This window comes from Tatumella sp. UCD-D_suzukii, from assembly GCF_000611875.2.
GTDB lineage: Bacteria > Pseudomonadota > Gammaproteobacteria > Enterobacterales > Enterobacteriaceae > Tatumella > Tatumella ptyseos.
This window is the reverse complement of record NZ_JFJX01000029.1, coordinates 1-101,234: the sequence shown is the minus strand read 5'-3', so window position 1 is coordinate 101,234 and position 101,234 is coordinate 1. Positions and strand designations below refer to the sequence as shown.

At 51.7% G+C, this 101,234-nt stretch carries 91 protein-coding genes, 8 tRNA genes and 4 pseudogenes; 36 read left to right on the top strand and 67 right to left on the bottom strand.

What is annotated here, in order from left to right:
* From CG67_RS17410 to CG67_RS06860, 3 genes are all read right to left on the bottom strand, one after another.
* Positions 1-148 (bottom strand): transposase (locus CG67_RS17410; RefSeq protein ID WP_160318965.1); only part of this gene is annotated, 148 nt, incomplete at its 3' end.
* A gap of 195 nt (positions 149-343) precedes the next feature.
* Positions 344-3,490, bottom strand: a complete 3,147-nt coding sequence (locus CG67_RS06865) for an efflux RND transporter permease subunit (protein ID WP_025902219.1) — start codon at positions 3,488-3,490, stop codon at positions 344-346.
* 40 nt (positions 3,491-3,530) lie between these two features.
* Positions 3,531-4,700: an efflux RND transporter periplasmic adaptor subunit gene (locus CG67_RS06860; protein WP_029990839.1), complete on the bottom strand. Its 1,170-nt coding sequence runs from the start codon at positions 4,698-4,700 to the stop codon at positions 3,531-3,533.
* Between the two features lie 170 nt (positions 4,701-4,870).
* On the opposite strand from CG67_RS06860, the gene acrR reads away from it, so the two are divergent.
* A complete protein-coding gene (acrR, locus tag CG67_RS06855) occupies positions 4,871-5,503 on the top strand; it encodes a multidrug efflux transporter transcriptional repressor AcrR (RefSeq protein ID WP_025902218.1) in 633 nt (210 codons plus the stop codon).
* 22 nt (positions 5,504-5,525) lie between these two features.
* Here acrR and rsmS read toward each other — a convergent pair whose 3' ends face one another.
* Both rsmS and priC read right to left on the bottom strand, forming a co-directional pair.
* Positions 5,526-5,693 (bottom strand): pleiotropic regulatory protein RsmS, encoded by a 168-nt coding sequence (gene rsmS / locus CG67_RS17400; protein WP_071780134.1) that lies wholly within the window; start codon positions 5,691-5,693, stop codon positions 5,526-5,528.
* Between the two features lie 176 nt (positions 5,694-5,869).
* The gene (gene priC, locus CG67_RS06850) at positions 5,870-6,388 is read right to left on the bottom strand and encodes a primosomal replication protein PriC (protein WP_025902217.1); all 519 of its coding nucleotides are present in this window, start codon (positions 6,386-6,388) and stop codon (positions 5,870-5,872) included.
* A gap of 320 nt (positions 6,389-6,708) precedes the next feature.
* Here priC and apt point away from each other — a divergent pair, with 320 nt between their 5' ends.
* The 8 genes from apt to CG67_RS06810 all read left to right on the top strand — a co-directional run bounded on the left by apt (position 6,709) and on the right by CG67_RS06810 (position 15,739).
* On the top strand, positions 6,709-7,260 hold the full coding sequence (apt, locus tag CG67_RS06845; protein WP_025902216.1) for an adenine phosphoribosyltransferase: 552 nt from the start codon (positions 6,709-6,711) through the stop codon (positions 7,258-7,260).
* Positions 7,261-7,470: 210 nt separating this feature from the next.
* Entirely contained in the window at positions 7,471-9,423 is a 1,953-nt protein-coding gene (gene dnaX, locus CG67_RS06840) for a DNA polymerase III subunit gamma/tau (RefSeq protein WP_025902215.1), read from the top strand.
* A 54-nt stretch (positions 9,424-9,477) separates the two neighbouring features.
* Positions 9,478-9,807: a YbaB/EbfC family nucleoid-associated protein gene (locus CG67_RS06835; RefSeq protein WP_025902214.1), complete on the top strand. Its 330-nt coding sequence runs from the start codon at positions 9,478-9,480 to the stop codon at positions 9,805-9,807.
* On the top strand, positions 9,807-10,412 hold the full coding sequence (gene recR / locus CG67_RS06830; RefSeq protein ID WP_025902213.1) for a recombination mediator RecR: 606 nt from the start codon (positions 9,807-9,809) through the stop codon (positions 10,410-10,412). The genes CG67_RS06835 and recR overlap by 1 nt, the downstream gene beginning before the upstream one ends.
* A gap of 107 nt (positions 10,413-10,519) precedes the next feature.
* Positions 10,520-12,388 (top strand): molecular chaperone HtpG, encoded by a 1,869-nt coding sequence (htpG, locus tag CG67_RS06825; protein ID WP_200910037.1) that lies wholly within the window; start codon positions 10,520-10,522, stop codon positions 12,386-12,388.
* A gap of 267 nt (positions 12,389-12,655) precedes the next feature.
* Positions 12,656-13,300: an adenylate kinase gene (gene adk / locus CG67_RS06820; RefSeq protein ID WP_025902211.1), complete on the top strand. Its 645-nt coding sequence runs from the start codon at positions 12,656-12,658 to the stop codon at positions 13,298-13,300.
* Positions 13,301-13,412: 112 nt separating this feature from the next.
* Positions 13,413-14,372: a ferrochelatase gene (gene hemH, locus CG67_RS06815; RefSeq protein ID WP_025902210.1), complete on the top strand. Its 960-nt coding sequence runs from the start codon at positions 13,413-13,415 to the stop codon at positions 14,370-14,372.
* 65 nt (positions 14,373-14,437) lie between these two features.
* On the top strand, positions 14,438-15,739 hold the full coding sequence (locus tag CG67_RS06810; protein WP_025902209.1) for an inosine/guanosine kinase: 1,302 nt from the start codon (positions 14,438-14,440) through the stop codon (positions 15,737-15,739).
* Between the two features lie 76 nt (positions 15,740-15,815).
* Here the strand turns inward: CG67_RS06810 and ybaL are convergent, their stop codons facing one another.
* Entirely contained in the window at positions 15,816-17,495 is a 1,680-nt protein-coding gene (ybaL, locus tag CG67_RS06805) for a YbaL family putative K(+) efflux transporter (protein WP_029990829.1), read from the bottom strand.
* A 400-nt stretch (positions 17,496-17,895) separates the two neighbouring features.
* A complete protein-coding gene (locus tag CG67_RS06800) occupies positions 17,896-18,330 on the bottom strand; it encodes a PACE efflux transporter (protein ID WP_025902208.1) in 435 nt (144 codons plus the stop codon).
* A 93-nt stretch (positions 18,331-18,423) separates the two neighbouring features.
* Here CG67_RS06800 and CG67_RS06795 point away from each other — a divergent pair, with 93 nt between their 5' ends.
* On the top strand, positions 18,424-19,290 hold the full coding sequence (locus CG67_RS06795) for a LysR family transcriptional regulator (protein WP_025902207.1): 867 nt from the start codon (positions 18,424-18,426) through the stop codon (positions 19,288-19,290).
* On the opposite strand, the gene ybaK is transcribed toward CG67_RS06795, so the two are convergent.
* From ybaK to CG67_RS06780, 3 genes are all read right to left on the bottom strand, one after another.
* On the bottom strand, positions 19,287-19,766 hold the full coding sequence (gene ybaK / locus CG67_RS06790; protein WP_025902206.1) for a Cys-tRNA(Pro)/Cys-tRNA(Cys) deacylase YbaK: 480 nt from the start codon (positions 19,764-19,766) through the stop codon (positions 19,287-19,289). The two genes, CG67_RS06795 and ybaK, sit on opposite strands and share 4 nt — an antisense overlap.
* A 61-nt stretch (positions 19,767-19,827) precedes the next feature.
* Positions 19,828-20,631 (bottom strand): TraB/GumN family protein, encoded by an 804-nt coding sequence (locus CG67_RS06785; RefSeq protein ID WP_025902205.1) that lies wholly within the window; start codon positions 20,629-20,631, stop codon positions 19,828-19,830.
* A 36-nt stretch (positions 20,632-20,667) separates the two neighbouring features.
* The gene (locus tag CG67_RS06780) at positions 20,668-23,214 is read right to left on the bottom strand and encodes a copper-translocating P-type ATPase (RefSeq protein WP_025902204.1); all 2,547 of its coding nucleotides are present in this window, start codon (positions 23,212-23,214) and stop codon (positions 20,668-20,670) included.
* Between the two features lie 118 nt (positions 23,215-23,332).
* On the opposite strand from CG67_RS06780, the gene cueR reads away from it, so the two are divergent.
* On the top strand, positions 23,333-23,758 hold the full coding sequence (gene cueR, locus CG67_RS06775; protein ID WP_025902203.1) for a Cu(I)-responsive transcriptional regulator: 426 nt from the start codon (positions 23,333-23,335) through the stop codon (positions 23,756-23,758).
* Here cueR and CG67_RS06770 read toward each other — a convergent pair.
* The 6 genes from CG67_RS06770 to ppiB form a co-directional block, all read right to left on the bottom strand.
* On the bottom strand, positions 23,752-24,609 hold the full coding sequence (locus CG67_RS06770; RefSeq protein ID WP_025902202.1) for a co-chaperone YbbN: 858 nt from the start codon (positions 24,607-24,609) through the stop codon (positions 23,752-23,754). The genes cueR and CG67_RS06770 overlap by 7 nt on opposite strands.
* Positions 24,610-24,685: 76 nt before the next feature.
* Positions 24,686-25,474 (bottom strand): SDR family oxidoreductase, encoded by a 789-nt coding sequence (locus tag CG67_RS06765; RefSeq protein WP_025902201.1) that lies wholly within the window; start codon positions 25,472-25,474, stop codon positions 24,686-24,688.
* 154 nt (positions 25,475-25,628) lie between these two features.
* Positions 25,629-26,693 (bottom strand): 5-(carboxyamino)imidazole ribonucleotide synthase, encoded by a 1,065-nt coding sequence (gene purK / locus CG67_RS06760; protein ID WP_025902200.1) that lies wholly within the window; start codon positions 26,691-26,693, stop codon positions 25,629-25,631.
* Positions 26,690-27,202: a 5-(carboxyamino)imidazole ribonucleotide mutase gene (gene purE, locus CG67_RS06755; protein WP_025902199.1), complete on the bottom strand. Its 513-nt coding sequence runs from the start codon at positions 27,200-27,202 to the stop codon at positions 26,690-26,692. Before purE ends, purK begins: the two co-directional genes overlap by 4 nt.
* 135 nt (positions 27,203-27,337) lie before the next feature.
* Entirely contained in the window at positions 27,338-28,054 is a 717-nt protein-coding gene (lpxH, locus tag CG67_RS06750; protein WP_025902198.1) for a UDP-2,3-diacylglucosamine diphosphatase, read from the bottom strand.
* Entirely contained in the window at positions 28,054-28,548 is a 495-nt protein-coding gene (gene ppiB / locus CG67_RS06745; protein WP_025902197.1) for a peptidylprolyl isomerase B, read from the bottom strand. The genes lpxH and ppiB overlap by 1 nt, the downstream gene beginning before the upstream one ends.
* Positions 28,549-28,770: 222 nt before the next feature.
* Between ppiB and cysS the strand changes: the two genes are divergently transcribed.
* Positions 28,771-30,156 (top strand): cysteine--tRNA ligase, encoded by a 1,386-nt coding sequence (gene cysS, locus CG67_RS06740; RefSeq protein WP_025902196.1) that lies wholly within the window; start codon positions 28,771-28,773, stop codon positions 30,154-30,156.
* Between the two features lie 103 nt (positions 30,157-30,259).
* Here cysS and ybcJ read toward each other — a convergent pair whose 3' ends face one another.
* Together ybcJ and folD are read right to left on the bottom strand one after the other, a co-directional pair.
* The gene (ybcJ, locus tag CG67_RS06735; protein ID WP_025902195.1) at positions 30,260-30,472 is read right to left on the bottom strand and encodes a ribosome-associated protein YbcJ; all 213 of its coding nucleotides are present in this window, start codon (positions 30,470-30,472) and stop codon (positions 30,260-30,262) included.
* Positions 30,472-31,338 (bottom strand): bifunctional methylenetetrahydrofolate dehydrogenase/methenyltetrahydrofolate cyclohydrolase FolD, encoded by an 867-nt coding sequence (gene folD / locus CG67_RS06730; protein ID WP_025902194.1) that lies wholly within the window; start codon positions 31,336-31,338, stop codon positions 30,472-30,474. Before folD ends, ybcJ begins: the two co-directional genes overlap by 1 nt.
* A gap of 178 nt (positions 31,339-31,516) precedes the next feature.
* On the opposite strand from folD, the gene CG67_RS06725 reads away from it, so the two are divergent.
* Positions 31,517-31,593: transfer RNA gene (locus CG67_RS06725), tRNA-Arg, on the top strand.
* A gap of 15 nt (positions 31,594-31,608) precedes the next feature.
* Here CG67_RS06725 and CG67_RS06720 read toward each other — a convergent pair.
* From CG67_RS06720 to CG67_RS17395, 6 genes and pseudogenes are all read right to left on the bottom strand, one after another.
* A pseudogene (locus tag CG67_RS06720) lies at positions 31,609-32,352 on the bottom strand (site-specific integrase); the annotation flags it as partial.
* A 71-nt stretch (positions 32,353-32,423) separates the two neighbouring features.
* The gene (locus CG67_RS06715; protein WP_025902192.1) at positions 32,424-32,630 is read right to left on the bottom strand and encodes a hypothetical protein; all 207 of its coding nucleotides are present in this window, start codon (positions 32,628-32,630) and stop codon (positions 32,424-32,426) included.
* Positions 32,631-32,931: 301 nt separating this feature from the next.
* On the bottom strand, positions 32,932-33,522 hold the full coding sequence (locus CG67_RS06710; protein ID WP_025902191.1) for a hypothetical protein: 591 nt from the start codon (positions 33,520-33,522) through the stop codon (positions 32,932-32,934).
* 583 nt (positions 33,523-34,105) lie between these two features.
* Positions 34,106-35,216: pseudogene (locus CG67_RS06705) on the bottom strand (IS3 family transposase).
* Positions 35,217-35,304: 88 nt separating this feature from the next.
* Positions 35,305-35,757, bottom strand: coding sequence for a DUF943 family protein (locus CG67_RS06695; RefSeq protein WP_025902189.1), 453 nt, complete (start codon positions 35,755-35,757; stop codon positions 35,305-35,307).
* Complete coding sequence (locus CG67_RS17395; protein ID WP_025902188.1) at positions 35,750-36,553, bottom strand: DUF3289 family protein; 804 nt, start codon at positions 36,551-36,553, stop codon at positions 35,750-35,752. The genes CG67_RS06695 and CG67_RS17395 overlap by 8 nt, the downstream gene beginning before the upstream one ends.
* A gap of 346 nt (positions 36,554-36,899) precedes the next feature.
* On the opposite strand from CG67_RS17395, the gene CG67_RS17830 reads away from it, so the two are divergent.
* Positions 36,900-38,413 (top strand): IS3 family transposase gene (locus CG67_RS17830; RefSeq protein ID WP_152975041.1). Its coding sequence is split into 2 segments (ribosomal slippage): positions 36,900-37,353 and positions 37,353-38,413, totalling 1,515 coding nucleotides; the frame shifts between segments, so codons are not numbered across the junction.
* A gap of 36 nt (positions 38,414-38,449) precedes the next feature.
* Here the strand turns inward: CG67_RS17830 and CG67_RS18530 are convergent.
* Positions 38,450-38,632: pseudogene (locus CG67_RS18530) on the bottom strand (recombinase family protein); the annotation flags it as partial.
* 123 nt (positions 38,633-38,755) lie between these two features.
* On the opposite strand from CG67_RS18530, the gene CG67_RS06675 reads away from it, so the two are divergent.
* A complete protein-coding gene (locus CG67_RS06675) occupies positions 38,756-39,631 on the top strand; it encodes a glycosyltransferase family 32 protein (protein WP_074011158.1) in 876 nt (291 codons plus the stop codon).
* 410 nt (positions 39,632-40,041) lie between these two features.
* Here CG67_RS06675 and CG67_RS06670 read toward each other — a convergent pair whose 3' ends face one another.
* Positions 40,042-40,608: a hypothetical protein gene (locus CG67_RS06670; protein ID WP_025902184.1), complete on the bottom strand. Its 567-nt coding sequence runs from the start codon at positions 40,606-40,608 to the stop codon at positions 40,042-40,044.
* A gap of 1 nt (position 40,609) precedes the next feature.
* Entirely contained in the window at positions 40,610-41,053 is a 444-nt protein-coding gene (locus CG67_RS06665; protein ID WP_235501112.1) for a hypothetical protein, read from the bottom strand.
* A 2,492-nt stretch (positions 41,054-43,545) separates the two neighbouring features.
* On the opposite strand from CG67_RS06665, the gene CG67_RS06655 reads away from it, so the two are divergent.
* Entirely contained in the window at positions 43,546-44,013 is a 468-nt protein-coding gene (locus tag CG67_RS06655; RefSeq protein WP_025902182.1) for a DUF1203 domain-containing protein, read from the top strand.
* A 99-nt stretch (positions 44,014-44,112) separates the two neighbouring features.
* Here CG67_RS06655 and CG67_RS06650 read toward each other — a convergent pair whose 3' ends face one another.
* Positions 44,113-44,541 (bottom strand): GFA family protein, encoded by a 429-nt coding sequence (locus tag CG67_RS06650; protein WP_025902181.1) that lies wholly within the window; start codon positions 44,539-44,541, stop codon positions 44,113-44,115.
* Between the two features lie 498 nt (positions 44,542-45,039).
* On the opposite strand from CG67_RS06650, the gene CG67_RS06645 reads away from it, so the two are divergent.
* The 3 genes from CG67_RS06645 to CG67_RS06635 all read left to right on the top strand — a co-directional run bounded on the left by CG67_RS06645 (position 45,040) and on the right by CG67_RS06635 (position 47,201).
* A complete protein-coding gene (locus CG67_RS06645; RefSeq protein WP_025902180.1) occupies positions 45,040-45,588 on the top strand; it encodes a DUF1440 domain-containing protein in 549 nt (182 codons plus the stop codon).
* Positions 45,589-45,849: 261 nt separating this feature from the next.
* Entirely contained in the window at positions 45,850-46,662 is an 813-nt protein-coding gene (locus CG67_RS06640; protein ID WP_029991608.1) for a sugar phosphate isomerase/epimerase, read from the top strand.
* Positions 46,663-46,775: 113 nt separating this feature from the next.
* The gene (locus CG67_RS06635) at positions 46,776-47,201 is read left to right on the top strand and encodes a secondary thiamine-phosphate synthase enzyme YjbQ (protein ID WP_025902178.1); all 426 of its coding nucleotides are present in this window, start codon (positions 46,776-46,778) and stop codon (positions 47,199-47,201) included.
* A 198-nt stretch (positions 47,202-47,399) separates the two neighbouring features.
* Here the strand turns inward: CG67_RS06635 and CG67_RS06630 are convergent, their stop codons facing one another.
* The gene (locus tag CG67_RS06630) at positions 47,400-47,699 is read right to left on the bottom strand and encodes a hypothetical protein (RefSeq protein ID WP_025902177.1); all 300 of its coding nucleotides are present in this window, start codon (positions 47,697-47,699) and stop codon (positions 47,400-47,402) included.
* 294 nt (positions 47,700-47,993) lie between these two features.
* Here CG67_RS06630 and CG67_RS06625 point away from each other — a divergent pair, with 294 nt between their 5' ends.
* Positions 47,994-49,028 (top strand): ABC transporter substrate-binding protein, encoded by a 1,035-nt coding sequence (locus CG67_RS06625; protein ID WP_025902176.1) that lies wholly within the window; start codon positions 47,994-47,996, stop codon positions 49,026-49,028.
* 36 nt (positions 49,029-49,064) lie between these two features.
* On the opposite strand, the gene CG67_RS06620 is transcribed toward CG67_RS06625, so the two are convergent.
* Positions 49,065-50,129, bottom strand: coding sequence for an NAD(P)-dependent alcohol dehydrogenase (locus CG67_RS06620; protein WP_025902175.1), 1,065 nt, complete (start codon positions 50,127-50,129; stop codon positions 49,065-49,067).
* Positions 50,130-50,256: 127 nt separating this feature from the next.
* On the opposite strand from CG67_RS06620, the gene CG67_RS06615 reads away from it, so the two are divergent.
* Positions 50,257-50,661 (top strand): helix-turn-helix domain-containing protein, encoded by a 405-nt coding sequence (locus CG67_RS06615; protein ID WP_025902174.1) that lies wholly within the window; start codon positions 50,257-50,259, stop codon positions 50,659-50,661.
* Positions 50,662-50,750: 89 nt separating this feature from the next.
* Here the strand turns inward: CG67_RS06615 and CG67_RS06610 are convergent, their stop codons facing one another.
* On the bottom strand, positions 50,751-51,170 hold the full coding sequence (locus CG67_RS06610; RefSeq protein WP_029991612.1) for a DoxX family protein: 420 nt from the start codon (positions 51,168-51,170) through the stop codon (positions 50,751-50,753).
* Positions 51,171-51,556: 386 nt separating this feature from the next.
* On the opposite strand from CG67_RS06610, the gene CG67_RS06605 reads away from it, so the two are divergent.
* From CG67_RS06605 to tatE, 7 genes are all read left to right on the top strand, one after another.
* The gene (locus CG67_RS06605; RefSeq protein WP_025902173.1) at positions 51,557-51,877 is read left to right on the top strand and encodes a YnfA family protein; all 321 of its coding nucleotides are present in this window, start codon (positions 51,557-51,559) and stop codon (positions 51,875-51,877) included.
* Positions 51,878-51,972: 95 nt separating this feature from the next.
* Positions 51,973-52,797 (top strand): shikimate dehydrogenase, encoded by an 825-nt coding sequence (locus tag CG67_RS06600; protein ID WP_025902172.1) that lies wholly within the window; start codon positions 51,973-51,975, stop codon positions 52,795-52,797.
* Between the two features lie 244 nt (positions 52,798-53,041).
* Complete coding sequence (locus CG67_RS06595) at positions 53,042-53,602, top strand: YbhB/YbcL family Raf kinase inhibitor-like protein (RefSeq protein WP_025902171.1); 561 nt, start codon at positions 53,042-53,044, stop codon at positions 53,600-53,602.
* 260 nt (positions 53,603-53,862) lie between these two features.
* The gene (locus CG67_RS06590) at positions 53,863-54,963 is read left to right on the top strand and encodes an endonuclease/exonuclease/phosphatase family protein (protein ID WP_025902170.1); all 1,101 of its coding nucleotides are present in this window, start codon (positions 53,863-53,865) and stop codon (positions 54,961-54,963) included.
* Between the two features lie 273 nt (positions 54,964-55,236).
* Positions 55,237-55,779: a lipid IV(A) palmitoyltransferase PagP gene (pagP, locus tag CG67_RS06585; protein WP_025902169.1), complete on the top strand. Its 543-nt coding sequence runs from the start codon at positions 55,237-55,239 to the stop codon at positions 55,777-55,779.
* Between the two features lie 150 nt (positions 55,780-55,929).
* Positions 55,930-56,139 carry a transcription antiterminator/RNA stability regulator CspE gene (gene cspE, locus CG67_RS06580; RefSeq protein ID WP_006118399.1) on the top strand — a complete coding sequence of 70 codons (210 nt, stop codon included), beginning with the start codon at positions 55,930-55,932 and terminating at the stop codon, positions 56,137-56,139.
* A gap of 218 nt (positions 56,140-56,357) precedes the next feature.
* On the top strand, positions 56,358-56,561 hold the full coding sequence (tatE, locus tag CG67_RS06575; protein WP_025902168.1) for a twin-arginine translocase subunit TatE: 204 nt from the start codon (positions 56,358-56,360) through the stop codon (positions 56,559-56,561).
* Positions 56,562-56,716: 155 nt separating this feature from the next.
* Here tatE and lipA read toward each other — a convergent pair whose 3' ends face one another.
* From lipA to miaB, 18 genes are all read right to left on the bottom strand, one after another.
* The gene (lipA, locus tag CG67_RS06570; RefSeq protein WP_025902167.1) at positions 56,717-57,682 is read right to left on the bottom strand and encodes a lipoyl synthase; all 966 of its coding nucleotides are present in this window, start codon (positions 57,680-57,682) and stop codon (positions 56,717-56,719) included.
* Positions 57,683-57,825: 143 nt separating this feature from the next.
* Complete coding sequence (gene lipB / locus CG67_RS06565) at positions 57,826-58,482, bottom strand: lipoyl(octanoyl) transferase LipB (RefSeq protein WP_025902166.1); 657 nt, start codon at positions 58,480-58,482, stop codon at positions 57,826-57,828.
* 55 nt (positions 58,483-58,537) lie between these two features.
* Positions 58,538-58,801, bottom strand: coding sequence for a DUF493 family protein YbeD (gene ybeD, locus CG67_RS06560; RefSeq protein ID WP_025902165.1), 264 nt, complete (start codon positions 58,799-58,801; stop codon positions 58,538-58,540).
* A 99-nt stretch (positions 58,802-58,900) separates the two neighbouring features.
* The gene (gene dacA / locus CG67_RS06555) at positions 58,901-60,109 is read right to left on the bottom strand and encodes a D-alanyl-D-alanine carboxypeptidase DacA (RefSeq protein WP_025902164.1); all 1,209 of its coding nucleotides are present in this window, start codon (positions 60,107-60,109) and stop codon (positions 58,901-58,903) included.
* Between the two features lie 119 nt (positions 60,110-60,228).
* Positions 60,229-61,371 (bottom strand): endolytic peptidoglycan transglycosylase RlpA, encoded by a 1,143-nt coding sequence (rlpA, locus tag CG67_RS06550; RefSeq protein WP_025902163.1) that lies wholly within the window; start codon positions 61,369-61,371, stop codon positions 60,229-60,231.
* A 10-nt stretch (positions 61,372-61,381) separates the two neighbouring features.
* Positions 61,382-62,500 (bottom strand): peptidoglycan glycosyltransferase MrdB, encoded by a 1,119-nt coding sequence (mrdB, locus tag CG67_RS06545; RefSeq protein ID WP_371190675.1) that lies wholly within the window; start codon positions 62,498-62,500, stop codon positions 61,382-61,384.
* A gap of 2 nt (positions 62,501-62,502) precedes the next feature.
* Positions 62,503-64,407 carry a peptidoglycan DD-transpeptidase MrdA gene (gene mrdA / locus CG67_RS06540; protein ID WP_025902161.1) on the bottom strand — a complete coding sequence of 635 codons (1,905 nt, stop codon included), beginning with the start codon at positions 64,405-64,407 and terminating at the stop codon, positions 62,503-62,505.
* A 34-nt stretch (positions 64,408-64,441) separates the two neighbouring features.
* Positions 64,442-64,912 (bottom strand): 23S rRNA (pseudouridine(1915)-N(3))-methyltransferase RlmH, encoded by a 471-nt coding sequence (rlmH, locus tag CG67_RS06535; protein WP_025902160.1) that lies wholly within the window; start codon positions 64,910-64,912, stop codon positions 64,442-64,444.
* A 3-nt stretch (positions 64,913-64,915) separates the two neighbouring features.
* Entirely contained in the window at positions 64,916-65,233 is a 318-nt protein-coding gene (rsfS, locus tag CG67_RS06530) for a ribosome silencing factor (protein WP_025902159.1), read from the bottom strand.
* Positions 65,234-65,326: 93 nt separating this feature from the next.
* Positions 65,327-65,971: a nicotinate-nucleotide adenylyltransferase gene (nadD, locus tag CG67_RS06525; RefSeq protein WP_025902158.1), complete on the bottom strand. Its 645-nt coding sequence runs from the start codon at positions 65,969-65,971 to the stop codon at positions 65,327-65,329.
* The gene (holA, locus tag CG67_RS06520; protein WP_025902157.1) at positions 65,964-66,995 is read right to left on the bottom strand and encodes a DNA polymerase III subunit delta; all 1,032 of its coding nucleotides are present in this window, start codon (positions 66,993-66,995) and stop codon (positions 65,964-65,966) included. Before holA ends, nadD begins: the two co-directional genes overlap by 8 nt.
* Positions 66,992-67,591, bottom strand: a complete 600-nt coding sequence (gene lptE, locus CG67_RS06515) for an LPS assembly lipoprotein LptE (protein WP_025902156.1) — start codon at positions 67,589-67,591, stop codon at positions 66,992-66,994. The genes holA and lptE overlap by 4 nt, the downstream gene beginning before the upstream one ends.
* 14 nt (positions 67,592-67,605) lie before the next feature.
* A complete protein-coding gene (gene leuS, locus CG67_RS06510) occupies positions 67,606-70,188 on the bottom strand; it encodes a leucine--tRNA ligase (protein ID WP_025902155.1) in 2,583 nt (860 codons plus the stop codon).
* Positions 70,189-70,606: 418 nt separating this feature from the next.
* Positions 70,607-72,142 carry an apolipoprotein N-acyltransferase gene (lnt, locus tag CG67_RS06505; protein WP_025902154.1) on the bottom strand — a complete coding sequence of 512 codons (1,536 nt, stop codon included), beginning with the start codon at positions 72,140-72,142 and terminating at the stop codon, positions 70,607-70,609.
* 7 nt (positions 72,143-72,149) lie between these two features.
* On the bottom strand, positions 72,150-73,031 hold the full coding sequence (corC, locus tag CG67_RS06500; protein WP_025902153.1) for a CNNM family magnesium/cobalt transport protein CorC: 882 nt from the start codon (positions 73,029-73,031) through the stop codon (positions 72,150-72,152).
* A gap of 83 nt (positions 73,032-73,114) precedes the next feature.
* Positions 73,115-73,597: an rRNA maturation RNase YbeY gene (gene ybeY / locus CG67_RS06495; protein ID WP_025902152.1), complete on the bottom strand. Its 483-nt coding sequence runs from the start codon at positions 73,595-73,597 to the stop codon at positions 73,115-73,117.
* The gene (locus CG67_RS06490) at positions 73,594-74,646 is read right to left on the bottom strand and encodes a PhoH family protein (RefSeq protein WP_025902151.1); all 1,053 of its coding nucleotides are present in this window, start codon (positions 74,644-74,646) and stop codon (positions 73,594-73,596) included. Before CG67_RS06490 ends, ybeY begins: the two co-directional genes overlap by 4 nt.
* A 184-nt stretch (positions 74,647-74,830) precedes the next feature.
* Positions 74,831-76,255: a tRNA (N6-isopentenyl adenosine(37)-C2)-methylthiotransferase MiaB gene (gene miaB / locus CG67_RS06485; RefSeq protein WP_025902150.1), complete on the bottom strand. Its 1,425-nt coding sequence runs from the start codon at positions 76,253-76,255 to the stop codon at positions 74,831-74,833.
* Positions 76,256-76,430: 175 nt separating this feature from the next.
* Between miaB and ubiF the strand changes: the two genes are divergently transcribed.
* Positions 76,431-77,603 carry a 3-demethoxyubiquinol 3-hydroxylase gene (gene ubiF, locus CG67_RS06480; protein ID WP_025902149.1) on the top strand — a complete coding sequence of 391 codons (1,173 nt, stop codon included), beginning with the start codon at positions 76,431-76,433 and terminating at the stop codon, positions 77,601-77,603.
* Positions 77,604-77,713: 110 nt separating this feature from the next.
* Here ubiF and CG67_RS06475 read toward each other — a convergent pair.
* The 12 genes from CG67_RS06475 to nagB all read right to left on the bottom strand — a co-directional run bounded on the left by CG67_RS06475 (position 77,714) and on the right by nagB (position 84,733).
* Positions 77,714-77,788 (bottom strand) — tRNA-Gln (locus tag CG67_RS06475).
* 36 nt (positions 77,789-77,824) lie between these two features.
* Positions 77,825-77,899, bottom strand: a tRNA-Gln gene (locus tag CG67_RS06470).
* Between the two features lie 7 nt (positions 77,900-77,906).
* Positions 77,907-77,983, bottom strand: a tRNA-Met gene (locus tag CG67_RS06465).
* Positions 77,984-78,001: 18 nt separating this feature from the next.
* Positions 78,002-78,076 (bottom strand) — tRNA-Gln (locus tag CG67_RS06460).
* A 22-nt stretch (positions 78,077-78,098) separates the two neighbouring features.
* Positions 78,099-78,173 (bottom strand) — tRNA-Gln (locus CG67_RS06455).
* Between the two features lie 28 nt (positions 78,174-78,201).
* Positions 78,202-78,286 (bottom strand) — tRNA-Leu (locus CG67_RS06450).
* Between the two features lie 6 nt (positions 78,287-78,292).
* Positions 78,293-78,369, bottom strand: a tRNA-Met gene (locus tag CG67_RS06445).
* 324 nt (positions 78,370-78,693) lie between these two features.
* Positions 78,694-80,358, bottom strand: a complete 1,665-nt coding sequence (gene asnB, locus CG67_RS06440; protein WP_025902148.1) for an asparagine synthase B — start codon at positions 80,356-80,358, stop codon at positions 78,694-78,696.
* Positions 80,359-80,709: 351 nt separating this feature from the next.
* Positions 80,710-81,462, bottom strand: coding sequence for an HAD-IIA family hydrolase (locus CG67_RS06435; RefSeq protein ID WP_025902147.1), 753 nt, complete (start codon positions 81,460-81,462; stop codon positions 80,710-80,712).
* Positions 81,463-81,497: 35 nt separating this feature from the next.
* Positions 81,498-82,718 (bottom strand): ROK family protein, encoded by a 1,221-nt coding sequence (locus CG67_RS06430; protein WP_025902146.1) that lies wholly within the window; start codon positions 82,716-82,718, stop codon positions 81,498-81,500.
* Between the two features lie 7 nt (positions 82,719-82,725).
* The gene (gene nagA, locus CG67_RS06425; protein ID WP_025902145.1) at positions 82,726-83,874 is read right to left on the bottom strand and encodes an N-acetylglucosamine-6-phosphate deacetylase; all 1,149 of its coding nucleotides are present in this window, start codon (positions 83,872-83,874) and stop codon (positions 82,726-82,728) included.
* A 58-nt stretch (positions 83,875-83,932) separates the two neighbouring features.
* Entirely contained in the window at positions 83,933-84,733 is an 801-nt protein-coding gene (gene nagB / locus CG67_RS06420; protein ID WP_025902144.1) for a glucosamine-6-phosphate deaminase, read from the bottom strand.
* A gap of 335 nt (positions 84,734-85,068) precedes the next feature.
* Between nagB and nagE the strand changes: the two genes are divergently transcribed.
* The 4 genes and pseudogenes from nagE to CG67_RS06400 all read left to right on the top strand — a co-directional run bounded on the left by nagE (position 85,069) and on the right by CG67_RS06400 (position 93,542).
* Complete coding sequence (nagE, locus tag CG67_RS06415; RefSeq protein WP_025902143.1) at positions 85,069-87,105, top strand: N-acetylglucosamine-specific PTS transporter subunit IIBC; 2,037 nt, start codon at positions 85,069-85,071, stop codon at positions 87,103-87,105.
* Between the two features lie 151 nt (positions 87,106-87,256).
* Complete coding sequence (gene glnS, locus CG67_RS06410) at positions 87,257-88,924, top strand: glutamine--tRNA ligase (protein WP_025902142.1); 1,668 nt, start codon at positions 87,257-87,259, stop codon at positions 88,922-88,924.
* A gap of 317 nt (positions 88,925-89,241) precedes the next feature.
* Positions 89,242-90,636 (top strand): OprD family outer membrane porin, encoded by a 1,395-nt coding sequence (locus CG67_RS06405; RefSeq protein ID WP_025902141.1) that lies wholly within the window; start codon positions 89,242-89,244, stop codon positions 90,634-90,636.
* 248 nt (positions 90,637-90,884) lie between these two features.
* Positions 90,885-93,542, top strand: a pseudogene (locus tag CG67_RS06400) (family 20 glycosylhydrolase).
* Positions 93,543-93,595: 53 nt separating this feature from the next.
* Here CG67_RS06400 and CG67_RS06395 read toward each other — a convergent pair.
* From CG67_RS06395 to ybfF, 6 genes are all read right to left on the bottom strand, one after another.
* The gene (locus tag CG67_RS06395; RefSeq protein WP_025902140.1) at positions 93,596-94,087 is read right to left on the bottom strand and encodes a SemiSWEET family sugar transporter; all 492 of its coding nucleotides are present in this window, start codon (positions 94,085-94,087) and stop codon (positions 93,596-93,598) included.
* Positions 94,084-95,490, bottom strand: coding sequence for a D-arabinitol 4-dehydrogenase (dalD, locus tag CG67_RS06390; RefSeq protein ID WP_235501110.1), 1,407 nt, complete (start codon positions 95,488-95,490; stop codon positions 94,084-94,086). Before dalD ends, CG67_RS06395 begins: the two co-directional genes overlap by 4 nt.
* A 301-nt stretch (positions 95,491-95,791) precedes the next feature.
* Positions 95,792-96,238 carry a ferric iron uptake transcriptional regulator gene (gene fur / locus CG67_RS06385; protein ID WP_025902138.1) on the bottom strand — a complete coding sequence of 149 codons (447 nt, stop codon included), beginning with the start codon at positions 96,236-96,238 and terminating at the stop codon, positions 95,792-95,794.
* Positions 96,239-96,574: 336 nt separating this feature from the next.
* Positions 96,575-97,105: a flavodoxin FldA gene (gene fldA / locus CG67_RS06380; protein ID WP_025902137.1), complete on the bottom strand. Its 531-nt coding sequence runs from the start codon at positions 97,103-97,105 to the stop codon at positions 96,575-96,577.
* 132 nt (positions 97,106-97,237) lie between these two features.
* Positions 97,238-97,513: a LexA regulated protein gene (gene ybfE / locus CG67_RS06375; protein ID WP_025902136.1), complete on the bottom strand. Its 276-nt coding sequence runs from the start codon at positions 97,511-97,513 to the stop codon at positions 97,238-97,240.
* Between the two features lie 159 nt (positions 97,514-97,672).
* Entirely contained in the window at positions 97,673-98,440 is a 768-nt protein-coding gene (gene ybfF, locus CG67_RS06370) for an esterase (protein ID WP_025902135.1), read from the bottom strand.
* 238 nt (positions 98,441-98,678) lie between these two features.
* Between ybfF and seqA the strand changes: the two genes are divergently transcribed.
* The 3 genes from seqA to CG67_RS17390 form a co-directional block, all read left to right on the top strand.
* The gene (gene seqA / locus CG67_RS06360; protein WP_025902133.1) at positions 98,679-99,224 is read left to right on the top strand and encodes a replication initiation negative regulator SeqA; all 546 of its coding nucleotides are present in this window, start codon (positions 98,679-98,681) and stop codon (positions 99,222-99,224) included.
* Positions 99,225-99,253: 29 nt separating this feature from the next.
* Positions 99,254-100,894, top strand: a complete 1,641-nt coding sequence (pgm, locus tag CG67_RS06355) for a phosphoglucomutase (alpha-D-glucose-1,6-bisphosphate-dependent) (protein WP_025902132.1) — start codon at positions 99,254-99,256, stop codon at positions 100,892-100,894.
* Positions 100,895-101,086: 192 nt separating this feature from the next.
* Positions 101,087-101,234: transposase (locus CG67_RS17390; protein WP_160318965.1), on the top strand; the 148-nt coding region annotated here is incomplete at its 3' end.

Sequence of the window (101,234 nt, the reverse complement as noted above, 5' to 3'; positions counted from 1 at the left end):
CATTTTTCCATTCACACAGCTTTCTTAAAATGCTCCCTATTGCCCTTCGCCGCTCTCCATAAAAGACCTGCCTTCGGTACTTAGGTGCGAAAACTATGTGATATTTACAGTTCCATCGGGTATGCGCTAAGCTCTTTTCGTCCCTCATTGGGACCCCCTTTTGATTTCCTGTTGAACCTTTGCAGTTGCCAGACCGCAAGGTGTTTTAACAAATCAAAAGGGGTTTTTATATACGGCCCAAAGCTGAAAGCTTTACGGAACCCCCAGCCTAGCTGGGGGTTTTCTGGATACAAAAAAAAGAGGCTGCCAGGCAGCCTCTTCAGTCATACGGAGCAGCTCAGGGTTATTTATCCTGCTCTGATATCTCTGTATGAGTTGTACTATTATCTTTACCAAATCTGCGACGTACCACCACAAAGAACACCGGTACGAGGAAGATGGCCAGACAGGTTGCTGTGACCATACCGCCGATAACGCCGGTACCTACCGCATTCTGAGACCCGGAACCCGCACCGGTACTGATTGCCAGTGGCAAGACACCCAGAATAAAGGCCAGTGAGGTCATCAGAATCGGACGCAGACGCATGCGAACGGCTTCCAGCGTCGCTTCCATCAGACCTTTGCCTTCTTTATCCATCAGGTCTTTCGCAAACTCGACAATCAGGATGGCGTTTTTCGCCGACAGGCCGATAGTGGTCAGTAAGCCCACCACAAAGTATACGTCATTGCTAAGCCCTCTCAGGGTGGTGAGTAGCAGAGCACCGACAATACCCAGTGGCACAACCAGCATAACGGCAAACGGTATAGACCAGCTTTCATACAGTGCGGCCAGGCACAGGAACACCACAATCAGCGAGATGGCATACAGTGCAGGAGCCTGGTTACCGGACATCTGCTCCTGATAGGACATGCCGGTCCACTGATAGCCAATACCGGCCGGCAGTTTAGACGCCAGTTGTTCCATCAGAGCCATAGCTTCACCGGAGCTTTTACCGGCAGCCGGCTGGCCCAGAATTTCCATAGACGGCAGACCATTGTAACGTTCCAGACGCGGTGAACCGTATTGCCATTTTGCTGTAGTGAAGGCAGAGAACGGTACCATCTGGCCATTACTGTTGCGCACATACCATTTATTGATATCCGAAGGCAGCATACGGGCATCGGCTTCACCCATAACGTACACTTTCTTCACACGTCCCCGGTCAATAAAGTCATTGACGTAGGAACCACCCCAGGCGGCACCCAGTGTTGTGTTGATATCAGAGATGGAAACACCGAGAGCTGTCGCTTTTTCCTGGTCGATAATCAACCGGTACTGTGGTGTATCTTCCAGGCCGTTAGGACGGACACCGGTAAGAACATCAGGATGTTGCGCAGCCATGCCCAGAAGCTGGTTCCTGGCTTCCGTCAGTTTCTCGTGTCCCAGGTTCGCCTGGTCAATCAGTTCAAAGTCAAACCCTGTTGCATTACCTAATTCGATAATTGCCGGCAGGTTGAATGGAATGACGAAGGCATCTTTAATCTGGCTCAGTGCAGCCATAGCACGTCCTGCAATCGCAGGAACCTTGTTCGCACTGCCGGTACGTTCATCCCAGGGTTTCAGACTGACGAAGGCAATCCCGGTGTTCTGACCGCGTCCGGAGAAACCGAAACCATTCACGGTAAAGACCGAACTCACATTGTCCTTCTCTTTGGTCAGGAAGTAATTCGTCACCTGATCCAGGACTTTCTGTGTACGCTGTTGCGTTGCACCGGCTGGTAATTGCGCCTGTGCTAATAACAGCCCCTGGTCTTCATCCGGCAGGAACGAGGTCGGCAGTCGGGCAAACAGGAAGACCATCGCCACGACAATCGCCAGGTAGATCACAAGATAGCGACCGGTACGACGGATGATATGGCTGACACAAGTCACATAGTGATTGGTGCTTTTTTCGAAGATACGGTTAAACCAGCCAAAGAACCCTTTGGTTTTGCCGTGATCTCCGGGCTTCAGAGGCTTCAGAATGGTCGAACACAATGCCGGTGTCAGGATTAATGCCACCAGAACGGAAAGCACCATTGCAGAAACGATAGTGACGGAGAACTGACGGTAAATGACCCCGGTAGAACCGCCGAAGAAGGCCATAGGGACGAAAACAGCAGACAGAACCAGAGCGATACCTACCAACGCTCCCTGGATCTGTCCCATCGACCGCTTGGTTGCTTCTTTCGGAGACAGGTTTTCTTCCGCCATCACACGTTCAACGTTTTCCACCACCACGATGGCATCATCAACCAGCAACCCGATGGCGAGTATCAGGCCGAACATCGTGAGCGTGTTTATCGAATAGCCCAGCGCATTGATAATGGCAAAGGTACCCAGCAAGACAATCGGTACCGCAATCGTCGGTATCAGTGTCGCGCGCAGGCTCTGCATAAACAGATACATTACCAGGAACACCAGTACGATGGCTTCAAACAGCGTTTTTACCACTTCGAAAATAGAAATTTTAACGAATGGCGTGGTGTCATACGGGTAAACAACTTTCAGTCCGTGCGGGAAAAACGGCTGGAGCTTAGCCAGTTCTGCTTTCACTGCCGCAGCGGTATCCAGTGCGTTGGCACCGGTTGCCAGCTTAATCCCCAGACCTGCCGCCGGTTTTCCGTTAAAGCGAGCGATAACATCATAGTTTTCGCCGCCCAGCGCGACTTTAGCGACATCGCCCAGAGTCACTTTGGAACCGTCGGTGTTAACTTTCAGCAGGATCTTACGGAACTCATCAACCGAGGTCAGACGAGTCTGAGCAATGATAGAGGCATTCAGCTCCTGGCCTTTAACCTGCGGGCTACCGCCCAGTTGTCCGGCAGCAATCTGATTATTTTGCGCTTTAATCGCAGTAATCACATCGACCGGTGTCAGGCCATAGTTATCCAGTTTTGCCGGGTCCATCCAGATACGCATTGCATACTGTGCACCAAACAACTGGGTATCACCGACACCCGGTGTACGGCTGATGGGGTCTTTAATGTTAGAGGCGACATAGTCGGCAATATCATTCTGGTCCATGCTGCCGTCATCGCTGACGAAGCCTGCAACCATCAGGAAACTGCTGGAGGATTTTTCGACGCTGATCCCTTGCTGCTGGACTTCCTGGGGCAGAAGCGGTGTTGCAAGCTGCAACTTGTTCTGCACCTGAACCTGCGCGATATCGGGATCAGTCCCGGCGGCAAAGGTCAGCGTAAGCTGCAATGTCCCGCTGGAATCACTGCTGGATGACATATACAGCAATCCGTCAATCCCGTTCATATTTTGTTCTATGACCTGGGTAACGGAGTCCTGAAGAGTTTTTGCATCTGCGCCCGGGTAGTTTGCCTGGATCTGTACTGCCGGTGGAGCAACGTCAGGATATTGCTCGATCGGGAGTTTCAGAATCGACAACGCGCCCGCCAGCATGACAATGATGGCGAGTACCCATGCAAAAATCGGGCGTTCGATAAAGAACTTAGCCATGGATCACTGGCTCCTGTTAAAACGATAATTTTGCGGACGGTTATTGCGCATTGCTGCTGCCGGAGTCCGGAGTCACTTCTTCCGGCGTCACGCTGGCACCCGGTTGGGCACGCTGCAGACCGACAGTAATCACGCGATCACCGGATTTCAGTCCGCTTGTGACCAGCCATTGATTGCCGATAGCCTGAGAAGCATCTACCTGGCGTAACTCAACTTTATTATCGCTGCCGACCACCATGGCTGTCGCCTGACCTGCCGGCGTGCGGGTAATAGCCTGCTGAGGCACCAGCAGTGCATCCGGGTTCGTCCCTTCATCCAGTTTTGCACGAACAAACATGCCCGGTAACAGGGTATGGTCCGGGTTAGGGATAATGGCACGCAGGGTAATAGAGCCGGTAGTCTGGTCAACAGAGACGTCTGAAAACTCCAGTGTCCCGGTCTGGTTGAACGGTTGCCCGTTATCCATAATCAGCGTGACTTTGGCTTTGCCCTGAGTCTGTTTTAACTGACCGGAAGCCAGCTCTGAACGTAAACGCAGGAACTGATCGCTCGACTGAGTAACATCCACATACATCGGGTCCAGTTGCTGAACCGTTGCCAGGGCTGTCGTCTGAGCATTCTGGACCAGCGCACCTTCGGTGACCGCTGATTTTCCAATCCGGCCGGAAATCGGGGAAATGACTTTAGTATACGCAAGATTGATCCGCGCAGTTTCGACATTGGCTTTTGCTGACTGAACGGCGGCATTGTTCTGCGCGGCAGTCGCAACAGCAGTATCATATTCCTGTTCGCTGATATAACGGGTGCCGAGCAGGGGTTTGTAACGACGAACCGTTAAATCGGCAATACGCGCATTTGCCTGGGCTTTGGCTAAATCAGCTAATGCACTGTCGTAAGCAGCCTGATAGGTGGCCGGGTCAATCTGATATAAAGACTGACCGGCCCGGACATCACTCCCTTCTGTGAAATTACGTTTCAGGATGATACCGGAGACCTGAGGACGAACTTCAGCCACCCGATATGCCGAGGTACGACCGGGAAGCTCAGTCGTCATTTCCAGGGGCACTGCCTTTAATGTGACTACGCCGACTTCGGGAGGCTGCTGCTGGCCCGATTGCTGCGTTTTGTTGTTATCACATCCGGTGAGTGCGACGCTCCCGGAAAACATCAGGATGGCCGCCAGAGGTGACAATCCTCTGTTTTTTTTCATAAATTAACCTCTAATATCCGGAATTTATCTGGCCAATGTTCCTAAAAAAGGGACATTGGCTGTGCAATTACACAAGCCATGATATGATACATATATACATGAATGTATGTAAATCCTTATGTCGCCTGAATAACGGCGTATGCCCCGAGATCTGATTAAGAACCATTGATATGGCACGAAAAACCAAACAGCAGGCCCTTGAAACCCGTCAACAGATACTTGATGCCGCGATCCACTGCTTTTCTACCCGGGGAGTTTCTTCAACCTCGTTGTCAGATATTGCTATCCGGGCGGGTGTGACACGAGGTGCTATTTATTGGCACTTTAAAAATAAAATAGACATTCTTAATGAAATCTGGCTGCAGAGTGATGAGTGTCTGGATAAACTCGAACTGGAATATCAGAACAAATATCCGGATGACCCCATGGCACAAATCCGTGCCTTACTTATTACATTACTGCAGTCGACAGTGAGAGACAGCTCCCGCAGAGCATTAATGGAAATTATATTCCATAAATGTGAGTTTGTCGGAGAAATGGAAACATTCCAAAAAATCCAGCAGGATATGTTATTGGAATGTTACCCAAAAGTCGAAAACACATTAAAAAAATGTATTACTGCGGGTCAGCTCCCCGAAAAACTTAATACCCGACAGGCCGCAATTATGATGCGCAGTTATATCAGTGGCCTGATGGAAAACTGGTTATTTACACCCGCCGGTTTCGATTTAGAAAATGATGCTGAGCCACTGGTTGATGCTTTTATGGATATGTTGCGCTTTAGTCCGGTGTTGCTGAAATAACACTGTCTGAACAAGACAATGATTAGTCAGCAGCAGAAAGAGGCTGTTCATTGTTCAGTTTGGCAATATAGTCCTTTCTGACAATTTCCAGTGCCTCCAGTACCACCCGGGGTGAAAGCTGGTTTTGCTCTAAAAGCATAATTAAATCAACAGCGAGTTTAACCTCTGCAGGTGCAGTATCCAGCGACATAACGTTACCCTGTTCTGTCAAAAAGTGATTTACCTGTATGTGCGGTCAGCGGTGCGCTGACCGTGTCAATCCAGTGATAACATTGTCTGCAGTTCACCGGCAAGAAAAAACGGGTATTTCTGAGAGGGGCCGGGATCCTCCGTGGTAAACGTACTGACTTATATTAACAAACCTGCTTAATTGCGCAGCGTTGTTTGCCAGTGGCTTTCCTTCAGCGCCAGACGACAGCGTGCCAGACGCTGTTCAAGGATTCGGATTTTTTCACCAATCTCCTGCTGTTGCTGTAACGTCACGGCCGTGGTTAATTGTTGTTCGTGTTGCAACAGCATCTCATTTAATCGGGCTTCATAACCCAGTTGTTGCTGATAAAGGTGTTGCCAGTGGCTTGCTGTATCCGCAGGTACCGTGCGGCGTCTGACAGGCGTGGACAACTCCCGTTGCAGCGCCTGACATTGTGCTGTCATTTGTTCTGTCAGCCAGAGAAATGCCGGAGACGAAGCCGATTCAAACTGATGCAGTTTTTCCAGCGATTGCTCTGTTTGTTGCAGATAGCTGGTCAGTGTCGGGCCGGAGACCGGGAAAAGTGTGTTATCAAACCGTTTCTCCCGGCAGGCAGGGTCACCCGCCTGCGCAATTTTCTGCTTTAATTGTGCAATTAACATTGCAAACTGGCGGATAATTTTATCTCTGTTCATTGAAAAGCCTGTGTTGAACTTACGGTTGCTTACCGAAACGCGGTGACCCGTCCGGAACAGCCCTGAATGGCCGCCATGTCCCGTCAGCAATGCGCTCCCGCAGGGGAGATTTATTGTTATTCTGTTCATATCAGCCCCTGACAGGCAGAATAAAAAAGCAGAAGTCAGGGGTCTAAGGTTGCAATTATTTTGTAGTTTGCTTAGATTTGACGGTTTTCCTACGCAGTTCCTGTCTGTTTTCCTGTCGGCTGTCACCCTCTGCAGAGGTTCCTGGCCGGCAGCGGGCTGCGTGTTTCTAAGAATTTACCAGGCATACCATTATGAGCGTAACTGAGCAACAGCTTGAATCCATTAAGAATAGCATCAAAAGTGTTCCCGATTATCCGAAACCAGGGATCCTTTTCCGTGATGTTACCGGACTGCTGGAAGATGCAAAAGCATATTCAGCGACCATTGAAATACTGGTCGAACGTTATCGTAATAAGGGCATTACTAAGGTTGTCGGGACTGAAGCCCGTGGATTTTTGTTCGGGGCGCCAGTAGCATTAGGTCTGGGCGTTGGATTTGTACCGGTTCGTAAGCCCGGTAAATTACCTCGTGAAACCTACAGCGAAGCCTTCAGTCTGGAATACGGTACCGATGTACTGGAAATGCACACCGATGCAGTGCAGCCAGGCGATGTAGTGCTGGTGGTTGATGATCTGCTGGCGACCGGCGGTACCATCGAAGCGACAGTGAAGCTTATTCGTCGTGCCGGTGCAGAAGTGCATGATGCCGCGTTTGTGATCAATTTATTCGACCTTGAAGGCGAAGCCCGTCTGAAGGCTCTGGGACTGGAATGTTTCAGCGTCGTTAACTTCCCGGGCCACTAAAGGCTTCTCCCGCTTCCGCCTGCCTTTACCCTGTCTGAAGCGTAAGGCAATTCTAAATAGATAGGCAATAGGTCAGGCGGCTGATACACTGAACCCTGTGTTTGTTGGCCCTTTGGGTATCAATAGGTTGCGGCAAGCACACCGGGATGCAGAGACGCATATCAGATGCGCTGTATGATGTTTTAACCCCAATCCAGTGACTAAATTTCCATGAGTTATCAGGTTCTCGCGCGAAAATGGCGACCACAGGTTTTTGCTGATGTTGTCGGCCAGCAACATGTTCTCACCGCGCTGGCCAATGGTTTGTCATTGGGCAGACTTCACCACGCTTACCTTTTTTCAGGCACGCGGGGTGTGGGTAAAACCACCATTGCCCGTTTACTGGCGAAAGGTCTGAATTGCGAGCTGGGTGTTACGGCCACACCTTGTGGTCAGTGCGAAAATTGTCGCGAAATCGAGCAGGGACGTTTTGTTGATCTGATTGAGATCGATGCCGCCTCCCGGACTAAAGTAGAAGATACCCGCGACCTGCTGGATAACGTGCAATACGCGCCAGCCCGTGGGCGCTTTAAAGTTTATCTGATCGATGAAGTCCACATGCTTTCGCGGCACAGCTTCAATGCGTTACTAAAGACGCTGGAAGAACCCCCCGAACATGTCAAATTCTTACTGGCAACGACCGATCCGCAAAAACTGCCGGTCACTATTCTATCCCGTTGCCTGCAATTCCATCTGAAAGCACTGGATGTTCCGCAGATCAGTCAGCAGCTGACCCATATCCTGGGAGAAGAACAGGTCGCGGCCGAACCCCGTGCATTGCAGCTGTTAGCACGGGCAGCGGAAGGTAGCCTGCGTGATGCATTAAGCCTGACCGATCAGGCCATTGCGATGGGGCAGGGCTCAGTGACGGCCGACACGGTGTCCGCTATGCTGGGCACCCTGGACAACGATCAGCCGCTGGCGCTGATAGAAGCCCTGACCACGGGTGAGGGCGGTTCTGTGATGTCCTTACTGCAACAGGCGGCCAGCCGTGGTGTAGAGTGGGAAGCCTTACTGGTTGAGATGCTACGTTTACTGCATTGCATTGCTATGCTGCAGTTATTGCCGTCCACCCTGGATGAAGAATTCCTGGCGCACGAACAACAGTTACGTGAACTGGCCAGAAAACTGCCCCCTGAAGAGATCCAGCTTTACTACCAGACGTTGCTCGTTGGCAGAAAAGAGCTTGCTTACGCGCCGGATCAGCGTATGGGGGTCGAAATGACCTTACTGCGTGCGCTGGCCTTTCATCCGCTGGCTGAAATTAAAGAGCCGGCTACCGTTAGTCATACGCAACCGCCTGCTGAACCGGTAGCGCCGCCGCAGGGTGCGTCAGCACCGGCAACGGCAACGACGCCGGCGGTATCGCGTGCCCGCGGAGCGCCTCAGCCTGCGGATAACACCGCTGTCTCCGGTTCCACCAGTCAGTTATTACAGGCCCGTACAGAGTTATTGCGGCGGGGGGCCTCAGCCTCAAAAAAGACTGAGCCGGCGGTGCCCACCGCGCAGCCGGCGCAGAGTGCCCTGGAGCGACTCGCCTCAGTAACAGACAAAGTCGTCAGAAAAACCCCGAAAGAGAGTGGTTCTGATGCAGGGAATACGGCCAGACAAGAACGCTATCGCTGGAAAACCCGGCAGCCTGAGACGACAGAGGCAGAGCCGGTGGCCACCCCGAAGGCCCTGCGTACGGCCCTGGAATATGAAAAAACGCCAGAGCTTGCGGCAAGGATCGCGGAAGAAGCAAAACTCAGGGACCCCTGGGCGGGCGAAATAGCGCAACTGAATTTACCGAAGCTGGTACAGCAGCTGGCGTTAAATGCGTGGAAACAACAGCAAGGGACACGGGTTCACCTGCATTTACGTTCGGCGCAGAAACATCTGAATTCTGCATCCGCAAGACAGGTGCTGACGGAGGTTTTATCGGCAACTGCGGGCGAAACAGTTGAACTGACCATTGAGGCAGACGATAATCCCGCAGTGCGGACACCGCTGGAATGGCGGCAGGCGATTTATGAAGAAAAACTGGAGCAGGCTCGCCAGTCAATCGTCGATGATCCGCATATCCGGGCAGTACAGAAGTTATTTGACGCCTCTCTGGATGAAGAGAGTATACGACCCGTTTAAACATGCTGCAGGTCATCATCGGGATGGCTGTGGCCTAAGCAGAGAGAGAAAACTATGTTTGGTAAAGGTGGTCTGGGCAACTTAATGAAGCAAGCCCAGCAAATGCAGGACAAAATGTCTCAGGTTCAGGAAGAGATCGCGGCAATGGAAGTGACCGGTGAATCCGGTGCCGGTCTGGTCAAAGTGACCATTAACGGTGCTCACAACTGCCGCCGTGTTGAAATCGACCCGGGCCTGCTGGAAGACGATAAAGATATGCTGGAAGATCTGGTTGCGGCTGCCTTTAATGATGCTGCCCGTCGTATTGACGAAGCGCAGAAAGAGAAGATGGCCTCTGTTTCTTCCGGTATGCAACTGCCACCTGGCTTTAAGATGCCTTTCTGATGCAGACAAGCCCGTTGCTGGAAGCCCTGATGGAATCACTGCGCTGTTTACCCGGAGTCGGGCCTAAATCAGCGCAGCGCATGGCTTTCCACTTGTTACAGCGTGATCGCAGCGGCGGGATGCGCCTGGCACAGGCGCTGACCCGCGCGATGTCGGAGATTGGTCACTGTTCTCACTGCCGGACTTTCACCGAGCAGGAGATCTGTACTATCTGTGCGAATCCCCGTCGTCAGCAAAACGGCATGATTTGTGTCGTTGAAAGCCCTGCGGATATTCATGCGGTGGAACAAACCGGGCAATTTGCCGGTCGCTATTTCGTATTAATGGGGCATCTTTCTCCTCTGGACGGAATAGGGCCGGCAGATATCGGGCTGGATACGCTGGAGCATCGCCTGCAGGATGAAACGATCCGCGAAGTGATTCTGGCAACCAATCCGACGATTGAAGGCGAGGCAACAGCCAACTATATTGCCGATTTATGCCGTCAGTATGGTGTGGATGCCAGCCGGATTGCGCACGGTGTACCGGTGGGCGGAGAACTGGAAATGGTGGACGGTACCACGTTATCCCATTCTCTGGCCGGACGACAGAAGTTCCGATATTAATCCCCGGCTGATGTTTTTTCTGAACATCAGCTTGAAAATCTTCCTTTCAACCCCATCTCCTGTATCGACATGAATTAATACTGATTTTTCTTGAGGTATCAATGACGATGAAAGGACAAGAGACACGTGGTTTTCAGTCAGAAGTAAAACAACTTTTGCAACTGATGATCCATTCACTCTACTCAAATAAAGAGATCTTTTTACGTGAGCTTATCTCGAATGCGTCCGACGCCGCAGATAAACTCCGTTTCCGTGCGTTATCTGATTCCGGCCTGTACGAAGGCGACGGTGAATTACGCGTTCGCCTGTCGGTGGATAAAGAGCAACGTACTCTGACTCTGAGTGATAACGGCATCGGTATGAGCCGTGAGGAAGTTATTGAAAACCTTGGTACCATCGCAAAATCCGGGACCAAAGCGTTTCTGGAATCTATGGGCTCTGACCAGGTTAAAGACAGCCAGTTGATCGGCCAGTTTGGTGTCGGATTCTATTCAGCTTTTATTGTTGCGGATAAAGTTACCGTACGTACCCGTGCTGCGGGCGCTCCGGAAAGTGAAGGGGTGTTCTGGGAGTCGGCCGGTGAAGGCGAATATACCCTGGCGGACATCGACAAAGCTGAGCGTGGCACCGAAATTACCCTGCACATGCGTGAAGGGGAAGATGAGTTCCTGGATAGCTGGCGTGTCCGTAACATCGTCAGCAAGTATTCTGACCATATCGCCTTGCCGGTTGAGATTGAAACCAAAGACGAAGACAGTGAAACCACGCACTGGGAAAAAGTGAATAAAGCCCAGGCATTGTGGACACGTAATAAGTCAGAAATCACCGACGAAGAATATAACGATTTCTATAAGCATATCGCTCATGACTTCACTGACCCGTTGATCTGGAGCCACAACCGCGTTGAAGGTAAGCAGGAATATACCAGCCTGCTGTATATCCCGGCGCAGGCCCCGTGGGATATGTGGAACCGTGATCATAAACATGGTCTGAAACTGTATGTCCAGCGTGTATTTATCATGGATGACGCTGAGCAGTTTATGCCGAATTATCTGCGCTTTGTTCGCGGACTGATTGATTCGAATGATCTGCCTCTCAACGTTTCGCGTGAAATTCTGCAGGACAGCCGTATCACTCAAAGTCTGCGTGGTGCGCTGACCAAACGTACGCTGCAAATGCTGGATAAACTGGCGAAAGATGATGCGGCTAAATACCTGCAGTTCTGGAAAGCATTCGGTCTGGCCCTGAAAGAAGGTCCGGCGGAAGATGCGGGTAACGTTCAGGCAATTGCCAAATTATTACGCTTTGCTTCCACCCATACTGACAGTTCTGAACAGACGGTAACGCTGGAAGAGTACATCGGTCGTATGGCCGAAGGTCAGGAAAAGATTTACTACATCACTGCGGACAGCTATGCCGCGGCGAAAAACAGCCCGCATCTGGAGCTGTTCCGTAAGAAAGGCATTGAAGTTCTGCTGCTGTCTGACCGTATCGATGAATGGATGATGAGCTATCTGACAGAATTCGATGGCAAATCATTCCAGTCTGTCAGCAAAGCAGACGATTCGCTGGATAAACTGGCTGACGAAGAAACCGCGGAACAGAAAGAGAGCGAAAAAGCCCTTGAGCCGTTTGTTGATCGTGTGAAAACCCTGCTGGGTGAGCGCGTGAAGGATGTCCGGCTGACACATCGTCTGACTGACACCCCGGCCATTGTAGTGACTGATGCGGATGAAATGAGCACTCAGATGGCGAAGCTGTTCGCCGCCGCCGGTCAGGAAGCACCGGAAGTGAAATATATCTTTGAAATTAACCCGGAACATACGCTGGTGAAAAAAGCCGCGGATGCGACTGACGACAGCCAGTTTGCTGACTGGGTTGAATTGTTGCTTGATCAGGCGCTGTTTGCTGAGCGCGGAACACTGGAAGATCCTAACCAGTTTATCCGCCGCATGAACCAGTTATTACTGGCGTAATCGCAGCATACGATGACAGCATACATCAGGGCCCGCATTTGCGGGCCTTTTTTATCGGTACGCGCCGTCTGCCGGGGCTGTTATTTTAGTGGTGGATCGTCGTTGTTCGTTCCGTAAACTGAATAACCGCTTTCCCGGCCATCTTTCGGTATCTGTCGGGCATTTACAGTGATTAAGCCTGGCCTTTCCTTGTGGAGAGCCGGACATAATGGTATGTTTTTGCACTTCTCAGGACTATTAAACGCGATTCGCAAGAGGTACTACGCAATGCGTATTATTTTGCTCGGTGCTCCGGGCGCAGGTAAAGGAACTCAGGCTCAGTTCATCATGGAGAAATACGGTATTCCGCAAATCTCTACCGGTGATATGTTACGTGCTGCTGTTAAAGCTGGCACTGAGCTGGGTCAACAGGCCAAAGCCATTATGGATGCTGGCAAACTGGTGACAGATGAACTGGTTATTGCACTGGTTAAAGAGCGTATTGCGCAGGACGATTGCAAAGCAGGTTTCCTGCTGGATGGCTTCCCGCGGACGATCCCGCAGGCCGATGCGATGAAAGAAGCCGGCATTGCTGTTGATTATGTGCTGGAATTCGCTGTGCCGGATGAAGTAATTGTCGACCGTATTATCGGCCGTCGTGTACATGCACCTTCAGGCCGGGTATATCATGTCGACTATAATCCGCCGAAGCAGGAAGGACTGGATGATGTGACCGGCGAACCGCTGACGACTCGTAAAGACGACCAGGAAGAAACCGTTCGTAAACGTCTGGTTGAATACCACCAGATGACGGCTCCGCTGATTGCTTATTACAGCAAAGAAGCGGCTGCCGGACAGACCCGTTACCAGAAAATTGACGGTACCCGTCCTGTCAGCGAAGTCAGCCTGCAGCTGGCAACCATTCTGGGGTGATCCCCTGTTACGGACCGGATTTATTCGGTCCGTTCTTTCTCTGCCGCTGTTCCCTTCGCCAATATTCGCTACAATGAGCCTTCCCTGCAAAGCCTGTGAATAAGGAATAATGATGAGGCAAGATAAGCCAGGTGTTCTGCTGGTCAACCTGGGCACGCCTGATGCCCCGACTTCCGCTGCAGTAAAACGCTATCTGAAACAATTTCTGAGTGATAAGCGCGTCGTTGATGTTCCGCGAATTATCTGGTGGCCGGTATTGCGTGGCGCTATTCTGCCATTGCGTTCTCCCCGGGTAGCAAAGCTTTATGCGTCTGTGTGGATGGATGAGGGTTCGCCTCTGCTGGTCTACAGTCAGCGTCAGCGGAATGCGCTGGCGAAGTTAACCGATATGCCGGTCGCTTTAGGGATGTCTTACGGCAATCCGTCATTGCAAAGTGGCGTTGATGAACTGCTGGCGCAGGGGGTCACACGCCTGATCGTGTTACCCTTGTATCCGCAATTCTCATCATCGACGGTATCGGCTGTCTGGGACGGACTGCATGAAATTTTCCGCACCCGGCGGACCTTGCCGGATATTCAGCTGATCCGCGATTATGCAACTCATCCCGCCTATATCGCCGCTCTGAAGGACTCTGTAGAGCGTTCCTTTGCGCAGCATGGAAAGCCGGATGTTCTGCTGCTTTCCTATCACGGGATCCCGCAACGTTTCGCCAATCAGGGTGATGATTATCCGCTCCGCTGTGAACATACGACAGCTTGTCTGCGCGAAGCTCTGGGGATGAACGAAGACGAATTAATCATGACGTTCCAGTCCCGGTTTGGTCGCGAACCCTGGCTGATGCCTTATACGGATGAAACCGTGAAGTCCCTGCCGGAAAAAGGGATCCGTCATATTCAGGTTATGAGCCCCGGCTTCTCTGCCGATTGTCTGGAAACCCTGGAAGAGATCAACGAACAAAACCGGGAATTTTTCCTGCATGCCGGGGGAGAGAAGTTCGAATATATCCCGGCACTGAACGATGATGAGCTACATATCCGCATGATGTCAGAGCTGGTAAATTCCGGGCGATGAAAAACCGGTTAATCGTTGGGAATATGGTAAGATCCACGCTTTATTCCTGCGATTAACTTAAAAATATGAAATTTCCTGGTCAGCGTAAATCTAAACATTACTTCCCGGTCAGTGCCCGTGACCCTCTGTTGCAGGCTGATCCTGCAGAGTTAGTGACGACTTCTCCTGTGGTCGGCATTGACCAGACGATGGTTGATATAGAAGCAAAAGTCGATGATGCTTTTATTGAACGTTATGGCCTCAGTCGCGGGCATTCACTGGTCATCGAGGATGATGTTGCTGAAGCACTGTATCAGGAATTAGTGCAGAAAAAGCTTATCAGTGATCAGTTTGCCGGCGGGACTATCGGTAATACCCTGCATAACTACTCGGTGCTGGCGGATGATCGCTCGGTGCTGTTGGGCGTTATGTGCGGCAATATTACGGTCGGTGATTATGCATACCGCTATCTGTGTAATACCTCAAGCAAAGTTGACCTGAACTGTCTGCAGGGCGTTAACGGCTCGATTGGTCGTTGTTATACCCTGATAGGCGACAACGGCGAACGTACCTTTGCGATAAGCCCGGGCGCCATGAATCAGCTGCATCCGGATAATATTCCGGAAGCTGTCATTGCTGAGGCCTCGGCGCTGGTCCTGACTTCTTACCTGGTGCGTGCGAAAGAGGGGGAACCCATGCCGCAGGCCACCATGAAAGCTATCGAATACGCTAAAAAACATCAGGTTCCGGTGGTACTGACCCTGGGCACCCGTCATGTCATTGCCGAAAACCCGGCATTCTGGCGTGACTTTTTGCATGAGCATATCTCGATTGTTGCCATGAACGAAGATGAAGCCTGTGAACTGACCGGCGAATCGGACCCGCTGCTGGCCGCAGATATGGCATTACAGTGGGTTGATCTGGTGCTTTGCACTGCCGGTCCGGCGGGGCTTTATATGGCTGGCTACAGCGACGAAGACGTATTACGACGTACCAACCTGCCATTGTTACCCGGTGCCATTGCTGAATTTAACCAGTATGAATTTAGTCGCGCCATGCGCTATCAGGATTGTACCCGCCCGGTGAAAGTCTTTTCCCATATTGCCCCCTATATGGGCGGGCCGGAAAAAATCATGAACACCAACGGCGCGGGGGATGGGGCACTGGCCGCGGTATTACATGACATTTCAGCCAATAACTATCATCGGCAGAAAGTCCCGAATTCGGCTAAACATACTCAGTCCTTCCTGACGTATTCCTCACTGGCTCAGGTCTGCAAGTATGCGAACCGTGTCAGCTATCAGGTACTGAATCAGCATTCTCCGCGCCTGAGTCGCGGGTTGCCTGAGCGCGAAGACAGCCTGGAAGAGGCCTACTGGGACAGATAATACAGACTGCGCCCGTGGTGTTATTCTCGGGCGCATGCTCATACTTATCTCCGGGTCACCGTATCGTGGCAGGTGGCTATACCGCCTGCGGCGCTGAACTTTCCGCCGCCAGAATATTTGTCATACTTTTGGCAATTTCCCGCTCGCCCATAATGACCTTATCCGCACCGTGTTCGGTGAGGTAGATGACTTCATCGTCATAGTGAGCGCGGGCAATAATGGCGATATCCTGTCGTTTCTCGCGGGCAGCCGCCGCCACTTCGCCGGACTCATAACCGTTTGGAATGGTTAAAAACAGCCAGCGGGCGCAGTCAAGCCGGGCTATTTCCATGGTGTCCGTACGTGCGGCATTACCGGCGACAGCGGCGAACCCCTGTTCGCGGATCACCTCTACCCTGGGGCGACTGGTTTCGACCACCACGACCGGCACCTGTAGCTGCCGGAGCTTCTGACAAAGCAGGCTTCCGACCCGCCCGTAACCGACGACAATGGCATGGTGACAGATATTCAGTGGCACAGGGGGTTCTTCCGGAGCGATAGTTTCGCCGGAAGGGGGAGTCTCTGCAGATGGCTCTGTCGTGGCCAGATAGCGCTCTGCAAGGCTGAACATGACCGGGTTGACCATAATGGAGAGAATGGCGGCGGCCAGTACCAGATTACGGCCGTCATCGTTCAGCAATCCCAGCGAGCCCCCCAGGCCGGCCAGAATAAAGGCAAACTCACCAATCTGTGCCAGACTGACGGAGATGGTTAACGCCGTGCGTCGTGTATGGCCAAGCCAGGTGACCAGCAGCCAGGCAGCCACTGATTTTCCTGCCAGGACAATGGCCAGTGCACCGAAGACCGCCAGGGGACGTTCAATCAGAATATGCGGGTCAAACAGCATACCGACCGAGACAAAAAACAGCACCGCAAAGGCATCGCGCAGTGGCAGCGTATCATGGGCTGCCCGATGACTGAGTTCTGATTCGTTCAGCACCATCCCGGCAAAGAATGCCCCCAATGCAAATGACACATCAAAAAATTCCACAGCACCAAATGCGATACCGAGAGCCAGTGCAAGCACCGCCAGGGTGAATAACTCCCGCGACCCGGTCGCCGCACTTTTCGCCAGGATCCAGGGGACTACGCGGCGACCAAAGACGACCATAATCACCATAAAGGCGACTACTTTGCCGATGGTGATCAGCAGATCGCGAAACAGCAGACCGACACTGGCATTTCCCTGCTCCATCATCCCGGCAATGGCGGGTAACAGAACCAGAGTCAGGACCATCACCAGGTCTTCCACAATCAGCCAGCCAATGGCGATACGTCCGCGCTGACTGTCTACCAGTTGTCGCTCCTCCAGAGCTCTGAGCAGAACGACTGTACTTGCCGTTGAGAGGCAAAGCCCGAAAACCAGCCCGGTCATCATGCTCCAGCCAAGAATGGCGGAAAGACCGATCCCCAGTAATGTTGCAACGAAAATCTGTGCGATGGCCCCGGGGATAGCGATGGCTTTTACGGTCATCAGGTCTTTCAGGGAGAAATGCAGCCCGACACCAAACATCAGCAGAATAACCCCGAGTTCGGCCAGTTCCGGTGCCAGATTGGTATCTGCCACAAAGCCCGGGGTAAAAGGCCCGACCAGGACACCGGCAAGTAAATAGCCGACCAGCGGGGAGAATCGCAATTTATTCGCCAGCATACCCAGTAAAAAGGCCAGTACCAATGCGCTGACGATAGTGGTGATAAGAGGGGTAGTATGATGCATGGTCTCTCCTTTAAAGCCGGGCGATTGCGTTTTCTGCCAGGGGTGAGAGGAAAAATACGCTATCCGCCGGACGGACAGTCGCGATAAAACAGTTAAAAATCCGTTACTGAGTCATAAAGAAAATGCATAAGGGGAAAAACAGGCGGGATCCTGTCTGTCAGCCTGAATTTACTGAATAAACCCTTAAAGAAATAATAAGTAAAACAGCAGAATGACACAAACAGTGCGGGCGAAAGTTGAGAGACAGACACGGTTTTTTTAGTTTTCCTGACAAAACCCCGTATTTATCGACTCATTATAATCGCTGATATTACGGATCTTCCGCTGGCTGAACAGGATCCTGGTGGCACAGAATGCCGGGACTTCCCTGAAGGCCGCCCGGAGAACATCCCGCAGCCTTTTACCGCGAGGCTGCCGTTGCATCCCGCAGCATCAGAGCCATTAGTTTATCCCAGCCCAGGTTGAAGAGATAAGTGTAGGGCAGGTAGAACAGCAGGAAACCAATATCCAGCAGCAGTGCTTCAGTAAGACTGATAGCTAACATTCCTGCCGTCACAGGGACGGCAAACAGTACAAATCCGCCTTCAAACCCCGCCGCATGTAAGATGCGGATACCCGCGGCGCGGGGAACGCCCGGCGGGAAGAAGTGATCAAAACCCATATTAAAGAGCAGGTTCCAGACCATTGCCAGTAAAGAGAGGGCCACCGCAGTGATACCCATCCCGGTGATCGGCTGGCCCGTGATCCAGGCGGCGCCGGGAATAGTGATCAGTAAAGCAAAAAACTCATAGCCCAGGGTATGTAACAGACGCTCGTAAGCAGAACGGGTACGCATGATCATGACTCCTTATTTTTTCTGATCGCTATTTTCCCAGCCACAGGATGGCAGGTAAAATGACCAGGTATCGTAAAAACCGATAGGTGAGTTATGCGTTATTCCCCGGAGTCACTCGAAGCCTTTGTTCAGACCGATGCCTGCGGTTCATTTTCTGCCGCTGCCCGTTATCTGGGAAAAAGCCAGTCCACCATCAGTGCCGCAGTCGCCCGGCTGGAAGATGATATGGGGTTTCTGTTATTTGACCGGCGCGGAAGGCAGCCGGTACTGACGGAAGAGGGGCGTCGCGCGCTGGCCAGAGTCAAAGAGATCCTGGCCGCCAGCCGTCGTCTGGATGATTTAGCGATAGGTTTATCCCGCGGTACCGAGCCGAGGCTGACACTGGCCGTGTCCGATATCTGGCCCGCTGAGCATCATGAAATCCTGTTACACCGTTTTGAAGAACGGTATCAGGATATCGAATTTGAATGCATGGTCGCGGAAGATGATGACGTGCTCGACCTTCTGCAAACCGGACGGGCCCACCTGGGTGTCGTGCGTGAACAACCCGCCTTGCCGCCGGACCTGGTCGCCCGGCGCCTGCAGGTGCTGGTCAGCATGGGCCTCTATATTCATCACCAGCACCCTTTGGCGGCTAACGTACAGCTCAGTGCGGCACACCTCAAAGCGGTCCGGCAACTGCGGCTGAATACCTGGGTACGGCCTCACGACAATAAAAGTGAAGGGCATTCGTGGTCAGCCTCTTCTTATCTGTTGCTACTGGATATGGCAGAACAGGGATTTGGCTGGACAACCTTACCCTGCTGGCTGGTCAGACAATTCGGACGGGGGGTATTGCACCCTCTGACGTTAGCTGGCTGGCCGCAACAAAGCCGGATGGATGTGATCTGGTCAACCCGCCATCCCCCGGGTCCGGCGGGTTATTGGATGATTGACCAGCTTTGTCAGCAGAAGGATTAGTCGTGGCGCGCGATCTCTGCAAAAGGGGCCGTCAGCAGAGCGGCCAGGTCTGCCGGTGCCAGCGAAATATCCAGCCCGCGTTTTCCCCCGGAGATATACATGTCCGGCAGGGACGCGGCACTGGCATCAATCACCGTCGGCAGACGTTTCTTCTGTCCTAACGGGCTGATCCCGCCGACCAGGTAGCCGGTCACCCGCTGAGCCAGTTGCGGGTCGGCCATCTCTGCTTTTTTAGCGCCCAGCGCTTTAGCGACTTTTTTCAGGTCAAGCTGTGTTGCCACCGGGGTGACCGCCACGGCCAGATGTTTACTGTCGCCATTCAGCGCCACCAGTAACGTTTTAAACACCTGAGCAGCATCCAGCTGAAGTTTGCGTACCACTTCATCGCCAAAATTTGTCTCATTACTGTCGTGATCATACTGATGAATACGAAATTGAGTCTTCTGCTTTTCCAGCAGGTTGATGGCAGGCGTCATAAAGAGATCCTTGTAAACTATCTGATATACATACTATTTCGATCCTCTGACAGGCAGAGGGTCACCGGCCAAACATCGCTGGCAAATTATCGTCACCATAAAGGTGTAATGCCCCCACCGCCATCAGGTAGCGGCCCGGAGGCAACCGGATCAGTTTCTGCTTCCATTCGGCATTACGTTTTTTTATCAGCACATCATTCAGGGAATGACCAAAAGAAGAGGGCAGCAGGCCATGAGGCAGACCTTCACGTGGCGGGCCTTCCACCCACCAGCTGATCATGGTTTGCAGTAACCGGGCATTGGTGTGCCAGTGTTGTAAGGAGTCCGCCAGCAGGTCGATGCCATCATCCGGTAAGCGGATTAACATCCCGAGCTGGGTTCCGGCCCCTTCAAGCTCGATCACGGGCTTATTCAGGTTTTTTGCAGCCTGCAGTAGCTGATAATCAATCCCGTATTCCGGCCGCAGCCCTAACCGCTGTGCCTGCCGGCTCTGTAATATCAGCGCAATCTGCCAGGCCGGCAAGGTCTCCAGCGTTGAGACAGGCAATTCACACTCCGTACAACGTTGTTCAAGCTCTGCATTCAGTGCGGCATCAAACCGTTCCTGCAGTGGCGCCCGGGCCTCGGATTGTGGTGGCAGGGAGGGCGATGACAGAATATCGGCTTCAACAATCAGCGCATCGGCGGCCCGTAACTGCTTTAGCAGAGGCTCAGCCAGCGGGTACATATCCCGCGTACCCATATGGATACTCCCGGTCAGATGGATCCGGCTGTCATTTACCCGAAGGTCAACCGCCGGCCAGGCATAGCTTACCGGATGAAGAAAGCGCCATAGTTTTTCCAGTCGCGGCCAGAGGAGTGTCATTACCTGAAATACCGTGGTTCAGAGAGTCTCTCTATGCTAGTCATTTTCGCGTTCCGGGGGTAGCTTATTCTGCACCGGTAACCGGTAGCGTAATAAGCGGTTAGCATTGGTGACTACCGTGATGGAGGAGAGCGCCATTGCGGCACCGGCAATGACCGGGTTCAGCAAGGTGCCGGTCAGCGGGTAAAGTACTCCGGCCGCGACCGGGATCCCGATACAGTTGTAAATAAACGCGCCCAGCAGATTTTGTTTCATATTGCGCAGGGTGGCCCGGGCGATCAGCAGTCCGTCCGCAACCGCCTGAAGATCATTACGCATTAATGCCAGGGTGGCGGTTTCTATGGCCACATCGCTGCCACCACGGATAGCAATCCCGGTGTCGGCCTGCGCCAGGGCCGGGGCATCGTTGATGCCGTCACCGACCATGGCGACGCGGTGACCTTTTTGCTGTAACGCACGGATGGTTGCGGCCTTTTCATCCGGCAGAACCCCGGCGATCACCTGCGGGATCCCGGCGGCTTTGGCAATCACGCTGGCCGTTTCGGGCTGGTCGCCGGTCAGCATGACCACGTTATAGCCGAGTCGCTGTAGCTGCTGTACCACCCGGGGAGTTTCCGGACGCAGCGGGTCACTGACCGTCATCAGGGCTGCAGGCCGGTTGTCTATTGCCAGCAATACCGGGGTTTCGCCCCGTTCTGCCGCCTGCCTGACGGCATCAGCCGCCACACTCAGGTCTACCTCTGCCTCTGTCAGCAGAGCCATATTACCCAGTAACAGCGACTGTGCCTGATAGCGGGCGGACAGACCTTTGCCCGCAACCGTCCGGACATTACCGATATCGGGCAACACGCTGTCCGGAGCACGGGCCAGGATGGCTGTGGCCAGCGGATGTGATGAGTGCTTTTCCATCGCGGCTGCCAGCGACAGGACTTCATCAGGATCGGCATCGTTAAACAGCGTGATACCGGTCACGGAGGGATGTCCGGTGGTCAGTGTCCCGGTTTTGTCGAACACGACGGTATCCGCGGTGCTCGCCTGTTGCAGCGCATCGGCATCTTTTACCAGCACGCCGGCAACGGCGGCCCGGCCCACACCGGCAATCACCGACATCGGGGTCGCCAGTCCCAGGGCACAGGGGCAGGCAATGATCAGTACAGTGGTGATCACGACCATGCTGTAGGCAAGTTGCGGGGCCGGTCCGGCCAGATACCAGATAACTCCGCTGAGCAGCGCAATGGCAATCACTGCCGGGACAAAGACGGCAGAAATACGATCAGCCAGCTGGCCGATGCGCGGCTTACTGCTTTGAGCATTTCTGACCAGAGAGATAATACGGGCCAGTGCCGTATTCTTCCCGGTCGCCGTTGCCCGGAATATCAGTGTACCGTCACTGACCAGAGTCCCGGCGTGGAGGGTGTCACCGGCCTGTTTCTTCTGTGGCCAGGCTTCGCCGGTCAGCATGGACTCGTCGACACGGCCTTCACCGTCGCTGATCACTCCGTCCACCGGGATCCGATCCCCGGTCCGCAGGCGGATCTGCATACCGGTTTCGATGGCACTGACCGGCAGACGTCTTTCCTCTTTACCGTTCAGTACGGTGGCTTCCGCCGGGGCGAGGGCGATTAATTTTTCCAGTGCCTGTGAGGAGTGCTGGCGTGCGCGCTGTTCCAGCGCATGCCCGAGATTAATCAGCCCGATGATCATGGTGCAGGCTTCAAAATAGAGATGGCGTGCGGCGTCAGGAAAGTGGTCCGGAAACAGCACCACCGCGGCCGAATACAGCCAGGCGACGGCGGTACCCAGCGCGACCAGCGTATCCATGGTCGCGGTCCGGTTACGCAGACTTTTCCATGCACTACGGTAGAAATGTGCGCCGGAGAGGATCATGACCAGCAGGGTGATCACCCCGATACTCAGCCAGAGCGTATGGTTCTCCGCGCTCAGCATCATATGCTGGCCGGTCATCCCCCAAATCATCACAGGGATACCGGTCAGCAGAGCCAGCGCAGCCTGCCAGCTGAAACGGATAAAACTTTGCCGTGACGTTTTCTTCTGCGTTTCACGGCGTTCGTGCTCGTCGGTGATCAGCAGTGCGTTGTACCCGGCGGCGCTGACCGCGGCCAGCAGGGCGTCAGGCTTAGGTTTTCCTGAAACCAGTGCACTGCGATCGGCCAGGTTCACCCGCGCCTGACGGACGCCGGAGACCTGGCTGAGGGCTTTTTCAACCCGGCTGACACAGCTCGCGCAGCTCATACCTTCAATCAGCAGCTGGACGGCCTGACCGTCATCGTTCAGCGGGGAGGCCGGAACGGTATCCGCTGGCAGCCCGTCCGGCGCGGGATCTGTTGCTGTCAGCGGTTCAGACTTTGGGTGGCTTTCACCGGTCTGCTGGCTGGCATGGTAACCGGCCTGTTCAATATCAGCGATCAGGTCTGCTGCCCGGGCGGTACCGGTCACCTGAGCCTGTTCCAGGGTGACTTCGGCAGCCGTCACATCACTGCGCTGTTCCAGCACCTCTTTGACTCGCCGGATGCAGTGACCGCAGGAAAGACCCTCCAGTTTCAGTTGTGTAGTATCAGACATAGTTTTTTCCTTCTATTACAGAACGTGGATCATCACGATATTAAAAGTCTAAACCTTCCGGTAAGGTAAAGGTCAACAGAAAAAGCACTCCCGGCCCTTGTTACTACGGAGAAGCCTGATGAACATCAGTGATATTGCACGTAAAACCGGGTTATCCGGTAAAGCGATACGGTTTTATGAAGAGAAGGGCATTATTACCCCTCCGGAGCGCTCGGCCAACGGCTATCGGCATTATGTCAGTCACCACATTGAAGAACTGACGTTATTGCGTCAGGCGCGGCAGGTCGGGTTCAGTCTGGAAGAGTGTCGCGAGCTGGTGGGTATGTTTAACGACCCGCAGCGTCACAGCGCGGAAATAAAAGCCAGAACGCTCAGAAAGGTACAGGAACTGGACAGGCAGATGGCAGAACTGCAACAGATGCGACAGCGGTTGCTCTCACTGGCAGAAAGCTGCCCCGGGGATGACGGGGCAGCCTGTCCGATTATCGATTCTCTGGCCGGGTGCTGTCATCAGACAGTGAACCCGAAGCCCGTCGATCAGTAAAGCAGGGAATAGAGCTGACGGCGGAATTTACCGGCTAACGCATCCCCGGTACCCAGCGCGGCCAGGATCTCCTGAAATGTTTTACGCAGTTCACCCCCGCCGGCGGCGAGGTCGCTTTTCAGAAAGCTGAACAGCAACTCCAGCGCTTCTTCGTTACGTCCGACCTGATGAAACTGTACGGCCAGTTTTGCGGCAAGAGCCGCATTAGCCGGGTCTGCGTCCAGCTCGCTCTGTAACTGCTGAATTTCCGGGGTATCAGCGGCCTGGCGCAGCAGATCGATTTGGGCGATCAGCCCCTGGTAACGGCTATCCTGATCCTGCAACGGAACGTGCTTCAGAACTTCTTCGGCCTCGTCACTGCGGTTCAGGGTGATCAGCGTTTCGGCCAGCAGGAAGCCCGTCTCACTGGATTGCTGGCTGAGCTGCCATGCGTCTTTCAGTAAAGGCAATGCTTCCAGCGGTTTCTCTTCAGCCAGTAATGCGGTGGCTTGCTGAAGCTTAATTTCATCTTCACGCGGCAGAACTTTTTGCAACAGTGCGCGGATGGCGTCTTCCGGTTGCGGGCCCTGGAAACCATCGACCGGCTGACCGTCCTTAAACAGATAGACGGTAGGGATAGCTCTCAGACCAAACTGTGAAGCGACCATCTGTTGCTCATCACAATCCAGTTTTGCCAGCACAAATTGTCCCTGATATTCGCCGGCCAGTTTTTCCAGCACGGGGGTCAGTTCCTGACAATGCTGGCTGCGGGCAGACCAGAAATAAAACAGCACCGGTACCTGCATTGACTGCTCAAGCACCTGCTGCAGATTAGATTCGTTAACGTCAGTGATCGGGGCTTGCTGTAACATAAGCTGTATTCCTTGGTCTGAAAATGGTTACCGTTATCCACAGGATATGGGGGATCTCTCCCTGAACTTCAACCGGTTATTTCTTTCTGGCGGAGTGATTGCTTAAAATCCGATCCAGTAATACCCCGGGTAACAGACGGCGTGCGACAGACATCACATGGGCGACGACGGTCACCGGATAACGCTGTTTCGGAAAACGACTCTCCAGTGCATGCCGTAATTTCGGCAGTACGGCTTCCGGCGGCAGGGTAAAGCGTGCCGCAATACCGGGATTAGTGACCGGTTTATCGGCGACACCCTGCACGACATTATCGCTGAAACCCGTTGAAATAGGGCCGGGTTCGATCAGACTGACCTGAATACCTTCAGGTTTCAGCTCCATACGCAGTGCATCAGACCAGGCCTCAAGGGCATATTTGCTGGCGGCATAGGCACCCCGGCCGGGGGTGGAGATCAACCCCATCACCGAACTGGTGTTGATAATACGGGCATTCCCGGCCGCTCTCAGGGCGGGTAACAGCAGCATCGTCAGCTGGTGAACCGCAAAGAAGTTGGCGGAAAACTGCTTTTCCATCTGCTGGCGGGACAGGGCAGGTAAGGCGCCATACACACCAAAGCCGGCATTATTGAACAGTCCGTGCAGCCTGCCATTACACAGCCTGATCACCTCACGGGCCGCGTTACTGACACTCTCCTCATCGTCCAGATCCAGCAGAATGCCGCAATATCCCAGTTGCTCCATGCGGCGCACATCGTCCGGTTTTCTGCAGGCGGCAATCACACGATAACCGCGGTTGAGTAAATCGCTGGCGGCAACCGCACCGATGCCGCTTGAGCAGCCGGTAATCAGAATATTTTTTTGCATAACATCACATCAGAAGGGGGAAAGGATGCGCCTCAGCCTCAGGCGCCCGGTCCGGTAAAGTATTACACACAAAACCGGCAGAGTACCAATTGCGGAGCAGACAGGGTGAGGGAAGATATGACCGCAGCGACCGGAGGCCGCCACGGTCAAAGGTTCAGAGTTTTTCGCAAGCCCAGTCGATGGCGGCGGCATATTCGGCCGGTAACCGGCAGGCCAGTGCCCGTAACTCCTGCTGCAGACGGAGAGTATGACTGTCGGTCAGGTTCAGGTGGCCCAGCTTACGGCCCGGACGAACCTCTTTGTCGTACCAGTGCAAATGGACCAGAGGATGTGACAGCCACTGTGTGTCCAGCGCGCAGCCTATCAGGTTAACCATCACCGACGGCGCGAAGACCACCGGTTCGGGCAGAGGCAGGCCGGTGATCGCCCGCAGATGCAACGCGAACTGACTGATCGAGGCACCGTTCTGCGTCCAGTGGCCGCTATTATGAACCCGCGGTGCCAGTTCATTAATTAACAGACCTTCAGGCGTAATAAAGCATTCCATCGCCATCACACCGACATAATCCAGTTCCTGCATAATCGCCGTCAGCATCGCTTCTGCCTGACGTTGCTGTGCGGCATCCGGCTCAGGCAGGGCAACGCTGCACAACAGGATGCCGTTATGGTGCAGGTTATGGGTCAGCGGATAAAAGACCAGGGTGCCATCGTGACCACGGGCACCCACCAGGGAAACCTCACCGGAAAAATCTATTCCCTGCTCCACGATACACTCGCCATAGCACTCTTCCGGCAGCGTCTGACAATCGCTCTCCCGCAGACGCCACTGTCCACGGCCATCATAGCCGCCGGTCCGGCGTTTCACGATGGCCAGGTCGCCAAGGCGTTTAAAGACGTCCGGCCACTGTGCCGCATCGCTCAGCAGTTGCCACGGGGCTGTGGCCAAGCCTAACTGATCGAGCAGTTGTTTCTGGGTCAGGCGATCGGCAAGGCGCGGAAAAATATCCCGGTTCACAAACGCCGGATGACTGGCCAGGGCCTGTGTCAGCGGGGTTTCCGGCCAGCGTTCGATTTCGGCGGTAATGACGCTCTCGCGGATAGGCAGGCTTTCCGGTTCAGCATCAATCCCGACAGGGTAGACGGCGATCCCCAGCGGCTCCCCCGCCTGGCGTAACATCCGTCCCAGTTGTCCGTTACCTAATACGCAAACCGGTTTCATGCCTCTGCCTCCCGCGGGTCCGGATGGTTCAGTACCGCTTCACTTTGCTGCGTCCGCCAGTCGGACAGACGTTGTGCCAGTCCGGCATCGTTGACGGCCAGGATTTGCGCGGCCAGCAGGGCAGCATTAGCGGCACCGGCTTTACCGATAGCCAGCGTCCCGACCGGGATCCCGCGAGGCATCTGCACGATAGAGTACAGGCTGTCGACACCGCTGAGCGCTGCGCTCTGTACCGGTACGCCCAGTACCGGCACCAGGGTTTTGGCAGCCAGCATCCCCGGCAGGTGAGCCGCGCCACCGGCGCCGGCAATAATCACATGAAAGCCCTGGTCCTGTGCATTCTCAGCAAAGCTGAACAGTTTGTCCGGGGTGCGGTGTGCAGACACCACTTCCACGTGGTGAGCAAGGTCCAGTTCGTTAAGAATTTCTGCAGCATACTGCATCGTAGCCCAGTCACTTTTAGAACCCATAATGATGGCGATACGGGCCGGGGCAGTATTCGACGACATGCGGTCAACTCCTGTGAGTAGATAAAAAACCTGAAGGCGGACAGGTAATACACCTTGAGAAGGGCGTGAGAATAGCATGAGTCGGGGCAGAGGAAAACGGTTGCGTCGCGACACAACCGGGCAAAATATCCTGATTTACCAGGGGAAAGCGATGAGGCTGACGCCGTCGGCATCCAGCTGGATCATGGAACCTTCCTGATGCCAGGCACCGAGGACGGCCCGCTCTGCGGGCTGCTGACCGACACTGAGACGATGAATGGCCGGACGATGGGTATGACCATGGATCAACAGGGAAGCCTGATAACGTTGCATCACGGCTTCGACGGCCTGTGGATTTACATCCATGATCTGCTGGCTTTTGGTCTGATTAGCCTGCTGACTGTCATTACGCAGTCTGACGGCGATTTTCTGACGTAGCCGCAACGGCAGCATCAGAAACAGGCGCTGTAGCCAGGGCTGGTGAACTTTCTCGCGAAACCGCAGGTAACCGGCATCATCGGTACAGAGGGTATCACCATGCATAATCAGGACGCGGTGACCATAGAGCTCCAGTAACTGCTCTTCGGGGAGTAACTGCATACCACAGCGGGCAGCGAACTTTTTCCCCAGTAAGAAATCGCGGTTACCATGGATAAACCAGATAGGGATCGTCAGGGCAGAGAGCGCCTCAGCGACCTGCTGGTGCAGCGGGTTCGGGTCATCATCCCCGATCCAGCTTTCGAACAGATCGCCCAGGATATACAGGGCTTCACATTCTGTGGCTTCACGCTGTAAAAAACGCAGAAAACCGGCAGTAATTGCCGGTTCCTGCTGACACAGATGCAAATCTGCAATAAAAAGTGTCCGCGACATTACTCGCTGATGGTCACTTTCTGAATGATGACGTCTTCTTTTGGTACGTCCTGATGCATACCGCTACGGCCGGTAGAAACCGCTTTGATTTTTTCGACCACATCCATACCTTCAACCACTTCAGCGAAGACACAGTAGCCCCAGCCCTGAACGCTTTCATCACGGAAGTTCAGGAAGTCATTATCTGCAACGTTGATGAAGAACTGTGCTGTCGCAGAGTGTGGTGCAGAGGTACGAGCCATCGCCAGCGTACCACGGGTGTTCTTCAGGCCATTGCTGGCTTCGTTACGGATTTCAGCGTTGGTGGATTTCTGCTTCATTCCTGGCTCAAAACCACCCCCCTGGATCATAAAGCCATTAATGACGCGATGGAAAATGGTGTTGTCATAAAAACCTTCACGGCAGTAGGTCAGAAAGTTTTCTACGGTAGCCGGGGCTTTATCATCGAAGGTTTTAATGACGATATCACCAAAATTAGTCTGGAAAGTGACCATAATTTCATCCTGTCATGGTTGTTGTGCAGTATTTCAGCCTTTTCTGTGACTCAGAAAGGGCATTTACGATGGCACCTTATACCATAAATTTGAGGTATGCGGCAGTAGGGGGTGCTTACCTCCGGTTACCGGACTTGCTTTACGTCGCAGTCCCGTGAAAAATACGGCACAATAACCCGAGTTATCGCACACGCAGAACAAACGCAGAAACGGAAGAGTTAAATGCTGAAAATTTATAACACTCAGAGCAGACAAAAAGAGGAATTTAAACCTATTCATGCCGGGAAAATTGGCATGTACGTGTGCGGTATTACCGTTTATGACCTGTGCCATATTGGCCATGGCCGTACATTCGTTGCCTTTGATGTGGTCTCCCGCTACTTACGTTATCTGGGATATGACCTGAAATACGTGAGAAATATCACGGATATTGATGACAAAATCATTAAACGTGCGAACGATAAAGGTGAAACTATCGGTGAACTGACGGACCGGATGATTGCCGAAATGCACCGTGATTTTGCTGCGCTGAATATCCTGCCGCCGGACGTTGAACCCCGCGCCACCCGCCATATTCCTGAAATTATCGGGCTGGTGGAAAAACTGCTGCAACGCGGACATGCGTATGTTGCCGGTAATGGCGATGTAATGTTTGATGTGATGAGCGACAGCCATTATGGCGAACTTTCCCGTCAGGACCTGCAACAGTTGCAGGCCGGTGCCCGCGTGGAAGTGGCGGATGTGAAGAAAAACCCGATGGACTTCGTGCTGTGGAAAATGTCGAAAGCCGATGAACCTGGCTGGGCATCTCCGTGGGGGCAGGGGCGTCCGGGCTGGCACATCGAATGTTCGGCCATGAACTGCAAACAACTGGGCGAACATTTTGATATCCACGGCGGGGGATCTGACCTGATGTTCCCGCACCACGAAAATGAAATTGCCCAGTCGACCTGTGCCCACGGCGGTGAATACGTTAATTACTGGATGCATTCCGGAATGGTGATGGTGGACCGCGAGAAGATGTCCAAATCACTGGGTAACTTTTTCACTGTGCGCGATGTTCTGGCCCATTATGATGCCGAAACGGTGCGTTATTTTCTGATGTCCGGACATTATCGCAGCCAGTTAAACTACGGCGAAGATAACCTGAAGCAGGCCCGTTCAGCGCTGGAACGTCTGTATACCGCATTACGTAACACCGACCCGTCGGCAGTACCGGCGGAAGGCGCTGAGTTTGAGCAGCGTTTCCGCGAGGCGATGGACGATGACTTTAACACGCCGGAAGCCTATTCGGTGCTGTTCGATATGGCGCGCGAAGTGAACCGGCTGAAGGCTGAAGACCCGGCTGCGGCGGATAGTGTGGCGGCGAAATTACGTCAGTTATCCGGTGTGCTGGGCTTATTACAGCAGGATCCGGAAGTGTTTCTGCAGAGCGCGGCCGGCAGCAATGATGATGAGGTTGCTGAAATCGAGGCACTGATTGTGATGCGTAAAGAAGCCCGTGAAACCAAAAACTGGGCTCAGGCAGATATTGCCCGTGACAAACTGAATGAGCTGGGGATCATCGTTGAAGATGGCCCGCAGGGAACAACCTGGCGACGTAAGTAAGAGACGGAGCCCGTAACAGGCTGAAAGAGTCTCAACACTGTTCATCAGGGTTTATTGCAGAAAGAAAGGGCGTCCCGCAGGACGCCCTTTTTATCGCTACCGGTTAAGCGGTGACGGTTATGCTCTGACCACCAAAAGTGACCGTCTGGCCGCTGACGATTTTGCAGCGCTTACGGGTTTCTACCTGACCGTCGACAGTTACCAGCCCCCCGGCGATAAAGGCTTTCGCCTGAGCGCCGCTTTCTGACCAGCCTTCCAGCTTTAACAGGTCACACAGTTCGACGTGAGGGAATTTCCCTAAAGAAAAAGTTGCCATTATTCTGCTGCTCCATCGTGATATTCTTCACAGGCCTGTAAAGTATTTTGAATAAGTGTTGCGACGGTCATCGGACCCACGCCACCGGGTACCGGGGTGATCCAGGCTGCACGTTCTGCGGCGACATCAAACTCCACATCACCCACCACACGGCCATCGTCCAGACGGTTGATGCCGACATCGATAACCACCGCACCGGGTTTGATCCACTCACCGGGAATAAATCCTGGTTTCCCGACCGCGACCACCAGCAGATCCGCATTTTCGACATGCTGACGCAGGTCACGGGTGAAACGGTGGGTAACCGTAGTGGTACACCCTCCCAGTAATAACTCCAGGCTCATCGGGCGACCGACAATATTGGAAGCACCAATCACGACAGCATTCAGACCGAAGGTATCAATATTGTAACGCTCCAGCAGCGTCATAATACCGCGCGGCGTACACGGGCGAAGCAGGGGAGCGCGCTGGCACAGGCGGCCCACGTTGTACGGATGGAAACCATCGACATCTTTATCAGCGGCGATCCGTTCCAGCACTTTAACATTATCAATGCCTTCCGGCAGCGGTAACTGGACCAGGATACCGTCGATCTCTGCATCGTCGTTCAGCTTATCAATCAGGGCCAGCAGCTCTTCTTCGCAGGTTGTGCCGGGTAAGTCGTAAGAGCGGGAGATAAAGCCCACTTCTTCACAGGCTTTACGTTTACTGCTGACATAGATTTGAGATGCCGGGTTTTCTCCGACCAATATTACCGCCAGTCCCGGGGCACGTTTACCCGCGGCAAGACGTTGTTTAACTTTTTCCGCAACTTCCAGCCGGACCTGCTGCGCAATCGTTTTACCATCAATAATCTGTGCTGACATCAGAGAAAAATCCACGGAGTTAAAATCTTAGGGTGAAGGCGCCTATTTTGTCAGAAGCGACGCGTGCTGTCAGGCAAAGAATGCCGGGCTTTGTTCAAACCTTCAGCAGTAAAACCGAAAGCGGCGTAAAAATATTGACTCAGGGGCGGGTGACCGTATAATTCCCCGCAAAGTCAGGGCGCCCTTAGCTCAGTTGGATAGAGCACCGGCCTTCTAAGCCGTAGGTCATAGGTTCGAATCCTATAGGGCGCGCCATTTACTTTCAATGACTTACGCAATTTTGAAGCCAGCCTGATTTCTTCCTTGTGTCGTATTTGTGTCGCTAACCCCCAAAATGCTATCAATTTGCCTCGCATGTCCGGTCAAATGGTTTGGTGCAAGGTGAGCATATCGCTGTACCATCTCAATGCTTTCCCAACCGCCCATTTCCTGTAATGCCGATAACGGAACTCCGGCCTGAATAAGCCAGCTTGCCCATGTATGCCTCAGGTCATGAAATCTGAAATCGGTGATCCCGGCACGGTTTAGCCCTATCCGCCATGCCGTGTTATCATCAGTTCGCATTTTCCTGACTGCAGGAGTTTTGGTGCCGTCAGGTCTGGTGCCAGCCTTAGTGTGAACAAACACCCACCTGGAGTGTTTTCCTATCTGCCCACGGAGAACCCTGCATGCAGTATCATTTAGCGCTACGCCAATAGCCTTGCCCGCTTTGGCGTTTTCAGGGTTTATCCAGGCAACCTTCCTTTGCATGTCAACCTGAGTCCATTCAAGATCAAGTATGTTTGACCGGCGCAGTCCAGTGGAAAGAGCAAAAGTTACCACGGGCCTGATACTGTCAGGCATGCAATCAATCAGTCTGTTGGCCTCGTCCTTCGTCAGCCAGCGAATCCTTTTGCTAACTGGTTTTTTTGTTTTTATGACCGGGGTGGTTTTAATCCATCCCCATTCATTCGCCGCAGCCCTGAGAAGTGATCGCATAAAAGACAGATAGTGACTTTTCGTTCCTGCGCTAACCCAACCCGTAGGCACGATGCCGCCGCCGGTGACCGGTGCGGGAATAGGGTGGTGTGGTTTAGTAGGTGAGGTTAGTGGCGTTTAAACTTCGCGGCGCGTTCGCGTTTATCGTCATCTTCACGGCATGCGGACTCGCAATAGTGGCCTTTGTCGATCGTGTCGTCACAGCTATAGCATTTGCCGGTGAATGGCTTCGGTCGTGGGCGGTTCGCCATCGCAATCTTCAGTTGTTGCTGCTCCAGTTCTGAGGCCTGGTCGAGTGGGTCGGCGTGGGCCATAGTGGCTTCCTTTAGGCAATAAAAAACCGCCTCGGTGGACGGTTAGTCGATTAGTCTCATATACCTTGGCCGAAGTCTTAATATAGCCTCTCTTAGTCTGCTGTTTCAGACTTAACTTCATGAATGAAAGGTTCATTATCTTCTTTAAAAATAATGCAATCGAAGCTCATTTTTCCTCCTTTGCATAAATCGGATCATTGCCTTTCGGCAACTTCATCGTTTCCTGCCGATGCACCAATAAATAGCTGCCTCGAACCGCGCCAAATAGTAGCTCACCATGAGGAAAATCAGCCTGAATTTTTTATGATTCATTTTCCAATTGATGCTTAACGGAGTGCAACATTCTACGTCGAATCAGACCACTCCCCGCTCTGATTGCCAGCCAGTAAACAACCATCTTACAATGAGAGGTCTTATCCGGGCAGTGAATGAACGTTTCGGTAATGAGTTCGGATTGGTTTCCATTGATTTGGTTAACTTGATATCGAAGCAACAGCTTAGCAGCGCCTGGCTGTGCGGGCTGTTGGTACGCTTCAACGCTAGAAATTTTTTCTAGCCCTAAATCTGCACGCCAGAATTCCCCTCGTAACCCATAACAAAGTTCTGAATCAGACTCGTGAAGAAGCGTGAATGTTTGCAGTCCAAATTCATTATCGTAGGTTTTAGATGCTCCGTTTTGTAATTTCTGCGGCAATTTTCGTATCGACATCAATCTACGAATGACCACGTCCTGCTCAAGATCGAATGTCTTAATAAGCGACATAATTTTTTCAGGATAGTTTGTTTTGATTAAAGTGCTGTGTTTTTCGTGAAACTGGAAATCAGGTAAATGAGGCGAGGCACCATTCCAATTGGTAAGCATTTTTTTTGACACAAAACCCAGAGAAATCATCGTCAACCTCAACTTGGGGTATTTATGCAGACCCTCTGCATGCTGTAAGTATCCACTAAGGTATTCAAATTATCAGATAATTACATCGCATGCCTAAAAGAAAAAAACCACCAATCGGACTGATCAATACCGATTATAGCCCTATGCTCGCGGGTTCACAGGTATGCCGATGCTGCATCGGGGTAATCGCGCCAGCTCAGCTGCTGGACGCCTTGTATACAATCGATTTATGATGCCTTGGCATTATGTTTCAGTGGGGTGGACTATTTCTGAGAGGGGAGTTGCCTGGTTACCGGAGAGAATGAGGATGAAGTATCCGGCGGGTATCATGCGGGTGGCTCTTTGAGGAATACAATCCAGTGCGTTTTATCCCCTTTACCAGTCCGCTGCCAGATGGTCGGCATCTGGTCCGTTTAATGAAAGCTGGGTCTGCCAGTATGTGAGTCTCTTCATCGCTACTCCAGGCCGCTGAGACGTTTGATTTCTTCCATATAGTAGTGCCGTACAAGCTCTCAGTGTCAGCATAGTTGTCACCCCTTCTGATAAATCAATCTGAGGGCATGGAGTTGTAAGTAGACCTGTTTTAGTTCCAGACACTTTTTGAGGTTTCTGTTTTTTCAGCCATCAACCGGTATTCTTCCGGCGTCAGATTATTCAGGGATTCATGAGGTCGTTCGCGGTTATATTCCGTCAGCCACCGATCTGTTTCTCCCGTACTTCATTCAGTGTTCTGAACAGATAAAAATTCAGCATTTCAGTCCTGTATGTCCTGTTAAATCGTTCAATAAAAGCATTCTGAGTGGGTTTCCCGGGCTGAATGAACTCCAGTTGTACATCATGCTCTTCAGCCCATTGGGCCAGTGTCAGTGAGATAAATTCCGGTCCGTTATCCATCCTCAGTTTCAGCGGATAGCCACGGTGAGCAACGATTCGGTCCAATACTCTGATGACCCGCTGAGCCGGAATATTCAGGTCAATCTCTATGGCCAGTGCCTCACGGTTAAAATCATCCACCACATTGAATGTCCGGAAACGTCTGCCACTGACCAGAGCATCGTGCATGAAATAAATCGACCAGCTCTGGTTTATTGCCTCTGGTGTCGCCAGCCGTGCCGGATTACGCACCGGCAAACGTTGCTTTCCTTTACGTCTGAAATTCAGTTTCAGCAGGCAGTAAATCCGGTGAACCCGCTTATGATTCCATACATGACCCTGCCGGCGAATGACCTGAAAAAGCTTCTTAAAACCGTATCGCGGATAGCGCTCAGCGAGTTCTGTGAGGGCTTCAATAACAGCGTCATTACGCCGTGTATCCGGTTTGTAGAAAAATACCGTCCTGCTCAGTGATAATGTCCTGCATGCCTGATGTGTGCTCATTGTAAACTGCGAAATCAGATAATGGGCGAGCTCACGCTTTATCACTGGTTTTAAAGCTTTTTTTCGATAACGTCTTTAAGGGCACGGCATTCCAGACTCAGATCAGCGAACATCTGTTTGAGACGTCGGTTCTCTTCTTCCAGGTCCTTGATTTTTCGGATATCAGAAGCTTCCATTCCGCCATATTTCGCTTTCCAGTTATAATAGCTGGCTTCAGAAATTGCAGTCTCGCGGCAGACATCTTTCACCGTTCGACCTGCTTCAACAGACTTCAGAACGGCGATAATCTGGTGTTCAGTAAATCGGGCTTTACGCATAGTGATCTCCTTCAGGAGACATATTCAGTATGTCGGAAGATCTCTAAAAGTGAATGGCTCTTTCTGCAGGGGTGCTTACACGTCTTTCTTATTTATATCCAATTCTTACTTTACCATCTGGTGTTAAAGTGTATTTATTCTTGTCAATATTTATATAGATTTTACTACCAAGGCTTCCTCTCACAACAATTGCTATACTGTTATAAACACATTTCTTTTGCTCGCCATTATTATCATCAAAGCAGGTATAGTCATCAATTGAACCGTCTCTGACTCCTTTGGGTAATTTCTCATAACCATCGAAATTCATGATAATAACTGTGAAGTTATCCGGGGGGTTGATAATATGATATTTATTCTGAAGTAATTCTTTGTTTTTCAACCACCAACTTAGTTTTCCTTTATTCGTCATTGGTAAATTCTCTACAAAAACCGTATTATTATCAACCCTGACTATTTTGGCTGGTCTTACAGCAATCAAAATGCAGTATGCTATTATTAAAAAAACTAAAATTGAACCAATCCTTTTATAGTTAAACATTGTTTTCCCCTGTTAATGTGATAGTAGCCTCGAAATTTGTGAAAAATGGCTTTTGAGAAAAATGTTTAGCTCTCTGTAGAACGAACCATATTCTAAAGAAAGCAATAGAGTTAAATTTAACTTTTAAGATATCTTCTTTGTCTAAGCCAAAATGGTCTTGTGCTCTGTATTTGATAACTGCAGTGTATTTATTGCCTTGGAAGGTCAGGCTTTCAATAGATATTTCTGTGCTGTTTATATCATGGACGGTAATTCCCATTCCATTGACGAAATCTTTCCATCTTGTGTATTTAGGTAAATGACTTTTAGATAACACAGTTGAAAAATTTTCTTTCGTCAGTTGGGATTTATTGAAATCAAATTGCCCGAGGGTATTTTTAATTATGGATAATGTGCTATCGGCAGCGTTGTCACTCAGAATGAGATTTCTGTAGGCATTGTTCATCGTCGGATGCTGATAATTTTTTCCATTACTGCGCTGCATATGATTGAAAAGGTCTATGATCAAGCCCTGGTATGGTCCCCGGAAAGAAAAGACATAGGACTGAGATCTCAGTTCATCGTATAACATCGCTATGGCTCTTTCTCGACTAACTGGCCGGAGGGAGTTAGTCGAGTGATGCTGATAGAAGGGACCAAAAGTAGTCCAGTCGATGAAAGTTGATACTTGCCCGAGATGATAATGCTTTTTCAGTGTATCAATATCCATATCTCCGCTTTGCATGTCATCGGCAGTCCTGTCATTGAATCTTTTTTTTGTGGTGAAGATGATTAGTTTTTTGTCGATTCCTTTCATTCAAAATCAATCCTTTTCAGTCAAATGATTACGTATTATACATTTCCTGTTTGTCAGGCAGACTAATAATTTTCTTAACATTTTCTATACTAAGAGTCATTCAGGCTCACATAAGCACTCAGTGATGAACCACAGTCATGGGAGTGGTCCCTCAGTTAAGGGAGCATATCCGGGGGCAGGTCACAAATTGGAAAAAATCAGGCGATTCCATTGCCCTGTTCGTTATGCCCTGTTGATTCGGGCATACACAGTATTTTGCAGACGCTTAATGCTGCGTGCCACGCCCTCAGTGTCAGCATAGTTGTCACCCCCTCTGATAAATCAATCTGAGGGCATGGAGTGACACATGAAACGTATTTCACCGGAACGTAAGGTTGCAACACTGGCAAAACTGTTACCGCCTTACAATATGACCGTGGCAGCCGTTGCACAGATGGAAGGAATATCCGAAGCTACCCTGTATAACTGGCGTAATCAGGCTAAATCAGAGGGGAAACCGGTGCCTGGTGCAGAAAAGAACAGTGAACAATGGTCGTCAGAAGCACGCTTTGCCGCAATAGTCGAAACTGCCACGCTTTCTGAAGCTGAAGTAGCAGAATACTGCCGTAAAAAAGGACTCTATCCGGAACAGCTGGTTCAGTGGCGGCAGGGATTTTTACAGACGGAGAATCCTGGTGATAAAGCGGCGCTGAAACAAAGCCTGAAAGAAAATAAACAGCTGAAGAAAGAACTGCTCCGCAAGGAAAAAGCCCTGGCGGAGGCGGCACCCATACTGGTGTTGCGAAAAAAGCTCACGGATTACTACGGGGAAACAGACGCGGACGACTGACCCCTGAAAGCGAACGACAGCAGTTTATTCTGTGGATAAATGAAGCGGTAACGTCGGGTGCACGACGGGCCATTGCCTGCCGGGAAGTCAGCATCAGTCTGCGTACCTGGCGACGATGGATGAAGAATCCGCGTGACGGCAGACCTGAAGCCCTCAGGCCGGTACCGTTTAACCGGCTATCTTCTGAGGAAGAAAACCGGATACGGGATGTCTGCCATCAGCCGGAATATGCCAGCCTGCCACCGTCACAAATCGTGCCACGGCTGGCGGATAAAGGTATTTACCTGGCAAGTGAATCCACGTTTTACCGGATACTGCGACGCAGTGGTGAAGTACACCGCAGGGGGCGTCAGGGGCGGCAACAGAAGGTCACTGTCCCGACAACTTATACGGCTACCGGCCCCTGTCAGGTCTGGTCATGGGACATCACCTGGTTACCGTCGGTGGTACGTGGACGCTGGTATTACCTGTATATTATAACTGACCTGTACAGCCGGAAAATCACCGGTTATGAAGTGCATGAGACAGAAAGCGGTGAACAGGCTGCTGCCTTAATGCAACGCAGTGTCATGCGTGAAGGCTGCTGGCGGCATCCGCTGGTCCTGCACGCAGATAACGGCGCAGCCATGAAATCACAGACGCTGCAGATGAAACTGCACGAACTGAATATCACGCCGTCTCACAGCCGTCCGCGGGTCAGTAACGATAATGCGTATGCAGAGTCACTGTTCCGGACGCTGAAGTATGTGCCGCAGTGGCCGTCATCGGGGTTCAGAACGCTGTCGGATGCCCGCCAGTGGGTGGATAAATTTACCCGGTGGTATAACGAAACGCACCGTCACAGCGGAATACGCTATGTGACTCCGTCAGAGCGGCATCGCGGAGAAGACAGAGCTTTGCTGAAACAACGGGATAAACTGTACCGGAGCGCGAGACAGGCCCATCCTGAAAGGTGGTCTGGCAGAACGAGAAACTGGCAGCCGGAAGGTCCGGTAACGTTAAATCCGGACCGGGAAAAACAGGCGGCTTAAATTAACTGGGGGTGACAACTACCTTGACACTTACCGCACGCGAGCAACCCTCAGCGTATTACCGGTTCGGTAACAGCTCAACTCGCTTATTCCGGATCGGCTGCTTCCGCGGGCTTTTTCTGCGCGAATGATTTCACCCCCGGCAGCGCGGAGAATTTGTATCCGCAGGGTCAGGCTCTGGTCAATGGTTGAAACGCGGGCATAGCCGTAAAGTACCATAATAATGAGGACTGTCTTATCGGATTGACTGTTTTTGGTCTGCCTAATAAAAACACAAGTGTATACAAAAAGAGCATGATGCTATATAAAAGCCATCCATATTTTAAGCTCTGCGGTGAATACATGTACCCAAAAAATGCACATTACATTTGGATTGGAAATAAGCCCCTGCCACAATATGCAATAAGTAACATTATACATTTTAAAGCAAACAACCCACATTACACGGTCTATCTTTGGACGACCAATCCACACAGAATGGTCAATAACATAATAAATTCTGGATATAGCTCACAATTTATGAATCTTATAAACTGTCGTGATTTGCCCGAAATGACAGGATATATTAGATCTGCTGTTGAAAGAGAAATGTCTGATAGTCCTTATCATAATTACGCAGCTGCCTCTGATATTTTACGCCTGGTTGTTTTAGAGAAGTTTGGCGGTATTTATATGGATGTGGATGTTATGGTATCAGGTAGTCTTGGTTTGATATCTCCTGAACGAGTAAGCAGCACGGGAACGTCTGACATATTAATACATCAGGAGGTGTTGAGTAATCAGACACGCTTATCCAATGCAGTAATTGTCAGCCAGCCCCGCACCAACACTCTGAAAAAAATGATTAATTATGCAGTGACTCCTTATGCGAAAAATCATCTCTATGAGATGGGGTTTGGCCGCACTGCAGGTAAAGATTTATTAAGGAAAGCATTAAAAGATTTGAAGGATATTCCATTGAGGGAAATCATGTGGGTAGGAAAGAGAGCGGTACCTTCTCTTCGCCATCAAATAACCATATATCTTACGGGGCCGGGGTTAATGGATGCATACCTTCAATCCAGTGGATTAAGTCAACGGTTCCAGACAACAAAAATACTAAATGAACCCGCTCGATTTGGACAACGGGAAGACGATTTCCCGGGAACCTGGAAGCGGGGGATGAACGGTAAAGGTGAGTGGGTAGTCCCGGCCAGAAAATTTAACAGTACAATTTAACCTGTATTCCCGCCTCCCCTCTGGCTGGTATACAAGGAAATCTGGCATGGTCCATAAAAACTTATATTTCGTGCCCGCAAAATGCGGGCAAATTCCATCGTTGCCTGACATAATTCATTCCGCTTAATGAGCGTTGAAGCCCGGAGGGGAACACCACAGACTCACATTAAGGGGGCCGGTGTCGGAATATCCAGTCTGTAATTTTAAGGGACTGAGTTGATGGTGGTCAAAACCAGGAAAGTCGCTCAACATCAGGGTGCTGACACAACCATGTTAGTTGCAATTATTGTGAGTCCGGGATAATGGATTGCGAGGGGAATGATTCAGGGACGGAAAGATAGTGCGTGACCGAACCATATCGGCATAAAACCGGACGAATGATAAGACCGGCGCGATGCCCCGGTAAGTATTTATGGGAAAAATTCATGCAGAATTTTTTCTTCACCCAGCGTGAATATTAAAAAATCACTCTCTTTGAAGGTGTTTTCTTTGATCAGTTGTTGTTTCACTGTGCTGAATTTTTTTGTGTCGGTGAAGAAGAGTGCTGTGACATAATCTGAATCAATCAAATTCTGTTGTTCAGAAAGCTGTACAACCTCCTGGTAGCAATCCCTTTCCTTGTCTCCTGTTCTTTGTCTTAACATACATTCTGTCAGTAAATAGGTTCGGACAGGTTTTTTACTATAGAGTTCTCTAAGAAATTCAATGCCTTCTTTATAGTAATTTTCTCCTATCAGACTATTTGTGTACATTAACAGGATTGCGGTGTTTTCAGGGTTACTTTTTCGGATTGAGTTAATTTTTGAAAGGATTTCATTACGCTGGCCGGGGGCCGACACCGCTAACCTTTCAACTAAAAACGCCACCTCGTTTACAGGGTTTTCTTTAATGGAAACAGGTTCCTGATAAGAATTTGCATGGCCTGACAGAAAGAAAAAAAGTGTCACTGTCCGGAGGAGGAATAATATTTTTTTCATATTAAAAATGCCTGAATTTATTCAGTGAGATATAGTGTGTTGCTTTATTAGGGGCGGGGGCAGTGAGCCCGTATACCCTGTATTTAAAACGTATCCGTTTTCTATTTTTAAAACTGGCTGGATGTTTTTTACTTGTTTTTAAAGTAAAGCGGGCTCCCCCGATAAGAATTTCATCCTGTGTGAGAGCAAAACATCTCTCTCTGGCATCCAAAACGTATTTTTTATTATCGATATTACTTTCAACGGTGCACCAGGGTTTAATCACACCTGAACCATAAGCTCTGGCTGCATTACATAACATCGATGCAGATAAAAATAGAACTTTCCCTTCTTTACTATCGTTTTCAGTGACATTCAGAAGCAATGTATAAGATGCATGTAAAGCACCGACCCCTTCCAGGGCCGGATAGCCAGGTGTCGTGAACCTGAACGATTTTGTTGCCAATTTATCCTCCCTGATAAAATTAACAAACCCGGCGCCATTCCCGGAACAGTTATCTTCTGCAATGCCAGGGCCTGTCTTTATGAATTTATGTGAATGTGCTGTTCATGTAAACACAAAATTATTAATGTATTTTTGTTATTACTTTCAATGTCTTAATTGTTTTTTCCCCGGAGTTCGTACCGGTCGCAGTGTTTGGTCTGGATCCGTTAAATTCATTAATATGTCTCCGGCATATTCCAATATTCCTGATACTCAAACTCCATAATACCCCTGTTTCGTCATCATCCATTGATACATAAACCGGGCAGGAGGAATACAACGTTCGTCTTATGGACGTTAAAGCAGTATTAAGGCATATCCATACAAAAATCAGGAGGTATCAGCGTATTAGAACCGACCGTTTCCCTGAGTCGTCCAAGCTTAATGCGGACTGTTTTTGACATTTGATCCGGATTGTCGTCCCTCAGACCCGGAATCACGTTATATCTGTGCGGGCCGTCAGGCCGGAGCGATAAGTGAGGGGACAGCGAGGACCTGCGCCAGGCGAGGATTGTTAAGGCCCGCGCCTTCGGGCCTTAACCCGGCCGCCGCCACGCGGCAACTGAAACTACTGCACGTATGACGGGCGGAACCTGCTCAGAGCGGATACACGGGAACCGAAGAATTTGTTTGTGTCAGTACGGTGAATATTCCGTTCGCTTTGTGGTAAGGCATGCTGCCCGGGCCACGCAGCGGGCGACCGGGCAAAGGGCGCATGGCCGCGCCCTCTGCACTCCCTGCCTTGCGACAAACCTGCCCGCCGCTGCGCGGTACCTTCACTCACTCATATGTCCTTTACGGACCGGTCATGATTCGCTCCTGCTCAGCATGACCTCTCGCCGCGTCCATGCGGCTCGTCCTGGCCACATTCACTCGCTCAGCGGTGCGATGTCGCCTTGCCAACGATGCAAGCATCAGATAAGAAGATATTTTCCGTATTTTAAAAGACTAAACACGAGGATCACTGCCCGGAGAGCAGGTTTTGGGGCGCTATCCGCAGTGCCGAACGCAGAGTGACGGCCAGGCTGAGCCGGCAGGGATGCCGGCGAAAGAACGGTTGAGCCAGGACGGCGAATCCGGGCGGGCCGTCAGGCCGGAGCGATAAGTGAGGGGACAGCGAGGACCTGCGCCAGACGGGGATTGTTAAGGCCCGCGCCTTCGGGCCTTAACCCGGCCGCCGCCATGCGGCAACTGAAACTACTGTACGCATGACGGGCAGAACCTGCTCAGAGCGGATACACGGGGAAACCGGATGCGTTTTTTATTATCAGTACGGTGAGTATTCCGTTCGCTTTATTTTCGGGCATGCTGCCCGGGCCCCACTGCGGGCGACCGGGCAAAGGGCGCATGGCCGCGCCCTCTGCACTCCCGGCCTTGCGACAAGCCTGCCCGCCGCTACGCGGTACCTTCACTCATTCATGTGTCCTTTACGGACCGGTCATGATTCGCTCCTGCTCAGCATGACCTCTCGCCGCGTCCCTGCGGCTCGTCCTGGACACATTCATTCGCTCAGCGGTGCGATGTCGCCCGACCACCGGTGCAAACATCCGCGGAAAAGCGGATTGTGGTTTTGTATTAAAACCGAAAGACAGTGGCGATGCCCGGAGAGCAGGTTTTGGGGCGCTATCCGCAGCGCCGAACGCAGAGTGACGGCCAGGCAGAGCCGGCAGGGATGCCGGCGAAAGAACGGTTGAGCCAGGACGGCGAATCCGGGCGGGCCGTCAGGCCGGAGCGATAAGTGAGGGGGCAGCGAGGACCTGCGCCAGGCGGGGATTGTTAAGGCCCGCGCCTTCGGGCCTTAACCCGGCCGCCGCCATGCGGCAACTGAAACTACTGCACGTATGACGGGCGGAACCGGCTCAGAGCAGATATGCGGGAAAACGGATAATTTTTTTGTGTCAGTATAGTGAATATGCCGTTCGCTTTATAATAAGGCTTGCTGCCTGTAATCCGCCGCGGGCGACCGGACAAAGGGCGCCAGGCCGCGCCCTCTGCACCCCCGGCCTTGCGACAGGCCTGCCCGCCGCTGCGCGGTACCTTCACTCATTCATGTGTCCTTTACGGACCGGTCATGATTCGCTCCTGCTCAGCATGACCTCTCGCTCAGCGGTGCGATGTCGCCCGACCAACGGTGCAGACATCCGCGGAAAAGCGGATTGTGGTTTTGTTTTAAAACCGAAAAACAGTAGCGATGCCCGGGTGGAAGGTTTTGGGGCGCTATTCGCAGCGCCGAACCTGACATTACGGCCAGCCCCTGACACTGAAGGGGGACCTTCCGCCAGACAACACCACGCTTGTCCGGGAAAATCAATATCACGCTGACAGATGTGAGAGTAGCCTGCCGACGGTACAGGGATATCTTATCGCGGGTTATTTGAATGCAATAAACCGTGTTTTTAAACTTCTGAAAAATTGATAGGCTAAGATTCAACTCATAACAGGAAGTGCGTGATATGTCTTTTATTATCAGAGGATTAAACGGAAGGGCTTTCAGTCATCTTTATGGTCTGCCGGACGATGAGCTAAGAAAGAAAGGCGCTATCAGGATCCATGTTGATGAATATCCATGCTACCCGGACCGGATCACGTTAAGAGATATCCCCACCGGAGAAACAGGGATCCTGTTAAACCATACTTATCTTGATACGGATTCTCCCTATCGTGGCTCACATGCTATTTTTATATGGGAGGGGCAGTCAGAGGAAGGTGTCTTCAGAGACACGATTCCGGAAGTTATGCAAAAAAGAATGATTTCTCTTCGAGGTTTTGATCACCGGGATATGCTTATTGAGGCGACGATAGCTCAGCCAGGAGAAGTGAAGGAGCATATTCTTTCGCTTTTTAAAAACGATAAGGTTGATTTTATTCTTGCCCACAATGCCAGACAGGGATGCTTTTCTTGCCGGGTAGAACGGGGTTAGACATTTTCAAATTAAGCGGGCCATTATTGAGTCTTTTTCGGTATCTGTTTTCCGCTTCCTTTGCTGCACCACCCATAGGAATATTCCCTGCAGCCGGTCTCAGTCGATACTGGTGTCCGGCAGCAGCTCGTCTAAGGATCGAACCGGCCCCGGGGTACTATGGCGGCTTCGGTGACAATCCCAGGACATGGCATCTTCTGTGCAATAGTCTCCCAGGCATTCCAGCGCCAGGTCTTCCTCAATCAGACCGATCGGTACCCAGATATAAGGAACATCGCGCAGGGCATTAGGCACGGTCGAGCCACATGACGCACAAAAATCGTTACGGTAACCGGTTGTTTTTTGCCAGGTTGCGATCCTTTGCTGGCCGTCTTCCCAGGCAAACTCCGTCGCAGGAATGAATGTCGCCAGATTGTGACCCACTCCGGTCTGTTTACGGCATAACGAACAATGACAACGATAAAATTTTTCGGGTACTTGTTGCAGGGTGAAGCGTATCGCGCCACAAAGGCAGGATCCTTTAACCATCATTTCCGCCTGTACATTTTATTTTATAAAGGGTGTATCACATTGTGCAGAAAATGGATATCCGCAATCCGTTGCCGGACGTTGTGCGGGGCGCTTTATCCTGAGGCAGCGTCATGGGGTGAATGCTGTTTTCCGGATGAATTCGGGGTATTCTCCGTTAACCCTGACTGAGAGCACCGGACTGACCGGAAAATGCGTGGCTCCGTAATATTTATCAGGAACCCGGTCCACAGCAGTCAAATCCACACACTGAAAATATCTTATATTAATTGCCATTTCGCTAGCGGAATCAATAAACAGTAAATATATTTAATGTATAAGTGGTGTTGCATTATTTGAAGAGAGGCAGTGATTCGCATGGTCTCTATGCTGGTTGTTTTATGAGTGAGGACGAGGAGCAGTCACCGGAAACCCGTTTCAGGGTTTATCATCGGGAGCAGGAAGTGCGACGTGCCTGCACTTTTCTCCCCGGTACTTCTGTGGAATAAGGACAAGCGTATGTTGGAAATCAAAAGTAATCGTCAGGTTATCCTTCGCACGACGTTGCTCGGGGGATTTATCAGTTCATTAGTGAAATGGGGTTCCGAGGTGAATATGCCTCCCCGGGTCGCCGGGGAAATCTCGCCCCCGGCCGCAAACATTGATAGCTGGTTAGGCTGGGCCGGAATCAACTCGCATTCGCTGGATTATATTTATCAGGGCACCATGGTGTCGGGTGCGGTGACGCTGTATCACTGGTTGTTCAGTTTTATTTTTGCTTTTGTCTACGTTGCTCTTTCGGCCCTGTCCCCGAAAATTCGCCTGTGGTATGGCGCGCTCTACGGTATTGTGATCACGGTTGTGATGCACGGTTTTCTCATCCCGCTGCTCGGTTTTCGTTACCCGGTGTACGCCTCCGGTGCAAAAGGGTGGTTATGGAATCTGAATGGCTATGAGTTATGGAGTGAACTTCTCGGTCACATTTACTGGGCCGTTTCCATTGAGCTGTGTCTGATTGTTGTGCTGGCTCAGTTATCCCGGCCTTTAAAAGGGAACTGGGTAAAATAATTGTTCCTGACCGTTATTTGAAATTCTGAATATCAGCGATGTCAAACAGAGTATCTGTACCCCTGTAAACTCCGGACAAAAAAACGTGCGGAAATTATCCGGGGTCAGATCTCTCAGACAGTTTTCTTTTTTGTTTTTCGGTAAAACAGTCAATGAGCGGATTTATTCTGTTTATCTGCCAGGATTACATCATCACTGATGGCGCTACCACGTCTGTGGCCTGAACAACAGGTGAGCTGAACGAAAAAGGAGAACGGCAGTATGATTAACCGGAATGCATTATTTCTTAATACCATCCTTCTGGGGGGAACAACGGCACAAAAGTTACAAGCAGTGGCCGACGCTGGTTTTGCGGAAGCAGAGTTGTGGCAGCAGGATGTTCAGGAGACCGGGGGAGATACCGCCGGGATCCGTCAACATCTCAGTTCACTGGACATCACCCTGACGGATTATCAGGTTCTGCTGGATTTTGACGGAGCCGCAGACGTGCACCGGGAAATTAAACGCCAGCAGGCACTGGAGATACTGGACACCGCAGTGAAAGTCGGTGCCGGGACGGTACTGGTACCGGCGAATACCGAACGCGGATGCGTGCAGGATAAGATAGTCAGTGACCTGCAATGGCTGACCGCCCAGGCTGTCGAGCGGGATCTGCGTATAGCCTATGAGGCAATGTGCTGGAGCACCTGTGTCAATACCACGCCTGCCGCGCTGGAGATTATTAATGAGGTCGACTCCCCGGCGCTGGGATTAGTGATTGATGCTTTCCATATTTTTGCACTGCGGCGTACGGTAGCGGACCTGGCAGATGTTCCGGCAGATAAAATATTTCTGGTACAGCTATCGGATGTCAGAGAAATACCGGACAAACAGCAACTGATTGATATTGCAAGACATCAGCGCTTGCTGCCCGGGGACGGAGTCTTTCCGTTACAGCAACTGCTTTCCTGTCTGCGGGAAAAACAGTACCAGGGTCCGCTGGGGCTGGAAGTGTTTAATGACGAACTAAAAAAACAGCCACCGGCAGATGCTGCCCGGCAGGCAATGGCCGCCTTGCGCCGTCTGATTGTCTGAAGATCGTCCCCGTATTTTCCGGGCAAGCCTGATCCGTGTTAAAACGGTCAGCAACATGTGCTGAAATCAGCGCGTTATACTGACCAAAATGAATACCGGAAAAGGGGCCTGCCATGTGGATACAGAAAGAAATCAGACTAAAGCCGCGCCAGCGCGGTTTTCATCTGATCACTCATGATATCGAAAATGCATTGAACGATATTCGCTGGCCAGCGGTCGGTCTGTTGCATCTGTTTATTAAACATACGTCGGCATCGCTGACCATTAATGAAAATGCGGATCCTACCGTCCGGGGCGATTTTGAACGTTATTTCAATCATGCCGTTCCGGAAAATGCACCATTTTATCAGCACACGTATGAGGGCAGCGATGATATGCCAGCCCACCTGAAAAGCAGCTTACTGGGGGCAGAACTGACGGTCCCGGTGTCCGGAGGGTATCTGAATCTGGGGACCTGGCAAGGCATCTATTTATGTGAACATCGTGATCATGGTGGCAGCCGGACACTGGTGCTGACATTACAGGGATCAGATGACTGATCTCCCGGAGGAGTGCAGTCATCATTAGCTCTTCTGCGGGTCAATGCCATTGAGGGTGCAGGAGTCATGCCTGTGCGCCGTGGCAGATAACCGTCAGGAAAATCAGAGAACGGAGGGGTGAGTAACCCTCCAAAGAGTAAGCCGGTGGGGAGAAAGCAGGACGGGGACAGCAGAAAGTGACTTATCCCCGGTAATAGCTTAATGATCTGCCGGGGCAGGATGCATTGGTTTTTCAGGCAGAGGTAACACCTCAACTTTGACCTGATACTTCCCGGCAGCGGTCTGAGGCACCTGAGCGACCAGGTTTTTCAGGGTTTCTGCCGGGGTGGTGGTAGTTTCTGTCGCTGCATACAGTGGCATCGGACGCGGTGGCATCATGCCATGCTTATGCGGGCCGAAGCCTTCCGGGTGATGATCTGCCTGTGTTTGCGGAGCGGCACAGGCCAGCGCAGAAACCAGTAGCAGGGGGGCTGAAAGATAAATCGCAATCTGTTTCATAATCAACTCCTGAGAAGAAATTCACAGACAGCATCGTGAATTATTCCCGGTGTCACAATCACTTTTGCGGGATGTTTACGCAATTTTCATTATCCAGACAGTTATTGCTGAAACAGGGACTTCTGACACACTCAGAGACAGAAATACCATAAACGGGCCGGAACTTTGCACGGCTTCAGCGTTATCCTGCTGACTTATCCTTCACTTGCCCGCCGTCTTCGGAGTTGATATATAAAGAGACTGACTACACAGGCCGATAACTCTCCCGGCCGGGATGCCATGACAGGTACTATTTTGAAAAAGCACACACTGTTACGCAGCGGATTTCCCCTGACGGCCCTGCTCCTTTCGCTCGCTTTTCTTTCCCCGGCCTTGTCGGCGAAGACTGTGACCGATGATGCCGGCAACCGGGTTGAGGTACCTGACATCGCCAACCGTATTGCGGATGGCTGGTTCGCGCATCACTCCTTACTGATGACGCTGGGGGCCGGTGATCGCATTGTCGCGACGGTGAATCATCCCCGGGATCGCCCCTGGATGTTTAAAATACAGCCGTCACTGAATCAGGCATTACAGACGCCCGGGCATGAGTTTTCCAGTGAGGCGCTGGTTCTGCGTCATGTTGATGTGATCTTTGTAGCTAAGAATGATCCTGCAGCAAACAGCTATCGGCAGGCCGGTATTCCGGTCGTCATGATGGGATTTACCGATTTTCCATCGATGGAGCGTTCACTGCTGACGACAGCTGAAGTGGTCGGCACGCCGCAGGCTCTTCAAAGAGCGGAGGAATATAACCGCTATCTTAACCGGCAGATCGCGGTGGTCCGTGATAAAACCCGAACGCTGACTCCGCAGCAGCGTCCGACAGTATTGCATATTCAGTCTCTGCACCCGTTAAAAGTGGATGGCAGGAATACGCTGATTAATACCTGGATCACGCTGGCCGGTGGACGTAATGTCGCCGAAAGTGTCGATGGGAATATGAAAGAGATCACCCCGGAAGAGGTGCTGGCATGGCAACCGGATTATATTATTCTGGATGCCGGTGCTGGCACCCTTGCACAATCACCTTACCGGGGTCTGTTCAGTCAGTTGCGGGCGGTGAAACTGAACCACGTCGTCCGTAATCCTTCCGGTGTCTTCCCCTGGGATCGTTACGGGACGGAGGTTGCCCTGCAGATCCCATGGGCAGCGAGATTGTTCCATCCGGATCTGTTTCCTGACATCAATATGGTCCGTCAGACCCGGGATTTCTACCGGCAGTTCTTTGATTACCCACTGACGGAGTCGCAGGCGAAACGTATCCTGGATGCTCAGCCTCCGGGCTGAGGGGCGAATGCCCCTTTCGTGAGAGGCAGTGGATGATCACGACCCGACGTTCGTCCAGCGGGTCGCTTTCATGTCTATCACAAACCGGTATTTAATCTCCCCTGCCAGCATCCGGCGAAAAGCCTCTTCTATCGCTTCACCGGCGATAACTTCTACCTCTGCGGTGATCCCATGCTGGCCACAAAATGCCAGCATGTCGCGGGTTTCGGCAATGCTGCCAATCGAGGTACCGGAAATACTTAACCGGCGGAAAACCATCGGGGTGACCTCAGGCCCGGGATGCGGTGCGTCCGGGATCCCCACCAGAACCAGGTGACCGTTGGTTTTCAGCGTCCGTAGATAAGGGTCGAGAGAATGGGGCGCAGCCACGCAGTCCAGGATTAGATCCAGCCGGTGCGCGCAATCGGCCATTTGTTGCGGATCGCAGGAAATGACAACATGCCGGGCACCGAGGCGTCGTGCATCTTCGCCTTTCTCCGGTGAGGTGGTGAATAGTGTCACCTCAGCGCCCATGGCACTGGCGAGTTTGATCGCCATATGCCCGAGTCCACCCAGCCCGACAACGCCGACATGTTGTCCGGGTTGCAGATTGAAATGTTTCAGAGGCGACCAGACGGTAACCCCGGCGCAAAGCAGGGGAGCCACGGCATGAAGTGGCAGGTTCTCCGGAACGGACACAACAAAATGCTGATCAACAATGATCTGTTCAGCATATCCGCCACGGGTAAGTTCCCCGGTATGGCGATCTATGCCGTTATAGGTCGGAGTAAACCCCTGTTCACAATATTGTTCTTCCTGCTGATCACAGAAATGGCAGTGCCCGCAGGCATCCACCATAACCCCCACACCGACGATATCACCAGGCTGGTGGCAGGTTACTTCGGAGCCTGTTTCCAGCACCCGGCCGACAATTTCATGTCCCGGCACCAGCGGATAATGACTGGATCCCCACTCATTCCTGGCCATGTGTAAATCTGAATGGCAAACACCGCAGTAAAGAATATCAATACGGATATCGCCTTTCTGCAGAGGACGTAGTGAAGAGGTTCCGTACACCAGAGGGGCTTGCGGGTTTTGGGCGATAATAGCGTTTATTTGCATAACAGACCTTGTGTCTGGCTCTGACAGGCAGAGCTTTAACTGAAAACAGGAGGTAAACTATAAACAGAAGGATCCTTTATGGATAGCAGTTACCAAATGGTGACCATAAAAGCGGGGGAGAGTGCGAATGCCGGATTGGGTAGACGGAAAGGTGTATTTTTATGCAGATTCAGGGCCGCGCCGGCTGATGGATCTGTTTTCTGTAAAATGGAGCAGTATGGTTCTGCACGCACTCTGGCACTGGCCGGAGGGGCGCGCCCGACCAGGTGAGCTGCAGCGCAGCCTGCAGGGCATTTCGAAAAAAATGTTATTGCAGACGCTGAAGGAACTGGAAATACGTGGATTGATCCATCGCCGGGTTTTTCAGGTGATCCCGCCAAAAGTAGAGTATTCACTGACCCCGTTAGGGAAAACCCTCGCCGGGCCGATCGAGCAACTTTATCAGTGGGGACTGGAACATCGGCAGGCACTGGATGAGATGTCAGAAAATTTGCGACAACATACTGACGTCCACGCAGCGGATAAGCGGTGAGTAACCAGGTCAGAATAAACGACTGACTGCCCGTCAGTGACGGGCAGTCAGGGGATCAGTATGACCAATAAATGCTGGTCCGGGCTGGATCAGCGGCGGGAAAGGCTGTATTTACCGGCACCCAGCAGCATGATGAACAGACCACCGAAGAAGTACAGAGCCTCGGTTTCCAATGCCCAGGCACCGACATCTGTCGTTTTGAAGAAATTCGCACCGGCGACCAGAACCACGGCAAAGACCAGGTTAATGGCATAAACCAGGCCAGCCAGACGGGTCCAGACACCCAGGATGATCAGCACCGGAGCAATCACTTCACCGATATACGCACCGTAGGCGACAAAGCCGGGTAAGCCGTGAGCTGCCAGCATCGGTTTAATCCAGTCGACCCCATGTTCCAGTTTAAACACACCGTGAAACAGCATCAGGAAACCAAAAACCAGTCGCAGCAGTAATTTAGCAAAATCAGGATGGTTAACCGCGTTGTCGAAACTATTAATTAATTTATTCATAAGCCCCCCTAAAAAAAAGATAAATTACTCGAAATACTGTTAAAACATCACCTGGTTTTTTTGAAAGACAGCATCAAAAAATTAGAGTAACCGCCTTGCACCAGCAGGCGACTGTGCCGGTAGTGTCAGAGTGATGGGTGTCAGACATTACGCTCAGGTTGTACTCTAAACACCGGCCCCGGCGCTGTATACGGTTCAGAAAATGAAAAGAGCTGCAGTGCAGGAAGGGTGAGTGACAGATTTTTTCGCGTAGAAAAACAAAGAACGTTTATCATTAAGCTAAACTGAAGAACAGAGCCTGAATGACGTATCGGGCTGAACATTCCGCCTGTCCGGGGTTATACCTGTGCAGGGGATCATTCTCTGAACATAAGGAATGTGTTGTGATGCTGAAAACAGCATTGTTATTTATCTTCACTGCCATCGCTGAAATTGTGGGCTGCTATTTACCTTATCTGGTTCTGCGTGAGCATAAAAGTCACTGGTTACTGGTTCCTGGTGCTCTTAGTCTGGTGATTTTTGCCTGGTTACTTACTTTCCATCCGGCCGCTGCCGGGCGGACATATGCAGCTTATGGCGGGGTGTATATTTGTGTTGCTCTGGCCTGGCTGAGGGTCATTGAAGGCATCGCATTAACCCGCTGGGATATTACCGGTGCGTGTGTGGCGCTGGCGGGCATGATCATTATTGTCTGCCAGCCCTCCTGAACCATTACTGACTCATTTTCACCGGGCGGGTAACGCCCGGTCGTCCGGTGAGCAAAGCGTCTCCTGCCGGACATCACCTGTATCGGAGAGCCTCTATGCAGTCAATTGAATCAGTCTGCGGCTTGTCACGACTGACGTCTGTTATCGGAGATCCGATAGCCCGGGTCCGTTCCCCGGGCCTGGTTAACCGGATGCTGGTAGAGCAGCAGCGGGAAAATGTGCTGATGATCCCTATGCACGTCGCCTCTCTTGGGTTACCGGAACTTCTGACCGGGCTCAGGCATTGTCAGAATTTTGCCGGGGCTATCATTGCTCAGCCACATCAGCAGTCGGTGTGTGAATGGCTGGATAATGTCAGCCCGGCCGTGCAGATGACAGGAACCTGTAATGTTATCCGCCGTTCCCCGGACGGAACCCTCAGCGGTACGTTACTGGAGGGCGATGGATTTATTGCCGGACTGCGACAGCAGGGGATCGACGTGGCTGGAAAGCGCGTTTATCTGGCCGGCGCGGGTTTTTCGGCCAGTGCGATTGCCCATGCCCTGGCCGGACAGGGGGTGACAGAGCTTATCCTGTATAACCGTACCGGGGATAAAGAGGTACAACTGGCCGAAAGCCTGTCCCGAAACCATCCCGGATTGGTGGTGATCCACGGCACCGAAGCGCCAGCGCATTGTGATATCGCGATTAACGCGACTCCGGCAGGTAAAGGGGAAGACAGACAACAGGCCTTTTCATTGTCAGGACTGGCGGCCGGTACGTGGGTATGTGATACGGTGATCTACCCGCAGATGACACCGCTATTACAGGCTGCCGAACGGGCAGGAATGCAGACACATCATGGTGAATATACGTTAATGGCGCAATTAGCGCTGATGATCTCTTATATGCTGGACCCGCTGAGCAGCGATGATCAGTAAGTCTTCTCCTGCCGGCATTTGAAACCGGCTCCCCCGAAAAAGTATCGTCGACCCTGACCCTCTTTGTCCCCTGTAACGGGGGACAAAGACCGGAGACCCCGGGCGTTATCCCCGTGTTCCGGGTCTGTACTACAGGTGCTTTGCCTTGCCTTTTCGGTGAACAGCGTTCATGGTTTAACCGCGCGTTTGTTTGTGATAAACGTGCCGTTCTCCCTGAATAAAGCCACTGCCGATGAGAAAGGTGATGAAAAATATCCTCAAAAATCTGTTAGTTGTGTCTCTGACTGTTATGTCACCGCTGGCTGCAATGGCAGCCACATTTACCCTCAGTTCCCCGGATTTCACTTCCGGTCACCCCATGCCGGTCGCGATGGGGGGGGATCTGCCGCAGGTGAAAAGCTGCCACGGGCAGAATATTTCCCCGTCACTTAGCTGGCAGAACGCGCCGGCGGCGACCCGTAGTTTTGCGCTAATTATTCAGGATGCCCAGGGTCGGAATGGTCTTGGCATCACCCATCTGCTGGCTTATGGGATCCCGTCATCCAGTCAGCATTTTGAACGTACCGCGCTGGCGAACGGACAAGGCTTCACGGGGGGGAAAAACAGCTTCGGTCGTGAGGTCTACAATGGCCCCTGTCCTCCGGCGAACAGTGACCGGCATTTTTATACCTTCACGCTGATAGCCACCGATTTGCCTCCCGACAGTTTGCCCGCCGGTCTGGATACCGCCGGCCTGATGGCAAAACTGGAAGGACATGCACTGGCTTCTGCCGGAATGGTCGGTACCTTCGGTGGGCGTGAATAAAGGGCCTGTATGAGAATATCACGGGGGATACCGCCTTTCCCCGTGCAGACCTACTGCCCAGATACCCGGTAGCTTACAGACGCTGACAGCCAGCCTCAGTAAGCTACCGGTCAACCGGTCATGCTGCCTTCCCTCCGCCCGCGAATTTTTATTCCCTGTCAGACAGAATCGTTCCGCTCACAGACGCTCTCTGTACTATTATCAGCCAGTGGACTGACGGTACTGAAACCGTTCAGCCATCGCGGAGAAAGGAGTGTCGGGTGGTTACCTTTGATATCTGTATAACGTTATTGCTGCTGCTGGTCACGCTGCTGCCGTTGTCCAGGCATACGGCCTGGTGGGTCAGGGTCTGGGATTTCCCCAGGTTACAATTGCTGATCATTTCTGCGCTGTCGGGTATTGTACAGTTTTTCCTGTTCACACACGCACCGTGGCTGGCAGGTGCAGTATTGCTGATCTGTCTGGGCTGCTGCGGCTACCAGTGCTGGTGGATTTTTCCGTATACCCGGTTGCTAAAAAAACAGGTACGGGATGCTGAAGGGTATACAGCGCATCCCGGCATCCGGATTCTGGTCTCCAATGTACTGACACCCAATCGTCAGGCGGGAAAATTGCTGAAACAAGTCCGTATTGAAGCTCCGGATGTGCTGGTGGCGGTTGAAACAGATACATGGTGGGAGCAACAACTCAGCGTCCTGGACCAGGACTATCCCTATAGTGTCAGATGCCCTAAAGATAATTTGTACGGGATGCATGTCTGGTCACGGTTACCGTTACGTGATGCGGAAATACAGTATCTGGTTGATCAACAGATCCCGTCAATGCACATGCTGGTCACCTTGCCTGAAGGTATTGAGGTGCGTCTGCATTGTGTGCATCCGATGCCACCCAGCCCGACCGAAAATGATGAATCACAGGACAGGGATGCGGAACTGGTACTGGTAGGTAAAAGTGTTGCTCAGGCAATGCTGCCGGTGATCGTGACCGGTGATCTGAATGATGTCGCCTGGTCCCGGACCACCCGGTTATTTCTTAAAATCAGCGGATTGCTGGACCCGCGTCGGGGCAGGGGAATGTACTGTACCTTTAACGCCAGATATCCCCTGTTGCGCTGGCCACTGGATCATATCTTTCACAGTCATGAGTTTATTCTGGGGTCATTGCGCCGTCTGGAAGACATCGGATCGGACCATTATCCATTCCTGGCGCATTTACTGTATGTTCCACAGGAGGGGCAGCAGCAGGAAAGCCTGGTAAAAGAGGCTGAAGATGAACAGCTTGCCCGCGACATTTTGCAACAGAACGAGTCATTGACGTTACCGGTACATACACCGGGCGAGAATAACGGACCCTTTCATTGATAAATTTCCTTGCAGTATAGCTCCGGGATTGATAAACACCCCGTAGGCGGGAGGTGCGATATTTTCTACCCTCCCGGACGGTGAGAGTTTCCGGAGACTGACTATTATCTTTGGACACTCACGATTTATCCTCTGCAAAGGCCAGAGAATTATGGGGGCGGCTGATAATCAGATGCCCGACAAAAACAATGATTGCTGGCTTACAGGCCGGCACATCGTAATAATTATGTGGCAGGAATTGCAGTGAAATTCAATAAATACAAAAAGTTAACTATGTTCGTGGCCGGAGTGTGTAGTGTACCTTTCGCTCATGCCGCCACCACCGGACAGGATATTTCCGGTGTCTGGAATACTTTCAGTAATAATGTGGCAACGACGTGGACGTCTTCACCGAATGTGGATTTGTATGTTCCGGCCATCACATGGCATAACCGGATGACCTATGACCGTGAACATATTGATCGTTATAACGAAAGACCCTGGGGAGCAGGGGGCGGTATCTCCCGTTATGATGAAAAAGGTAACTGGCAGGGGCTCTACCTGATGGCGTTTAAAGACTCCTTTAATAAATGGGAGCCTATCGGAGGCTATGGCTGGGAAGCCACATGGCGTCCTTTAAATGATCAACGTTTCCATCTGGGGGCGGGTTACACGGCCGGAGTGACGATGCGAAATAACTGGAATTATATCCCGATACCACTGGTATTACCGCTGGCATCGGTCGGCTACGGACCTGCAACATTCCAGATGACCTATATTCCCGGGACGCATAATAATGGAAACGTTTACTTCGCATGGTTCCGGTTCCAGTTTTAGGGCCTGAAATTGTGCAATAAATGCTCTATCAGCAAAAAATCGAGACATTTATCACTTTTTCATCAAATGGTGCTGGACAAATTGCACCGCAATTGATGTACTACGTGACGACACAGTTTAGTGTCCATTTTTCAAGTAAAGGTAATATAGATGTCCAAGATTAAAGGTAACGTTAAGTGGTTTAATGAATCTAAAGGATTCGGTTTCATTACTCCTGAAGATGGCAGCAAAGATGTATTCGTACACTTCTCTGCAATCCAGAGCAATGGCTTCAAAACTCTGGCTGAAGGTCAGCGCGTAGAGTTTGAAATTACTGACGGTGCTAAAGGCCCATCTGCTGCTAACGTTATCAGCCTGTAATTTTCAGTCAGAATCTCTAAAACCCGCCAATGGCGGGTTTTTTATTGTCTTTTTTCCGGCGCCGGAGCAGGGTTCATCCTGTAGTCTCTGCTTTCCTGGCGGAGCTGGCGCGGCCGAAAAATGCGATTAGTAGTCTGTTACAGAAATGTATTGTGTTATAATCGGCTTTGCGTCTTAATGTAGGTGTAACGTTTTTCGCTGAGGTTTAAAGGTATATTATGGAAGGTATCAGTATTGCAAAACTGCTGATTATCGGTGCTCTCATCGTATTGCTTTTCGGCACGAATAAATTACGTTCACTGGGCGGTGACCTGGGTAGCGCAATTAAAGGCTTTAAAAAAGCCATGAAAGAAGATGATACTCCTGTGGCCAAAAGTGAAGCAGAAGAGGTTCCTGCTGAACGTGTCAGCCACAAAGACTGATTCTCTGCTCCCGGCAATAGATCTGCGGATGTATTGTCTGTAAAACCAGATAGCCTGCTGTCTGGTTTTTTATTGGCTGTTATCCGGTGCGGCACACACCGGGAGTGGGTCTTTGAGGCGGCAGAGTGAAAAACAATGCCGCCATCGGCAGGAGGTTATTTTATCTCTATGCCCTGAGCCTGCATATCTGCATGATAAGAAGAGCGGACAAAGGGGCCACAGGCGGCATGGGTAAAGCCCATGGCCATGGCTTCTGCCTTCATTTCATCAAACTCAGCCGGACTGACATACCGTTGAACCGGCAGATGATGACGGCTTGGCTGCAGATACTGCCCTAACGTCAGCATGGTGACCCCGTGACGACGCAGATCACGCATGACCTCGATGATTTCTTCGTTAGTCTCACCCAGGCCCACCATCAGACCTGACTTCGTCGGGATCTCCGGATGCATCTGTTTAAATCTCTCCAGCAGTGTCAGTGACCACTGATAATCTGCCCCCGGTCTTACCTGACGGTAAATACGCGGAACGTTCTCCAGATTATGGTTAAACACATCCGGCGGGGACTGCGTCAGGATCTCCAGTGCCCGGTCCATACGGCCGCGGAAGTCAGGAACCAGCGTCTCGATTTTTATCGACGGGCTTTTTTCACGAATAGCCGTAATACAATCGGCGAAATGTTGTGCGCCACCATCCCGCAGGTCATCCCGGTCAACCGAGGTGATAACCACATAGCGCAGGGCCATATCGGCAATGGTCTGAGCCAGTTTGGCGGGTTCGCCGGCATCCGGAGTCAGTGGCCGGCCATGTGCCACGTCACAGAACGGACAACGACGTGTACAGATAGCGCCAAGGATCATAAAAGTGGCGGTACCATGGTTAAAGCATTCGGCCAGGTTAGGGCAGGAAGCTTCTTCACAGACAGAGTGCAGGCCATTTTTACGCATCGCGGCTTTGATGCCCTGAATACGCGTGGAATCTGCAGGAAGTTTTATCCTCATCCACTCCGGCTTTCTCAATAACTCCTGACGTTCACTGACAACAGTTTTGACAGGGATCAGCGCCATTTTGTCTGCATCACGGTATTTGACGCCGCGTTCTATCTGAACTGGTTTACTCATATCTGCGGATTCCGGTAGCTGATTGGCTGCAGTACGCTCTGCATTCAACACGTTTGTAACAATACAAAAAAGTATATCATTTTGTCTGCCGCAGGACAGCTTCCCCGCAGTGCGAATGATGACATCTGTAGGGCAAAGGTTGTTTACTCCGCCTCAGGGAGACCCTGACGGTATTCTGTCTGTGTGTAGGGGAGATGTTTAAGGAAATGCTGAACCAGCGCTTCAGCAGTCTGTGACAGCGATATTGCCGGTACCAGGTCTGCTATCTGTGTCATTTCCAGTCCGGCATAGCCGCAGGGGTTGATCCGCAGAAAGGGTGAAAGATCCATATCTGTATTTAATGCCAGCCCATGGAATGAGCAGCCTTTGCGGATACGCAGTCCCAGAGAGCAAATTTTTTTCCCGTCCACGTAGACACCGGGTGCATCGGCCCTGGCGCAGGCCGTGATCCCGAAATCTGCCAGTGTCTCGATCACAGTCTGCTCCAGCAAGGTGACCAGTTGACGGACACCGGTTTTCAGACGGCGGATATCCAGCAGGACATAAAATATTTGCTGGCCCGGCGCGTGATAAGTCACCTGACCGCCCCGGTCGCTTTGTACGACAGGGATATCGCCCGGAGCCAGAAGATGTTCCGCTTTACCGGCCTGACCCTGAGTAAACACCGGCGGATGTTCAACCAGCCACACTTCGTCAGCAGTGGTATCTGTACGGGTATCAGTGAAGTGATGCATGGCCTCAGAGACGGTCTGCCAGGGGAGCATGCCGAGCTTGCGGATAATAAGCGGTTGAATGGACACGAGAGTCACCCGGTAATGACAAAGGAAGTGCGCCAGGAGACCCCGGCGCGACGAATTACAGCACCATACGGACGATATCGATATCACCCAATTCCTGGTAGAGGCTTTCTACCTGTTCGATATGGGTGGCATTGATAGTAATTGATACTGAGTGGTAATTACCTTTACTGCTGGGTTTCACTTCCGGAGAATAATCCCCCGGTGCGTGACGTTGTACCACTTCAATCACTTGATCAACCAGCTCTGGCTGCGCCAGCCCCATAACTTTATAAGTGAACGGGGTTGGAAATTCGAGCAATTCATTCAGTTTGGTTTTCATAGTGACTCCGGGACCAGAAAATGCCCCTGAGCGTACAGGGGCATGTAAGAGATATTCAGAACATGGGGGCGGACAGGGAAATATCAACCCTGCAGATGATTAGCCCATCCAGTGATGAAAGGTAAGTTTAATATAATCGATAATCCGGCTAAAGAAACCCCCTTCAGGGACAGCCTGAAGGATCACCAGCGGACGTTGCGCGATGACTTTGCCATCCAGATGGAAATTTATCGTACCGATAACCTGATCTTTCTTCAGTGGTGCATGTAATTCTGTATTCTGCAGCACATAGCTGGCTTTCAGATCTTTTGCACGTCCGCGCGGGATGGTCAGATAAACATTCTGATCCACGCCGAGCAGTACACGATCGGTGTTACCAAACCAGACCGGCTCTGAGGCAAAATCTTTACCTGCTTTCAGCGGAGAAATGGTTTCGAAAAAACGAAAACCCCAGGTCAGTAATTTTTTACTTTCCGTTTCGCGACCTTTATAGGTATGACCGCCCATAACCACAGAAATCAGACGTGTCTGGCCTTCGGTTGCAGAGGCGACCAGGTTATATCCGGCAGCGTTCGTATGGCCGGTTTTTATACCATCGACATTCAGAGTGTTGTCCCACAATAATCCGTTACGGTTCATCTGGCGGATATTATTGAAGGTGAATTCTTTCTCTTTATAAACCGCATACTCTTCCGGGACATCGTGGATCAGCGCCCGGCCAATCAGCGCCATATCACGGGCAGAACTGTACTGTCCCTCGGCATCCAGCCCGTGGACGGTGCCGAAATGCGTGTTCTTTAATCCCAGTGTGTTGACGTAGTTGTTCATCAGCCCCACAAAAGCCGCCTGGCTTCCGGCAACATAGTCAGCCATCGCGACACAGGCATCGTTTCCTGATTGCAGCACAATGCCGCGGGTCAGTTGTGATACGGGGACACGGTCTCCCGGTTTAAGGAACATCAGAGAAGAACCTTTGAACTCCGGGTTGCCGGTGGCCCAGGCATCCTGCCCGATAGTCACCATATCGTCCTGATGGATCTTTCCGGTACGGATAGCCTGACCAATGACATAGCTGGTCATCATCTTTGTAAGGCTGGCGGGGTCACGGCGGGTATCGGCATTCTTTTCGGCCAGAACGGTACCGGAATTATAATCCATCAGAATATAGGCTTCTGCATCGATATCAGGTACCGCCGGGATCATTGTTGTTAAATTCATGTCATCCGCCAGCGCGGAATAACTGAACAGAGCAAGTACAGAAACAGAGGTGATTTTTTTCAGAAAGGATAAAAAAGAGTTTTTTTTCATTTTCGGGGTAGCTTCATCCGTGGAATCAGAGGTAGAAATATTTGCGGCAAACTATAACAGGATGCCACCGGAGGCGGCATCCTGCTTTACCTGATTTTATGATTCCGGCCCGAAAAAAGTTACTTAGCCGTGGTAATAAAAGAGGTTATATTTTGGCTGGTTAAGCGCTGTTGTAGCGCGGCGGCCTCATGACGATTACTGTAACCGCCCAGTTGTACCCGGTAGATACCGCCATCCACGGCTTCGACATGACCCGCTACGCCAAACTGGTGGCTCAGTTTCTGTTGCAGTTCTTTTGCCCGTTGAGGGTTATTCACAGCAGCCACCTGCACGACATAGCCGGAGCGGTTTGCCGTGGCGGGTTCAGCCTGGCGGGAAGTCTTCGCCGGGACGCTGACCGCAGGAGCGGCGGCAGGCGTATTCGCCTGAGCCTGAACAGGTGCAGTGCTGGCAGCAGGAGTATCGGACTCCAGTACACCGGCGGCTAAGGGCTGCGGTGCACCCAGTAATCCGCTGCTCTGCACCGGAGCTCCCAGGCTGTTACTGCCATTTTGCAACGCACTGTTAGCAATGGGCATAACATTTGAGTTACTGCTTCCGGAGGTCGCCGGGAGGGCCGTATCGGTTGTCTCCGCTGCCGGTGATGTCATGCCAGCCGGACCACCGAGGTCCGGACGGGCAGGGAGATCATAGCTCTGGATAGCCACTTTCGTCCCGACAGTCCCGGGGCCGGATAAGGTTCCGTCAGGAGAGACCGTAATGGCATCGACACGCACCTGCGTATTATCAGAGATATTAAGACGGCTGGCTGCGGCCGCAGAAAGATCAATAATCCGCCCGGGGACGAACGGACCGCGATCGTTAATGCGTACCACTAACTGACGTCCATTGGCCAGGTTAGTCACCCGTACATAGCTCGGGATAGGTAACGTGGGATGAGCGGCTGTATAGGCATTCGGGTCAAACTTCTCCCCGGAAGCTGTGGTATTACCCGCTGACTCCTGGCCATAGAAACTGGCCAGACCGATCTGGCTGAAGCGTGAAGTATCGGTCACGATACGGTAGCGTTTGCCGTTGACTGAATAGTCCTGATTGGCGGAAGGGATCAGGGATTCATATTTAGGCTGAACCCCCGGGATCTCTTTTATCGGACCGTTCCATACCGGTTGTGCCGGGGCTGTATTCTGCTGTGTTTCATCAGTAGAACATCCCGCCAGTATCAGGGATGCCAGTCCGATACTAATCAGCCACTCCTTACGCATGTTTTGCCCCTTAAACGCTTTTTGATAACATTTTTCGATGAGTATGGATCGACATCACAATGCCAAATCCTGCCATTAAGACGATTAGCGCTGAGCCGCCATAACTGATTAATGGCAGTGGAACGCCAACCACCGGTAAAATACCACTGACCATACCGATATTTACAAAGACGTAAACAAATAAAATCAGCATGATGCCGCCGGCAAGTACACGTCCAAAGGTGGTCTGTGCTTTTGCCGCAATCACCAGGCCCCGCATAATTAATAGCAAATAGAGCGCCAGTAATGCCAGTACTCCCACAAGGCCAAGCTCTTCAGCCAGTACCGCAAAAATAAAGTCGGTCTGACGTTCCGGCAGAAACTCCAGCTGTGACTGGGTACCATGCATCCAGCCTTTGCCGTGTAATCCACCTGAGCCGATGGCAATCTTTGACTGAATAATATGATAACCGGCTCCCAGCGGATCCTTTTCCGGATTCAGCAACATGATGACGCGATCACGCTGATAATCGTGCATCAGAAAGAACCAGAGAATAGGAATAAAGGCGGCGACGAGCACGGCGGCTATCGCAATCAGTTTCCAGCTCATCCCGGAGAGGAACAGGACAAACAATCCGGACGTTGCAATCAGAATGGCGGTGCCCAGGTCCGGCTGTGCGGCGACCAGTAATGTTGGCAGAAAGATCAGGATCAATGCGATACCGGTATTTTTCAGCGTTGGCGGGCACACATCCCGGTTAATAAAACGCGCCACCATCAGTGGTACGGCAATCTTGGCGATCTCTGAGGGCTGGAAGCGGATAAAGCCTAAATCCAGCCAACGCTGCGCCCCTTTACTGACATGTCCGAACGCATCAACCGCGACCAGCAGGGTGACACTCAGAATATACAGATAGGGTGCCCAGCTTTCATAAACCCGGGGCGGGACCTGGGCCAGCACCAGCATCAGCGTGATCCCCATTGCTATCTGGCCGAGTTTACGCTCCATCATGCCAGGGTCCTGACCACTGGCACTCCAGATAACAAACCCGCTGTAAGTCAGCAGGGCAAAAATGATCAACACAAAAATAGGATCAATATGGATTTTGGCCCAGAAAGATCTCTTTTGCGGACTATTACTCAGGGGCATGTTTACTCACCTTCATAACCTGGAGGAAGCGGGGCAGCGCCCGGGAGAGACGTATTATTATCTCCCAGCATTATATGGTCGAGGATCTGTCGCATTATCGTACCGACCGCTGCACCTGCACCGCCATTTTCTAAAATCATAGTGACAGCCACTCGCGGATTATCATAAGGGGCGAAGGCCGTCATCAGTTTATGGTCCCTCAGTCGCTCAGCGATCCGATGGGCATTATAGGTTTCGTTCTCTTTCAGGCCATAGACCTGTGCAGTCCCCGATTTCGCCGCAATTTTATAGGGAGCACTGTCAAAGCTTTTTCTGGCCGTACCGTTAGGGCGATTAGCGACACCGTACATGCCATCTTTAGCAATCTCCCAATAACCGGAATGAATATTGCCGATAGTGCTGGCAGGGGGTGGCTGATAAAGGACTGTCTCGCTCCCGTAACTTTCAGCCATCAGAAAATGTGGCACTTTAACCACACCATCATTAATCAGCGTCATTAAGGCTTTATTCATCTGTAGCGGCGTTGCGGTCCAGTATCCCTGACCGATACCCACCGGGATCGTATCCCCCTGATACCAGGGCTTTTTAAAGCGACGCATTTTCCAGTCACGGGTAGGCATATTTCCGGTACCTTCCTGCGGTAAATCCACCCCGGTGCGGGAACCGTAGCCGAATTTCTCCATCCATTCTGATAACCGGTCAATCCCCATATCATAAGCGACCTGATAGAAAAAAGTATCTGCAGATTCTTCAAGAGATTTCGTGACATCCAGCCGTCCGTGCCCCCATTTCTTCCAGTCACGGTAGCGTTTCTCGGATCCCGGCAGTTGCCACCAGCCAGGATCGACTAATGAAGTGTTACGATTAATCACACCTTCAGTTAATGCAGAAACCGCTACATACGGTTTTACGGTTGAAGCCGGAGGATAAGCTGCCTGAATCGCCCGGTTATAGAGCGGCCGGTCAGGATCACTGAGCAGCCCTTTATAGTCAGCCGAGGAAATGCCGTTCACAAACAGATTTGCATCGTAGCCCGGGGTGGAGACCATGGCCAGAATATCACCATTGCGCGGGTCAGTAACGACCACCGCGGCCCGGCTGCCCTGCAGCAGAGATTCGATATATTGCTGTAGTTTGAGGTCAATGGTCAGATAAATATCATGGCCGGCTTGTGGCGAGACCTGATGTAACTGACGGATCACCCGCCCGCGGTTGTTAACCTCGACTTCTTCATAGCCGGTTTTACCGTGCAGGGTATCTTCGTAATAACTCTCAATACCCAGTTTGCCGATGTCGCGGGTGGCGGCATAGTTCCCGGTTTTCCCTTCACTTTCCAGCCGGCTGACATCCCGGTCATTAATTTTTGAAACATAGCCGACCACATGCGTCATTGAGGTCCCGTAGGGATAGAACCGGCGCTGATAGCCTTTAATCTCCACTCCGGGATAACGGTACTGATTAATAGAAAAACGGGCTATCTGTAACTCATTGAGATTAGATTTCAACGGGATAGAGGTAAAACGATGTGATCGTTTGCGTTCCTTACGGAAGGCCTCCAGATCCTCATTGGTCAGGTCGAGCACAGGCTGAAGCTCTGCCAGAGTTTGCGTCAAATCAGGGACTTTTTCCGGCACCAGTTCAGCCTGGTAGATGGTACGGTTCACCGCGAGGGGAATTTTGTTCCGGTCATAAATTATTCCCCGGCTGGGAGCGACCGGGACCAGTTTTATCCGGTTCTGGTTCGACCGGGTGCTGTAGTCTTCAAACCGGAAAATTTGCAGGTTGCAGAGATTAAAGACCAGAATACCACTGATTAAAAAAATAGAGGTAAAAGCAATCAGCGCCCGCCGGACGAACAATTTTTGCTCAGCACTGTAATCCGGGAATGCACTACTGGTAAGTTTCATCCGCTATCTGTCAGCCTGCAAAAGACCTTATCGGCTACTCGCGATGATAAGGATGATTGGTAGTTATGCTCCATGCCCGGTAGAGGCTTTCCGCCACCAGGACACGAACCAGCGGGTGAGGCAGCGTAAGGGCAGATAAAGACCAGCTCTGTTCAGCCGCAGCTTTACAGGCCGGAGCCAGGCCTTCAGGCCCGCCGATCAACAGGCTGACATCACGACCGTCCTGTTTCCAGCGCTCAAGCTGAGTTGCCAGTTGGGGGGTCTCCCAGGGGTGGCCCGGAATATCCAGAGTGACAATACGGTTACCTTTACCCGCCGCAGCCAGCATGGCTTCGCCTTCTTTTTCAAGAATGCGTTTGATATCTGCATTTTTACCACGTTTACCGGCCGGGACTTCCACCAGTTCAAACGGCATATCCCGGGGGAAACGGCGCAGGTAATCCATAAATCCGGTCTGAACCCAGTCCGGCATTTTCGTGCCGACGGCAACAAGTTGCAGTTTCACCGGTCAGCCCCAGAGTTTTTCCAGCTCATATAATTCACGCGCTTCTTCCTGCATGACATGAACAATGACCTCCCCCAGGTCGACCACGACCCACTCACCGGCATCTTTGCCGTCAGTGCCGAGAGGCATCATACCTGCTGCACGGGATTCCTGCACCAGGTGATCGGCGATAGAGATCACATGACGGTTAGATGTCCCGGTACAGATGACCATGCAATCAGTGATGCTGGATTTTCCACGGACATCGATGGCAATAATGTTTTGTGCTTTCAGGTCATCGACTTTGTCGATAACAAAAGATTGGAGTGTCTGGCCTTGCAAAAGGTTCCCCTTCAGATTTGCTTGAAACAACGATCAGGCTGCCGCTGAATGCGATAGCCAAAATTTTGAGCGGCGAAGTATATCACGCTGTTGTCAGTCGCGATATAAGCCTGACCGGGTGATGTAATTAATCACTGAGGGCGGGAGCAGCCCTTCACAGGAGAGGTTCTGCTGAAGCCGGTGGCGGATCGCTGTGGCTGAAACAGGCCAGAGAGGCGTTTCGGCCTGAAAGATCAGCCCGCAAGGTTGCTGACGCAATTGCCGGCTCTCTTGCGCGGCATGGGTATCTATCCAGTGGCGCAGCTCTTCCGAGGCCGGTTGTTCGGGATATTCCGGACGGCGACAGACCAGCAGATGGGAGAGTGACAGCAGCTCTTCCCAGCGATGCCACTTATTCAGCGACAGTAAGGAATCCTGACCGATAATAAATGCCAGCGGTTGATCCGGGCCTCGCTCCGCACGCAGGGACCTCAGGGTCGTGACCGTCCAGGAGGGAGCATCGCGATGCAGCTCCCGATCATCAATATCAAACAGCAAAGAGCCAGCGATAGCACAGCGCAACATTTCCAGCCGCTGCCGGGGGGAGGCCACCGGCTGGGGCCGGTGAGGGGGGACATTGTTCGGTAGCAGCGTCACTTTCTGCAGACCCGTCAGAGCCGCAAGTGCCTCCACGGTGCGCAGGTGGCCATAATGGACAGGGTCAAACGTGCCGCCGAAAATGGCCTGTAACTCAGACATTGTTCAGTCCTGCCGGAAAGTGTTCCAGAGTCAGTTGCAGGCTGAACGATGACAACATTGGCCAGATGTCAGTGCCGTATTCTTTTTTCACGCTCAGCTCAATCTCCGCCAGCAGGTGTATCGCCTGGCGGAGGCGCTGCGCATTCAGCCGCTGCAGCGCCGCGGTGAATAAGGGGCGTCGGTTCTGCCATACCCGTAATTTATCCATTAACTGGCGGACGGACTGTGGGTCACGGCATCGCTGCAATCGCAGCAGAGTCATCAGTTCACGCTGTACGGTACGCAATAAAATCACTGGCTCGGCGGCTTCCTTATGAAGCTGCTGCAGGATGTGCATTGCCCGTTTGCTTTTACCGGCCAGTAAGGCATCGACCCAGTGGTAAGGCGTAAAGTGTGCAGCATCATTCACTGCCTGTTCGACTCTGGGAAGAGTCAGGGTGCCTTCCGGCCACAACAGCGACAAACGCTCCAGTGCCTGAGCCAGCGCCAGCAGATTGCCTTCATAGCAGTAACATAATAGCTGTACCGCCTGCGGATCGATGGTGATGTTAAGGCTTTTGCAGCGCTGAGTGACCCAGCGTGGCAGTTGTTCATGTTCCGGTGTAATGCACGGAACCAGCACGCCTTTGCCCGACAACGCTTTAAACCACTGGCTGTTTTCCTGAGCTTTAGTAAGTTTCCCTGAGTGGACTATCAGCAACAGGTCATCATGCAGCAAGGTCGCAAGCTCCGTCAGGCGGGAGGCTATCGGGGCAGAAGGACCATTATCCGGCATCTGCAAGGTCAGGGTTTGTCGTTGGGTAAACAGGCTGAGCGACTGGCAGGCAGTAAACAATGCGTCCCAGTCGGTGTGGTTATCGACTGAGACACTCAGATGTTCCAGAAACTGCTGCTGTCTGGCCGCGGCAAGGATGGCAGTGTGACTTTCCTGGCGCAGCAGCGGATCGTTGCCGGATAAAAAGTAACTGCCGCGCAGCCCTTCGGAGAGCTGTGCGGCCAGTTGTTCAGGGTATATCCGTATCATTCGTGACTTGTCGATAAACCTGCGGTGTCACTTTGCTGCCCGGACCCGGGGGTGATGACCTCCGGGGCCGGTAACGTTTCACCGTTGCTTAGCTGAGCCGCATGAACCGCCAGTAGCTGACGAACGAGTTGCTCTGAGGCACGGACACGCATCTCCTGGTAAATCATGGTCTGTTCCGAGTCTTTAGCCAGCGGAACGCCTGAGTTATCAAAGAAGGTGCGGTATACCGTGGTGCTCAGCGGATAAATTCCTCTTCCGGGGATCAGGATCTGTGCGGTAACGATGAGATGCAACTGATATTCAGCCGCCGTCCCGTCAGGGAATATCGACGCAGTATCACGGCCTGAACGCTCATTTTCCAGACGAAGCGTCGGGACCGTATTACGTTGGTCGGCATTATCCTCAACCAGTGAGATATTATTTAACCGCAATTGCTGGCGTACAGTCCGGGCCAGCGGACCGTAAGGGTCGTCGCTGGTTAAGATCATGGTGCGCATCTCTTTCGGGATCTGGGTCGTCCCGCGCAGATGAAAACCACAACCTGCAGTGGCCAGAACGGCCACTGCAACTATCAGGGTTGAAAAGATGTGTCGCACATTACCTCCTGAACTTAACCGACAACCAGGTTAAGCAACTTGCCCGGAACGTAAATCACTTTGCGTACAGTGACACCTTCCAGATATTTTGCTACCAGGTGCTCCTGAGCAGCCAGAGTCTGAACCTGTTCCTGCGTGGAGTCCGCCGGGACGGTGATTTTTCCGCGCACTTTACCGTTAACCTGCACCACAACCAGCACAGATTCTTCGATCATGGCACGGTCATCCGCCACAGGCCATTCAGCTTCATCCACCGATCCGCTGTGTCCCAGAGCCTGCCAGAGTTCAAAGCAGGCGTGCGGGGTAAACGGATACAGTAAACGGACCACAGCATCCAGGGCTTCCTGCATCAGCGCACGATCTTCCGTACTTTCCTGCGGCGCTTTCAGCAGCTTGTTCATCAGCTCCATGATAGCGGCGATCGCGGTGTTGAAGGTCTGGCGGCGTCCGATATCATCAGATACCTTCGCGATAGTTTTATGAACGTCACGGCGCAGTGCTTTCTGAGGATCATTCAGCGCATCAGCATTCAGAGCTTCAGCCGGCCCTTTGCTGCTATGGTCGTAAACCAGTTTCCAGACACGTTTCAGGAAGCGGTTTGCCCCTTCAACACCGGATTCCTGCCATTCCAGCGTCATATCGGCCGGGGAAGCAAACATCATAAACAGACGAACGGTATCCGCACCATAACGTTCCACCATCAGCTGCGGGTCGATTCCGTTATTTTTGGACTTAGACATCTTGCTCATACCGGCATAGATGACTTCACGGCCATCCTTATCGGTGGCTTTAACAATACGTCCTTTCTCATCACGCTCAACAGAAACATCCACCGGAGAAACCCAGTTACGTTCACCGTTCACACCGGTGTAATAGAACGCATCTGCCAGCACCATTCCCTGACACAGCAGACGTTTAGCGGGTTCGTCTGAATTGACCAGCCCGGCATCACGTAACAGTTTGTGGAAGAAACGGAAGTACATCAGGTGCATAATGGCGTGTTCGATACCGCCTACATACTGATCGACCGGTAACCAGTAGTTTGCTGCTGCCGGGTCCAGCATGCCTTTATCGTAATCTGCACAGGTATAACGTGCGTAGTACCAGGAAGACTCCATAAAGGTGTCAAAGGTATCTGTTTCACGCAGCGCAGGCTGGCCGTTAATCGTGGTTTTCGCCCACTCAGGATCCGCTTTCAGCGGGCTGGTGATGCCGTTCATTTCCACATCTTCAGGAAGAATGACCGGTAACTGGTCTTCCGGTGTCGGGATAACGGTACCGTCTTCCAGAGTTACCATCGGGATCGGTGCCCCCCAGTAACGCTGACGGGATACGCCCCAGTCACGCAGACGATAGTTAACTTTACGTTCACCCACACCTTTTTCGGTCAGTGCATCAGCAATGGCATTAAAGCCGTCCTGATGAGATAACCCGTCGAAGGCACCGGAGTTAAACAGGGTACCTTTCACCGTCATCGCGTTTTCGCTGACATCCGGTGCTGTCCCGTCATCATTCAGGATCACCGCTTTAACCGGTAACTGATATTTTTGAGCGAATTCGTGGTCACGCTGGTCATGGGCAGGCACGGCCATGACGGCACCGGTACCGTATTCCATCAGAACAAAGTTAGCGACCCAGACCGGTAACTGCTCACCGGTCAGAGGATGGATAACAAAACGGCCGGTAGGCTGACCCTTTTTCTCCATCGTTGCCATATCCGCTTCAGCAACTTTGGTGTTACGGCACTCGTCAATAAAAGCCTGCAGTGACGGGTTACCCGCCGCAGCTTCCTGAGCCAGAGGATGTCCGGCAGCGACAGCCACATAGGTGGCACCCATAAAGGTGTCAGGGCGGGTCGTGTAGACCGTCAGCGTGTCGTCGCTGTCTGCCACATTAAAGGTGATTTCCACACCCTCTGAACGGCCGATCCAGTTACGCTGCATGGTCTTAACCTGTTCAGGCCAGCCTTCCAGAGTATCCAGATCATTGAGCAGTTCTTCGGCATAGTCGGTGATTTTGATAAACCACTGCGGAATTTCTTTACGCTCAACTTTGCTGTCACAACGCCAGCAACAGCCTTCGATGACCTGTTCATTGGCCAGCACCGTCTGGTCATTCGGACACCAGTTCACGGCAGAGGTTTTTTTATAAACCAGGCCTTTTTCAAACAGCTTAGTGAAGAACCACTGTTCCCAGCGGTAATACTCAGGCTGACAGGTCGCCAGTTCGCGGCTCCAGTCATACCCGAAGCCCAGCAGTTTCAGCTGGTTCTTCATGTAATCGATATTTTCATAGGTCCATGGCGCAGGCGCAGTATTATTTTTTACCGCAGCCCCTTCCGCCGGCAGACCAAACGCATCCCAGCCAATCGGCTGCAGAACGTTTTTACCCTGCAGTCGCTGGTAACGGGCGATAACATCGCCAATGGTGTAGTTACGGACATGGCCCATATGCAGGCGACCAGAAGGATAGGGGAGCATAGAGAGGCAGTAATACTTCTCTTTACCTTCCTGCTCGGTCACTTTAAAAGTATCCTGATCGTGCCAGTGTTTCTGGACTTTAGATTCTATCTCTTCCGGGCGATATTGCTCTTGCATGGCAGCCTGTGGTCCTTGTTGAATTTCGCGAAGCATACTGCAGTGGTTTTTCTATGATCCGCATAGCATACCCATAAGGCCAGCGCGCAACAACTCCCGCAACACCCCGGGACCGGATTTCTGATGGAAACTTCATCGCTGCGTCTCAATTTTCACATTACGGAACGTACAGGCATTGACGGGACAGGATGTCAGAGAGCAAAGCGCCATAGATCCCTGCGGTGCTGCGTTGGTGGCCGTGGCCCCATACGGCAGATGGCGTGACCAGGCCCGGTGTCGTCACTCGTCAGGTGCCCTGAGAACGGATTTTTTTATTGAGGTCACTTCGGTCAGGGAAAGGATAAAGGGCAGGGGCGTTATGGCGGCGCAACGTGATTGGCGGGCGGAAGAGACCGGAGCCGTTCGGCTCCGGTACCGTTTACTGATGGCGACGACGCCGGATGACCGATGCGACAGCCGTCAATGCAGAAAGGATCCACACCGTCAGATTCCCCGTATGGGCATAAGGCGTTATCCCCCGGGTCGGACTCAGTGTTGCGTTGAGAACGCCTTCACGGAACTGTGGAAGCTGTTGTTCGATATCGCCGTTGGCATTCACCACGGCAGTGACCCCGTTATTGGTGTCGCGTAATAGCGGCCTGCCCAGTTCCAGTGCGCGCATCCTGGCCATCTGCAGGTGCTGCCAGGGGCCGATAGAGTGACCAAACCAGGCATCATTAGATACCGTCAGCAGGAAATCAGTATCCGGCCGGAAGTTATCCCGCACATGTTCACCCAGCACAATTTCATAACAGATGGCCGTCGTCAGACGATAGCCATCGAGCTGCAGTGGTGGCTGAATATATTTACCCCGGCTGAATGCCGACATCGGTAAATCGAAGAACGGAGCCAGCGGGCGCAACAGATCTGCCATCGGGACAAATTCCCCGAAAGGAACCAGATGGTTTTTCTGATAACGGTTTCGGCTCAGATAGCTGTAAGGCTCCCGGCCACCCAGTACCACAACCGTGTTGTAGTCATGATAATGGTTATCCTCTTCCAGTCGGGAATCGACAATGCCGGTCGCCAGTGTGCTGCCATGCTCACGCAGTATGTGATCCAGTTCGGTCAGGAAGGGCTGTTCATTACTTTCCAGGTCCGTGATTGCCGACTCCGGCCAGATAATGATCCCGGCCTTACCTAACACCGGGCGGGTCAGCCGCAGGTAGGTATTTAAGGTATTTTGTAATTGCTGAGGGTCCCACTTCATCGACTGAGCGATATTTCCCTGCACCAGCGCGACAGAAACACTGCGACCGGACTCGGTGCGGTACCAGTGTACGTAGCGTAATGGCCAGGCGATAACCATCACCACCAGCGCAATCAAAACCGGGCGGATGTTCCGCTGTATCAGGGCATAGCTTATCAGCCCGGAGAGTATCATCAGGACGAAGGTGATGGTTTCTACTCCGGCCACCGGAGCTATACCTTTCAGCGGGCCATTAATCTGGCTATAGCCAAACTGTAGCCACGGGAATCCGGTCAGGATCCAGCCGCGCAGAAACTCGGTAAACTGCCAAAGTGCCGGGGCGGCCAGTAGCAGACGCGGTAGCGTCGCCCGGGGCCAGAACCGGTTCAGTAACCCGGAAAACAGCATCGGGAACAGTGACAGCCAGGCGGCGAGCAGCACAACCAGCATGACGTTGACCGGGCCTGGCATCCCACCGAAGGTAGCGATGCTGACATAGACCCAGTTAACGCCCGAACCGAACAGTCCCATCCCCCAGACAAAACCGATAGCAGTTGCCTGACGGGTGGTACGGTTCAGGGTCAGCGCCTGTAAGCCGGTCAGAGAGATAAGGGCGGCGGGCCAGAAATCGAAAGGGGAGAAAGCGAGGGTGCCAGCGGCACCCGTCAGCAGCGCCAGCAGCAGACGCACTTTCTGCTGCCGGAATAACGTGTTAAGTGCCGTCATAGGCTCATTATTCGTCTTCAAGTTGAGGAGCAACCGCATCATCCGGTATTTTTACATGTACCTGCAGAATACGACGTCTGTCGGCCATCGCGACTTTAAACAGATAGTTGTCAATGGTGATGCTTTCACCTCTGGCAGGTAAATGCCCGAAACTTTGCATCACCAGACCCCCGATAGTATCGACTTCTTCATCGCTGAAACGGGTGCCGAACATTTCGTTGAAATCTTCAATCGGCGTCAGCGCGCGTAACGAGTAGGAATGACGGCTGAGCTGGCGGATATCGCTACTGTCTTCTTCGTCATACTCGTCTTCGATTTCTCCGACGATAAGCTCAAGAATATCTTCAATGGTGACCAGCCCGGAAACACCGCCGAACTCATCAATGACAATCGCCATATGGTAACGCTGAGAGCGGAATTCTTTCAGCATGCGGTCGACACGTTTACTTTCAGGAACCACGACGACCGGGCGGAGCACATCAGCAATGCTGAAAGGAGCCGAATCACTGCGCATAAAGGGCAGCAAGTCTTTCGCCATCAGAATACCTTCCACATGATCTTTGTCTTCGCTGATCACCGGAAAACGGGAGTGGGCCGATTCGATAATAACATCGAGACACTCTTCGAGGTTCTGGTCTTGTTTCAGGGTGATCATTTGAGAACGCGGGATCATAATATCCCGGACCCGCTGTTCGGCGATTTCCATCACGCCTTCCATCATGTCGCGGGTGTCCTGATCAATCAGTTCTTTTTGTTCTGAATCACGGATAAGTTCCAGTAATTCATCCCGGTTCTGAGGTTCACCGTGGAAAAGCTGGTTGATCAGTAAGGAAAAAAATCCCTTTTTACTGCCGGGGTTGTCGCTGTTTTGTGAATGGTCATCGCTCATGGCGTTTTTTTTTTGTTCTCTCTTGCAGGGAAATAAAACTGCCAGGTCAGGTCACTGGCAGCGTAATAAATAACAGGCGCCGGTTATCCGGCGGCATCTTTCTCTGAAATGTACGGGTCAGCATAACCCATAGCAAGCATTATCTCAGTTTCGATGCCTTCCATCTCTTCGGCTTCGTCATCCTGAATATGATCATAGCCTAACAAATGGAGGGTGCCGTGTACCACCATATGTGCCCAGTGGGCTTCGACCGGTTTACCCTGTTCGGCGGCTTCCTGCTCAACCACCTGACGACAGATGATCAGGTCACCGAGCAGCGGTAAGTCCTCAATACCGGGAGGGGCCTCAAACGGGAAAGACAGAACGTTGGTCGGTTTGTCTTTTCCGCGATAAGCCAGATTCAGCTCGTGGCTTTCGGCTTCGTCCACCAGACGGACAGTGACTTCACTTTCCGGCTGAAAAGGTTCGACGGCGGCACTTAACCAGCGCAGAAACTGAGCTTCGTCCGGAAGCCCTTGCGGATTTTCACAGGCATTCTGTAAGTCCAGAATTACGGTACTGCTCATACATTCTCCTGGCCGGCAGCGAGGGCGGCGCGTTTACGCTCTTCCGCGACTTCTGCCCGGCGTTTTTGATCGGCTTCTTCCCAGGCTTCATAGGCAATGACAATCCGTGCCACCACCGGATGGCGCACCACATCTTCGCTATGGAAGAAGTTAAAACTCAGTTCACTGACATCAGAAAGAACTTCAATGGCATGTTTCAGGCCTGAGCGTGCATTCCGCGGTAAGTCTATCTGCGTGATATCCCCGGTAATTACGGCCTTAGAGTTAAAGCCGATACGGGTCAGGAACATTTTCATCTGCTCGATGGTGGTGTTCTGACTTTCATCCAGGATGATAAACGCATCGTTCAGCGTACGTCCGCGCATATAAGCCAGCGGGGCAACTTCAATCACGTTCCGTTCAATCAGTTTTTCGACCCGTTCAAAGCCAAGCATTTCAAACAGAGCGTCATACAACGGACGCAGATACGGGTCGACTTTCTGGCTCAGGTCACCCGGCAGAAACCCCAGTTTCTCACCGGCTTCTACCGCCGGACGGGTCAGCAGAATACGGCGGACTTCCTGACGCTCCAGCGCATCAACGGCTGCGGCCACGGCCAGATAGGTTTTCCCGGTCCCGGCCGGGCCGATACCGAAGGTAATATCATGGTCAAGAATATGGGCGATATAGCTGGCCTGATTCGGAGTTCGGGGTTTGATGACGCCCCGGCGGGTCTGGATATTCACCGCTTTACCATAATCAGGGACACTCTCCGCCGTTTGTTCCAGCACCCGGCTCTCTTTAATGGCCAGATGAATATCCTCAGGGTCGATATCTTTACTCTGTCCGCGCAGCGGGGCGGTATCCACATAAAGATCTTTCAGGATCTTTTCGGCCGCGTCTACGCATAACGCCTTCCCCGTCAGGGTGAAGCGGTTATCTATCCGGTTGATTTCAATGCCAAGCCGGCGCTCAAGGTGCTTCAGATTATCGTCAAACGGGCCGGTCAGACTCAGCAAACGTTGGTTATCTGCAGGTTCCAGTGCAATTTCACGGGTTTCGATATTCAAACTCATCCTCCAGGTCGCTAAGGGCCGGTTGTACAGCAGAGATCATTCTGGCGCTGACAATCGCAGGGATTGTCGTCACAGAACGGGGTTATCTGTAGGGATATCGGGGCGGAATTCGTAAATTCCACCCCTTTAGCTTAGCAAAGCTGTGACAGTCAGTGTCTGTCACAGCCATTAAGCGCTATCAGGGCTGCCAGATGCCGACACCGGACTCATTTTCTTTCCGGGTACGGGCAATAACGGAGGCGGGGGATTCTGTCACGCGCAGGCCCATGTCTTTCTCGGTACGGACGACGCGACCACGCAGTGAGTTCGGATAAACATCAACGATTTCAACATCAACGAATTTACCGATCATCTCCGGGTGACCTTCAAAGTTCACTACACGGTTGTTCTCGGTACGGCCGGAGAGTTCCATAATGTTTTTACGTGAAGTTCCTTCTACCAGCACACGCTGAACGGTGCCCTGCATCCGGCGGCTCCAGGCCATCGCCTGCTGGCTGATACGCTCCTGCAGGATGTAAAGACGCTGTTTCTTCTCGGCTTCACTCACATCATCCGGTAAGTCTGCCGCAGGCGTCCCGGGGCGAGCTGAATAGATAAAGCTGAAGCTCATATCAAAGTTAACGTCAGCGATCAGTTTCATGGTCTTTTCAAAATCTTCCTGGGTTTCTCCCGGGAAGCCAATGATAAAGTCAGAGCTTATCTGAATGTCAGGACGCGCTTCACGCAATTTGCGGATGATGGCTTTGAACTCCAGGGCAGTGTGCGCACGCTTCATCAGTGTCAGAATACGGTCGGCACCACTTTGCACCGGTAAGTGCAGGAAGCTCACCAGCTCCGGAGTATCACGGTAGACATCGATAATGTCATCGGTAAATTCAATCGGATGGCTGGTGGTGAAACGGATACGGTCAATACCGTCGATGGCGGCCACCAGGCGCAGCAAATCAGCAAAGGTACAGACTGAGCCGTCAAAGTTCTCACCACGATAGGCGTTAACGTTCTGACCCAGCAGGTTAACTTCACGGACGCCCTGGGCTGCCAGCTGTGCGATTTCAAACAGAATATCATCGCTCGGACGGCTGACTTCTTCACCACGGGTGTAGGGCACAACGCAGAAGGTACAGTACTTGTTACAGCCTTCCATGATAGAAACGAATGCGGTCGGGCCTTCTGCGCGGGGTTCCGGCAGGCGGTCGAATTTTTCGATTTCCGGGAAGCTGATGTCCACGACCGGGCTTTTATTACCACGGACGCTGTTGATCATCTCCGGCAGGCGATGCAGGGTCTGGGGTCCGAAGACGATATCCACATAGTGCGCCCTCTGGCGGATATGGTCACCTTCCTGGGAGGCGACGCATCCGCCGACACCGATAATCAGTTCCGGATTCTTATCTTTAAGATTTTTCCAGCGCCCCAGTTGGTGAAACACCTTCTCCTGAGCTTTTTCCCGGATAGAACAGGTATTCAGTAACAGTACGTCTGCCTCTTCGGCATTTTCGGTCAGCGTATAGCCGTGAGTACTGTTTAGCAGGTCTGACATTTTAGATGAATCATATTCGTTCATCTGACAGCCCCAGGTTTTAATATGTAATTTTTTCGTCATCGAACTGGCCATTGATTCAGTGCAAGGATGTGCAGGCGGCATATTGTAATGCTTTGCTGCTGTTGTGACCAGTGTAGCGGCTTTCCTGATTGTGACGGGATTTTCCGGTACACTGTTGCAAGTTAACATTAACCCGAAAACTTACGGGCAGTTGAGTGTTGGTAAGGATGATAGCATGCAGGAAGATCAATTTGATGTGGTGATTACCGGCGGGGGTATGGTCGGTGCGGCATTGGCTTGCGGCCTTGCCCGGCATCATTTCAGGGTGGCCGTGATTGAGCATCAGGCTGCCCCTGAATTTACCCCGCAAAGTCAGCCCGATGTCCGGATCTCAGCGATCGGTGCATCGTCAGTGGCATTACTGAAAGAATTAGCGGTCTGGGAGCGGGTGCAGGCGATGCGTTGTGCGCCTTATCGTCAGCTGGAAACCTGGGAATGGGAAAATGCGCATGCCGTTTTTGATGCCGCCTCTCTGGGATTACCGGAACTGGGCTATATGGTGGAGAACAGCGTCCTGCAGCGTGCGCTGTGGGAGCAGATGCAGGCGCAGGGCGTGACACTACTCTGTCCTGCCACCTTAGCGGCAGCAGAGTCTCAGCCGGACGGCTGGTCTCTGACCCTGGATGATGGCCGGAAAATTCATACCCGGCTGCTGACCGGCGCTGATGGTGCGAATTCGCAGGTACGCCGGCTGGCGGGTATCGGTGTCAGCGGCTGGGAATATGCACAGTCCTGTATGCTGATTTCAGTTGAGTGTGAGCAGTCTCCCGGAGACAGCACCTGGCAGCAATTTACGCCACAAGGCCCGCGCGCCTTTCTGCCCCTGTTTGGCAACTATGCTTCTCTGGTCTGGTATGACAGCGCAGCCCGTATTCGTCAGCTCTCTAAACTGTCTATGGCGCAACTGGAGCAGGAAATTGCGGCTCATTTCCCTGCCAGATGCGGTAAGGTGCGTGCGCTGACTGCTGGTTCATTCCCGTTGATCCGGCGTCACGCCAGCCGTTATGTCCGTCCGGGACTGGCACTGGTCGGGGATGCGGCTCATACGATTAATCCGCTGGCAGGGCAGGGCGTAAACCTGGGTTATCGTGATGTGGATGTGCTGATCGATGTCCTGGCGGAAGCCCGTCGTGAAGGGCACGACTGGTGGCAGCTCGCCACGCTGAATAAATATCAGCATAAACGGTACCGGGATAATTTGCTGATGCAGAACGGTATGGATCTGTTTTATCTGGCCTTCAGCAACCGGAATGCTCCGCTGACCGTTATTCGTAACCTGGGACTCATGGCAGCACAACGGGGTGGCTGGCTAAAGAAAAAAGCACTGAGTTACGCGCTGGGGTTGTAAGAGGCTCAGCCGGCAAGAACGGAAACGGCCTGCGGGTCGTTTTTTTATGGGATATTTATCAGGACGGGTCACAGAAAAGAAAAAAGCCCACCGAGGTGGGCTTTCAAAATTGGCTGGGGTGCAGGGATTCGAACCCCGGAATGCTGATATCAGAAACCAGTGCCTTACCGCTTGGCGACACCCCAATTGGTGCTTTTTTAATTATAAAACTTCTTCAAAATTGGCTGGGGTGCAGGGATTCGAACCCCGGAATGCTGGTATCAGAAACCAGTGCCTTACCGCTTGGCGACACCCCAATTTGTTTGGTGGCTACGACGGGATTCGAACCTGTGACCCCATCATTATGAGTGATGTGCTCTAACCAACTGAGCTACGTAGCCTGAGTACTGCTTTCAATGTGGCTGGGATACCTGGATTCGAACCAGGGAATGCCGGTATCAAAAACCGGTGCCTTACCGCTTGGCGATATCCCATCTCCGGGGAGCACACTGAAATTGGCTGGGATACCTGGATTCGAACCAGGGAATGCCGGTATCAAAAACCGGTGCCTTACCGCTTGGCGATATCCCAGTTGCTTACCTTAAAAGATAACGTTAAATGGTGCGGGAGGCGAGACTTGAACTCGCACACCTTGCGGCGCCAGAACCTAAATCTGGTGCGTCTACCAATTTCGCCACTCCCGCAAAACATGGTGGCTACGACGGGATTCGAACCTGTGACCCCATCATTATGAGTGATGTGCTCTAACCAACTGAGCTACGTAGCCATGTTTTTTTCGCGTTACCTTCAACGGCGTTGCGGGGCGCATTATGCGGAGTTGGCCCCTGATCGTCAACAAATTTTTTGACGTTTTTTGCCGAAAAAGGGCTGTTTGTCTGGTGAATAACCATAATGATTAATTGTTGTTCGCTTTGTGGTGCCGCTTTATGCAATCAGGTCCCGCCCCGCAGCCGTACAGGTCGGAACGTCACAATGATTCAACACGTTGCAGTCAGTCAAAGGGCGGCAGACAGAGCTGCACGGTGCAAAAAACACACACGAAAAAAAAGACCGTTAATCAACGGTCTTTTTCAGAGGGATAGCTGACGGCTTAATAAGCAGACTGATGGACGCCTACGGCACGGCCTGATGGATCATCCATACTTTTGAACGCTTCGTCCCATTCAATGGCTTTTGCTGAAGAACAGGCAACGGACGGGCCACCGGGTACGCATTCTGCTGCGGTCGGTACCGGGAACAATTCTTCAAAGATTTCACGGTACAGATACGCTTCTTTTGACGTCGGCGTATTGTGCGGGAAACGGAAGTGAGCCATTTCCAGTTGCTGATCGGTCACCTGAGCCGCGGCCACTTCTTTCAGGCTATCGATCCAGCTGTACCCGACACCGTCAGAGAATTGTTCTTTCTGGCGCCATGCGACGCTGTGAGGCAGGTAAGAGGAGAAACATTCACGCAGGATATGTTTTTCCATTTTACCGTTGCTGCCACACATTTTATCTTCCGGGTTAATACGCATCGCCACATCCAGGAATTTTTTATCCAGGAAAGGTACGCGAGCTTCCACCCCCCAGGCTGACATGGCTTTGTTGGCCCTGGCACAGTCATACATATGCAGTGCAGCCAGCTTACGCACGTTTTCTTCATGGAATTCTTTAGCGTTCGGCGCTTTATGGAAGTACAGGTATCCGCCAAAGACTTCGTCAGCACCTTCGCCTGACAGCACCATTTTAATGCCCATCGCTTTAATTTTACGGGACATCAGGTACATCGGGGTCGAAGCACGGATAGTGGTGACATCATACGTCTCGATGTGATAAATCACATCACGGATAGCATCCAGACCTTCCTGAACCGTAAAGTTAATTTCGTGGTGCACGGTTCCGAGGGAGTCAGCCACTTCTTTTGCAGCTTTCAGATCCGGCGCACCTTTCAGACCGACCGCAAAGGAGTGCAGCTGTGGCCACCAGGCATCACTTTTATCTTTATCTTCAATACGTTTTGCAGCAAAACGTTTAGTGATTGCCGAGATAATTGAGGAATCCAGACCGCCGGAGAGCAGAACCCCGTAAGGGACATCTGACATCAGGTGGCTTTTCACGGATTCTTCCAGCGCATCTTTCAGAGCGGCTGCATCAGTCACGTTAGCGGCAACGTTGTCATATTCCATCCAGTCGCGCTGGTAATACTGACGGATTTCACCGTCGACGCTGGACATATAGCTGCCCGGCGGGAATTCGCTAATGGTACGGCAGACAGGAACCAGAGCTTTCATTTCTGAGGCGGCAAACAGGTTACCGTGTTCATCATAACCGATATATAAAGGAATAATCCCGATATGGTCACGGCCAATCAGCCAGCTGTTCTTCTCTTTATCATACAGAATAAACGCAAACATTCCCTGCAGGTCATCCAGGAAATCCACGCCTTTTTCCTGATAAAGAGCAAGAATGACTTCACAGTCAGAACCGGTCTGGAACGCGTAGCGATCGCTTAATTTTTCACGCAGTTCCTGGTGGTTGTAGATTTCACCGTTGACCGCCAGGACGTGAGTTTTGTCGGCGTTGTACAGCGGCTGTGCTCCGTTATTGACATCGACAATTGATAAGCGCTCGTGTGCCAGAATCGCCTGGTCATCGGCATAAATTCCGGACCAGTCCGGGCCGCGGTGACGCATCAGACGGGATAATTCCAGCGCTTTCTTACGCAATTCAACGGGATCTGTTTTCAGATCCAGAACACCAAAAATCGAACACATAATCTACTCCTGAGTCCATATACGGTAATGTTATTTACACAAACTTGTTATCTGAGTGCAGCCTGTTCCGGCGCGATGTATAAGAAAATGCGCTATTTCACATCCTCCTGGCAAGTTATTTAGCACCTGAATGGAAAATAGTTGATCCGGGCGCCGGAATATTAAATTTCATCTAAAAAACCCGGTGTTTTTTTAGATGAAATTCAAAGAAATCTCTTTTCCGGTTATTTTTAAGGCATTCCGGCGGGCGGGGAAATTAGGGGCTGAGCTCAGGGAGTCACGGCAGCAGGGGGCATTGAGTATCATTTCAGCCCGTCGCTGCCGGGCTGAACTATCAGAAAAAGATCGGAGTCAGAAGAGATCAATGTCGGCGACAGACGGATAAATCCAGTCGGGACGGAAAGGCATGACATCGACATCATCGGCACTGGAGACGCCGGAGAGCACCAGGATGGTTTTCAGACCGGCCTGAAAGCCTGCCAGGATATCGGTACGCAGGTTATCGCCGATAATGACGGTTTCCTCAGAATGTGCATGCATCTTATTGAGTGCCGCCCGCATAATGTAAGGACTGGGTTTCCCGACCACGAACGGCCGCCGTGAGGTGATTTTCTCGATGCCGGCGCATAAGGCACCGCAGGCCGGAACGTAGCCCCGGGCATGAGAGTCCGGGTTGGTCGCAATAAAACGGGCCCCGTTAGCCACAAAGAATGCTGCTTTATGCATCATCTCCCAGTTAAACGACCGGGTCTCACCGACGATGACAAAGTCAGGGTTAATATCGGTAATGGTAAAACCGGCTTTATAAAGCTCATGGATCAAGGCGCCTTCACCGATGACATAGGCTTTTTTGCCTTCCTGCCGGCGCAGAAAATCGGCGGTTGCCATGGCTGAGGTATAAAAGACCGAGTCCGGCAGGGTAATACCGGCAGAGGAAAAGCGGTTAGCCAGGTCCTGTTCTGTCTGGGAGGGGTAGTTGGTCAGGACGACCAGCGGTACCTCTTTTTCCAGCAAGCCATGTAAAAACTCTTTGGCACCTTTGACTGCGGTATTATCGTGCATCAATACACCATCAATATCGCAGATTACATTTTTAAGGGTCATCAGGTCAGTCCGGGTCAATGAAATTATAGATGGCATCACTCGCCAAGCAGGTGCTGAAGTAAAAGACCATTCAGCATCGCGCGTTTGGCCAGCGCAAACGCGCCGATAGCGGAACGATTGTCCAGTTGCGATCGTACAACAGGCAAATGACGGCGAAAATCATTGAGTACCTGCGTATCAATACAGCGCTGGATGATCGGAAACAGGACGCTTTCTGCGGCGGTAATGTCGCCTGCCAGCACAATTTTTTGCGGATTAAATAAGTTGATCATCATCGCCAGCGCTTTTCCCAGATGGTAGCCGACGTCTTTTATCAGGTTTTGCGCCAGCGGATCGCCATTATTGGCGGCAGTGCAGATATCCGCCATTGTGCATGCGTCGGCGGTTAATTCACCCGGGTAGCCTTTTGCCAGCAGTGATTGTGCCCGTTTAACTATAGCCGTATTAGACGCGAGGGTTTCCAGACAACCGAAATTACCGCAATAACAGCGTTCTCCTAAAGGATCCACCTGTACGTGACCAATTTCACCCACGTTTCCGTTACTGCCATAAAAGATGTTGCCGTTCACAATAATCCCGGCACCGGTGCCGCGATGGATACGCACCAGAATAGAGTCCGCACAGTCCCGGCTTGCACCAAAATAGTGCTCAGCCAGTGCCAGGCTGCGGATATCATGACCGACAAAACAGGCTGTCTTAAAACGCGCCTCCAGGTTTCTGACCAGCGGCCACCCGGTGTCACCGATGTGTGGCATAAAACGGACAATCCCCTGAACCGGGTCAACCAGCCCGGGTAAAATGACCGAAATGGCGATCAGCTCCTGTAAAACCGGCTCACATTCAATAATAAAGGCATCGATGGCGGCAAACAGCGCCTGTTCCAGCGCCGGTACACTGTCATCGGGGATCGGATAATGCTTTTCGGTCAGCAGGGCTCCGCCCAGATCAAACAGTGCCAGCGTAGTATCTTTGCGACCGAGACGGATAGCGATGGTATGAAAGCCCTCATTCACGGTCACAATTGAGATAGCGCGTCGTCCCCCGGTTGAAGCCTGCTGTTCAACTTCTTTGATCAGACCGCGCTCAATCAACTGACGGGTGATTTTGGTGACACTGGCGGGCGCAAGCTGGCTGATTTCCGCAATCTGTATGCGGGAAATGGGCCCATCCTGATCAATCAGTTGATACACGGCTGCGCTGTTTAACTGTTTTACAAGATCAATGTTACCAATTTGCGTCTGTCTGCCAGTAACCATTCAATACTTACCTGCTGAAAACTTCGTTACCATTAACGAACGTTTTTAATATATTAAAATCATGCGTGAAAACAGTCAGGTTAGCGACTTTTCCTCGCTGTAGAGACCCCAGTTGCTTTTCAACGCCTATCGCTCTGGCGGGATAAAGTGTGGCCATACGCAGGGTTTCTTCAAGAGAAATCCCCAGATGCTCAACACTGTTGCGGACAGCTTCAATCATGGTCAGTGATGACCCACTCAGAGTGCCATTTTCATCCACACACAAGCCGTTACGATAGTATATTGTTTTACCGGCAAAAATGAACTGTTCAATTTCTGCCCCTGCCGGTGCCGTAGCATCGGTCACCAGGATCAGCTTTTCACCTTTAATTTTTTTCGCATTGCGGATATTCGCGTAATGAACATGCAGGCCATCGGCAATTACCCCGCACCAGATATCAGGTGAATCGAAAATTGCCCCGATAAGCCCGGGCGCGCGTCCGGCAAATGCAGGCATGGCATTATACAGATGAGTGGCACTGCTGATGCCGGCGTTGAAACCCGCCATGGCTTCTTCATAGGTGGCTTCCGAATGTCCGGCAGAGACGATAATTCCTGCCTCACATAACGCGCGAATATCGTCGGTGCTGACTTTTTCCGGGGCCAGGGTGATTTGTGAAATAACGTCAGCATTATCGCAGATAAACTGCAGTAATGAGGCTGAACAGGGGCGGATCAGGGCTGCGTCGTGGGTCCCTTTCTTAACCGGACTCAGCCAGGGGCCTTCGATATGCAGTCCCAGAGCCTGATGCTGATGGCGGGCCAGCCATTCTTTCATGGTACCGACCGCTTTGAAAATCATCTCGTCGCTGCTGGTAATAAGCGTCGGTAAGAAACTGGTACAACCGGATTTTTCATTCGCCCGCTGCATCGTTTCCAGTGTCGTAAGGCTCAGTGCCGACAGTTCGTCATTAAACTGGACCCCTCCGCAACCATTCAGTTGCAGGTCGATAAAACCTGCTGAAATATTTGCGCCCGCGACATCGGTTTGCGGAATATGAGCGGGCAGGGTTTCTGCCGGGCAAATTTCTTCAATCAGTCCGTTGTTCACCACAAGGGCGTAGTTATCCAGTACCTGAAAGCCGGTATAAATCCGGCCGTTTACTAAAGCATACATACCATGGTCTCCCCGGATAACGCCACCGGTTCCGGCGCTACCTGTATTACTAATCAGTTTAAATATTATGAATATTTTCTGCTTCCATTTCACGGAAGTAATTCAGTGTTTTCACTTTCAGCTCCTGCGTGGCTGGGGCATCGCATACGATGATGGATTTTTCATGTAACTGCAGGCAACTGATGGTCCATAGATGGTTGACATTGCCTTCTACGGCGGCCTGCAGAGCCAGTGCTTTCACCTGCCCGGTGACCAGGATCATAATCTCTTCCGCATCCAGTAATGTTCCGACACCGACAGTCAGTGCATATTTAGGGACCTGGCTGACATCGTTATTAAAAAAGCGGGAATTAGCCACCCGGGTTTCCTGCGTCAGCGTCTTAATTCGGGTGCGCGACGCCAGGGATGACGCGGGTTCGTTGAATGCAATATGCCCGTCATTACCGACTCCGCCCATAAAGAGATGTATTTTTCCGTACTGACGGATTTTTTCTTCATAACGGCGGCACTCTTCCTCAATATCGGGAGCATTACCGTCCAGTAAGTTGATGTTTTCTTCGGGAATATCGATATGGTCGAAGAAGTTTCGGTGCATAAAACTATAATAACTTTCCGGATGTTTTCTGGCTAATCCGACATATTCGTCCATATTAAAAGTGACCACATGTTTAAAACTCACCTCTCCGCGCTGATGCATTTCAATCAACGCCTTGTAGGTTTGTAACGGAGTTCCTCCGGTGGGTAACCCCAGGACAAACGGGCGCTCTGCGTTTGGCTGAAAGGCATTAATTCTTTGGGTAATATAGCGCGCAGCCCAGAGTGCGACTCCGGCAGCAGTGTCCAGCGGGATAAGTCTCATGTATTACCTCAATGAAGTGAGTGAAATCAGTTAACAATACGAGGGTGCCGGTTAAAAGATGACAAACGTCAGACATAATAGCACCGGGTCGCTCTGGTTGTGATGATAATTTGTATTATAAAATAAGTTCCCCGGGTCTGCCAGTGGCACAGGGATTGCAAAATAATTTATGTTGACTTTTATCATGTTTTATCAGGAATTAATTTGCGAAGCGAATTAAAATCCTCATACACTCTGCTCGGGTTCCGGAGCGAATGTTTTTCGGCCCTTACAGGCGATAACGCTCTGCAGATACACCACATAAACAGCTGGTTTATTAGGGGGAAGTAGTGAGTATATTAAGTTATATGCAACGGGTGGGGCGGGCACTGATGGTGCCGGTCGCGACACTTCCGGCAGCAGCTATCCTGATGGGGGTGGGTTACTGGCTGGATCCGGAAGCCTGGGGTGCAGGGAATGCCCTGGCGGCATTACTGATAAAATCCGGATCGGCGATTATCGATAATATGTCGGTATTATTTGCTATCGGGGTCGCCTACGGTATGTCGAAAGACAAAGACGGCGCGGCCGCATTAACCGGTTTTGTCGGTTTTCTTGTAGTGACGACGCTTTGTTCGCCGGCGGCAGTGGCGATGATACAGAAAATTCCGGTCGATACTGTTCCTGCGGCGTTCGGAAAAATCAATAACCAGTTTGTCGGTATTCTGGTCGGAGTACTTTCTGCAGAAGTGTATAACCGCTTCAGTCATGTGGAGCTCCCCAAAGCACTGTCTTTCTTCAGCGGCCGACGATTAGTTCCGATCCTCGTCTCCTTTCTGATGATCCTGGTCGCTTTTATACTGATGTATGTCTGGCCGGTGATCTTTGGCGGACTGGTCTCCTTTGGCGAACATATACAGAAAATGGGGGCGGCTGGCGCGGGGATTTATGCCTTCTTTAACCGTTTACTGATCCCGGTGGGTCTGCATCATGCCCTGAACTCGGTATTCTGGTTTGATGTGGCCGGTATCAACGATATCCCTAAATTCCTCGGCGGCGCTCAGTCGATTGCGGATGGCACCGGGATTGTGGGTATCACGGGCCGTTATCAGGCCGGATTCTTCCCGGTGATGATGTTTGGTCTGCCCGGTGCCGCGCTGGCAATATGGCGTTGCGCCCGGCCGGAAAACCGCGCCAAAGTCGGCGGAATTATGATGGCGGCGGCTTTTGCCTCTTTCTTTACCGGGATCACTGAGCCGCTGGAATTTTCCTTTATGTTTGTGGCGCCGGTGCTGTTCTTCATTCATGCGGTATTAACCGGTATTTCTGTCTTTATTGCGGCGCAAATGCACTGGATTGCCGGGTTTGGTTTTAGTGCCGGGCTTGTCGACCTGGTCTTATCCACCCGTAACCCGCTGGCTACTCACTGGTATATGCTGATCCCGCAGGGGCTGGTGTTCTTTGTTATTTACTATCTGGTCTTCCGTTTCACTATTCTGAAGTTTGACCTGAAAACTCCCGGTCGGGAACTGGCCGTCAGCGGTGATGAATCCGACGGCTATGATGAGGATGTTGACTCGTCTGTCGGCGATGAGTCAGAAACTGAAACCCTGGCCCGCCGTTATATCAGTGCGGCCGGAGGGTCAGAAAACCTGACCACCATCGATGCCTGTATTACCCGCCTGCGCCTTGGGGTCAGGGACACCGGTAACGTCAATGACCAACTGGCGAAAAAACTCGGTGCCGCAGGGGTCATCCGCCTGAATAAACAGAGTCTTCAGATAGTGGTCGGTACCCGTGCGGAAAGTATCGCCAGTGCAATGAAAATCGTGCTGGCGAAAGGACCGGTAGCCGCTGCCGTGGATCCCGGCAGTGCCCCGAAGGTGGCCGCCCCGGAAATGGCGGTACGAAACACTGACATCCCCGGGGTACCTGTCGTGGCGACGCTGGTGGCACCCGTCAGCGGTGAAGTGATTGCCCTGGAAGAGGTCCCGGATGATGCATTTGCCTCTAAAGCGGTCGGTGAGGGTGTTGCCATTAATCCCACCGGGGATACGGTCGTGGCTCCGCTGGCCGGCACCATAGTGAAAATTTTCGCCACCCGCCATGCTTTCTGTCTGGAGTCTGAAGAAGGTGCGGAAATCATTGTCCATATGGGGCTGGATACGGTCTCGTTGCAGGGCGAAGGATTTACCGCGTTGGTCAATGAGGGCGATGTGGTGACAGCCGGTCAGCCGGTATTGAAGATGGATATGGATTATCTGCGGCAGCATGCCCGTTCGATGATAAGCCCGGTCGTGGTCAGTAACAGTGAGGATTACCAGGGCCTGAAGATTCTGGCAACGGGACAGGTCGTGGCGGGTGAAACACCGCTGTATGAAATAAAAGGCTAATCTCTTTACCCGTGACAGAAGGCAGGAAGTGATTCCTGCCTTTTTTTGTCGTTGTTTATCAACAAACGGTTGTTTCCCGACGCTGCTTTGTGGATCATATCCGGTAACTTAACGGGTGACCTGCCCTGATATACGTACTGAGGATATTGAGATGAGTGAGGCAGAAGCCCGCCCAACTAACTTTATTCGTCAGATTATTGACGAAGACCTGGCTAGCGGTAAGCACAAAACTGTGCATACGCGTTTTCCACCTGAGCCGAACGGCTACCTGCATATTGGCCATGCGAAATCTATCTGCCTGAATTTCGGCATTGCGCAGGATTATCAGGGGAAGTGTAATTTACGTTTTGATGATACCAACCCGGTCAAAGAAGATGTTGAATTTGTCGAGTCAATCAAGCGTGATGTGCAATGGCTGGGATACCAGTGGGATGACCAGATCCATTATTCTTCAGATTATTTTGAGCAACTGTATCAGTACGCCGTAGAACTGATCCGGAAAGGGCTGGCTTACGTTGATGAGCTGACTCCGGAACAAATCCGTGAATATCGTGGTTCGCTGACATCTGCGGGTAAAAACAGCCCATATCGTGACCGTAGTCCTGAAGAGAACCTGGCGCTGTTCCGGAAAATGCGTGATGGTGGTTTTGCCGAAGGGACTGCCTGCCTGCGTGCAAAAATCGATATGGCGTCCAGCTTTATGGTGATGCGTGACCCGGTACTGTACCGGATCAAATTTGCGGAACACCATCAAACCGGGGATCAGTGGTGCATCTATCCGATGTACGACTTTACGCACTGTATTTCCGATGCGCTGGAAGGGATCACGCATTCACTCTGTACACTGGAATTCCAGGACAACCGTCGTTTGTACGACTGGGTGCTGGATAATATCTCTATTGAGGTACACCCGCGTCAGTATGAGTTCTCGCGCCTGAATCTGGAATACGCGGTGATGTCCAAGCGTAAACTGACGCAGCTGGTGGCAGAAAATGTTGTAGAAAGCTGGGATGACCCCCGTATGCTGACCGTATCAGGCTTACGTCGTCGTGGCTACACCGCGGCGTCTGTCCGCGAGTTTTGCCGTCGTATCGGTGTGACCAAACAGGATAACATCGTCGAAATGGCCTCGCTGGAGTCCTGTATTCGTGATGATCTGAACGAAAACGCGCCGCGTGCGATGGCCGTTCTTGATCCGGTCCGGGTGGTGATTGAAAACCTGCCGGAAGGCCATAGTGAAGTTATTACTATGCCGAATCATCCTAACCGTCCGGAAATGGGCACCCGTGAGGTGACCTTCAGCCGCGAAGTGTGGATTGATCGTGCTGACTTCCGGGAAGAAGCGAATAAGCATTACAAACGTCTGGTGACCGGCAAAGAAGTCCGCCTGCGTAATGCCTATGTGATCAAAGCTGAGCGCGCCGTGAAGGACGAAGACGGCAACATCACCACTATCTATTGCCAGTGTGATACAGAAACGCTGAGCAAAGATCCTGCTGACGGCCGTAAAGTGAAGGGCGTTATCCATTGGGTCTCGGTCAGTGCCGGTTTACCGGCGGAATTTCGCCTGTACGATCGTCTGTTCAGTGTGCCTAACCCGGGGGCTGAAGACGATTTCCTGTCGACAATTAACCCGGATTCACTGAATATCTGCCACGGTTATGTGGAACAGAGTCTGCAAAATGCAGAAGCCTCTTCACCGTATCAGTTCGAACGTGAAGGGTATTTCTGTGCTGACAGCGTTTATTCCGGACCGGAAAAGCTGGTTTTCAACCGTACCGTCGGGTTGCGTGATACCTGGGCCAAAGCCGGTGTCTGAGTCGTAAAAACGGAGAAAAACGCCACATCAGTGGCGTTTTTTTTTATAAAGAAAATGAGCATGCTTCCGGCATCGCTTTGCGTAATAATCTGTCATTCCCGCAAGTCTCCGCCATTCCTCCCCGGGATTTCTTTTTTGTGAAGCGAATCATAAAACACTGATCTGCTTCAGAAAATCATTGATAATTTTCGTCGCGAAAAATATGCTGCACTGACACCGGATAAATAATAATCCAAGAGAATATAAGATTATTTCTGCTGTTCCGGGGACTCATCAGATAATGAAACGTGCGTTATTATCAGGAAGGAAACCCTCCTATGGAAAAAGGATATCCGGGTAACAGGGCGGGCAGATTGTGCCTTTTGCTGTCCTGTAGCTTTATTTCACTCTCTCCGGAAAGTTATGCCAGCGGTTTTTTTGAAGACAGTCGATTGACCGGTGATATTTATTACTGGCAACGGGAGAGGGATCGTAAAGAAGCTGGTCAAAGTAATTACCAGACAAACCTCTCTCATGGTACCTGGAACGGGCATCTTGATTTTTCATCCGGCACAGTCGGCGGTCTTTTCAGCGCAGAAATTGCGGCATTTACCGCCATCGAGATGATGGAATCTTCCGGCAGTGCACACCCGAATGAAATCGCCTTTTCTGCATCTGACCGGGCTTATTCTGAAGCATGGGGCGGGGATAAAAGCGGTATCAGTCTGTATAAAGCCGCGGGCACCCTGAAATACGGTCCGTTAAACCTGCGTGCCGGGTATCTTCAGCCGCAGGGACAAACCTTACTGGCTCCGCACTGGAGTCTTCTTCCCGGTACTTACCGGGGGGCTGAGGTTCGCTATTCTCCGGAGAATACCGGCGGCGGAGACCTGAAATTATCCTACATGTGGGCGGACCGCTATAAAGCTCCCTGGCATCTGAAACTGGATCGCTTTTATAAAAACGACAGCCGTAGCCGCATCGCTTATCTGCATTCTTTGGGCGCGGAGTATGACTTCAGGAATGGTCTGGTCCTCGAAACCGCGGCGGGGCAGGCAAAAAACTACATCAATCAGTATCTGGCTAAAACCAGTTATACGGTCGATGTAGCGGGATCGCCGTTGACCGGGAGTTACCAGTTTTACGGAGCTCAAAATCAACATTCGCAGGAAGCGGCTAACCAGATGTATCAGGGAATGGCCTGGCTGCAAGCCGTTACCCTGGCGTATCGCTACGGACCGGTGAGCTGGCGACTGGAAGCGACACAGGTCAGCGCTCCGGGGCGGCAGGGTTATTTTTTACAGCGAATGACACCCACTTATGCGTCATCGAATGGCCGGATGGATATCTGGTGGGATAACCGTTCTGATTTTAATGCTCATGGCGAAAAAGCGGTGTTTATCAGCGGAATGTATGATTTAGCGCACCTGAAGTTACCCGGCTTTGCTGTCGGCGCCTCCTTCGTCTATGGCTGGGATGCCAGGCCGTCTTCAGTGAATGACTCGCCTGATCGCTGGTATCGTGCCGGCAATCGTCTGCGGGAGTCGGCGTGGAGCCTTGACGGAATTTATACCGTGCAGGAAGGTCGGGCGAAAGGCACGTTCTTCAAATTACATTTCACCCGTTATAACAATCATTCCGATATTCCTTCCGGGGCCGGAGGATACGCAAATATATTCCAGGATGAAAAAGACATTAAATTTCTCATGGGATTCCCTTTCTCGCTGAAATAAGGAAGGGGACAGAGAATAACGTCCCGCTGGCGCCATTTTTACTGCAACGCACTGATATTTGGTTTTTTTGCCAGTCGGTTCAGACAAACAGTTTTCATTCGTAACAGAAAAAGCCCGGCCGGATGATAAAAATTCTGTTTACACAGTAACGTCAGAAGAGAATGTCGCAGTAAAGAAGCGGAAGTATTCTGCCGGACATTGACCTGGCTTATCCGGTGTTATCAGTTAACGATTAAGGATAATAAGTTATGTTAACCCGTAGATGTTGGTTATCTGCAGTGATCAGTACGATGTTAATTTCAGCCTCTGCATGGGCGGATCAGCAGACGATTGATCAAATGAGCCATTTTGGCGTAAAGGTTGCAGTGGAAGATAATTTTGCTGCGCAGCACGGGGTCAATTGTGCGGCATCAGGCGGAGATTGGGGGTCCTGCTATCAGGCCACGATCACCCTGACGAATCCCGGTGCTGCATTACAAAGTCATGACTGGGCTATCTGGTTTTCTGGTATTCGTCAGGTACTCGCAACAGACAATGACCAGTTCAGAATTACCCATGTTGTCGGTGATTTACATAAAATTGAGCCGACAGAAACGTTCCGGGGGTTCCCTGCCGGAGGCTCTATCGTCTTACCGGTAATAAATGAATACTGGCAGTTATCGCTTTCGGATGTGTTGCCCCGCTGGTATGTCACCTCTTCACAGGGAACACCCAAAGTCATTGCGGCGACTGCCACCGAAAACCTGTCAGAAATAACGACATTACCCGCCAGCCAATGGAAGCGGACGCCGGATGATGCCAACATTTTAATGACGGCGGAAAATCGCTACCTGAAAAACCAGCTAACCTCGCCGGTACCGGCGGCAGAGTTACGTGGCCACATTCTTCCGACACCGCGTAGTGTTGAGATCACTGCGGGCAACGTCAGTCTGAAGCAGGGGATCGCTGCGGATCTGCGGGCTTTGCCGGCTGACAGCGCTAATGTGATCACCGAAGAATTCCGGGAAGCCGGGGTCAGAACCGATGGCAGTTATCCGGTGATCACTGCTATTGATCCCGCGGGGTTCAAAGAAGAGGGGGTTAAGGAAGGTGCTTACCGGCTGCAAATTAGTCAGGAGCGTGCTGAAATTATCGGCTACGATAGCCTTGGGGTATTTAACGGTTTGCAGTCACTGAAGCAACTGATACCCGCGACGGGAGAACCGCTGATCCCGGTCATGAACCTCAGTGATTCCCCCCGGTTTGCCAACCGCGCTATTTTTATCGATGTGGCCAGAAACTTTCATTCAAAGGCCGCTATCCTGCGTACCCTGCAACAGATGTCGCGGTATAAACTGAATATTCTGCATTTACACTTATCAGATGATGAAGGCTGGCGAATTGAGATCCCGGGGCTGCCTGAACTGACGTCTGTCGGGGCAAATCGTTGCCATGATGTCTCTGAAACACGCTGTCTGTTACCGCAACTGGGGTCCGGCCCCGATACTTCAACGACCGGAAGTGGTTACTTCAGCCGTGAGGACTATATTGAGATCCTCCGGTATGCTAATGCGCGGCAAATTACCGTTATCCCTGAAATTGATATGCCTGCTCATGCCCGTGCGGCTGTGATCTCCATGGAAGCGCGGTATAAAAAGCTGATGGCCGAAGGGAAAGTCAGCGAGGCTAACCAGTATCGCTTACAGGAAGACGGTGATGACTCTTCTGTGACGACCGTACAATATTATGATCGTACCAGTTTTATTAATCCCTGCCTGCCATCAGCGCAGCGGTTCGTCAGCAAAATCATGAATGAACTTATCGCAATGCACCGGGAAGCAGGGCAACCACTGGAAACCTGGCATTTCGGCGGTGACGAAGCAAAAAATATCTATCTGGGGCCGGGATATACCGATAAAAATCATCCGCAACCCGGTAAAGGTCAGCGTGATTTGAGCCTGCAGGATAAGCCCTGGGCGAAGTCTGCCAGTTGCCGTCAGCGGATCCAGCAGGGGGAGGTTGGTGACTTTACACATCTGCCTGGCTGGTTTGCACTCCAGGTCAGCCAGCTGGTGCAATCAGCGGGGCTGAAAAATATGCAGGCGTGGCAGGACTGACTGAAAGCCATCAGTTCAGCCAGTGAATTTGCAACAGGAACCGTGACTCTTAACTTCTGGGATCCACTGTATTGGGACGGCGTGAATTCGGCCGGTGAATGGGCAGAGAAGGGGTATCGGATCATTGTTTCTTCGCCGGATTATCTCTATCTCGATATGCCCTATGAAGTTGATCCGCAGGAGCCGGGATATTACTGGGCAACCCGTTTCAGCGATGAACAGAAAATCTTTACCTTTTCACCGGATAATCTGCCCATGAACGCAGAAACATCGACCGACCGTGACGGAAAAGTCTTTTCAGCCACAGGTCAGGGCAGGTGGCCGGGGGCTGCGGGGATGTCGGCCCAGGTATGGAGCGAAATCGTCAGAACCGACGAGCAAATGGAATACCGGCTATACCCGAGGTTGCTGGCCGTTGCAGAAAGAGCCTGGCACAAAGCTGACTGGGAACTGCCGTATCAGCCAGGGAAGACCTTTGAAAAAGGTAAAACCAGGCATGTTAATCAGCAACAACTGCAGGCAGACTGGAACCGCTTTGCGACACTTCTGGGGAGGTCTGTTTTACCGACGCTGGATACTGCAGGTATCAGCTACCGGATCCCGGTACCAGGGGCGCGTATCCGTAACGGGGTGCTGGAAGCAAATACCTCTCTGCCGGGCGTCAGAATTGAATATTCCACCGATGAGGGGCAACACTGGATGGATTATCAGGAGCAGCAACCGCCGGCAGTCACCGGTAAAATTCTGGTGAGGTCCCGCAGCTCTGACGGACTCCGTAGCGGAAGAGTGGTCAGTCTTCAGGCTGACTGATGACGGGCTGTCGCCACGTCCGCCTTTCAACGGAAGTGGCGACAGGAACCGGATTATTTCTTCAGTTTACTGAGGGGACTCATCGATACAGGATCCTGCAGTGAAACAGGATCCTGTTCCGGTAGCGGGGCTTCACCCGGAGTGTAAGGGCGCAGCCTGCGGATCCGCGGACGAAGGATCACACCCGGCATGGCGCGTAACTTACGGCGTAACTGATTTTTAGCCGGACGTTCGTGATAAAGCTTCAGAACAATGACCGAGAATGCCAGTAATGCGGTTAAGCCGTTGGCTGTCATCACGGGGACATCGCTGACGCGGAAGCCGTACCAGGTCCAGCAGGAAACGCCGAAAAACAGTGCAGACCACATCCCCAGCGATAGAGCTTTGGTATCCCGGTTACGGATAATATGCAGTACCTGCAGAAAAAACGAACCGGTGGTTACCCAGGCCGCGACGGTTCCCAGAGCGACAGGCCAGGGAGAAAGGAAATAGGTCGCCAGTAACGCCAGCATCGCGGTAACCACTACAATATAAACACTTTTCATGGCTTATCATCCCCCATTATCTTCAACTGTTGCTGCATATCGTCGATCGTACGGGTCAGGTCTGCGATGAATTTCGGCTCTCCGGCCAGAGACCCTAACAGCTTTTTCTGGCCCGCAAAGGCCGTAACCGGATCAACACTGGCAAAAATTGCTTTGAAATCGACACTACTACACGCTCTGTCCTGATAGTCAAAAGGCAGGGAGTGGTTCGCGACCTTCTGCATAAACAGGAAATATAACGCGACCAGACGTAGCGTTGCCTGCGGTGTTTTCCCCTGCTGATAGCGGGCTTTCAGGGTCGGAACAATAAACTCATGCAGTTTGGCAATACTGTCAGAAGATACCCTCTGACAGGTATCACGTACCCGTTCGTTACCGAAACGTTGCAGCACAGTCTGACAATAGCGGGTTAAATCAATCGGTGAGTCGCCCAGTGCCGGGATGACATCCTGACTGACATACTCAGTGATCCACTGACGAACTTCGGGTAACAGGCTCTGGTCAATATAGTCCTTACCGAGCAATCCTCCGGCCCAGGCAATACCGCTATGGCTTGCGTTCAGTACGCGGATTTTAGCTTCTTCGTAAGGGATAACATCATCTGCAAATTCCACACCTGCCTTTTCCAGCGCCGGACGTCCGGCAATGAAATCATCGCGCATCACCCATTGTGTGAATGACTCACAGCTGACAGGGGCATTGTCATCGTTGATCCCCTGTGCGCGCAGGCGTTGCAACAGTCCGTCATCTGAGGCGGGTGTGATACGGTCGACCATACCGTCCGGGGTACTGATATTCTGTTCAAGCCACCGGGCTAATGCGTCATCCTGACGGGCAGCAACAAATTCTGTTAACCCGCGACGGAAACTTTCTCCGTTACTGCGCAGGTTATCGCAACTGAGCAGCGTAACCGGACCTGCGTTATTCTCCCGCCGGGCAGTCAGGATCTTATAGAGAGCACCATACAGGGTAACCGTGTCTGCGGTACCGGCAAGATCACTTTGTATAGGTGCTGCATTCAGATCCAGATGGCCGTCATCAGTCAGAAAATAGCCACCTTCGGTGACGGTAAAAGAGATTATTCTGGTTTCAGGGCGGGAACCTTCACTGACGACTGCCTGTATTTGCGGGTCCCAGAGGATGACATTACGAATTGCTGAGAGCGTGTGGTAGGCAATATTGCCTTCAGGAGAGATAACTTCGAGTGTGTAACGCCCTTGCTGTCGGGCCAGATGTTTGAGTGTCTGCTGTGTGCTGCTGTTACGAATATTTGCCAGTGAAATAGACCAGAGGGTATCACCGCTTTCATGTAACTCATTCAGATACCAGCACTGATGAGCCCGATGAAAAGCACCTGCACCCAGATGCAGCCAGACCGATTGTTCAGTTCTTTTTGTAGTCAAATGCATTCCTTAATCTGTAACAGATAGTCATAATGTTACTGGTAACCTTAACATGAATATTCGGCAGATTAAAATTACAACAGCAGGGGAAATGACGTTAAGGGCAGGGAATGAGACAGCGGGGTGGTGTTTTTATATTTAAAATCAATTAATTACAATTATAAGAAATTGCTATCGTTATCTGATGACAATAAAAAACCGCGACAATGCCGCGGTTTTGAGCGGATGACCGGGAAGTCACCGGCGAAAGACACTCGCTTTTCCAGCCGGTTACAGGCTGCTATCAACATGACGAAAATGCTTATTTATCGTTATGTAAGGTGTCGTCTTCGCGGCAATCACCCGTAGTACAGTGACCATACAGGTAGAGACTGTGGTTGGTCAGCTTAATGCCAAAACGTTTAGCAATTTCACGCTGACGCTGTTCAATTGACTCATCGCTGAACTCAATAACCTTGCCACAATCCAGGCAAATCAGATGGTCATGGTGCTGCTGTTGGGTCAATTCAAAGACTGATTTACCGCCTTCGAAGTTATGACGCGTTACGATACCCGCATCATCAAACTGGTTCAGTACGCGATACACCGTGGCCAGACCAATTTCTTCGCCCATATCAATCAGGCGTTTGTACAAATCTTCCGCACTAACGTGATGGCATTCAGGTTCCTGAAGAACTTCCAGAATTTTCAGTCTCGGAAGCGTGACCTTCAGACCGGCCTTTTTCAGTGCGGAGTTATTGTCAGTCATGCAGTTATTGTCCTGTTACTTTTGAAAATGACTTTGGCAAAGCGCCATGAAGTTCGGTAATGACCTTATTTTTTTTGATTCATTATAGAACCGAAGTATCGAAATTGAAACTACAGGCCCGGGCCGGTTTTCCCTGAGGAAAGGTCGCGGAACACCGTGAAATGCAGGCCTGTCAGGGATAGTGACAATCTGATACAAAAAAGATATTCCCGGAAATCGCACGAAAGGAAAAATACAAGCGTCGACATCGGGAAATAGCTCAGAGCCCGCTGGTCATTTTAGCCGGCTCTGCAGATGCTGAAGTGAACACTACCACAACTGATACAAAAAACCCTACTAAGCGTTGAGGATTTCTTTCAGTTGCAGTTCATCGGAAATTTGCGCGACCCATTGGCTGACACGTTCGTTGGTCAGTTCAGGCTGGCGGTCTTCATCAATGGCCAGGCCCAGGAAGTGTTTATCATCGGCCAGCCCTTTGGAGGCTTCAAAATGATAACCCTCTGTCGGCCAGTGACCAACGATGACTGCACCTTTTGGCTCGATGATGTCCCGCAGTGTGCCTAATGCATCACAGAAGTATTCCGCATAGTCTTCCTGATCACCGCAGCCGAACAGGGCAACCAGTTTGCCGTTAAAGTCAATGTCTTCCAGAGTCGGGAAAAAATCGTCCCAGTCACACTGCGCTTCACCGTAGTACCAGGTCGGGATCCCCAGCAATAGAATATCGAAAGCGTCCAAATCTTCTTTGGTACTTTTAGCGATGTCGTGCACTTCAGCAACGTCTTTACCCAAGTGTTTTTGGATCATTTTTGCGATGTTTTCAGTGTTACCGGTATCGCTGCCAAAAAAGATGCCTACGATTGCCATGTGGGGTTAACCTCTTGAATCTTAAAATCAGATGAATGTAATTTCCGTACAGATGCGCGAATAATAGCAGACCTGAGATGTGGGCGGTACTTGTAAACGAGTCAGATTTATCCCTGAGTGCGCAACACAGATTTAACGCTTTTTCAGCTGCGCCAGGATGATTTGTTCGATGAGTTCGCTGCGACTCAACTGTTGTTCTGCCGCCAGTGAGTTCAGTGCATCGACCACATCACTGTTCATTTTAAGCTCTACCCGCTGTAATCCGCGCACTCTGTCCCGTTTTAGCTGGTTGCGTTTATTTATGCGTAACTGTTCGTCACGGGAAAGCAGACTGGTTTTAGGACGACCGGGTCTGCGTTCATTCGCGAATAAATCGAGCGTAGTACGATCCGTATTTTCTTTTGCCATGATTTTTGAAACTGAACACCTGCGATGTATCAGATACACGCAGCATAGTGATGAATGAATACGGTTATCATGCTAAAAGCACACGATAAAATTTTAGCGCGCAATCATACTCCAGTGAGATGACAGACGCCAATGTTAAAACGCGGCCAGCCCCTGATTTCAGGTGACGGACATAAAACGTCGCACAGCACTGATGACGGCATCAGGCTTTTCTGCATGCACCCAGTGACCCGCACCGGCAATAATATGGGCTTTTGCTGCCGGGAATTGAGCCAGAAGGGGCTCCCGATAGTGATTATCCAGATAAGAGGATAAGGCACCCCGAATAAAGAGGGCAGGGCCAGGCCAGGCAGGACACTCTTCCCAGCCGGAAATGGTCGTGTAATTATCCCAAAGTGCAGGAACATTGAATAACCACTCTCCCTGACGGAATGACTTCAGCAGGAAATTAATGACCATGTCATCCTGCAGCAAAGGACGCATTAGTTGCGCTGCAGCTTCCCGTTGGGTGATACCCGCTTCGCTGACGGCCTGCAGTGCTGCAAAAATAGCATCATGCCGACGGGTCTGATAATTGACGGGGGCGATATCAATAATTACCAGTCGCTTGACCCGTTCCGGTGCCAGGGCTGTCATCGCCATGGCTATTTTCCCGCCCATGGAATGGCCTATCACATTCACCTGATCCAGGTGATGGTTATCCAGCGTCTGCAGCATATCCTGCGCCATGACCGCATAGTCCATCCCGGCGGCTCGCGGAGAACGGCCATGGTTACGGACGTCCACCTGTAATACTGTCCTGTGCGGATGCAGGCTGCGGGCCAGCACACCAAGGTTATCCATACTGCCAAAAAGGCCATGGATCAGCAGAACAGGGGATGATTCTTCATCAATTTGTGCAGATTGCAGACGACTGTTTAAAATCATGGCAAAGTTCTTACGGTTGGACCCCGGGCTTGGGGTATCATGGTTTACTATTCAGGAAATCCGGCAGGTGATTTTAAGGCATATTCTGACTTTTACGTGAACGGTAATTCAGTTCTACCTGCTTGTCTCTGTTTAAATTTACAATCAACTGGTAATTTACCGGGGCAGAATATCAGATTATTTCCGGTATACTGCCATTATTCGGAATTTTACATTAGCCATAACAGTACGGAAAAAGATGAAAACGATTGAAGTAGACGATGAGCTTTATCGCTATATTGCCAGCCATACACGTCATATCGGCGAAAGTGCCTCCGATATTTTGCGCAGAATGCTTAAAGTTTCTGAGCAGGCAATCACTGATACCTCCGATAAAAAGGCTGACAGTAAGGAAACTTCGCTACTGGTCAGTGCGCGTGCTGAAACGCGCCCGCAGGATCGTGTTCGTACCGTGCGTGAGTTGTTATTGTCCGATGAATATGCGGAACAAAAGCGCGCCGTTAACCGCTTTATGATGGTGCTGTCGACGCTTTATAGTCTGGATCCCGGGGAGTTCCGTCAGGCAACAACGACGATGCAGGGACGTACACGCGTCTATTTCGCCGGTGATGAGCAGACGCTGTTACAAAGCGGCACCCATACTAAACCGAAACATATTCCGGGAACACCTTACTGGGTGATCACCAATACCAATACCGGCCGCAAATGCAGCATGATCGAACACATTATGCAGTCGATGAAGTTTCCTCAGGAACTTGCTGACAAAGTTTGCGGGACTATTTAATCCGAACTTAGCGTTAGGGAGAAACGGCAATGGCCAGTCACCCACGGGCAGGGCAACCTGCTCAACAGAGCGATCTTATTAATGTCGCGCAACTGACATCACAGTATTACGTGCTGAAACCGGATCTGTCTGACAGTGACCATGCAGTGAAATTCGGCACTTCCGGTCACCGTGGCAGTTCCGCGCGTCAGAGTTTCAATGAGACGCATATTCTGGCGATTGCCCAGGCGATTGCGGAAGAACGCAGCAAAAACGGTATCACCGGGCCTTGCTATGTCGGGAAAGATACCCATGCGTTGTCTGAACCGGCGATGATCTCCGTACTGGAAGTCCTGGTCGCTAACGGGGTGGAAGTGATTGTCCAGCAGGACAATGGCTATACGCCGACCCCGGCTATCTCTAACGCAATCCTGCAACATAATAAACGTGGTTCAGCGCTGGCCGACGGGATTGTCATTACACCGTCGCATAACCCGCCGGAAGACGGAGGGATTAAATATAATCCACCGAATGGCGGCCCGGCAGATACCAATGTAACTAAAGTGGTTGAAGCCCGTGCGAATCAGTTAATCCGGGACTCTCTGAAAGACGTAAAACGCCTGACTCTGGCGGAAGCCAACACCCGCGGACTTATTCGTGAAGAGGATCTGATCCAGCCTTATGTGGAAGGGCTGGCGGATGTTATTGATTTTGATGCTATAAAAAAAGCGAATCTTACGCTGGGCGTTGACCCGTTAGGTGGCTCCGGGATTGCCTACTGGCAACGTATCGCTGAACATTATCAGTTGAATATTACGCTGGTAAATGATGCTGTCGACCAGACATTCCGCTTTATGCATCTGGACAAAGACGGAGCGGTCCGTATGGACTGTTCGTCTGAATGTGCAATGGCGGGCCTGCTGGCTCTGCGCGAGAAATTTGACCTGGCGTTTGCTAACGACCCGGATTATGACCGTCACGGCATCGTTACCCCGTCCGGGCTGATGAATCCGAACCACTATCTTGCGGTAGCGATCCACTATCTTTTCCGCCATCGTCCGCAATGGTCTGCTGATGTCGCCGTCGGTAAGACGCTGGTTTCCAGTGCCATGATCGATCGGGTGGTAGAGGATATCGGTCGTCAGCTGATTGAGGTTCCGGTGGGCTTTAAATGGTTTGTTGATGGTCTGTTTGATGGCAGCCTGGGTTTTGGCGGCGAAGAGAGTGCCGGGGCTTCCTTCCTGCGCTTTGACGGTACGCCGTGGTCGACAGATAAAGACGGCATCATTATGTGCCTGTTGGCGGCAGAAATTACTGCAGTGACCGGACTGAATCCACAGCAGCATTATGATGCACTGGCGGATAAATTCGGTTCTCCGAGCTACAACCGTATTCAGGCACCGGCAACCACGGCCCAGAAAGCGGTGCTATCAAAGTTATCACCGGAAATGGTGAGTGCGGATATCCTGGCCGGTGACCCGATCATCGCCCGACTGACCGAAGCACCAGGTAATGGTGCGGCGATTGGTGGCCTGAAAGTTATGACTAAAAATGGCTGGTTTGCTGCGCGTCCTTCCGGGACCGAAGATGCTTACAAGATTTATTGTGAGAGCTTCCTGGGAGCTGAGCACCGCGAAAAAATCGAAAAAGAAGCCGTTGATATCGTCAGCGACGTACTCAAAAACGCCTGATGACGATCAGAGAAATAGATTTCAAAAGCGCCCGTTGGGCGCTTTTTTTGTATCCAGAAAACCCCCAGCTAGGCTGGGGGTTCCGTAAAGCTTTCAGCTTTGGGCCGTATATAAAAACCCCTTTTGATTTGTTAAAACACCTTGCGGTCTGGCAACTGCAAAGGTTCAACAGGAAATCAAAAGGGGGTCCCAATGAGGGACGAAAAGAGCTTAGCGCATACCCGATGGAACTGTAAATATCACATAGTTTTCGCACCTAAGTACCGAAGGCAGGTCTTTTATGGAGAGCGGCGAAGGGCAATAGGGAGCATTTTAAGAAAGCTGTGTGAATGGAAAAATG

Excerpts from the sequence above, each read along its gene's own strand:
- CG67_RS06605 (WP_025902173.1), top strand. The coding sequence starts at position 51,557 with ATGCTGAAAACAGCATTGTTATTTATCTTCACTGCCATCGCTGAAATT.
- lpxH (WP_025902198.1), bottom strand. The coding sequence starts at position 28,054 with ATGTCGCGGACACTTTTTATTGCAGATTTGCATCTGTGTCAGCAGGAA.
- CG67_RS17395 (WP_025902188.1), bottom strand. The coding sequence starts at position 36,553 with ATGAAAGGAATCGACAAAAAACTAATCATCTTCACCACAAAAAAAAGA.
- ybaL (WP_029990829.1), bottom strand. The coding sequence starts at position 17,495 with ATGCATCATACTACCCCTCTTATCACCACTATCGTCAGCGCATTGGTA.
- corC (WP_025902153.1), bottom strand. The coding sequence starts at position 73,031 with ATGAGCGATGACCATTCACAAAACAGCGACAACCCCGGCAGTAAAAAG.
- lipA (WP_025902167.1), bottom strand. The coding sequence starts at position 57,682 with ATGAGTAAACCAGTTCAGATAGAACGCGGCGTCAAATACCGTGATGCA.
- mrdA (WP_025902161.1), bottom strand. The coding sequence starts at position 64,407 with ATGAAACTTACCAGTAGTGCATTCCCGGATTACAGTGCTGAGCAAAAA.
- ppiB (WP_025902197.1), bottom strand. The coding sequence starts at position 28,548 with ATGGTCACTTTCCAGACTAATTTTGGTGATATCGTCATTAAAACCTTC.
- CG67_RS06635 (WP_025902178.1), top strand. The coding sequence starts at position 46,776 with ATGTGGATACAGAAAGAAATCAGACTAAAGCCGCGCCAGCGCGGTTTT.
- ybeY (WP_025902152.1), bottom strand. The coding sequence starts at position 73,597 with ATGAGCAGTACCGTAATTCTGGACTTACAGAATGCCTGTGAAAATCCG.
- CG67_RS06650 (WP_025902181.1), bottom strand. The coding sequence starts at position 44,541 with ATGGTTAAAGGATCCTGCCTTTGTGGCGCGATACGCTTCACCCTGCAA.
- CG67_RS06780 (WP_025902204.1), bottom strand. The coding sequence starts at position 23,214 with ATGTCTGATACTACACAACTGAAACTGGAGGGTCTTTCCTGCGGTCAC.
- miaB (WP_025902150.1), bottom strand. The coding sequence starts at position 76,255 with ATGACGAAAAAATTACATATTAAAACCTGGGGCTGTCAGATGAACGAA.
- CG67_RS06620 (WP_025902175.1), bottom strand. The coding sequence starts at position 50,129 with ATGCAAATAAACGCTATTATCGCCCAAAACCCGCAAGCCCCTCTGGTG.
- rsmS (WP_071780134.1), bottom strand. The coding sequence starts at position 5,693 with ATGTCGCTGGATACTGCACCTGCAGAGGTTAAACTCGCTGTTGATTTA.
- CG67_RS06595 (WP_025902171.1), top strand. The coding sequence starts at position 53,042 with ATGAAAAATATCCTCAAAAATCTGTTAGTTGTGTCTCTGACTGTTATG.
- CG67_RS06865 (WP_025902219.1), bottom strand. The coding sequence starts at position 3,490 with ATGGCTAAGTTCTTTATCGAACGCCCGATTTTTGCATGGGTACTCGCC.
- ybeD (WP_025902165.1), bottom strand. The coding sequence starts at position 58,801 with ATGAAAACCAAACTGAATGAATTGCTCGAATTTCCAACCCCGTTCACT.
- CG67_RS06785 (WP_025902205.1), bottom strand. The coding sequence starts at position 20,631 with ATGACACTCCTCTGGCCGCGACTGGAAAAACTATGGCGCTTTCTTCAT.
- htpG (WP_200910037.1), top strand. The coding sequence starts at position 10,520 with ATGAAAGGACAAGAGACACGTGGTTTTCAGTCAGAAGTAAAACAACTT.
- CG67_RS06835 (WP_025902214.1), top strand. The coding sequence starts at position 9,478 with ATGTTTGGTAAAGGTGGTCTGGGCAACTTAATGAAGCAAGCCCAGCAA.
- leuS (WP_025902155.1), bottom strand. The coding sequence starts at position 70,188 with ATGCAAGAGCAATATCGCCCGGAAGAGATAGAATCTAAAGTCCAGAAA.
- fur (WP_025902138.1), bottom strand. The coding sequence starts at position 96,238 with ATGACTGACAATAACTCCGCACTGAAAAAGGCCGGTCTGAAGGTCACG.
- CG67_RS06695 (WP_025902189.1), bottom strand. The coding sequence starts at position 35,757 with ATGTTTAACTATAAAAGGATTGGTTCAATTTTAGTTTTTTTAATAATA.
- purK (WP_025902200.1), bottom strand. The coding sequence starts at position 26,693 with ATGAAACCGGTTTGCGTATTAGGTAACGGACAACTGGGACGGATGTTA.
- ybfF (WP_025902135.1), bottom strand. The coding sequence starts at position 98,440 with ATGATTTTAAACAGTCGTCTGCAATCTGCACAAATTGATGAAGAATCA.
- glnS (WP_025902142.1), top strand. The coding sequence starts at position 87,257 with ATGAGTGAGGCAGAAGCCCGCCCAACTAACTTTATTCGTCAGATTATT.
- CG67_RS06860 (WP_029990839.1), bottom strand. The coding sequence starts at position 4,700 with ATGAAAAAAAACAGAGGATTGTCACCTCTGGCGGCCATCCTGATGTTT.
- recR (WP_025902213.1), top strand. The coding sequence starts at position 9,807 with ATGCAGACAAGCCCGTTGCTGGAAGCCCTGATGGAATCACTGCGCTGT.
- CG67_RS06715 (WP_025902192.1), bottom strand. The coding sequence starts at position 32,630 with ATGGCCCACGCCGACCCACTCGACCAGGCCTCAGAACTGGAGCAGCAA.
- CG67_RS06810 (WP_025902209.1), top strand. The coding sequence starts at position 14,438 with ATGAAATTTCCTGGTCAGCGTAAATCTAAACATTACTTCCCGGTCAGT.
- CG67_RS06710 (WP_025902191.1), bottom strand. The coding sequence starts at position 33,522 with ATGATTTCTCTGGGTTTTGTGTCAAAAAAAATGCTTACCAATTGGAAT.
- CG67_RS06610 (WP_029991612.1), bottom strand. The coding sequence starts at position 51,170 with ATGAATAAATTAATTAATAGTTTCGACAACGCGGTTAACCATCCTGAT.
- pgm (WP_025902132.1), top strand. The coding sequence starts at position 99,254 with ATGGCCAGTCACCCACGGGCAGGGCAACCTGCTCAACAGAGCGATCTT.
- priC (WP_025902217.1), bottom strand. The coding sequence starts at position 6,388 with ATGAACAGAGATAAAATTATCCGCCAGTTTGCAATGTTAATTGCACAA.
- nagA (WP_025902145.1), bottom strand. The coding sequence starts at position 83,874 with ATGTATGCTTTAGTAAACGGCCGGATTTATACCGGCTTTCAGGTACTG.
- CG67_RS06630 (WP_025902177.1), bottom strand. The coding sequence starts at position 47,699 with ATGAAACAGATTGCGATTTATCTTTCAGCCCCCCTGCTACTGGTTTCT.
- CG67_RS06645 (WP_025902180.1), top strand. The coding sequence starts at position 45,040 with ATGTTGGAAATCAAAAGTAATCGTCAGGTTATCCTTCGCACGACGTTG.
- adk (WP_025902211.1), top strand. The coding sequence starts at position 12,656 with ATGCGTATTATTTTGCTCGGTGCTCCGGGCGCAGGTAAAGGAACTCAG.
- CG67_RS06675 (WP_074011158.1), top strand. The coding sequence starts at position 38,756 with ATGTACCCAAAAAATGCACATTACATTTGGATTGGAAATAAGCCCCTG.
- ybcJ (WP_025902195.1), bottom strand. The coding sequence starts at position 30,472 with ATGGCAACTTTTTCTTTAGGGAAATTCCCTCACGTCGAACTGTGTGAC.
- cysS (WP_025902196.1), top strand. The coding sequence starts at position 28,771 with ATGCTGAAAATTTATAACACTCAGAGCAGACAAAAAGAGGAATTTAAA.
- CG67_RS06670 (WP_025902184.1), bottom strand. The coding sequence starts at position 40,608 with ATGAAAAAAATATTATTCCTCCTCCGGACAGTGACACTTTTTTTCTTT.
- dacA (WP_025902164.1), bottom strand. The coding sequence starts at position 60,109 with ATGAAAAAAAACTCTTTTTTATCCTTTCTGAAAAAAATCACCTCTGTT.
- cspE (WP_006118399.1), top strand. The coding sequence starts at position 55,930 with ATGTCCAAGATTAAAGGTAACGTTAAGTGGTTTAATGAATCTAAAGGA.
- nagB (WP_025902144.1), bottom strand. The coding sequence starts at position 84,733 with ATGAGACTTATCCCGCTGGACACTGCTGCCGGAGTCGCACTCTGGGCT.
- lnt (WP_025902154.1), bottom strand. The coding sequence starts at position 72,142 with ATGACGGCACTTAACACGTTATTCCGGCAGCAGAAAGTGCGTCTGCTG.
- CG67_RS06640 (WP_029991608.1), top strand. The coding sequence starts at position 45,850 with ATGATTAACCGGAATGCATTATTTCTTAATACCATCCTTCTGGGGGGA.
- ubiF (WP_025902149.1), top strand. The coding sequence starts at position 76,431 with ATGCAGGAAGATCAATTTGATGTGGTGATTACCGGCGGGGGTATGGTC.
- folD (WP_025902194.1), bottom strand. The coding sequence starts at position 31,338 with ATGTCAGCACAGATTATTGATGGTAAAACGATTGCGCAGCAGGTCCGG.
- asnB (WP_025902148.1), bottom strand. The coding sequence starts at position 80,358 with ATGTGTTCGATTTTTGGTGTTCTGGATCTGAAAACAGATCCCGTTGAA.
- CG67_RS06795 (WP_025902207.1), top strand. The coding sequence starts at position 18,424 with ATGCGTTATTCCCCGGAGTCACTCGAAGCCTTTGTTCAGACCGATGCC.
- holA (WP_025902157.1), bottom strand. The coding sequence starts at position 66,995 with ATGATACGGATATACCCTGAACAACTGGCCGCACAGCTCTCCGAAGGG.
- mrdB (WP_371190675.1), bottom strand. The coding sequence starts at position 62,500 with ATGCCCCTGAGTAATAGTCCGCAAAAGAGATCTTTCTGGGCCAAAATC.
- ybfE (WP_025902136.1), bottom strand. The coding sequence starts at position 97,513 with ATGGCAAAAGAAAATACGGATCGTACTACGCTCGATTTATTCGCGAAT.
- hemH (WP_025902210.1), top strand. The coding sequence starts at position 13,413 with ATGAGGCAAGATAAGCCAGGTGTTCTGCTGGTCAACCTGGGCACGCCT.
- CG67_RS06430 (WP_025902146.1), bottom strand. The coding sequence starts at position 82,718 with ATGGTTACTGGCAGACAGACGCAAATTGGTAACATTGATCTTGTAAAA.
- ybaK (WP_025902206.1), bottom strand. The coding sequence starts at position 19,766 with ATGACGCCTGCCATCAACCTGCTGGAAAAGCAGAAGACTCAATTTCGT.
- CG67_RS06435 (WP_025902147.1), bottom strand. The coding sequence starts at position 81,462 with ATGACCCTTAAAAATGTAATCTGCGATATTGATGGTGTATTGATGCAC.
- CG67_RS06655 (WP_025902182.1), top strand. The coding sequence starts at position 43,546 with ATGTCTTTTATTATCAGAGGATTAAACGGAAGGGCTTTCAGTCATCTT.
- seqA (WP_025902133.1), top strand. The coding sequence starts at position 98,679 with ATGAAAACGATTGAAGTAGACGATGAGCTTTATCGCTATATTGCCAGC.
- CG67_RS06615 (WP_025902174.1), top strand. The coding sequence starts at position 50,257 with ATGCCGGATTGGGTAGACGGAAAGGTGTATTTTTATGCAGATTCAGGG.
- cueR (WP_025902203.1), top strand. The coding sequence starts at position 23,333 with ATGAACATCAGTGATATTGCACGTAAAACCGGGTTATCCGGTAAAGCG.
- CG67_RS06395 (WP_025902140.1), bottom strand. The coding sequence starts at position 94,087 with ATGAAAAGTGTTTATATTGTAGTGGTTACCGCGATGCTGGCGTTACTG.
- CG67_RS06770 (WP_025902202.1), bottom strand. The coding sequence starts at position 24,609 with ATGTTACAGCAAGCCCCGATCACTGACGTTAACGAATCTAATCTGCAG.
- CG67_RS06405 (WP_025902141.1), top strand. The coding sequence starts at position 89,242 with ATGGAAAAAGGATATCCGGGTAACAGGGCGGGCAGATTGTGCCTTTTG.
- apt (WP_025902216.1), top strand. The coding sequence starts at position 6,709 with ATGAGCGTAACTGAGCAACAGCTTGAATCCATTAAGAATAGCATCAAA.
- CG67_RS06600 (WP_025902172.1), top strand. The coding sequence starts at position 51,973 with ATGCAGTCAATTGAATCAGTCTGCGGCTTGTCACGACTGACGTCTGTT.
- CG67_RS06765 (WP_025902201.1), bottom strand. The coding sequence starts at position 25,474 with ATGCAAAAAAATATTCTGATTACCGGCTGCTCAAGCGGCATCGGTGCG.
- dnaX (WP_025902215.1), top strand. The coding sequence starts at position 7,471 with ATGAGTTATCAGGTTCTCGCGCGAAAATGGCGACCACAGGTTTTTGCT.
- fldA (WP_025902137.1), bottom strand. The coding sequence starts at position 97,105 with ATGGCAATCGTAGGCATCTTTTTTGGCAGCGATACCGGTAACACTGAA.
- pagP (WP_025902169.1), top strand. The coding sequence starts at position 55,237 with ATGTTCGTGGCCGGAGTGTGTAGTGTACCTTTCGCTCATGCCGCCACC.
- CG67_RS06800 (WP_025902208.1), bottom strand. The coding sequence starts at position 18,330 with ATGCGTACCCGTTCTGCTTACGAGCGTCTGTTACATACCCTGGGCTAT.
- tatE (WP_025902168.1), top strand. The coding sequence starts at position 56,358 with ATGGAAGGTATCAGTATTGCAAAACTGCTGATTATCGGTGCTCTCATC.
- nadD (WP_025902158.1), bottom strand. The coding sequence starts at position 65,971 with ATGTCTGAGTTACAGGCCATTTTCGGCGGCACGTTTGACCCTGTCCAT.
- rlpA (WP_025902163.1), bottom strand. The coding sequence starts at position 61,371 with ATGCGTAAGGAGTGGCTGATTAGTATCGGACTGGCATCCCTGATACTG.
- purE (WP_025902199.1), bottom strand. The coding sequence starts at position 27,202 with ATGTCGTCGAATACTGCCCCGGCCCGTATCGCCATCATTATGGGTTCT.
- acrR (WP_025902218.1), top strand. The coding sequence starts at position 4,871 with ATGGCACGAAAAACCAAACAGCAGGCCCTTGAAACCCGTCAACAGATA.